Raw genomic sequence first — 115,343 nt, 5'->3', positions numbered from 1 at the left:
TTGTTATGAAAGTTTCGGTGAGCTACTTAAAGCATCATACGCGGCCAGCATTTTCGAGATTGATAAGCCTAGGTATCTATATATTTAGATCGCACCAAAGATACTAATTAACCATTTGTTACGCATAACATTATGACTTTATATTATGTGTAAACTTGTTTTAGGTTAACTTAACGATGGAATCAAAGTCGTTGCATTAAGGATTCAATGCGGTTGAGTCTGGATAGGTTTATCTGAAGATATAATTCGAGCAAGAAGCGTGCATTAGAGGGACTAAAAAATAGGCAAAAGCATAATTATGAGTCAGCGAAAACCTAATCTGAAGTATTTTTGCAACTGTTTTTTGGTTGTTGGAGGTTTCTTCAAAAAACATAGGGAAATGTAGATTGTATTATTCAATTTTCCCTTATTGTTAGCGACATATCTCGACAATGGCTTGATCGAATATCACCTAAGGAAATCGAAGCCTCCCCCTTCGATTGAACGCACATTCAAGGACATCCAAGATGGATAAATTCAAAACATATTTGCTATCAACATTTCTCGTGTTGGGTTTCGCAACAGCAGGTCATGCTGCTGACTTAGAAGCAGTTGCAACAGAAGCAGCACCAGAAGCAGAAGAAAAATCATTCTTACCTGGTTCGTTTTCTGCATCTGCAGGTTTCTACACTGATTATCGCTTCCGTGGTCTTTCGCAAACAGATGAGGAAGCCGCTGTTCAAGGTACTATTGAATGGTCAGTAGACACACCTGTAGAGGGTGTAAGCCTGACACTTGGTGCTTTTGGCTCGAACATTAACTTCACACCAAATACTGGTGCTCCAGATGATGGATCAATTGAAATTGACTATTATGGTTCTTTGTCTGGTGAGTATAATGGCATTGGTTGGAGTGTTGGCGGTATTTATTACCAATATCCAGATGCGTCTAATTCATTGAACCAAGATTTCTTCGAGTTCACATTAGGCACGAGCTACAGCATCACAGATGATTTTGGTGTTGCACTAGACTACGCCTTCTCACCTGAATTTTTTGGTGACACTGGCGAAGCTCATAACGTAAGAGGCAGTGCTTCTTATAACCTATCATTTATTCCTTCGCCTTTTCCACTCAGCTTAGCTGGCGGCTTAGGCTATCAAGAGTTTGAAGGCGATGGTGATTATTTCTATTGGGATATTGGGCTATCAGCTGAAATCCATAAGAACGTATCTCTAAGTGTTCAGTATATTGACACTGACACGGAGCTTGTTTTCGAAGACAGAGATATTGCTGATTCAACTGTTGTTGGTTCTATTTCTGTAAGCTTCTAAAGTTCACATTAAGTCCAAAAAATAAAATCGGCCTTGGCATATGCTAGGGCCGATTTTTTATGCCTATTGCTAGCATTATGTACAGTTTCGTCCAGTATGCGACCGTGCGAAAATTCAAAGAATTTTAATGCTGGTTTTGATCTAAATTAGCGAGCAGAGTTTTAATCTCATAGACCACGGCATCATTCATCAAATTGGGTACATGCCCCTCATCAGGAACTGTGATGCTGCGCATTGTCGGGTGAGCTCGGTCCATTGTTTCAAGTGCTTCTTGCGACAATAAATCGGAATTTCCACCTCTGATAACGAGCATAGGCTTAGAGCGTAGTGCCATGAATTGCGGCCATAAATTTGGTGGGGGGTCATCCGCCGATATGGTTGAAAGCGTTTTGGCAAGGGCAGGGTCAAAATCAATTTTAGGCAAACCGTCTTGATTTTTGAATGTTAAACGCGCCGCTCGGTTCCAGTCGTTGGCTGTATAATTTGGGAAACTGCTTTTATGGATAGAGCGCAAAATGTCAGCAGCATCATCCCAACTGCGAGGGAGTGGCATATGCGAGACATAATTTTTAATTTTTAAAAGACCGGTAACATCAATCTGCGGGCCTATGTCATGCAGAATAACGCCGGAAATTATACCTGGTCGCATCGTGCTGAGAAGCATGGCGATGATACCGCCACGCGAGGTGCCCAATATGGCGACATCTTTGAGGCCAGCGGCGACAATTGCATTCAACACATCTTGAGCTTCGGTGAGTATATTATAGTTTGTCCAGTTGCGGTCATAATCAGAGCGGCCACGTCCGCGGTAGTCCAGCGCTAAAACGCGACGGGGCGCTTTTTCGTCTAGGCTGAGTAATGCTGCGATTGCTTCAAAATCACGCGTTGAGCGGGTGAGGCCTGGTAAGCAGACAAGTGGAACATTCTCAGATAAACGATCACCATAATCGACCCCACAAATGGTTAGATCATCCATTGTACGGAATGAAAATTCACGCCAAATATCGCTGTTATTAGTCGAAAGCACGAGAAATCCTTATGAGAGGAATATTTAGGGGAAAGTCATATTGTAATGATAAAGCAAGAACAAGCCAAAAGACTATGCTGTTCCCTTAAGACGGTATGCCGCCATTTAAATCGCGTCGAATAGTCAAGGGAGCATTTTCAAGACGGTGACGATAAACTTGATAGTTTTCCATCACGCGCTGTACATAATTGCGGGTTTCGGAAAACGGAATAGCCTCTACCCAGTCAACGGCATCAATTGCATTCTTACGTGGGTCACCAAAACGGGTAATCCATTCGCTTGAACGACGCGGGCCAGCGTTATATCCAACAAAGGCTAGGGGATATGAACCGCCAAAGCGTTCAATCAGCGAGCTTAAAAATGCGGTGCCAAGCCGTGCATTATATCCAGCATCACGAGTCAGTAGTTCGGGCTTAAAAGGTATGCCGATAGAGCGGGCTGTCTGTTTAGCAGTTCCTGGCAAAAGTTGCATCAAACCACGCGCATCAGCATGGCTGACTATTGCTTTATTGAAGGCGCTTTCTTGGCGCGCAATAGCATAGGCCAGCGCTTTTTTGTTGTTGGATATGCGGGCGCTTTTGGGGATAGCGCCAAGTGGGAAAGCGAGCCTTTGTACCGCTATCCCACGGCCAGTGGCTATTTTCCCTATTTGCAGTGAGATGCGATACAGTTTGTTTTTGTCTGCCAGTGAGGCCAGCAATGTTAATTCTGCCGGACTTGTCAGGGTTTGTGCAAGATGGCGATAGAAGATGCTGGTGCGTCCCGTTTGTCCTGCTTCATTGAGCCGCTTTATAACCTTTACAAAGCCATTGGCGTTAAAGCTAAGCTTGGCGCTATCTGTCGCGGGCAGGCGTGGCAGTCTGATGGAATTGTGCCCCATTGCTTGAAGGGCTAGCTGGCCATAGTAGGTATGCGCATAACGACCTGCCGCTTTGTAATGATTGATCTCTTGAGTTCTGTTGCCAGATGCTTGATATGCTCGTGCCATCCAGTATAGCGCTCTTGATTGTGATAGTGGTCTGCTGGAGATTTGTTGAATGGCTTTAAAATGCTGTAAGGCAGCAGATGGATTATTCAAGAAGCGTAGTGCATACCAGCCGCTATGAAACTCAGCATCTACCCTTGAAACAGCACGTTTGGCAGCATGATTTGAGGCGATGTTATAGGCAAATTTTGGATGACCTGCTTCAAGCACTTTGCGCGAAACAATGCGGCGTTCAATCCACCATTCATCGGGATCAACCAATACGTTTTTTGCTGTGGGGGCAGCCATCATCACTTTTGCGGCTTCGAGCCATTTATCGGCCCGCCGAAGGTGTTGTACCTTTGCAAAGAAATAACCCGGCTCCCGTTTGGCGCTTGCGGGTAAATTGGCAAGAAGCTGACCTGCTTTGGATTGTTTTCTAATAACTGCAACACGCGCCTTCGTGAGTGCTTGGTCAGATTTTGAAAGACGTGGCAAAAGTCTAAGTGCGCCATTGGCACGTTCATCATAGAGCAGTCGTTCTGCTCGTGCTTTATGATGGCGCTGACTGAGGAGGGTGCCATATTGATTGAGGATTTGACGCTCGAGTACCGCTGTAAAGTTCTGACTTACCCAGTAATCACGGATAAGTACGGCTGCGCGATTGCGATCTCCAGCGTTGAGAAAGGATTGCACCTGAAGCAATTTTCCTTCCTCACTGGAAGGGCGTGCGGGTAGGGCGCGGGCCACAGAGCCGTTAGCACGCCCTGCTTTCACAAGTGTGTTTTCTTGTGCAAGCGCCATGGTTGCTTGGCCCGGCCAGTTTGCGATTTTTTTCTGGGTGTTGCGTAATGTCTCGTGAGAGTAACCGCGCGATGATGTTGTCGCAATCATCCATTGTGCAATCTTAATGTCCAGTGGATGAGAAAGTTGTGCTTTTAGTTTAAGAGCGAGATCTCCGTCTTTTCGATCGAATGCATCGAAGAATGATTTTAGCTGTTGAACCGAGGCGCCATTGGTCGGTCGGACAGCAAAAGTACTCGATGTTGATGCTTGGGTGGTTAGGCTATTTGTTCGCGTGAGATCGGTGAATACAGGCTTTTGCTTTGGAATAGGTGTAAGGGTGGTCGCCAAGCCAATTGATGCTGGCACCACGAACAGCATAGATATGCAGCTGGTTTTTAATAGTGTTAAACCAGCTTGAAAAAACATACGCGAACTAAGCATTATCATCACTCATCTTTATTTTAGCTAACCCCTTATGTTGAATTTCACCTAAACTGATTAAGATAATATGCAGCTTGTCATTTACGGCGCAGAAAAAAAGTATATGAAAGGATCATTGCTTGCGCAGGAGCTTGTCGCCGTTGTCGCTAGTAAATGTCACTGGCAAACTTTGTTATTTGCTGCGATGAAGGCAATAGTGTGTTTTCGAGTGAGGCACATGTTTGAATGAGAGAAGTGTGATTGAGCAGATGGATACTATGATACAAGGGTCAATGCCGGCGTTGGTGACGCCATTTATCAATGGTGAACTTGACGAGGCTGGGTTTGCAAAATTTGTCGAATGGCAAATATCTGAAGGCTCTCACGGGCTGGTGCCTGTTGGTACGACCGGTGAGTCTCCCACATTGTCTCATAAAGAACATAAACGCTTGGTTGAAATCTGCGTCGAAACCGCGAATAAACGCGTGCCAGTTGTTGCAGGTGCCGGTTCTAATAATACAGAAGAAGCGATTGATTTGACGCGTCACGCCCAAGAGGTTGGCGCTGATGCAGCCCTGATCGTGACACCCTACTATAACAAACCGGACCAACGCGGACTTTATGCGCATTTCAAAGCAATCTGCGATGCAGTGGAAATTCCTATTATCATTTACAATATTCCGCCGCGCAGTATCGTTGATATGTCGGTTGATACAATGGCGCAGCTTTTCAATGATTGCGAGAATGTGATTGGTGTGAAAGATGCCACCGGCGATCTGGGGAGGGTTTCACTTCAACGCGCAGCCATGGGTGAGACGTTCATTCAGTTGTCAGGCGAAGATATTACGGCATTGGGCTATAACGCCCATGGAGGGCGCGGATGCATTTCTGTAACCGCCAATATTGCACCACGTTTGTGTGCTGAATTTCAAACGGCAACGCTTGAGGGGCGCTTTGAGGATGCATTAGCAATTCAAGACCGCTTGACCCCGCTGCATGAAGCTTTGTTCATTCAACCAAACCCTAGTGGTCCTAAATATGCTTTGTCAAAACTTGGCATACTGTCTGATGAAGTGCGCTTGCCAATGGTTGGTGTATCGGATGAAGTCAAGAATATCATAGATGATGCTTTGGCGTATGCTGGGTTGCTCACTTAACTGATTGGGCTCATGGGCTAAAAAATGGGCAAGAAAAAAGCTAGTTCTAAAACGACGAACCGCATTGCTGCTGATAATCGCAAAGCGCGCTACAACTATGAAATTGTAGACACATTTGAAGCTGGCATTATGCTGACTGGAACAGAGGTGAAATCTCTGCGTAACGGGCAGGCGATGATTGCCGAATCCTATGCCAACCATGAAGGCGGTGAGCTTTGGTTGATCAATGCCCATATTCCGGAATATCTGGAAGGCAACCGTTTTAACCACCAACCTCGCCGCCGCCGAAAATTGCTCCTTCATCGTAAGCAAATCGAAAAACTAAGCGCATCCGTTCAGCGTGACGGGATGACACTGATAGCGCTTAAGCTCTATTTCAATGAAAAGGGCAGGGCGAAGGTGGAAATCGGTCTGGGCAAGGGTAAGAAATTACACGATAAACGTGAGACTGAGAAAAGACGAGATTGGGGCCGTGAAAAGTCACGGTTGCTTCGAGATCGCGGCTAACTAAGCTTTGTGCGTACCTTTTTGAAGACATCATCAAACATCGCACTTGTCAGTCGTCCAGTATTGGTATTGTAGCGCGAGCAGTGATAACTGTCGAAAATCAAAAAACCATTTATCAATTCATGAACCGCGCCATGGGCAAAAGGGTGAGCCTTTAGCGGAATAGAAAAATTTCGCAATAATGTATCATGAGCAATGCGTCCTAAAACGATAAAGCCTTTGAGATTGGGGTGGGCGTTGATTGTATTTTGTAAAAATGGCCGGCAGGTTTTGATTTCTTCCGGCGTTGGCTTGTTTTGTGGGGGTACACAGCGCACAGCATTCGTGATTGTAATGTCATGCAGGGTCAAGCCGTCGTCAGCGCGCTTGTCATAGGTACCGCTGGAAAAGCCAAATTTTTCCAGTGTTTCATAAAGAAGATCTCCAGCAAAATCACCAGTGAAAGGGCGTCCGGTCCTATTCGCGCCCTTCATGCCGGGAGCCAAACCTACAATCATGATACGAGCTTTTATATCACCGAAGGTTGGGACAGGGCCGTTAAACCAGTCGGATTCTTTGCTTCGTTGGTTCTCTATGAATGTTGCAAGCCTTGGGCAACGCTGGCAATTATAGTTTGGATCGGTTTGCTTGATAGCTATTGCATCTGGCTGTGTTTGAGATTGTTTAGCCATGAAAGCCGCTCTCGGTATTTAGTCCTCTGAGCCAGAATCCTGATCATATTCATCGAGTTCAGGCTCAATACGTTCAGGGCGCTCTGATGGGTCACGTCCAATAGAGTTTCTCAATGTTTTGAGGTCAATAAAATTATCAGCTTGGCGGCGTAGCTCATCTGAAATCATGGGAGGCTGAGTCAACAGTGTGGAAATGACGCTGACTTTGCGTCCTTTGCGCTGGACGGCTGCGACGAGGGAGCGAAAATCACCATCCCCGGAAAACAAGACAAGGTGGTCTACATGTTCGGCTGCTTCTAACATATCAACAGCAAGTTCTATGTCCATGTTGCCTTTGACTTTACGGCGGCCTTGCGCGTCTGTGAATTCTTTGGTCGGCTTGGTGACGACGCGATATCCATTGTAATCAAGCCAATCAATTAGGGGTCTAACGGATGAATATTCCTGATCATCAGCAATGGCTGTGTAATAATAGGCACGGAGTAAATAACTACTTTGTTTGAAGTCCTTTAGTAAGCTTCTGTAGTCAATTTCGAAGTCGAGAGAACGAGCTGTCGCGTATAAATTTGCCCCATCAATGAATAGGGCAACTTTTTCTCGTGGGTCAAACATATATTATAAGTCTCCAGTGTGGATGAGGTTTAATCCCTCATCTCGCTAATTATTTCAATTCGATATTCCAGACATGATCAAAACGCAACTAGGATGTGAGATTACTGTGTTATAATATCGTCTAATGGTCGGTATGTTTTAGTATCTAAAATATTATAACTGAACGGAAACTGAATAAATTCAAGCTAGAGAAGTTGTCGCCAGTGTATATCAGGTCTTGCATTTTTGATTGCTAGGGGTATAAGCCTTACAAGATTTGATATTTCATATAATTTGGAGTGATTTTTCATGGCTCGTGTGACAGTTGAAGATTGCGTTGATAAAGTTGAAAACCGGTTTGAGCTTGTTTTGCTCGCTGGTCATCGTGCTCGCATGATTTCTACAGGTGAAGAAATAACCATTGATCGCGATAATGACAAAAACCCAGTTGTTGCGTTGCGTGAGATTGCTGAAGAAACAGTTTCTCCTGAAGATTTAAAAGAAGACTTGATTCATTCACTACAAAACAATGTTGAAGTTGATGAGCCAGAAGCTGAGATTGTTCCTGTGGTCGAGTCTAGCCCAGTATTGATGGGTGGCATGCCAATGGCGGGTGATGATGATCAACCGGAAACCGGTTATGAGCGGATTACTGAAGATGATCTACTTCGTGGATTAGAAGGCCTTGTACCACCAGATCGTTCAGATGATTATTAAAATTTCAGATTTTTTCTGATATTTAAGGCGCTTATCGATAATGATAAGCGCCTTTTTTAGTTGTAGAATGCCTCAAGTTTTGGTTTGATTTGATTCTATAATAATAAGGTATTTTTACACGCCATGATGCGGCAATACGAACTTGTTGAGCGTGTTATGCGCTACAATGCTAATGCTGATGAGGGCTTGCTCAATAAAGCCTATGTTTATGGCATGACTAAGCATGGCCGTCAGCAGCGCGCCTCAGGTGATCCTTATTTTTCGCACCCTTTAGAAGTTGCGGCCATCTTGACAGATATGAGGCTGGACGATGCAACGATTGCTGTGGCGCTCTTGCACGACACCATTGAGGATACGGATGCAACGCGCGCAGAAATAGATACTCTTTTTGGTTCTGAGATTGGCCAATTAGTGGAGGGTTTAACCAAAATCCAGCGCCTTGATCTGGTGTCTAAAGAAGCTGCCCAAGCTGAAAACCTGAGAAAGTTGCTTCTTGCAATTTCCGATGATGTGCGTGTGCTGATTGTTAAGCTCGCGGATCGTTTGCACAACATGCGAACATTGCATTATGTGCCTGAAGAAAAACGTAAGCGCATCGCCGAGGAAACACGAGATATTTATGCTCCGCTAGCAGGGCGTATGGGTATGCGCGAAATGCGCGAAGAGTTGGAAGAGCTTGCTTTTGCAGTCATCAATAAAAATGCCTTTGATGCTGTGAACGAGCGCTTGGCTAATTTACGTGAGAGCAACCAGCACCATATTGATACTGTTGTTGATGAGGTGAATAACCTTTTTAAGAAAGCGAAGTTCAAAGCTGATGTTAATGGGCGAGAAAAACGTCCGTTTTCAATCTTCACAAAGATGCAACGTAAGAGTGTTGGGTTTGAACAGTTGTCGGATGTCTATGGGTTTCGCGTGCTGGTTGACGATATTGCCGACTGCTATCGTGCACTTGGCATTATCCATATGCGTTGGGCATCGGTGCCAGGACGTTTCAAGGACTTTATTTCAACACCAAAACAGAATGATTATCGTTCGTTGCACACCACCGTTATTGGCCCAGGCAGCAAGCGTGTGGAGCTTCAAATACGCACCCATGAAATGCATAGCATTGCTGAATATGGTGTTGCAGCTCACACCCTCTATAAGGATATCTCAAATGGAGAAGGTGGTGGAGATGGCAATCTAGCTGGCAAGGTTGATCACGATAGTTACGCTTATATTTGGCTGCAAAATACTGTTAATTTACTTGCTGGCGTCAGTGAGCACGATGATGAAACATCGCTTGATTTTATTGAGAATACAAAGCTCGAACTGTTTCAAGATCAGGTCTTTTGCTTTACCCCGAAAGGGCGCTTGATAACGCTGCCGCGCGGGGCTAATTCGATCGATTTTGCCTATGCTGTTCACACCGATATTGGTGACACATGTGTTGGGACAAAAATCAATGGCCGCATCATGCCGCTTGTGACAACACTCAGTAATGGGGATGAGGTTGATATTTTGCGCTCTCCTGCACAAAAACCACTTGCTGTATGGGAAAACTTTGCGGTGACAGGCAAGGCGCGGGCTGCCATTCGTCGTTCGACAAGAGATCAGAGCCGTCGCCAACATGCCAGTTTGGGGCGACAGATTATCGAGCGTCAATTTGAACACATTGAGCGCCCGCTTTCTGATGAACTGATTATAGATGCTTTGCCGCGGTTAGGCTTTTCTGAAGTTGATGAACTTATGGCAAAAATTGGTAGTGGTGAAATGCCGCCCTCCAGTGTGATTGAGGCAATTTACCCAGATTTGAAAGAGACAAGCCCGAAGACCAAAAACTTGCCAGCGCCGAAAGGTGAAGGCTGGTTTGCTATGGGGTCCGATGCCGTTAAGTTTAAAATTCCAGATTTTGATAAACCCATTGAACGCGGTGAAGCAGCACCGTTTCCTCTGAAAGGTGTGGGGGCTGATTTCAAAGTAAAATTCGCGCCAAATGGTGGAGCTTTACCGGGGGACAGGATCGTTGGCATTCTAGAGCCAGGCGTTGGTGTTACGATATATCCTATTCAATCCCTGACGTTGAGCCATTTTGATGATGCGCCTGAAGTGTGGCTTGATGTGCGATGGGACGTTGATCCTGATGCTGGTGAACTTTTCCCCGCAAGAATTGTCGTCAGTGTGCTTAATGAACCTGGAACACTTGCACAGATAGCTCAAATCATTGCAAGTCTTGACAGTAATATCGAACGTCTGGAACTCGTGCATGGAGCGACAGATTTTACGGATATTAAAATCGATTTGATGGTAAGCGATTTGACGAAGCTGAATAGGATCATAGCTGAAATCAAAACCACAAATGTTGTGAGTGCTGTTGAACGAATTAATGACTAAATTATGATCAATGGATTACAGTTAAAAAGTTGAGAAATATATGACACGTGACGAAGTGCTAGCCGTATTTAAGCGGGCGGGAGCAATACTTGAAGGACATTTTATTCTTTCATCTGGGTTGCGCAGTTCTGTTTTCCTGCAAAAGGCAAAGGTCTTTCAATCGCCTGCGGACACAGAGATATTATGTCGTGCATTAGCCGATAAAATGAACGAGCAAGGTCTTGGAAAACTCGACGCGGTTATCTCACCTGCAATTGGTGGCATCATTCCTGGGTATGAAACGGCACGACATCTCAAGCTGCCTGCGATGTATGTTGAGCGCGAAGAAGGTATTTTCACGCTGCGTCGTGGTTTTGAATTGGATAAAGGCGCGCGTGTTGTTATCGTTGAGGATATTGTCACAACAGGTTTGTCGGTGCGTGAGTGTATTGCAGCTCTTGGGGATAATGAGATAGAAGTGGTCGCTGTCGGGTGCCTTATAGACCGCTCAGGCGGAGAGGCGGACGTTGGTCGTCCCTTAATTGCACTCACAGAATATAAAGTACCAACTTACTCTCCAGACGATTTGCCACCAGAATTATCTTCTATCCCAGCAGTAAAACCGGGAAGCCGTGGGTTGAAATAAGAAAATTAATTTTTAAATTCTATTTAAGGCAGTGGTTTATAACGCTATTGGGTATTTTTAGTATTATATTGTTTATTCAGGTTTATTATCGCATTCATGTTATTTAAGCGGCGAAAACAAGAAGATTTAAGCAAGCGGGTGAGGGTGGCCTTATGGCCACGGCGTACTTGGTGGCGGAGCATTAAATATTTGATGTTGCGTGTGCTGCGTTTGACCGCGTCCCCCCATGTAATCGCTATGGGTGTTGCAGCGGGCGTTTTTGCTTCATTCACGCCGTTTCTAGGATTTCATTTTGTGGTTGCCTTCACCATTTGCTTTTTTGCGCGCGGGAGCTATTTTGCAGCGGCAACGGGCACATTTTTTGGTAACCCTTTAACATTCCCCTTCATCTGGGCGTCTGTCTTAAATGCTGGACGCTTTGTACTTGATATTACTGGAGGGGCAGAGACACAGAGAATGGATGTGTCTCTATTGAATTTTGAGATGATTGTTAATTCATTTCATACGGTTTGGCCTTTGATTAAAACCATGAGCGTTGGCTCGCTTCCTGTTGGTATTCCGGTTGCATTTGTGGTTTATTTTATCATCAAAAAAATGGCCAAGGTTTATCAAAAATCACGCCTTAAAATGCTCGCAGACCGCGCTCGTGCTGATTGGGCCGATCGTTTGGATCGACAATTGAAGACTGAATACGAGCAATCACTGAAGCAACAAGCCCGGTCTGGAAAAACAGCGGTTACGGATATGAAAGACAAACCTAAGAGCAAGGCCATCACATGATCATAGGTCTTGGGTCTGACCTCATTAATATTCACCGTGTTGAAGCGACATTATCCAAATTCGGTGAACGCTTTACCCAGCGTGTCTTTACCGAAGTTGAACGTCAAAAATCAGATCGCAGAAATCAACGCGCGGCTTCTTATGCAAAGCGATTTGCCGCGAAAGAGGCCTGTTCCAAAGCCTTGGGCACAGGTCTTAGCAAGGGTGTTTACTGGCGGGATATGGGCGTGGTCAACGCGCCATCGGGTAAGCCAACCATGAAGTTGACGGGTGGCGCGCAAAAACAGCTACAGGCGCTAATGCCAGAAGGGCATGAGGCTGTTATTCATGTCACTATTACCGATGATGACCCCTGGGCTCAGGCCTTCGTGATTATTGAAGCTATGCCAATTTCTAAATAAAGAAATAGGGAGTGATTTGTTTTGATCGTTGCCTGTTTATGCGAAGCCCTTTACAAGCGCTCCATGTAAAGTACAAAACGTTTTTGACACCAACATAATTTGGGCTTCTTACTGATGACAAAAAATGAAACAAAAAAAGATGAAGACGGCATTTGGGAAACCATCAAGGTCGTACTTCAGGCTCTTCTTTTGGCGCTCGTTTTACGCACATTAATAGTGCAACCCTTTGTCATTCCATCAGGCTCCATGATGGGGACATTGCTGATTGGTGACTATTTGTTCGTATCAAAATATTCTTATGGCTATTCACGCTATTCTCTTCCGTTGGACCTAATTCCTTTTGATGGTCGTATTTTGGAAGGAAAACCGAAGCGTGGTGATATTGCCGTATTCCGTCTTCCAAGCGATACATCTACTGATTACATCAAGCGTGTTATTGGCTTGCCAGGTGACACTGTACAGGTGAAGGACGGTGTTGTTTATCTCAATGAAGTAGAGATAAAGCGGGAAAAGGTGGATGATTTTACGGGGACATACAATCAAGGAACAGACATATCCATTCCTCGCTATAGAGAGACATTACCAAGTGGAAAAACCTATTTGACGCTTGATAGCAATCCCAACAATATATCTGATAATACAGTAGTATTTACCGTTCCAGAAGGTGAGTATTTTATGATGGGTGACAACCGCGATAATTCGCAAGATAGCCGCTATAGTAATGTTGGAACAGTGCCTTTGGAAAATTTCATTGGCCGTGCTGAGTTTTTGTTCTTTTCTATCGATAATGGCTCATCGGCATGGCAGTTTTGGAAATGGCCGCAAGATTTGCGCTTTAGTCGCCTTTTCAACGGCTTAAGAAAGAATAGATAATCCGTGGTGACTAAAATAAATCCAAGCGCTCAGAAATTAGCACAACTGGAGAGTAAGCTTGGGTATCGTTTTAACGATCGAGAAATCCTTATACGCGCACTGACGCACAAATCTGCGATGGCGGCAGATGAAACCGATCTGACTGCATCTTATCAGCGATTGGAATTTATGGGCGATCGCGTTTTGGCGGTGGTGATCGCTGAAATGTTGTTTCATGCCTTTCCGGATGCGGAGGAGGGCGAACTTGCCCGCCGTCTCACTGGCCTTGTGCGCAATGAAACATGCGCAAGTGTTGCTATTGATTGCGATATGCCTGCGTACATTTTGTTGAGCGAAAGCGAAAATAGAGCGGGCGGGCGTAATAAGGCGGCCATCATCGGTGATGTGTGCGAAGCTATCATGGCCGCGATCTATTTTGATGGCGGCTGGGAGGCAGCCCGTTCTTTCATCGAACGCAATTGGCGTGAACGCATGGAAGGCTGGTCAAAGCCGCTGCGCGATCCAAAAACAGCACTACAAGAGTGGGCGCATGGCAAAAAGCGTCCAGCCCCCACTTATAAAGAAATTTCACGCTCCGGCCCTGATCATGCGCTTTCCTTTGTTATGGAAGTGAAAGTCGAGGGTTTTCAGACGGCAAAGGGCGAAGGCAATTCAAAGCGCGACGCTGAACAAAAAGCAGCCTCAATCATGCTTGTGCGTGAAGGTGTGTGGGAAAAAGATGATTATGAGTGAAGCTGATACCAAATGTGGCTTTGTTGCTCTTATTGGTGCGCCCAATGCAGGCAAGTCAACGCTGTTGAACCGTGTTGTCGGTGGGAAAGTCTCGATTGTATCCCATAAAGTGCAGACCACTCGCGCGCTTGTACGCGGAATTATGGCCGAAGATCAAAGCCAGATCATTTTTGTTGATACGCCAGGTCTGTTTGAACCTAAACGTCGGCTTGATCGCGCGATGGTGGCCAAGGCTTGGGATGGGGCGGGGGACGCGGACATCGTGGCGCTTTTGATTGATGCGAATAAAGGCATTCGCGAGGATGAAGAACGCATATTAAACGCCATGGCGACCCGCAAACAAAAGTGCATTTTGCTTCTCAATAAAATCGACATGGTGAAACGTGAGCATTTGCTTGCCTTGACCGAGATGATTTCAAAGCGGGTGAGCTTTGATGAGACCTTCATGATTTCTGCTGAAAAAGGTCATGGCTGCAAGGATGTAGTGACCTATTTAGCAGAGCGTCTGCCTGTTGGTCCGTGGCTTTATCCTGAAGACCAAATGTCAGATCTACCGATGCGCCAATTGGCCGCAGAAATTACCCGCGAAAAACTCTTTGAACGCCTTCATCAAGAGCTTCCCTATTCGTCGACGGTGGAGACTGAAGCATGGAAAGAATTACGCGGCGGTGATGTGCGTATTGAGCAAACGGTTTATATTCAACGTGAAGGTCACAAGAAGATATTGATCGGCAAAGACGGCCAAACAATCAAATCGATTTCATCAGCAGCACGAAAAGAACTGCAAGAGATTTTGGAGCGTAAGGTGCATTTGTTCTTGTTCGTCAAAGTGCGGGAAAAATGGCTTGACGATCCTGAGCGCTATCGTGAAATGGGACTTGATTTTCCAAGCTAAGGCCGTGCGTTAGGTGTGTCTTATCTTCAGATGACACCTTGCCGATATTGTGGAGTGGAAAACTGCTTCCAGTGAAACTGAAGCCCGATCGGTCTGTCTGGGTCGTTTCTTCTAGTGCTCGTTAAAATATTTTACAAAGCCGTAGTTTTCATTCCCATCTACTCACTCTAAAATGATTGCAAATGTGCTATACTTTCGCCACTATTGTACACAGTTTTATAAAGTAGATATCGGATGTTTATGAGCGGAGAAATGATATGCCTTTGATCCAGTTTAACCGTCGTACTCTCATCAAAGCGGGCAGCGCTGTGGTGGTGAGTGGGCTTTCTGGTCGTCTTATCCCAGCCCAAGCCAAAGGCCTTGAACCAACGCCGACAATGCGTGGTGGCGCAAACAATTATCTGCGCGATGCGCCAATTGTGGAGCGCATTGGGGCAGGTGGATTTTGGATGAGTGGTAGCGTCCGCCGTGCCGGAGATGGTGCGCCGCTTGCGGGCCAGCGTATTCAAATTTGGGCGCATACGGTTGAAGGTCATGAGCGTGAACCGGAAAGTCATGGTTCGACACTGACAGATGCAAACGGTGAGTTCAAACTGGAGATGCCGCAAATTGTACCCGCTTTTGGTCAGGCTCATGCTCACCTTGCTTATGACGATGGTGCGTTTAAAACCGTGTTTCTGCGTCCTATCATGGCCAATGCTAAAGATACCTCTTTAAGGACACATTTTGTGCTAGAGCCTGCCTGATTAAGAGGGACTGAAAGAGATGGGCCGCACTCAAGCGTTTGTTATCTGGGCTGGGCTTATTATCGCTATGATTGTGCCGATGGTGGCCGCTGCTTCAAGCCCGTTACTTGCATGGCGTGATCCCATTTATATCATTGCTGGATTGTCGGGCGTACTCGCATTTGTGCTTTTGCTGTTGCAGCCTTTGTTGGCGGGAGGCGCTTTGCCCGCTCTTTCTGCGCGGCGTAGTAGGCAATTTCATCGTTGGGTCGGGATCATGCTGGTCGTGACGGTTGTGACCCACGTCGTGGGGCTTTGGATTACCAGTCCACCCGATGTGATTGATGCGCTTTTGTTTGTCTCGGCAACGCCATTTTCTGCATGGGGTGTTGTGGCGATGTGGGCGATTTTTATTGCCGCACTTTTAGCTGCTCTTCGCAAAGCTTTACGCCTTCGACCTCACATCTGGCGCCTAGCACACACCACCCTTGTAACAGTTACGGTTATCGGAACTGTGGTTCATGCTCTGTTGATTGACGGCACTATGGAGATGATTTCAAAGGTGTTGCTTTGTGTGCTGGTATTTGGGGCGACGGTGAAGGTGGTATTTAACACGTTATCAATATCGACTTCGCTTTCAAAATCGCATTCCAAAAAACGACCTTTGTGATTTATATGGCCATGATACGTGTAAGCAATTTACCGCTTCATCCACATATCAGACATTTCTTCCTCCTCTCTTCCCATCTTCCTCATTGAGCTTTATTACAGTTTCATGGAATGGACGGAAGATGCTCTTATTTTGGGATGTCGTAAGCATGGGGAGACGAGTGTCATCCTTGAGGTGATGACCCGTGAGCGAGGGCGGTGTCTTGGGCTTGTGCGCGGGGGACGCTCTCGGCGTCTTCAGCCGACCTTGCAGGCGGGCAATCAGGTAACCGTGACATGGCGAGCGCGGCTTGAAGATCATCTGGGAGTGTTCAGTGTTGACCCGCTTCATTTGCGCGCTGCAAGCTTGATGGAAACATCCATCGGGTTGAACGGACTTCAAACTCTTGCATCGCATTTACGGCTTTTGCCGGAGCGTGATCCTCATGTTGGTCTTGTGGATGGGGCTGAGATCATCATTGATAATTTGCCTGACCCTACCTTAACGGCCGCGCTTATTGTGCGATTTGAGCTGGCGCTTTTGGATGAGCTTGGATTTGGGCTTGATCTTAATGAGTGTGTTGCAACGGGGGCGCGGGATGATTTGATTTATGTCTCGCCAAAATCAGGGCGCGCAGTGAGTCGGGGCGCGGGTGCGCCTTATCATGACAAAATGCTCGCCTTGCCGACGTTTTTAAAAAGCGATAGCCCCAGCCTGCATCATGATGAAGTGGCTGCGGCCTTTGCACTGACCGGCTTTTTTCTTGCGCGCCACATCTATGAGCCGCGCCAAATGACCCCGCCTTTGTCTCGCGAGACATTAGCCCGCGATATCACGCGCCTTTTGATTGACTAAATAGGCTGGATAAACCGTGACATCATATCGTTTTTCTTGAGTATGACTGGCCAATGCTTTAAGCGGAACATATGGGAAACGAGATGATTCCACCCTCAGGTGGCGATGAAAATGGCATAGAGCCAATTAATCTGAAAATAGCTCTAGAGGAGCGATACCTCGCTTATGCGCTATCGACAATCATGCACCGTGCGCTGCCCGATGTGCGCGATGGCTTGAAGCCTGTGCATCGCCGTATCCTTCATGCGATGCGTGAGTTGAAGCTCGATCCGGGTTCTGGTTTTAAAAAATGCGCTCGTGTTGTCGGTGATGTCATTGGTAAATTTCATCCGCACGGCGATCAATCTGTTTATGACGCTTTGGTGCGTTTAGCGCAGGATTTTGCCGTGCGTTATCCGCTGGTCGACGGGCAGGGCAATTTTGGCAATGTGGACGGCGATAATGCGGCGGCCATGCGTTATACCGAAGCGCGGATGACTGAAGTGGCGCGCCTTTTGTTGGAAGGCATCACAGAAGACGCAGTTGATTTTCGTGAAACTTATGACGGTGAAGATGAAGAGCCGATTGTGCTTCCGGCTAATTTCCCTAACCTTTTGGCCAATGGCTCGAGCGGCATTGCGGTTGGTATGGCAACCAATATTCCGCCACATAACGCGGCAGAACTATGCGATGCGGCGCTGCATTTGATTAAGTTTCCAAATGCTGGCGTTGAGAAAATTGTTGAATATGTTCCTGGGCCTGATTTTCCAACCGGCGGTATTTGCGTTGAAAGTCCAAGCTCTATTATTGAGTCTTATAAAACGGGACGTGGTGGGTTTCGCGTTCGCGCACGCTGGGAAAAAGAAGATACAGGGCGTGGCGGTTATGTGATTGTTATCACTGAAATTCCCTATCAGGTACAAAAATCCAGACTGATTGAAAAAATTGCTGAACTGCTTATCGCTAAAAAATTACCTCTTCTGGGTGATGTGCGCGATGAATCAGCTGAAGACATTCGTCTTGTTTTGGAGCCGAAAAGTCGGACGGTTGACCCGGTTTTATTGATGGAATCCTTGTTCAAACTCAGCGACCTTGAAAACCGCATATCGCTGAACATGAATGTGCTGTCACGTGGGCTTGTGCCTAATGTGCTTGGTATTCGCGAAGTGCTGAAAGAATGGCTGGAGCATCGCAAAGAAGTTCTCATTCGCCGTTCCAACTTCCGGCTTGGTAAAATCAATCACCGGCTTGAGGTTTTAGCCGGTTATTTGATCGCGTTTTTGAATATTGATGAAGTGATCCGCATTGTTCGCAATGAAGACGAGCCTAAGCAGCATTTAATGGCGCGCTTTAGTTTGAGTGATATTCAGGCCGAAGCGATCCTCAATATGCGCTTGCGTTCACTCGCGAAACTTGAAGAAATCGAAATTCGTAGCGAGCATGATGCTTTGAGCGCTGAAAAGGCAGAATTGACTGAACTCTTGGCCTCAGATGATTTGCAGTGGAAGAAAATCGCTGGTCAATTGCGCGATGTGAAAAAGACATTCGGTCCAGACACTGAACTTGGACGCCGCCGCACAACATTTGAAGAGGCGGGTGAGGTTGATCTCGCGGACATTCAAAACGCCATGATTGAACGAGAATCTGTGACGGTTGTTATCTCGGAAAAAGGCTGGATCCGCACCATGAAAGGGCATCTTGCTACAACAGATGCTTTGCAGTTTAAAGATGGTGATAAATTAAAATCAGCCATTCATGCCGAGACGACTGACAAGATAGTTGTGTTCACCACATCGGGTAAATTTTACACGTTGGGCGCTGATAAATTGCCTGGTGGGCGCGGTCACGGCGAACCATTGCGCATTATGATTGATATGGAGAATGATCAGGATATTGTTTCAATTTTCGTTCATGATCCCTCTCGTAAACTGCTGATTACATCAAACGTCGGGCGCGGGTTTGTGGTCGCGGAAAAGGACATCATTGCCAATACCCGTAAGGGGAAACAGGTGCTGAACTTGAAATCACCAGATGAGGCTCTTTTATGTGTGCCAGCTGTTGGAGATCATGTGGCCGTTATTGGTCAAAACCGCAAATTACTGATCTTTCCGATGGATCAACTGCCTGAGATGACTCGAGGACAGGGTGTACGCATTCAAAAATATAAAGACGGTGGTATTGCCGATATTCGTACATTTAATGCGACAGAAGGCTTGTCGTGGATGGATAGTGCGGGTCGGCGTTATGAGCGCACGATGGTGGAATTGAGCGAATGGATTAGTGAACGCGCAAAGGCAGGACGTATGCCGCCGGTGGGCTTCCCGAAAACCAATAAATTTGCCACAGAAACGTTTAAAGGTGACATCTCGAAAGAGGATTAATCTGCGCGTTAGAGCCACGCCAATAAAGTCGCTCTGATCTTATTTATTAGACAAAGTCCGTTTGCTCCGTATGTACTTCCCAGCCGTTTGGAGTTAAAATCTGGTGTGGGTTGAACCGGATTTTATAATCCATCTTGCGTGACCCTTTGACCCAATATCCTAGATACAGATAAGGCAAGCCATGTCTGCGGGCGCGGGCAATATGGTCAAGGATCATATAAGTGCCAAGGCTGCGTTTATCGATGCTGGTGTCAAAAAAAGAATAGACCATGGATAGCCCATCATTCAAAACATCTGTCAAGGCGACGGCGATGAGATCCCCTTCGCCTTTACCTGTTATTGCGCTGTCTGGTCCTCGTTTTCTATATTCAATGACCATTGTGTTGACGTGGCTATCTTCCACCATCATGGAATAGTCGAGTACGCTCATATCTGCCATGCCACCTTCTTTGTGGCGGGTGTCTAAATATTGGCGAAACAATGCATATTGCTCGGACGAGGGGGCTGGGGTGCTTTCGGTGCCGATAAGGTCGTGATTCTTCTTTACAATGCGGCGCATGGATTTGGTCTCTTGGAAATTTGAAACCTCTACCCTGATCGACATGCATGCCCGACAAGACTCGCAGGCGGGACGATAGGCGATATTTTGTGAGCGTCGAAAACCACCCTTTGTGAGCATGTCGTTGATATCAGGCGCGGTTTCACCAATGAGATGCGTGAAAACTTTCCTCTCCATTTTTTCCTTTAAATAAGGACAGGGAGAGGGGGCGGTTAAATAAAACTGAGGTACATCTTTTGGATGATGGGACACAGCACCGACTGCCTTTCAAGAGCATAATAGCTCTACTAAAGCAGGGTAGCACTGTTTGCTATGATTTCAATCCAGATGATGAATTATTGATAGTTTATTGTTTTGGCAAAGCGTCGCGGTTCACCACGACAGCTCCTGAAATGAAATCATGGAGTAGGCGTTGACGGTTTGTGAAGAGGCCAATCAGGACAACAAACGGCGTCAGAACTGTTGAAAAGAAATAAAAGGCTAGCGCGTGAAAGACCGCCATAATCATATATAATTTACGGCCATCTCTCATGCGTATTTCTAGGCCTAAGGCGCGCATGCCTAGTGTGGCAGAATGTCTGCCGCCGGTGGTAAAGGCAACATAAGCTAGGACGATGGCAAAGGCTGCGGGTGCTATCGCCAGCCATAATAACCCAAATGTCGCAATACCTACGATGAAGAGGAAAACAGTTGCTATTGATATCAAAATGCTGATGAAGAAAAAGTCGATGACAAAGGCCATCGCTCGTCTGGAGAGAACTCCTTCAAACAAATTTGCATTGCCAGGAAAATCAAAAGCATCATGCGAAGGGGTGATGTTTGATGTGCTCATGGCGATATTCCTTATCCGATTGCTCATACAATAGGTGGTTATAGCTTAGGGAATATCAACTTCTATTGCGCTAAATTCACTTAATTATCGGTTTTCTTGCAGCATTTCCGCAACTTTCGGGGCGAAATAGGTCAAAACGCCATCTGCGCCCGCGCGCTTGAATGCCATCAGGCTTTCTAGAATAACGCGATCTTCGTCTAGCCATCCGTTTTGTATGGCGGCCATGAGCATCGCATATTCACCAGATACCTGATAGGCATAGGTTGGCATTTGAAAGGTCTCTTTCACTCGGCGCACAATGTCCAGATAAGGCATGCCGGGCTTTATCATCACCATATCAGCGCCTTCATCAATATCGTGTTGTACTTCGTGTATTGCTTCGTCAGTATTTGCCGGATCCATCTGATAAGTGCGTTTATCACCGACAAGCGTCGAATTGGTTCCAACAGCATCACGAAACGGACCGTAAAAGGCAGAGGCATATTTGGCGGCATAAGACATGATTTGAGTGTCGCTTAAACCATCACTATCGAGGGATTGACGGATTGCGCCCACTCGACCGTCCATCATGTCAGATGGCGCAATGATATCAGCGCCAGCTTCTGCCTGTAAGATGGCTTGGTTACATAATATATCAACTGTTTCATCATTTAGGATGGTTTCACCATTCATCACCCCGTCATGGCCATGGCTGGTATAAGGATCAAGTGCCACGTCGCACATCAGGCCGACGGGATATTGTTCAGCTTTAATGGCTCGACAAGCAGTGCAAATGAGATTGTTCTCGTTTAGCGCTTCACTGCCTTCAGCGTCTCGTTTGTCAGGATCCGTGTTTGGAAACAGCGCTACAACGGGAATGCCAAGTTTTGCAGCTTTTTCAATTTCGCGTATGGCTTGGTCCACCGTATGGCGATAAACGCCCGGCATGGAAGGAATGGGTGTGCTTTCGCTTTCACCATCTGTCAGAAAAATCGGCCATATCAGATCATCGGCGCTTAAGGTGTTCTCGCGAACAAGCCTGCGCGCCCAATCTGTTTTACGGTTTCTGCGCATGCGATGATGATCGACAATGCTATCCACAATCGTTCTTGGTTTTTTAGGCGGATTTAACATGCCCATACTCCGGCTCTTTTCTTGGTCTGTATTTACTTATGACAATAACCAACTTTTATGGCAATAATTCCTGATGTTGCTATAAAATTATCAGCCAGACGAGATTCTCGCTTGTGTTGTAGCCCAGAAATAACGTTGTTTAATAAAATAGGCCAAATATGGTTGAGATAGTGAATAATTACGAATTGAGCGAATTGGAAAAACAGCCAAAGCCGCATGTCATCGCTATTGCATCATCCGTTTTTTTGAGAATACTGGCATTGTTTATTCTGGGCGTGAGTATTTTGTTTTGGTCTCATGTGTTGGGATATAACGGCCCCGATATACAGCAGACATTTAATGCAAATAAATTTCAAGGTGTCGTCATGGCTGTGCTGGCGGTTGTCACGCCACTGCTTGGTGTTGGCTTGTGGCTTGGTATGAGCTGGGCACGTATTTTATGGGGGATTATGGGTACAGTGCTGCTGGTGCTCCATTTTACCGGCCAGCCAATTAATTTAAAATTGCTGACTTTCGGCGTTTTTCTTATGGTTTTACTCATATTCTATTATCTAGTGCAGCTTTACCATTTGCTCATTTTTCGCCGAAAAAGAAACAAATCGATTGAAAAAAGCGACTAATTAGCCTTAATAAAAGGTATCTTCATGTTTTGTTTAATATAGAATGCCTAATTCAAGATTATTACTATTTTAACTATTAGTTTTAAGCTGTTTTTATCGGCTGTCGTCTAAAATCGTTTTCAAGTTAGGTGTGGTAAAGAGCGCCAAACAGTGAAAGGCGAAGCAAATGAGTAATATGATTGGTGTAGCAGAATCCGAAGAGCACGTAGATGAGATCGATGTATTGCGTCCTCATTATCTTGAGTCTTTGCGGTTAGTAGAAAGACTGCACCGCCGGCTTTTGGATGTAATTAAAGATGAGTTTGACCGTAATGGCCGCTCTGATGTGAATAGTGTGCAAGCACTTCTTCTTTATAATATTGGTGATGCCGATCTAACGGCTGGTGAATTGCGAACCCGTGGGTATTATCTGGGCTCAAACGTTTCTTATAATCTTAAGAAACTTGTTGAATCTGGTTATATTTCTCATCAGCGTTCAGATTTGGACCGTCGTTCAGTTCGAGTAAGCTTGACGGATAAAGGACGCGAAGTTGCTGATATTGTGACTGATCTTTATGAGCGTCACACAATGTCTATTCAAAAAATTGGTGGTATCGGCGCGGGTGAATTTGAAATGCTGAATAAATCACTGATGCGTTTAGAACGTTTTTGGACAGATCAAATCCTTTATCGTCTATAGGCCGCTTTATCCTTTGTCGCGTTTAGTGCTGAGGATTGATGGAAATATAAGACTTTTCAATATAAAAGACCTTCGCGTGTATGCGGGGGTCTTTTTTGTTTGAGATGAGCTAGGTTCTTATTGGTTTATTCGGGCCGTCTGGGAAAGAATGCGCTGGTATTTTTGATATAGTCTCGATAGTTTTCTTTTTCTGGTGCAAGATGTTTTTCTAACATCGACACACCAGATACTTTTAAAATCAGAAATGTTAAAAGAGCAGGGCCAGCGAGCGAAAGCACGGAACCGCTTAGAGCCAACGCCATTAGCCCAAAACCCCACCAAAGCACGACTTCACCAAAGTAATTAGGGTGCCGCGAATAGGCCCAAAGACCTTTTGACATGGTTTGATTGTGATTCGTTCTATTAATTTTGAACTGGCTAAGCTGCCAATCGGCGATTGTTTCAAATAAAAACCCGAAAATAAAAACTAAAAACCCAATGAAAAATATAAAATTTTTAAAAGAGGCTATTGGGTTATCAAAATACAGTAATCCAAGATGTTGTGGTGTTGCAATTAGCCACATCAACACTGCCTGCAATAGAAAAATTTTAAAAAAACTGATCCACCAAAAAGAAGAGCCATTTTTCGTGCGCATTTTTGCATAGCGCCTGTCTTCATTCACGGACCTGTTGTGTCTGAGTGTAAGATGCCAACCAAGACGAAGGCCCCAAGTTATTGTTGATAATAATAAAATTATATGAAGCAGCGTGTGCTGGTCGCCCAGAACAAAGCATATAATAGCGATCACAGCAAAGCCCGGCCCCCAAAATAGATCAATAATTCCAGCATCATTTTTGGGAATATGAGCCGCCCATGCAACTGTAAAAATGGCAATGGTGACAATTAGGGTAGTTAGCAAAATGAAGCCCTCACAAAAGATGGGAATTAGATATCACGGACTGTTCCAGTCATAACAATTGTGTGAGGTTATGTGTTTTGCGGTAATTTAACAGTATTTGCATAGATAATCTGTAAAATATCGCTTGTATTTTCCACAGAATGCACACATTTACAGTTTAAGGTTGGCTCTAAAGTTATAATTAGGAGAAGATTGGTGACAAGCAAGTTTTCTAGGCGCGCATTTTTAGCAGGCGCGAGTGCAACATTTGCAGGTGCGGGTACAGCTTTTGCTGAGACCAATGATCCTATTTTAAGCCTTTTGCAAGACGGCAACCTTGCAGAATGGTCAGATGGCTTTGACTCATTGTCACCTTCGAAACAAGTGCGTGACTTTCAGCCGACTTTGTCAGCAACAGCTGTTCGTGATGTTGAGGCAGCTTTAAATCACTATAGTCAGATTGTTAATAACGGTGGTTGGAATCAAGTGCCAGCAACTAAGCGTTTAAGTCTCGGTGCTCGCGATAGTAATATTGTTGCTTTGAGAAAACGTCTCGCTGTTTCCGGTGATCTTGATCCTAGCCTTACTAAATCAGATGTTTTTGACTCATATGTTGGTGCTGGCGTTAAAAACTTCCAAGCCCGTCACGGTATGGCCGTGGACGGTGTTATTGGTACCTTGACCTTGTCGGCCTTGAACGTTCCTGCTGATGTGCGTTACCGCCAACTACAGACAAATCTAGTGAGATTGCGGTCGCTATCAGGATATTTGGGCAATCGTTATGTGATTGTGAATGTTCCTGCTGCTGAACTTGAAACCGTTGAAGGTGGGCGTGTTCATTCACGTCATACTGGTGTCGTCGGTAAAATTGACAGACAAACACCAATTCTCAACAGTAAAATTCATGAAGTAAACTTCAATCCTTTCTGGACTGTGCCTGTGAGTATCATCCGCAAAGACTTGATTCCTATTATGCAAAAAGAACCGAATTACCTCACAGATAATTCAATTCGCATTTATGCGCAGAATGGACAGGAACTTCAGCCTTCACAAGTTAACTGGTTCAGCGAGGAGGCTGTCAATTACCGTTTCCGTCAGGACCCGGGTGAGAAGAATTCACTTGGCCAAATGCGCATTAACTTCAAAAATGATCATCAGGTCTATCTTCATGATACACCTGATCAAACTCTTTTCGGAAAAGAAGTCCGCTTTCATTCATCAGGATGTGTGCGCGTTCAAAATGTGCGTGAATTTGTTCGGTGGCTGCTACAAGATACAAATGGATGGGGACGTAATACTATCGACCAGACAATTGCATCTGGTGAGCGTATCAACGCCGATATTTCGAAGTCTGTACCTCTTTACATGACATATGTGACAGCTTGGGGTGCACCAGGTGGTGTGGTTCATTTCCGTGATGATGTTTATGACCGCGATGGTCTTGGACCGCTTGCTCTCAGATAGGTTTTGCGACCAAAGCACGAATCTGCGATATTGCTACCCCTGTGATGAGGGATAGCTGTGAGCGAAAAAGAATTTTATCTGGAATACATACAACTTGGGCCGCAGGTAAAGGTCACTGCGATTGATCCAGATACTGGTATCGAAGTGTGTATTATTGCGCCTGCCACAGCATCAAAACCTGAAATGAACCGCGTTGCAGTTGATAAGCTCAATCATGTTTTGGCCAAGTCACGCGCGCAAACTGATAAGAAACACAAGTCAGCCGAACCTGAAGACAAGCGTGGCGGTGTATTGATTTGATATTGAGCATTTTAGTTTTGGACATTTGTAATATTGCTAATTCTCAATTGGACTCATGAATTACCGAATGCTAAAGCGTCATTTCTGGTTTATGAAACGTTTTGGATGATACAATCTCTCAAAATATATTGATTGCCATAGGTATTCTTTGCTTATGGATTAGATAATCACAATGCGTGGCTGAATACATATTGACGTTTAAATATCATACCTATTTTGGAGTTCTAAATGGCTGCTACCGATCAAACTAAACAATCTGTTGTTCATACTGATTTTTTTGGTAAAAATCTTGTGGAGGTGGACTCTGTCGTTGCTGACGCCATTGCTAAGGAACATGTTCGCCAATCGCAAGAAATTGAATTAATTGCTTCTGAAAATATTACATCACGTGCCGTAATTGAGGCGCAAGGATCTGTTTTAACTAATAAATATGCTGAAGGTTATTCTGGACGGCGGTATTATGGTGGTTGCCAATTTGTTGACCTGGTTGAAGACGCTGCCATTAACCGCGCGAAAGAATTGTTCAATTGCGGCTTTGCTAATGTTCAGCCAAATTCTGGTAGTCAGGCAAATCAGGCAGTATTTCTTGCGCTGCTAAAGCCGGGAGACACCATTTTAGGGATGAGCCTTGATGCTGGTGGTCACCTCACTCATGGGGCAAAACCCAATCTTTCAGGAAAATGGTTTAATGCGGTTCAATATGGCGTTCGTAAAGAAGATTCGCATATTGACTACGACCAAGTTCGTGCGCTCGCAGTTGAACACAAGCCTGCAATGATTATTGCGGGTGGTTCAGCCTATAGCCCGATTATAGACTTTGCCAAATTTCGTGCGATTGCTGATGAAGTAGGCGCTTATTTTCATGTGGATATGGCGCATTTTGCCGGTCTGGTGGCTGGTGGTGCGCATCCAAGTCCGTTTCCGCATGCTCATGTTGCAACAACAACAACGCATAAAACACTGCGTGGCCCACGCGGGGGTATGATTGTTACTAATGATGAAGCGATTGCAAAGAAAATCAATTCAGCCGTTTTCCCAGGTCTTCAAGGTGGGCCTTTGATGCATGTGATTGCCGGTAAAGCTGTGGCTTTTGGTGAAGCATTACAACCGTCATATAAGACTTATATTCGCCAAGTAGTTGATAATGCTAAAGCTCTTGCGGAAAACCTACAAAAAAATGGGTTTGATATTGTATCTGGCGGAACGGATACGCATTTGATGCTAGTTGATCTGCGGCCTAAAGGTTTGACAGGTGATAGTGCGGAAAAGGCACTTGGTCGTGCATTTATTACTTGTAATAAAAATGGCATTCCGTTTGATCCTGAAAAACCAACTATTACATCCGGCATTCGCCTTGGAACTCCTGCTGGTACTACGCGCGGCTTTGGCGTTGACGAATTCGAGCTTATCGGCAATTTCATAACCGAGGTTCTTGATGGTTTGAAAGATAATGGTGAAGAGGGTAATGCAGGTGTGGAAGCTTCTGTTAAAGAGAAAGTTCTTGAATTGACGTCTCGTTTTCCAATATATGGCGAGATCTAAGAAAGGTCTGTCTGACTAATGCGTTGCCCCTTTTGTTCAAGCGATAACACGCAAGTGAAAGATTCTCGCCCAAGCGAGGATAACACTGCCATAAGACGTCGGCGCATTTGTGCCGATTGCGGTGGCCGTTTTACTACCTTTGAGCGGGTTCAGCTTCGCGAACTTAATGTCGTCAAACGATCTGGCAGACGGGTTCCTTTTGATCGTGATAAATTGGCTCGCTCTGTTCAAGTTGCATTACGCAAAAGAAACGTTGATCCTGATCGAGTAGACCGTCTGGTGAGTGGCATTGTCCGTCAGCTTGAAAGCGCAGGAGAGGCCGATGTTGCGTCCGATCAGGTGGGGCTTCTCATCATGGAGCGCTTGAAAGAACTTGATGATGTTGCTTATGTGCGTTTTGCGTCGGTTTATCGTAATTTTCGTGAAGCCAAAGATTTTGTGGCGGTATTGGGCGAATTGGATCATCAAGATGATGCTAAAGAAGATGATTCTGAAAAATAGGAGTGCGCGTGGCAGTTGCTGTAAGCTCGTGCGCTTTGTCTAAACATGAGCGCCTTCAAAACGAATTATTGAATGATGTTGACCATGCATTTTTGCAGGCAAGTATACGCCTTGGCCTAAGCCGTATTGGGCTGACATCACCAAATCCTTCCGTCGGGGCTTTGATAGTGCAATTTGATGAGGCGGGTCCCGTTGTCGTCGGCCGTGGTGTGACAGCAGATGGTGGCAGACCGCACGGTGAGGTTGTAGCGCTTACTGAGGCTGGTGAGCGCGCACGCGGTGCCACATGTTATGTCAGCCTTGAACCATGTGCTCATCATGGTCGCACTCCGCCCTGTGTCGATGCACTGATGCGTGCTGGCGTCTCTCGCGTTGTGATCGCTATGGACGACCCAGACTCGCGTGTTTCAGGCAAGGGGGCGGCTTTCTTGCGTGATGCTGGTATTGAAGTTTATGAAAATGTTGCAACCCATGAGGCTAAGAGGGCTAATCTGGGTCATGTCTTGCGCATAGAAAAGGCGCGTCCTGCCATTGCCTTGAAACTTGCGGTGTCCGTGGATGGGATGATTGGTCGAGAAGGCGAGGGCATGGTGGCAATCACCGGCCCGCTTGCGCGTCGTGCAGTGCATGCTATGCGGGCACGTGCTGACGCTGTGTTGGTTGGTATTGGTACGGTGCTGGCGGATGATCCGGATTTAACATGTCGATTGCCCGGTATGAGCAAGATGTCATCTATGCGCGTCATTCTTGATAGCGATGCGAGAACGCCTTTGAGTGCCAAATTATTTGAGACAATTGATAACGTACCCGTCATGGTTTTTGTTGCCGAGAGTGCTGATACAAAACGACAAAAGGCGCTTGAAGATAAAGGGGCACAGATTGTGCGTGTCGCCTGTGATGATGATGGGCAATTATCGCTTAATGCTGTGATGGCTCATTTAGCTGAACTTAATTGTACAAATGTGATGGTTGAGGGCGGTGCGACTGTGGCGCAGTCCCTCTTGGCGCAGGACCTAGTGGATCGTGTGGCTTTATTCAAAGGTGCAGATGAAATCGGCTCTAACGGTATGCCAGCGCTATCATCAGGTGATGATATTGAAGGAACATTACGCAAGAATGGATTGAAGGCTGAAGAGCATTCCTCCTATGGAAAAGATCAGCTGACTATCTGGGAGCGCGCCTGATGTTTACTGGTATTATCACAGATCAGGGGCGCATTACATTGGTTCTTAAACGCGACCAAGGTAAAACATTTCGAATTCAAACGGCCTATGATCCCAAAAGCATCGATATTGGGGCGTCCATCGCCTGCAATGGTGTTTGCCTGACTGTGGTGGCTTTATCTGATGGTAGCGGTGACCGCTGGTTTGAAGTGGAAGCATGGGAAGAAGCTTTGCGCCTGACCAATGCAGTACACTGGGATGAGGGTACAATCATCAACCTTGAGCGTTCTTTGAAGCAAGGTGATGAGCTTGGTGGTCATATGGTCAGCGGTCATGTGGATGGAATTGCACGGGTGATGGATATTAAGAGCGAGGGAGACGCTACGCGCTTCATCTTGAGTGCGCCGGATGAACTCGTAAAGTTCATTGTGCCCAAGGGATCCGTTGCCTTGAATGGCACATCTCTCACCGTGAATAATATTGAAAAATCAATATTTGATGTGCTTCTTATCCGTCACACGCTAGAGGTTACTACATGGGGTAACCTGCAAACCGGTGATGACATCAATATCGAAGTTGATCAGATGGCGCGGTATGTGGTGCGCTTGATTGAACATCAGCAAGAGATTTCCAAATAATAAGACGAGTCAATTAGGCTGGACAAATTGCGTCGACTGTGTTGGATGCATCTTAAACTCACATCGATAAAGGGTCCATGTACTCATGGCTGACAAACCGCCGCATCTTTTAATTGTTGAAGCTCGTTTTTACGAAGAGATAGCAGATAGCCTACAAGAAGGTGCGATTGCCGCGATCAAAGAAGATGGCGCGACATATGACGTTGTTAGCGTTCCGGGCGTTTTAGAAATTCCCACGGCGGTCGCGATCGCCATTGATGCTATGGAAGATGGTGGTACTTTTTTTGATGGATTTGTGGTTTTGGGATGCGTCATTCGCGGTGAAACAACGCATTATGAAACTGTTGCCAATGAATCTGCGCGCGCCTTAATGGACTTGAGCGTTTCTTCTTCTATTGCTATTGGCAACGCAATTTTGACTGTTGAAAACGAAGCGCAGGCTTGGGCGCGGGCTAAGAAGTCGGATAAAAACAAAGGTGGCGAAGCGGCTAATGCAGCACTTTCTGTGATTGCTTTATCAGAACAATTATCAGTGCGACGCAAGTAATGGCCAAGCAGGAAAAGCAACAAAAAACAAAGATGCATGGCGAGCCTCGCTCTGCCAATAAACGCGGCGCTGCACGATTGGCTGCGGTTCAAGCGCTCTATCAAATGGAGATAGGGGGCGCTAATGTTACTGAGATTGTCGCTGAATATGAGAATACACGTTTAGGGCACGATATTGATGGCGAACAATATTTAAGCGCGGATGCGGCTTATTTTCGTGGGATCATGAGTGGCGTTGTCGCGGAGCAATCAACCATTGATCCTATTATCAACGATGCATTGACGCCCGATTGGCCCCTGGGCCGCGTCGATACGACGTTGCGGGCTACTTTACGTTGTGGAGCCTTTGAGCTGAAAAACCGCAAAGATGTTCCAGCCCGTGTTATCATTTCTGAATATGTCGATGTTGCAAAAGCATTTTTCGACGTTGATGAGCCACGGATGGTGAACGGTGTTTTGGACAAGATTGCCCGCCTTTTCCGTGAGGATGAAGTGGATAAAAAGTAGAGGCCTTCATAGTGCAGGACATTGGTGAATTTGATCTGATCGCACGATACTTAAAGCCGCTCGCGACCAATCCGGGGGCTTTTAATTTACTTGATGATTCCGCTGTGCTTTCGGTGCCTGATGGCGCGACACTGATTATGAGCAAAGATGTTCTGGTTGGTAATGTGCATTTTTTCCCTGATGACCTGCCTGATTTGATTGCTCGAAAAGCACTGCGCACTAATGTATCGGATATCATATCAAAAGGTGCTGACCCTGCTTATTATGCGCTTGGGTTGAGTTTCCCGAATAGGGCTGATGCTGCTTTTATGGAAGCTTTTGCTCAAGGACTTGAGGCCGATCAGGATTTTTACGGGATTTCGCTGCTTGGCGGTGACACGACTCGCTCACTGCATGATTTTATGATTTCTGTTACGATGTTTGGCTTCGCCTCTGAAGAGGGGCCTGTTACGCGTATGGGCGCGAGCGCTGGCGAGGCGCTTTATGTATCGGGAACGCTTGGCGACTCTGCGCTTGGTTTGTTGAGTTTAAAAGAGCCTGATCTGTTTGAAGGCGCGTCAGACAGTTTAATGAGTGATTTGGCTGCTGCCTATTTGTTGCCTCAGCCGCCCATTGGGCTTCAATCCATCATAGCGCAATATGCCTCTGCAAGCATGGACATTTCGGACGGGATTCTCACGGATAGCGCTCATATGTGCCACGCAAGTGGTGTAAGCGCGCGCATTCAGCAAGATTGCCTTCCTTTTAGCGAGACGGTGAAAGCGATTCTTGAGCTTAATCCTGTATTGCTAGATGCTGTCGTTAAAGGAGGGGATGATTATCAGTGCTTAATGAGCATCCCTATTGAGAATGAACAGCAATTCATTGATGCCTGTCTTGATAATGAATCAAAAGTCACGCGTGTGGGTGAAATGAGCCAATCTGCTAAAGGATTGGTGAGGCTTTATGATGATGATAAAAAATCTAAAATTAAAATAGAGGGTTACACGCATTTCTAGCTTTTTATGCCTTGTAAAAAATTTCTTCGGGGTGTGATTTAATTTCAGAGGATAGTTTCCTCTGAAGAACTACTATACCCAACAAAAGTAGACTTGATTAAGCTCCTTGATTCATTAATGTCTCATTAATCGTCGCCTCATCTATAGGGTAATTGAGGCGTTCAATTTTGATGGACTATCTATCTAATCCGGAGGGAATACGAATAATGGAACTTGCTTTATATCTCGTCATAGGAGCCGGATTGTTATCCGTGATTTATGGCGCATGGGCGACAAAATCAGTTATGGCTGCTGACGCGGGTAATGCGCGTATGCAAGAAATTGCGGCGGCCATTCAAGAAGGGGCGCAGGCTTATCTTTCGCGGCAATATCTAACAATCGCGATCGTTGGTGCTGTCGTCTTAGTCTTAGCTTGGTATTTGCTGGGTGTGGTTGCAGCCGTTGGCTTTGCCATTGGTGCGGTTTTATCAGGTGTTGCGGGCTTTATTGGCATGCTTGTATCTGTGCGCGCCAATGTGCGTACCGCACAAGCCGCATCAAACAGCCTTGCGGCAGGTTTGGACATTGCGTTTAAGTCTGGTGCTGTCACAGGAATGCTCGTTGCTGGTCTCGCGCTTTTGGGCGTGACTGTTTATTATTGGGTCTTGACCGATATTATGGGCGAAGTGAATACCAGTCGTACCGTCATTGATGGTCTAGTGTCACTTGGTTTTGGCGCTTCACTTATCTCAATCTTTGCACGGCTCGGCGGTGGTATCTTTACAAAAGGTGCTGATGTTGGTGGTGACCTTGTTGGTAAGGTTGAAGCAGGCATTCCTGAAGATGATCCACGTAATCCAGCAACAATTGCTGATAATGTGGGTGATAATGTTGGCGATTGTGCTGGCATGGCGGCTGATTTGTTTGAAACCTATGCGGTGACTGTTGTTGCCACCATGGTTCTGGCATCCATCTTCTTTGCTGGTGAAGTGGCAAACCTTTTGATGCTTTTACCACTCGTGGTTGGCGGTGTTTGTGTGATCACATCCATCATCGGTACGTTCTTTGTGAAACTTGGCTCTAATAACTCCATCATGGGTGCACTCTATAAAGGCTTTCTTGCTTGTGCTGTGCTCTCTGCTGTGGCTTTGGCGGGCGTTATGTTCGGCTTTGTTGGCGGTGACACGGAGTTCACCACATCGACGGGAACAAGCTTCTCTGGTGCTGATCTTTATTGGTGTATGCTGGTAGGTCTTATCATTACCGGTCTTATCATCTGGGTGACAGAATATTACACAGGCGTTGAATACCGTCCTGTGCGTTCTATCGCGCAATCATCAGTGACAGGCCACGGCACGAACGTCATTCAAGGTCTTGCCGTATCAATGGAAGCCTGTGCTTTGCCAGCGATCATAATCATTGCTGGTATTTTGATTACCTACAGCCTTGCAGGTCTCTTCGGCATTGCGATTACAGTGACAGCCATGTTGGCTTTGGCTGGTTTCGTTGTGGCGCTCGATGCATTTGGTCCTGTGACCGATAATGCGGGCGGTATTGCGGAGATGGCAAATCTTCCTGAGGAAGTGCGTTCAACAACGGATGCGCTTGATGCTGTCGGTAACACCACTAAAGCGGTTACCAAAGGCTATGCGATCGGTTCTGCTGGTCTTGGTGCTTTGGTGCTCTTTGCAGCCTATACGGAAGACTTGAAGTTCTTTGCACTCAATGCTGCAGAAGGTTCTGTGTTCCACGGTATTCAGGCAGACACCTTGTTCAATCTATCTAACCCTTATGTGGTTGCTGGATTGTTGTTTGGTGGTCTATTGCCATATCTCTTCGGGGGTATGTCTATGACAGCTGTGGGCCGCGCTGCTGGTTCTGTGGTTGAAGAAGTTCGCCGTCAGTTTAAAGCAGACCCGGGCATTATGAAGGGGACTTCTAAGCCAAATTATGCCCGTGCTGTTGATATGCTGACGAAAGCTGCGATCCGTGAGATGATTGTTCCGTCATTGTTGCCGGTTCTCTCGCCGCTGCTTGTGTTCTTCCTTGTTCGCGCTATTGCAACGCCATCTGATGCCTTTGCGGCTTTGGGTGCGATGCTTCTGGGTGTGATCATCACAGGTTTCTATGTTGCTGTTTCTATGACTGCCGGTGGCGGCGCATGGGATAATGCGAAGAAATCTTTCGAAGACGGTTTCGTCGACAAAGATGGCGTGAAGCACGAAAAGGGCGGTGATGCGCATAAAGCGTCAGTCACTGGTGACACTGTTGGTGACCCGTATAAAGATACGGCTGGGCCAGCGGTTAATCCGATGATTAAGATCACAAACATCGTAGCGCTTTTGCTTCTTGCGGTTTTGTCGCACTAAAGTAAAAATCATAACGGCTATAAAACCCGGCATTTTTGATGCCGGGTTTTTCTTTGTCTGGTTGGTAAAAAATATTGACCATTCTATGGGGTGGCGAGTAAGCTTGCGCTTATGAGTGAAGAGCAGATCTTTGGTAAAGTAACACCCGATAGGGCAGCCCAACAGGTTGTTCATCGCATCGAGGTGCTTGTACTTGAAGGGGTCTTGCGCAATGGCGACAAGTTACCCGGTGAACGCGATCTAGCTCTTGAGATGAATGTTTCGCGGCCGATTCTACGTGATGCACTCAAAATTTTGGAAGCAAAAGGCATTCTTGAAACCCGGCATGGGCAGGGTACGGTGGTCGCCGATGTCATTGGCTCCTTGTTTTCACCGCCGATCGAAGGCTTGATGCGGGACTATCCGCGCACGCGCGTGGATTATGTGGAATTTCGTCGCGAGCTAGAGGCATGGGCCGCGTCTCTTGCAGCGCTTCGTGCGAGTGAGGATGATATTCTCATTTTAAAGGATGTATTCTCGCGGATGGAAACAGCCCACGCGCAAAAAGATGTGGAAGCGGAAGCACGTTTAGATCTTGAATTTCATATCACCATCGCTGATTGCGCTCACAATATTATCCTCATTCACTCTTTACGCTCATGCTATCAGCTCTTGTCAGAAAATGTGCTTTTAAACCGTGAGCGGATTTATGATTTTGCAGGCGCGCGGGATGAATTGTTTGAACAGCACCGCGTTATTTTTGATGCTATTGTTGCCCATGATGCGGCAGCGGCCAGTGCAGCTGCAAAAGATCATATGATTTATATTGAAAGCACAATGCAGGATATAGATAGAAAAGAACTTTGGCAGAAAAACGCTGCTTTACGGCGCATGCGGCAGGTTTGATTATAAGCTTATAAAAGAATGCGTTGGAGAGAGACTATGGCAGTTATCACGGGTTGGTCACATACAAAGTTTGGAAAACTTGAAGACGAAACGCTGGAAAGCCTCATTATAACTGCTTCAGTTGATGCTATGAAACATGCGCAAGTTGATCCTTCAGAGATTGATGCCATTTACCTTGGTAACTTCAATGGTGGTTTTACTGATCAGGACTTTGCAGCGGCCCTTGTGTCGCTCGCAGATGATGCGCTTCGCTATACACCTGCAACACGGGTAGAAAATGCCTGTGCGACGGGTTCTGCAGCCATTCATCAGGGTATCAATGCAATTGATGCGGGTAAGGCACAAGTGGTGCTGGTTGTTGCTGTTGAAAAGATGACGGGCGTACCAACACGTGTGGCGGGAGACCTCTTGTTGCGTGCCTCCTATCACAAGCAAGAAGCTTCGATTGAAGGTGGTTTTGCAGGTGTGTTTGGTCATCTGACGCAGGCTTATTTTCAAAAATATGGCGATCAATCAGCAAGTCTTGCTAAGATTGCGGCCAAAAACCATGCGAATGGCGTGGACAACCCTTATGCCCAGATGCGCAAAGATTTGGGCTTTGAGTTTTGTAATACGGTATCTGATCAAAACCCGCTGGTCGCCGGTCCGTTGCGCCGTACGGATTGCTCGTTAATTTCTGATGGGGCTGCTGCCATGGTGCTTACTAATATGGACCGTGCGTGGTCAGCACCGCGAGCCATCGGCTTTCGTGCGGCAAGTCATGTGAATGATTTTTTGCCTCTGTCTAAACGTGATAAATCTGAACTTGCGGGTGCAGGTAATGCATGGCGCAAGGCATTTGATCAATCTAACTTAACCCTTGATGATCTTAGTTTTGTCGAAACACACGACTGTTTTACCATTGCAGAACTGATGGAATATGAAGCGATGGGTCTGGCAGAAAAAGGGCAGGGGCATCGCGTGATTGAGGAAGGTATTGTCTATAAGAGCGGCAAGTTGCCGGTCAATCCGTCTGGGGGATTGAAGTCTAAAGGCCATCCTGTCGGGGCTACCGGTGTGTCCATGCATGCGATTTCCTGCATGCAATTGATGGAGGACGCTGGCGATATGCAAATAGAAGGTGCTAAATTGGCTGGTGTTTTTAATATGGGCGGGTCGTCTGTTGCCAATTACGTAAGCATTTTAGAGCGCCTTCGTTGAGGCTTTCACGGACTTCAGGTTGTGGATTTTACAAAGCCTCTTAACTCAGCATTTTCGGGAGAATTTTGAGAATAAAAAACCCCGGATTTTTGATCCGGGGTTTTGTTTGTCTATGTGACAACGATTTTTGAGCCGTTTTTCACATTGTTGAACAAATGGATCACGTCCTGATTGACCAATCGCACACAGCCGCTTGAAACGGCTTTGCCAATAGTTTTCGGGTTGGGTGTTCCGTGTAACCGATAAAGCGTGTCAACATTGCCCTGGAAGATATAAAGTGCACGAGAGCCTAATGGGTTTTTTATGCCGGGGGGCATTCCACCATTTTTCGCGCTCCATTTTCTCAGCTCAGGTTCACGCTGGATCATTTCTTCAGGTGGTGTCCATGTCGGCCATGCTCGTTTCCAAGCAACGCGGGCGCGACCGGACCATTCAAATCCGGCACGGCCAAGACCAACGCCATAGCGTGTTGCCTTACCATTTGGTTCTACATGATAGAGGTAGAAGTTTTTGGTATCAACGACGAGTGTTCCGACACGTTCTTTGGTCTTGTAATTAACTCTTTTACGTCTGAACTTTGGCGGTAGAGAATTTGCAGAAACTGCCGGTATCGGAAATTTCTCATTGGGTAAAGCTGCATAGTTGAGCGCAAACGACTTTGACGTGCCTTTTAAAGTTTTCGATTTTGTAGGGTCTAATGATGCTGTCGGTCCGGTTGTTGTACAACCAGAAGCTATTAGTCCCGTCAAACTTATCGCGCCCAATGTAAGTTGCCTGCGGCTTACTAAGGATTTATTCATAATTATCTACCTTAAAAATTGATGAATCATCATAGTACGACAACGCGCGCGCCGATAGGGACTCTGTTATAAAGGTCAATCACATGTTCGTTAATCATGCGGATGCAACCATTTGAAACAGAGCGACCAATTGAAGAGGGCTGTGTTGTACCATGAATACGATAAAACGTATCGCGCCCACCACGGAAGAGATAGAGAGCACGTGCACCCAACGGATTACCAGGACCACCAGGAACGCCTTTAGCGAATCGTTTGTATTTTTGCGGTTCGCGACGGATCATATTTTGTGTTGGTGTCCAGCGTGGCCATTTTGCCTTGCGAGAAATAGTGGCGCTGCCTTGGAATGCAAGACCAGCTTTGCCTACGCCAACACCATAACGACGCGCACGCCCTGATCCTTCGATTAGGTATAAGAAGTGGTTTCTAGGATCGACAACGACAGTCCCGCGTTTGTACCTGCTTCTATAACGAACGCGTTGTGGTTTATAGATTGGGTTGAGCGAGAACTTGCGTCTCTTTCTGCCTGTATGGTGGGCGTCTGCTTCTATGGCTGGCGCTGCAAAAAGCGCTGCGAATCCGCCAAGTAGTAAGTTTCTTCTATTAAACATGATGAATTACTCCAATTTAACTGAGGTCATGCACAGTTTTCTTGCTGTGCGGTTGCTAATGTCAAATTAGGAAATTGGAGGTCTCAAATGATGTTGAGTTGGCATTTCAGTGATCAAGTATTTATCTGATTGTGCATGTACTGCATTGATTTTTGGGAAATCAAACGAGAACATAACCGAAAAAAACTTGCAATCACTCGTGCAGCTAGATGTGATCGGTTTTTTGTCGACCTTTTCATCACAACAGACTGTGTCTGTTTCAGCAGATAATCTGGTGCTATGCTCTGCGATTACATTGATTGATGTATAACCCTTGGGTACAGCACTAGTTGCAACCGAAACGATCTGCGTTCCGAAAGCTAGAATAACTAGAAGAGATAAAAATATAGACTTCATTTGATCATCATACTCGATCTTACTTTGCTACACCAGTATATTAGTTAAGCACACATATTATACTTAGCGGGGTAGTTAACGGACAAATCGTGCTGAATTAACAGCAGCTAAGTGTGTTTACTTAAGTGTAATTACTGTTGTCTTTGTACTTTAATTGCAACTATTAAGGTAGTTGTCAATGAAAACACAACCAAAAATACTATTTTGGATAAAGTTTATCGTTGTCACTTTGGGTCAACTGTGTTTGCTACGGGAGTTGATGAAAATTTGAGAGGTTTTTGTAGTGAGTATTAATGGCATAAAGGCCTGTGTTTTCGATGCTTATGGCACAATGTTCGATGTGCATTCACCAGTAAGCAAACTAGCAGAAAACCTCGGCGATAAAGCACAACCGGTTTCAACCATGTGGCGCGATAAACAGCTACAATATACTTGGCTTCGCAGTTTGATGAGGGATTTTGCTCCATTTTCCGAAGTGACTTCGGATGCATTGACCTATGCTCTTGAGGCTAATGGTGTCGAGGACCCTGAGTTACATAAAAAGCTTATGGATGCTTATTACACTTTAGATGCCTATGATGATGTTGCTCCTTGTCTTGATGCTTTGCGTTTAAAAGGTTTAAAGACGGCTATTTTGTCTAATGGCTCGCCGGATATGTTGAGTGCTGCTGTGAAATCTGCAGGGCTCAAGGGAAAATTAGACGCGGTTTTGTCGGTTGATCGTGTTGGCGTTAACAAACCAGATCCTCGTGTTTATCAAATGACGCTTGACCATTTTGGCATCAAAGCGGATGAGGTTTGTTTTATCTCCAATAATGCATGGGATAGTCATGGCGGCGCGCATTTCGGCTATCAGGTCGCACGTCTTAATCGTTATGGAGCACCGGCAGAGAAACTATCTGGTGCACCTCGTATCATTATGACAGGGCTGAATGAGCTAGCAGGCGCTCTTAGTGGATGAATTTTCGCGATGTTGTAGATTCATGTTTGGTTGACGGGGGGCTGTGCCTTGTTCAACCTACTGCTTTTGCCCGATCTAGACCATCGCGCAAATCTTTCATTAGGTCATCAGGATGTTCAAGCCCGATTGATAGCCTAATAGTTGGGCCTTCATTCCATTTGGTTGCTGTGCGAATTTTTGTGAGCTGACTTAAAACGGCGAGGCTTTCAAATCCTCCCCATGAGTAACCAAGCCCAAAGAGTTCAAATCCATCTAGCATGGCACTCGCGGCTTCTGCGCTGAGGTCTTTCAAAACAAATCCAAATAAGCCAGATGAGCGACCAATAAGACTTTTCCAGATTTTATGACCTGGATCCTCGGGAAGGGCGGGGTGCAGGACACGTGCGACTTCGGGTTGTTGCTGTAACCAACGTGCAATTTTGAGCGCATTTTCTTCTTGTCGATCCATACGCAATGCCATCGTGCGCATGCCGCGTAATGTCAGATACATCTCTTCTGTGCCACCTTGCACACCAATGTTTTGATGTGTGATGCGCATGTCGTTCCAATGTTTTTCGTTTGTGGATATGGAACCAATTAGAGCGTCTGAATGGCCTGCTAAATATTTAGTCGCTGCTTGTATGGAATAGTCGATGCCAAAGGGAACAGGTTTAAAGAACAGCGGCGATGCCCATGTGTTGTCAATGAGGGTTGTGGCACCGACAGCTTTAGCGGCTGCGACAAAGGCTTCGACGTCCGGCATTTCAAAAGTGTGCGAACCGGGAGGCTCCATGAAAATTGCTTTGATGTTATCTTTAAACAGGCTTGAAATATCTTTTCCGATGAGGGGGTCATAATAGGTGACATCAACGCCAAACTTGATGAGTGTGCTATCGCAAAACCGCCGTGTTGGGCCATATACGTTATCCGGCATTAAAATTTGATCGCCCGCGCTAACCGCGGCCATGATTGCAATTGTACAAGCTGCAAGGCCAGATGGCACGATGACGGTGCCATGAGAATCTTCTAAATCGTTTATCGCATTCACTAGTGCTTCAATGGTTGGTGTGCTGGTGAGGCCATAAGTATATTTGGCCTCTTCTTTACCGCATAATTGCGCCGTATTTTCAAACAGCACGGTTGAAGCGCGCACAACGGGAGGCGATACAAACTGGCCGGTAAGCTCTGCTGAGCGTCCGGCAAGCACCAATTGCGTTTCGCTACGGTATGTATTTGGGGTTTTTGTATTTTTTGTCATTAGTGATGGATTCTATATGATTTTGATTAATTCCAATGCAATCTAACAAAACAATCTGCCTAATCAATGAGTAGTATTACATTTAATGCGAATTAACTTGACCAATGGTCACTAATGTTTTTCGATAGGGACGTTAGATCGTTTTCGGCCTACTTTAGGAAGGGTGTCGGAAGCTGGGATACAGGCCAGCATATAATAACACGTTTCAAGTGTTGTCATGGTTATTGGCCTGTGGTTTGTTAGAGAAAAGGCCGCTAAACAATGAAAATTAAACTTCTATCTGCTGTATTTGGTGTTGCGATGGCAGCTACGAGCTACAGTGCTTCTGCACAAGATGCTAAAACACTTGATCGTGTCGTGGCTAAAGGCTTCGTCCAGTGCGGCGTGAGCCAAGGTCTGCCAGGGTTTTCAAATCCTAGTTCAGACGGGTCATGGTCAGGCATGGACGTTGATGTATGTCGTGGCGTCGCCGCAGCAATCTTCGGTGATGACACCAAAGTAAAATACACACCGTTGTCAGCCAAAGAGCGCTTCACGGCTCTCTCATCTGGTGAAATTGACGTTCTATCACGGAACACCACATGGACTGCAACACGCGACACACAGCTTGGTTTGAATTTTGCTGGCGTGAACTACTACGATGGTCAAGGCTTCTTGGTTCGTAAAGACTTGGGCATTAATTCTGCTCTTGAGCTTAACGGCGCATCAGTCTGTACCAACACAGGTACAACGACAGAGCTGAATGTAACCGATTACTTTACATCCAATAAAATGGAATATGAGTTGGTAGCATTTGAAAAAGCTGATGAAGTTGTTGCAGCTTATGATTCAAAACGTTGTGATGTTTACACAACAGATGCTTCTGCTCTTTATGCTCAGCGTCTTAAATTGAATGATCCAAGTGCACACGTTGTTCTTCCAGAAATCATTTCAAAAGAGCCACTCGGTCCTGTTGTCCGTCAGGGTGATGATCAGTGGTTCAACATTGTTCGTTGGACAGTGTTTGCGATGATTAATGCTGAAGAGCTTGGTGTTTCTTCCAAAAATGTTGCTGATATGAAGTCTTCTGACAATCCTGCCATTAAGCGTCTACTCGGCGTTGAAGGTACTTTTGGTGAAGGCTTGGGTATTGGTAACGATTGGGCTGCAAATATCATCAGCAAAGTAGGCAACTACGGTGAATCATTTGAAACCCATGTTGGTCCAAAAACTTCACTTGGCATTGCCCGTGGCGTAAATGCGCTATGGTCAAAGGGTGGCATCCAATATGCACCACCTATTCGCTAGGTAGTTAAAAACTTCGGTCGGCTTTAAGCTTTATGCTTAGAGCCGACTGAATTATAATTATGAGACGATTATTTACCCCTTGAGGGGCGTTGTTCTCAGCTAAAGAATTATTACATCGAAGGGTTTTTACGAGTATGGCTGTGGATAAAGGCGGTGGGGGCGTGAGTGGTGAAGTTGCAAATACTGGCACACAAAAAACCGCATTTTTTAATGACCCAAAAGTTCGAAGCTCGGTTATACAAGCAATCCTCATTGCGATATTGGTTTATGCTGTCTGGTCGTTGATCTCTAATACGGCCACAAATCTGTCGGCGCAGGGTAAAACCTTCGGTTTTGGTTTTATGCAAAATGCGTCGGGTTTTGATGTCAATCAGTCACTGGTTGAATATAGCCGTGAATCTTCTTTCTGGCGGGTCTATCTCGTTGGTCTATTAAATACGCTGCTGGTTGCAATACTCGGTATTTTCTTCGCGACACTGATAGGGTTTTCTATTGGGGTGGCGCGTCTTTCCAAAAACTGGATCATCTCGAAAGCTGCCTATTGTTACGTGGAAGCCATGCGTAATATTCCGCTATTGCTGTGGATTTTCATCTTTTATTTTGGCGTTCTGCGGTTGTTGCCGGGCAAGAGAGAGCCATATGGTGTCAGCCTTGATGGGGCGCTTGGGTATCTCAGTGTTGGCGGATGGATTGCTCCCAAGCCAATAGCGGGTGACCTCTTGTGGTTGACTGGAATTGCAATCATTATTGGCATTATCGCCTCTTACTTTATCAACAGCTGGGCCACGAAACGCCAGATGGCGACGGGCCAGCAGTTTCCAAAAGGGTTGACAACATTAGGCCTTGTTGTTGGTCTGCCAATTGTTGTTTTTCTTCTTTCTGGTTTGCCGCTAAGTTTTGACTATCCAAAACTTGCACGCTTCGGTGCGCGGGGTGGAATGTCGGTTCTGCCTGAGTTCATTGCACTCTTGACGGCGCTTACAATTTACACGTCAGCCTTCATTGCAGAAATTGTACGTGCGGGCATTCTTGCGATCAACAAAGGTCAAACAGAGGCATCTTATGCGCTTGGATTGCGTGCCAAGCCGACGCTTAATCTTGTTATTATTCCTCAGGCATTGCGCGTTATTATTCCACCTTTGACGAACCAATTTTTGAACTTGACCAAAAACTCGTCTTTGGCTGTGGCGATTGCCTATCCTGAACTTGTCTCGATTTTTGCCGGTACTGCGCTGAACCAGTCAGGCCGCGAGACTGAGATAATTATGATTACTATGCTGACATACCTAGTCTTGTCGCTCCTCACATCGAGCTTCATGAACTGGTATAATAATCGCATGGCGCTGGTAGAGAGGTAGGACTATGTCAAACGGATATGTTCGCAAAGAAATGCTTCATGAATTACCGGCACCAGATGGTACCAAGGGTATTTTTTATTGGTTGAAAACAAACTTGTTTTCCACCCCCTTGAACGCACTTGCTACATTTATTGCTTTATACGTCATTTATAAGGTCGTGCCGCCAGTCATAGATTTTGCTTTGATCAGCCCGGCTTGGTTTGGTGAAAATCGTGAAGTTTGTGCAACTCTCAAACAAGGTGGCGTGAAGCCCGATGACTGGTTTGGTGCATGTTGGCCCTATGTTGGTGCTAATATGAAGCTTTTCATCTATGGGCGGTATCCACCTGATGAAATTTGGCGCGTCAATATCGTCTATTTAATGTTTGCGATCAGTGGTGCTTGTTTGCTGATCCCTAAAGTGCCTTATAAATTGCCAAATCTGCTCTTTATGTTTGGTGTGTTTCCTGTTGCAGCTTTTGTGCTTTTGACAGGTGGTCATGTGATGCTTGACGGCTTTCTTGTTGCTGGCTCATTCATGGGGCCTTCTTTTGCAGCATTTTGGGTCGATTTCCTTATTTTGACATGCATATTTATCGCACTCGCTACTTTCATTGCGCGGGGGACTGATAGTGATCCTATGCCAAGTATCCGAATGGTTATTTTAGGCATGGTGGTTCTTGCTGTTGTGATGGCAATCATTTCGGCTCCCTTAGGGCTGGAGCATGTTGAAACTGAAATTTGGGGCGGATTGCTTGTTACACTTGTGATCGCTGTTAGTGGTATTGTTGCGTCACTGCCGATCGGTATATTGCTTGCTCTTGGTCGTCGCTCGAAAATGCCAGCCGTTAAAATGTTGAGCGTCATGTTCATTGAGTTTTGGCGTGGCGTTCCGCTCATAACAGTGTTGTTCATGTCATCTGTGATGTTGCCATTGTTCCTACCTGAAGGTGTTACCTTCGATAAGCTTCTGCGGGCGTTGATCGGTGTTACACTGTTTCAGTCAGCATATATGGCTGAGGTGATCCGTGGTGGTATTCAGGCGTTGCCAAAAGGGCAATATGAGGGGGCGATGGCTCTGGGGCTGAATTATTGGCAAATGATACAAAAAATCATCCTGCCACAGGCGCTAACGCTTGTAATACCAGGCATCGTCAATACATTCATCGGTCTTTTCAAGGATACGACACTGGTTTTGATTATCGGACTGTTCGACTTTCTTGGCCAAATTCAATCAAGTTTTTCTGATCCAACATGGGCTACACCCGTTCAGGCAATGTCGGGCTATTTATTCGCCGCCGTTATTTATTGGATCTTCTGTTTCTCGATGTCGCGTTATTCTATTTTCATGGAACAGCGTCTCGACACCGGTCATCGAAATTAAAGGATAAAGACTATGACGGCAGATAACGTAGTAAAACCCGACGATATGGTCGTTGACCGCGCTAAGATGCAAATATCGGATACCGATGTTGCCATCGATATTGTTGGTATGAATAAATGGTATGGTGATTTTCATGTTTTGAAAGACATTGATCTGCGCGTTATGCGTGGGGAACGTATCGTTGTTGCTGGGCCGTCTGGTTCAGGAAAATCGACGATGATCCGTTGTATCAATCGTCTTGAAGAGCACCAGAAGGGTCAGATTATTGTCGATGGCAATGAGCTTACTAATGATCTCAAAAAGATTGACGAAGTACGCCGTGAAGTTGGCATGGTGTTTCAACACTTCAATTTGTTCCCGCATCTGACCATTCTTGAAAATTGTACTTTGGCTCCGATTTGGGTTCGCAAAATGCCGAAACGCGAAGCGGAAGAAGTTGCAATGCACTATCTGGAGCGTGTGAAAATTCCAGAACAGGCACACAAATTTCCCGGTCAGCTTTCCGGTGGTCAGCAACAACGTGTGGCTATCGCGCGCTCACTATGCATGAACCCGCGCATTATGCTCTTTGATGAGCCGACCTCAGCGCTTGATCCAGAGATGATTAAAGAAGTGCTTGATACAATGGTTGGCCTTGCCGAAGAAGGCATGACGATGATTTGTGTGACCCACGAGATGGGTTTTGCGCGTCAGGTTGCCAATCGTGTGATCTTTATGGATGCGGGCCAAATTGTTGAAGAAAATGCACCAGAGCCATTCTTCGATAATCCCCAGCATGAACGCACCAAGATGTTCTTAAGCCAGATTTTGCACTAGCGCTTTCGATCCGTTAATTTGATATTTCTTGTCGCGATGGGCTATTCTTTTGTCGCGACAGGTAAGCCTACTGTTGCTCCCCATTCGGACCATGAGCCATCGTAAAGCGGCACATCTGTGTTGCCAAGGCGGGCGAGGGCCGCAAGAATGACACAGGCCGTTACCCCTGAACCGCATGTGGCGATGGTTGGTTTGTCGGGGTCGTAACCCACTTCATCAAATTTTTTCTGTAAAGTCGCTACATCCAGCAGCTTGCGCTCATCATCTAATAAGCTGTCATAGGGCAAATTCATGGCGCCTGGCATGTGCCCACTGCACACCTCAGGGCGTGGTTCTGGGGCTGTGCCATCAAAGCGCGCCGCCTCGCGCGCATCAAGCAAGAGGGGGCCTTCAGGGTTTTCTACGGCCTCTTTCATTGTATCAAGGCCAACGATGACATCGTCAGAGATTTCTGCGCGAAATGTTTTTGGTTCAGGTTTCAAGGGGCCTGTTTCAAGGGCGTGTCCGGCTTTTTTCCATGCGGGTAGGCCGCCATCCAAGATATATACTTTTTGTGCGCTAAACTGACGGAACATCCACCAAACGCGCGCGGCAGAAAAGAGACCTGTTGTATCGTAAATGATGATTGTATCGCTCTCGCTAATGCCAAGCTCGCCCATTTCGCGTCCAAATTGCATCGCAATTGGCATCATTAAACCCATATGGGAGGTGCGGTCTGATTGCTTTTCAAGATCAAAAAAGACAGCCCCTGGAATGTGGCCTTCTAAATATTCAGCTTCGGGATCACGGTCAACATTTGGCAAATGCCATGTGCCATCAACCACGGCTACGTCGTCATCGTTGATATGCTCTGCCAGCCAGTCAACACTAACAGTCACTTGATGATCGCTCATGGCGGTTTCCTCGATTAAATAATTAAGATGGTGTTGGATATTTTATCCGTCTACATCTTCGAACGGAATATCGAAGTCTGGTGTTTCTTCCATCCATGCTGGCACAGCGATATCTTTTGAACGCAGGAACTCAGGATCAAAGATTTTGGATTGATAGCGTGTTCCATAATCACACAGGATTGTCACAATGGTATGTCCGGGGCCAAGCTCGCGGGCCATGCGTACCGCGCCTGCAATATTGATCGCTGATGAACCACCAAGCACAATGCCTTCTTGATCCATCAAGTCAAAGACGTAAGGCATCGCTTCTGCGTCTTCTATTTGATAAGTGAAATCGGGTGTAAATCCTTCAAGATTGGCGGTAATGCGGCCTTGGCCAATGCCTTCCGAAATGGATGAGCCTTCAGCTTTTAATTCGCCGTTGGCGTAGAAGTTGTAAAGGGCGGCGCCCATTGGGTCGGCTATGCCTATTTTGATGTCAGACTTTTTAGCGCGCAGGGCGGTGGCAACACCTGCAAGCGTGCCGCCTGAACCACATGCGCATACAAAGCCGTCAATTTTACCGTTTGTTTGCTCAAAAATCTCAGGGCCGGTTGTTTCGATATGAGCTTGCCGATTTGCCACATTATCAAACTGATTGGCCCAGATTGCGCCGTTAGGGGTAGTTTTGTTTAGATGTTCAGCCAAGCGACCAGAAAGGCGGACAAAATTGTTTGGGTTGCGATAAGGCTTTGGTGGCACCTCAATAAGTTGGCCGCCATAGGCGCGAATGGCATCCTTCTTTTCTTGGCTTTGACTGTCAGGGATGACAATCACAGATTTATAACCAAGCGCTTTGCCCACCATAGCAAGGCCAATACCGGTGTTTCCAGCAGTTCCTTCTACGATGGTCCCACCAGGCTTCAAGGCGCCACTTTTTTCTGCTGCGCGGACGATCGACAAGGCTGCTCTGTCTTTAACAGACTGGCCGGGGTTCAAGAATTCTGCCTTACCCAATATTTCGCATCCGGTTTCGTCTGAGAGCTTTTTCAAACGCACCAGAGGTGTGTTTCCGATTAATTCAATGATCGATGGGAATATAGCATTCGTTGACATGAACTCGCACTCGTAGATGGTGTTGTTATTTTAAGAGAGGCTACTGCCTCGGCCACTTGACCGCAAGTGAGAACAGTTTGAATTTTCTGATATTTTTCAAATGTATAACTTTTGGTCTCTTTTTTGCTGTCTCTTGTTAAGAATATCACAGGATAATAACTGGGAACAATAAGTGATCCATATTGGGTTATAAGCCGTATCTTGTTTATTATTGTCAAATTGAATTAATTTTTGGATCAATTTATGAATTCAAATCCTATCGATGCTCTTTTTGCTGAATATGTAGCTGGGTCGTTAAGACGACCAGAAAAAGTTTTGCTCGATAGCCATATCGATATAAACCCTGTAAGCCGCGACTGGGTGCAAAACCTCGAAGCGATTGGTGGATCCTCACTTGAGTTAGGCCTTGAAGAGCCGATCAAAGACCCTGAGTCTATGATTGACGCAATTATCAATTCTCCGGAACAAGCTAGACCGTCAAAAGATGGTCTGAAGCCATATCGTTATAATAAAAACGATGAGTGGATGCCTGCTTCCTTGAGGCAATTTCTTGGTTTGTCGACAAAAGAAATTCCATGGCGCAAGAAAATTCCAGGAATCTCTGTATATAAAATGGATAATGTGGATGGGTGTGAAGTAAATCTTCTGCGTATTAAGCCGGGGTCGACCATGCCCAGTCATACACACGAGGGGCGAGAATTGACGTTGGTGCTCAAAGGATCTTTTGATGACGGAGAGGGGCAATATGCACGGGGCGATGTTTCTATCGCTGATGAGAGTGTTGGTCATAAACCTATCGCAGGCATGTCTGAAGAGTGCATATGTCTGACAGTCACAGATGCGCCACTGCGCTTTACTGGCCCTCTTGCCCGTCTTGTTTCTTCAATTATGCCTCGTTGATTTCACATCTATTTTCAGTGCACAATGAAGTCTGAAAAGACGTTCATCAAACTTACCCACTAGAGGAAATTGACGATAATGGCGAAACCGACCAGTCCGTTTGATGGTGTTGCATGGGTTACTGGTGCGAGTACAGGTATTGGTCGACAAACGGCGCTGAAGCTTGCGCAGCGTGGCTGGCGTGTTGTCGCAACTGCCAGAAGTGCTGATAAACTTGAAGAATTGGTGCGCGACGCAGGCGGTGGCTATGGCTATGTTATCCCTATCGCTGGCGACGTTACCGATAGCGAGCGCATGGCAGCAATTGTGGATGAAATAGAGCGTGACTATGGCGGTGTTGGTCTTGCGGTTTTAAATGCGGGCATTTATGAGCCGATGGAAGGTGATGAACTGAGTGTTGCGACCTTTCAATCAACCTTCGATGTCAATCTTAAAGGGACTGTGAATTGTCTGGTGCCGTTAAGCCATGTGATGGGGGCGCGGGAGAGGGGACAGATCGCGCTTGTTTCTTCTGTCGCCGGTTATGGTGGATTGCCAACATCAACAGCTTATGGCGCAAGCAAAGCGGCTCTTATTAATCTGGCTGAAAGCCTGAAATTTGATTTTGATAAGATGGGCATTTTGATACAGGTCATTAATCCGGGTTTTGTTGATACGCCTGCTACGAAGTCTAATCCATTTTCCATGCCGCTTTTGATGCAAGTTGATGCGGCGGCTGATGCGCTTATCAAAGGATTGGATAAAGGAAGCTTTGAGGTGACATTTCCGAAGGGTTTCACTTACGCGATAAAGTTGATTAATCTGCTGCCTTACTGGGCCTATTTCCCGTTGATGAATCGCATGACCAAATGGAATGAGCGTCCAATGAAGGTCGCGGGGAAGGTCGCGGGTGAAGATGATAAAGATCAGCTGCCTATTAAACGCTGGTAGTTGATTACGCCTTTGCGAAGGCCACTTGCCGCACGTCTATATTTTCTGAACGAAAACCAGCCTCACAATAGTACATATAAAATTCCCACATGCGCTTGAAGCGGTGATCGAATCCAAGTTTTTCAACTTCTGGCCATGCTTCATGAAATGATTTGCGCCATTCCACCAAGGTATCGGCGTAGTCGTGGCCGAATACATGTTCACCGGTTAACTGAAGACCACGGTCGCTTCCCAGTTTCGATAGGATTTGAGGTGTTGGCAACATGCCGCCAGGGAAGATGTAGCGCTGGATGAAATCTGTTGAAGCGCGATATTTTTCAAACAGGTTATCTTTGATCGTGATGACCTGCAATCCGGCGGTCCCCCTAGTGTTCAATCGATCTCGTAGGGTATCGAAATAAACAGGCCAGTATTTCTCGCCAACGGCTTCAAACATCTCAATCGATGCAATGCGGTCATAGTGTCCTTTTTCTTCGCGATAATCACGAAAGACGATATCCACTTTCTCGTTCAGTCCGGCCTCAAAGATGCGTTTTTTCGCAAAGTCATGTTGTTCCTGACTGATGGTCAGTGCTGTAACTTTGCAGCCAATTTCTTTAGCCGCATATTCCGCAAAGCCGCCCCAGCCGCAACCTATTTCCAGAACATTGTCTTTTTCTCTAATGCCGATTAGCTCTGCTAAGTTCGCATATTTCTCCCGCTGAGCTGAGGCTATATCCATATCTTTTTCGCGGTAGAGCGCAGAAGAATAGGTCATGGAAGGGTCAAGCCAGAGTTTGTAAAAACTATTGCCCAAGTCATAGTGAGCGGAAATATTGCGCTTTGATCCGGTTTTTGTGTTTGAGTTACGCCAATGAATAAATCGTAACAAAAGGCCTGTAATAAATTTACGCTGGCGAGCGATCATCAAATGATTGTTCTCGCAAAAAAGTTTCAAAACTGCGGTCACATCGGGACTTTTCCATTGTTCGTCCATATAGCTCTCGCCAACGCCCACATCGCCGTTTTTAAACACGCGGGTGGCAAGGTCAAAGCTGAGAAGTTCGATCGTGGCATCTGAACCTGGTAATTGACCTTCAATGCGGGTAACAGCGCCATTCGGCCATTTGATGGTCACGGCACCATATTTTAAATCAATCAGCATTTTGATGGCCGCGCGCGCTATAATGGGCAGTTTCCGACAAACAGATTTGGCATTGTCTCGCGTCACCAATATGGTGTCTTGTGTTATATTTAGCTCCATATGTCTTCTCTATTATTTATAATTTCACTGGGTGTTTTGGCGTTGATATTGATCGTCTCAAAATTTCATCAAACTAATGGGGTGATTTGTGTGGGTTTTGATAAAATTTAGCGCCTTTAAACCAAAGTTTCATGGCTTCAAAATGAATGGCGAAAACGACTTTAAACGTTAAAAATGGCTTTTTTATCAATTGTATAGAAAGACTTGTTGATGTAAAATTGTGTCGCTTAGCTTTGAGAGCTGCGCTAAGCAACGGGCCTTGTTGATCGTTTTCCAAAATGCGAAATGAAATCTGTTCTTCCGGCATTTGGGTTCGAAAAAAATAGCGCATTTTCATCTCAATAAATGGTGAAACGTGGAGAAGTTTATCACATTCTTGCTTTAAACCAGCGCTACTGAGTTGTCCGTTTTGGACGGGTTCGACATAAATATGTTTACCCCTAAATGTATTGCGTACCTCATAAATCATCGCGATAAGCTTGCCGTTTTTACTGCAGAAATAAATCGAGATGGGATTAAAGACATATCCAAAAATTCGTGGGTAACATAGGAGCTGAATACGGTCGGGTGTTTGCTCGAGGCCAGCATTGGAAAGACAATGGCGGATATAATTGCTTAAGCCCGTTGCATGCTCATCGCCGTGGTCTTTTTCATAAAAGGAGACAGGCGCAAATTTATTGACAGCGAAGAGACGACTTTTTTGGCTCGCTTGCGCCAGCTGGTCGATATCAATGAGAATATTAAACACTGAATAGGTGAAGCGATGGACGAAGGGCTTGAGGCGAGCGTGCATTACCGAGCCAACATAAAGCTGAACGGGTGAGACGCTCTCACCATTACGTTTTGCGAGTATGCATTTAGTCTCTTGGTTGCGAGGGGCTTGCAAAAAAGACTTCCTCATTCTGCTGCTTCGCGGTGTGCTGCCGTATCTTGTTCATAAGATCGCCAAGGGATGCGAGCGCCAAGTTTTTCAGCAACACTCAAGCCCGCTTTCAAGCCATCTTCATGGAAGCCATAACCGCACCATGCTCCACAATACCAGAAATTATCTTTTCCTTGAATAGAGGCGAGTGTTTCTTGTGCCTCAAGTGCTTGTTGATCGAACTGCGGATGGTCAAAATGCGCTACATGAAAGGTGAGAGCATCTTTGGGTGGCGTTTCTGGATTGAGGCTAATGAAAACAGGACGATCAGCATCAATATTTTGCAGCGCGTTCATATGATAGCTTACACAAACACCTGTCTTCTGCTGGGTCAGATCAGATGTTTCTATATAATTCCACGCAGACCAGACAGATGGATCTTTTGGCATCAAAGATTTGTCACGATGAAGATATATTGTGTTTGGCCGGTATTTAATCGCACCAAGGATTTCCCGTTCCTTTGTGGTGGCATCTCCCATCATGGCAAGAGTTTGATCGGTGTGCGAAGCGAAGACGACGTGGTCATATGCTTCTTGATTACCATGTTCATCGGTGACATAGGCCATGCCGTTTTTGCGGATCACATTTGTCACTTTGCTCTCATAGCGTATGTTTTGTTGAAACGGCGCAATGATTTTTGTGACATAGGAGCGGCTTCCTCCCACAACGGTGCGCCATTTTGGGCGCTCGCTGCGCTTATGCATCAGCTTGTGATTATTGAAGAAGCGGATGAAACTTTCGGCAGGAAAATCCATAATATCCGCATGTGGGGTTGACCAGATTGCCGCACCCATGGGGGCGAGGTAATCGGAAATGAAAATTTTGCTGAATTTATTATCTTTGAGATAATAGCCAAGAGTACGCGTACCCAAGCGGCTTGCGTTAAAATCTGCCTGGGCCATTTTGTTGAATTTTAAAATATCAAAAATCATTATCCAAAAACGGCGAGAGAAGAAATTCTTCTTTTGTGCGAAAATGCTCTTAATGGATTTGCCGGACCATTCAAGCGCCCCGCCGCGCATAGAGACACCAAAGCTCATGTCGCTTTCACGTGTTTGAACATCTAGATGTTGGAAAAGGGCGACCAGATTGGGGTAATTCAGCGAGTTATAGACGATAAAGCCCATGTCGACGGGAATGGTTTTTCCCTCATAATCGATATCAACGGTATAGCTATGTCCGCCGGGTCTGGAGCGGGTTTCATAAACACAAACATGATGTTCATTAGTCTCGGCGGTTGGTTGTGTGAGTGCCCATGCGGCAGCGTTGCCTGAGATACCTGAACCAATAATTGCAATGCGCATTCGTTTCATTTCCCAGTGGGTTTTGGATCAAGTCTCGCGTTGTTTTAGCGCGTATTTAAACTGAAGCCATATCTAATGCGGTGAAGTTACTTTTCAATGCACTGTTGATAAAATTCAGTTTATCGCTTTTTTCAGATCAAGGATTCGTTCAACGTTGTCACGGGCCAGCGAACCGTCATCGTTCCAAAAAGAGTTTTCAAACCCTATCCGCATTTTGCCGCCAGCCTGATGTGAGGCTTTGAGGCAACGGGTTTCAGCTTTGCCAAATGCACAAATCGACCAATCGGCCTCTAGGTTTCTATTTGAGAGCCAAATGATGAAAGGGAGAAGGTCTTCCGGTGTGCTTTGTTGATTTTTAGTATAACGGCCAAGAACGAAAAGAAGCTGAACAGGATCAGTTGTCGGGGTGAGGGAACTCAGTAGTCCTTCTAGGCGAATAATGTCCTCAGGGCTGTATAAAATATGTTGAACTTTGATTTTGGAGTGGTTGCACCAATTATAAAAATCAATAACAGCGGCGTGGTCGTCATGAGCCAACATCTCCGCAACTGCAATAGAAACGGCATTTGGTTTAACGTCACGAACCACTTGCTGCTGTTCTTGCGGTGAATAAATTCCAACCGCTTCTGTGGTTATTTGAACCATCATATTTGGTACAGTTATTTTGAGCTCGGCTAGGGCTTCGCGATAAAGACCAGCATCAAGACTATGTTCGCCGTGACTCCCGCGCACATGTAGATGAAGCCCGTCCGCGCCTGCCTGAAAAGAATCACGTGCAGTTGCAACAGTCTCGGGAATTGTGATCGGCAATGCCGGATGATCCTGCTTGCTGCGGCGTGCACCATTAGGGGCAACCATGATCTGAGGGAGAGTGTTCAAAGAGAGGCCTTTAGTGCTATTGAAAGTTTATCTGTAATCTCATCAATCTGGCACTCTTTCATAATGAAGGGAGGTGCTAGAAGAATGTGATCGCCATTGACACCATCAACGGTGCCGCCCATCGGATAGCATATCAGACCAGCTTTGAATGCTGCTGTTTTGATTTTTTTATTGATGGCTTTTTTAGAGGCAAAAGGTTTCTTCGTGTCTCGGTCTTCCACAATCTCCAGCCCTTGAAAAAGCCCGCGCCCACGGATGTCACCAATATTGGGGTGTTGTCCAAAAGTTTGATGAAGGGCGGCATTTAGTTTGCTGCCCATATCAACCACATGCGGAATGAGACGGTCATTCAGCAAGGTTTGCACAACGCATAGTGAAGCTGCACAGGCAATTGGATGGCCCATATAGGTGTGGCCATGTTGAAAAAAACCGGTTCCGTCTTCAATCGCGGCGTAGATTTGGGCGGAGCATAGCATTGCTCCTATTGGCTGGTAGCCTGCGCCGAGACCTTTGGCGATGCATAGGATATCGGGGACCACATTTTCTTGTTCACAGGCAAAAAGAGTGCCGGTGCGCCCCATACCGCACATGACTTCATCAAGGATCAGAAGAACGCCGTATCGTGTGCAAATTTCGCGAATGCGCTTAAAATAACCTTCCACTGGGGGCACAGCGCCAAGAGTTGCACCGACCATGGGTTCCGCAATAAAGGCCATCACATTTTCTGGCCCAAGGTTTAATATCGCTTCTTCCAATTCATTGGCGACGCGCTGACCATAGTCATGCTCGCTTTCGCCTGCCTCTTGGCCTCGATAAGCATAACAAGGAGCTATACGGGTTGTCTCAACCAGCAAGGGAGAAAAAGGTTTGCGCCGCCATTCATTCCCGCCAGCGGCCAAAGCACCTAGCGTATTCCCGTGGTAGCTTTGTTGGCGGGCAATAACATGTCGGCGGTTATCATCACCTTTTTCAATGTAATATTGCCTCGCAAGTTTCAGTGCAGCTTCCACTGCTTCTGATCCACCGGAGACGAAGTAAGCGCGATCAATGCCGACAGGCGCATGTTCAATTAAAAGATCAGCGAGCTCTTCCATTGGTTGTGAGGTGAAAAAACCGGTGTGCGCAAAGGCAATTTTGTCGACCTGTGCTTTTATTGCGGCACTGACTGCAGGATGGCCGTGGCCTAGACATGAAACAGCAGCGCCGCCCGACCCATCAAAATATCGCTTTCCATCAGCGTCGATAAGGTAACAGCCTTCACCACTTACTGCTGTTGGTTGCTTGCTCTTGGTGGATCGTCCAAAAACGTGTCCCATGATTTTTCGCTTACGGTGTGGTCCTAACAACAAGAACAGATTGATCTGCGTGTCGTACAACGCGGGCTGCGTTTGGTCCCAGTAGATAATCTTTCAGCTTGGGGCGGTGCGAGCCAATGACAATCACATCAGCATCTACCTTGTTGGCAGTTTCTATGATTTCTTCATAGATATTGCCATGTGCGATAATGTGTTGAACCTTAACGCCATTCGGCACATGCATTTTTGTGAAATTGTGCATAGTGTCGCGTGCGGCGCTCAAGGCTTCTTTTTCGTGTCCCTCAGGAAAAAATGAACCCACAACAGACATGCCATAATCAGGCACGACACAAATAACATGTAGGGTATCATCGTCAGAGATAAGTTCGAGGCCGGCATTTAAAACCTTCCCTGATGATGCTTCATCGCCGAGATCAATTGAAACCAGAACTTTTTTGAACATATTCATGATGCGGCTCCTTGTGGTTCCGCAGGCGTCATTGTTTTGCGGCGTCGGCGTTGCAGTACATAAATAAAGCCAAGCAGTCCTAGCGCTGGGAGATAAAGTAGCTGTTTTGGTGTTTGATTTACGGGTACCAGAACTTTGACAATTTCCTGATCAAAATCGAAACCGGCTAGTTGAGCAGGTGAATCGAAGGTTGCATTGTCAACGATGACTTTGCCGTCTTGTTCCAGAATTTCCAGACCGTAAGCCTCTAGTCGTTCTGCACCGGTTGGTTCATCGCCAACTTTGATAATCATGGTGAGCGATACAGGGTCACCCACGTCATCAAGCCCGTTCACCAGTGCGCGCATTTCGCTCCCCGGCTCAAGAGATCCGATAGATTCAACAATCTGCGCTGGCGGCGTCTCATTGAAAGGCGGAGAAATCATATCCATCCAGAAACCCGGGCGGAATAAGGTGAAGGCAATCAAGATGAGAGCAAGGGATTCCCAAATCCGAGATTTGGTGATGAAGAAGCCTTGCGATCCTGCCGTGAATATTAGCATCGCGAGGGTTGCGACAATGAAGACGAACAATCCTTGCAGTGGCGTCACATCAATCAACAAAATATCAGTGTTGAAGATGAACAAGAACGGTAATAGCGCCGTTCTTAATGAGTAAAAGAAGGCCACAAAACCTGTGCGTATAGGGTCGCCACCAGACACGGCGGCCGCGGCAAAGGACGCCAGCCCGACCGGCGGTGTGACATCTGCCATAATGCCAAAATAAAACACGAAGAGATGGACCGCAATCAATGGCACAATCAGTCCGTTTTGCTGGCCAAGGGCAACAATCACAGGAGCCAGAAGAGAGGACACAACAATATAGTTGGCCGTGGTTGGCAAGCCCATTCCAAGGATCAAGCTGAGGATCGCTGTGAAGATCAATATCAGCATGATTTGACCCTGAGACAGGAACTCGACCAAGGCGGCTAGCACAGCACCAACGCCGGTCTGTGATACGGCGCCAACGATGATGCCGGCAGCGGCTGTGGCAATACCAATGCCGATCATATTACGTGCACCGGTAATGAGCCCGTCAATTAGCTCATTAAAACCACGTGCCCATGCACCATTGCCATTTTCTCCTCTGAATATCGCGAAGAGAGGGCGCTGGGTCAGCAGAATGAAAATCATGAGTGCTGTGGCCCAAAAAGCCGATAAGGATGGCGACAGGCGCACAACCATCAAGCACCAAATCAAAACGCCAACGGGAAGAAGGAAATGGAGACCAGATTTTATGGTCGGTCCAGGTTCGGGTAGCTTGATCACTGGCTCATTTGGATCGTCTAGTTCAAGCTCAGGAAAGGACGAACAAAAACTGGCAAGATAAATGTAAACCGCTATCAATAATGCTCCAATGATCCACGGTGTTGTGCCACCAGCCAGTGCCCCAATCACATTCACCAGATAGAAAACACCAAAGGCGGCAATTACGGTGAGACCGAGAACCATGGCTCCGGTGGAGACAAATTTCATGGCGAAGTCTTCACTACGATTTTTCATGATATTCAATGCGACCACAACAACAACCAAGGCAATGGCAACAGCAAGTAGGCGAGGTCCGGCAGCACCAAGAGCCTGAAACGCTTCAAACAGATAATAGATACCGCTGGCTAAACCCATGATGACGGCCATGGTGATGCCAAATGAAATAAGCCCCCATTTGAGAGGTTTGGGTTCGCTTGAGCGCGGTAGACCTGCCATGCCAAGCTTAGCTGCTTCTAAGTGCACAATGTACACAAGCGCAATGTAAGAGATAATGGCAGGCACAAAGGCATGTTTGACAACTTCAAAGTAAGATATGCCGATATATTCCACCATCAAAAAGGCGGCAGCGCCCATGACAGGCGGCATGATTTGGCCATTCACGGAGGAGGCAACTTCAACCGCGCCGGCTTTTTCTGCGTTAAATCCAACACGGCGCATCATCGGAATGGTAAAAGTGCCTGTGGTGACAACATTGGCAATTGAGGAGCCGGAGATAAGGCCGGTCATGCCTGATGCTACGACAGCAGCCTTAGCGGGACCACCACTGAAGTGGCCCATAAGTGAGAAGGCAACTTTGATGAAATAATTGCCAGCACCTGCTTTATCGAGAAGGGCACCAAAGAGCACGAATAAGAACACAAGGTCGGTCGACACGCCAAGCGCAATTCCGAAAACGCCTTCGGTTGATAGCCATTGATGGTAGGCCACAGCGTTAAAGCTCGCGCCTTTCCAAGCTAAAAATCCGGGTGCATAAGGCCCAAGGAAGGTATAGCCGAGGAAGATGATGGCGACTACCATCAAAGGAGGGCCAAGTGCGCGTCGGGTTGCTTCAAGCAGGAATAGAATGCCAGCTACAGCGACGACAACATCGAGTGAATTAGGATTATTAGGTCTGTCAGAAAGCTGGCTTCCAGTAATTGATTTAACCAGATCGGTGTCGAAAACAAACAGATAAATCGCGCAAAATGCTCCAGCGATGGCGAGCCCCCAATCGACCATTGGGATGTGGCGGCGAGGTGAAGACTTGAAGGCAGGGAATACGAGATAAGCTAAGAAGATGGCAAAGGCTAAATGGATAGGCCGCGCTTCGCGGCTGGAGAAAACGCCAACACCAAATGTAAAGGGCAAGGGTGATGCGATCCATAATTGAAAGATCGACCAAACCAACGCAGTACCGGCTATCAAAAGTGCAATTTGCTTATTGACCGGTGATCTACCTCCAGTGTCAGCGGAGGCGACCAGATCGTCGAGTTCTTTTTCGCTTAATTTGACGTTGCTTGTATCGTCTTTAGCCATTTATCAAGCTCCTTATTGCCCAGGAAATTTGGATTAACTGATTAAAAAGCTCATTGCCTTCGCGTTAATCAGAAGGGGTCTTAATAGTGTTTAATTATTAAATTGGTTGGCGCGACCTATGCGCGCCAACCACATTTCAACAGTATAAATTTATTTCCAGCCGCGCTCTTTATAATAGCGCAAAGCACCTTCGTGCAGTGGAGCTGAAAGGTTGTTCGTGATCATATTAGCTTCTTCAAGGTTATTAAATGCAGGGTGCATTTTCTTGAAGCGATTAAAATTATCGAAGACAGCTTTTGTCATTTGATACACGACATCTGGTGATGTTTTGCTGGAAGCAACAAAAGTGGCACCAACACCAAATGTTTCAATTGCATCCGGCGTGCCTGTGTAAAGACCAGCTGGAATGGTCGCCATGGCATAAAAGTCTGCGCCTCCGGCCAGTGCTTTGATTTTATCGTTGTTGACATTGATCAACTTGGATTCACAAGAGGTGGTTGCCTCTTTAATCGTGCCTGCGGGATGGCCAACGGTGAACACAATCGCGTCCACTTTATTGTCGCAAAGGGCAGCGGCTTGTTCTGACGATTTAAGTTCAGCTGCAAGTGTGAAGCTTTCGTTTGTCCAACCCATTTCCTTCATGACAACTTCAAATGTTGCCCGTGCGCCAGAACCGGGATTGCCGATATTGACACGTTTTCCAACAAGGTCTTCGAATTTTTCAATACCAGAGTCTGCTCTTGCTACAACCGTAAATGGTTCTGGGTGTACAGAGAATACGGCGCGGAGCTCTTCGAATTTTCCATCTGGAAATTTGTCAGGTGCCGTGCCATTGTAAGCATGGAACTGCCAGTCAGACTGAGCAACACCCAAGTCTAGATCACCGGCGCGGATACCATTGATATTAGCAACAGAACCACCTGTTGTGTGAGTGCACTTGATGTCATGATCTTTGGTGCCACGGTTCACAAGGCGACAAATTGCACCACCAACTTGATAATAAACGCCGGTTTGTCCGCCAGTGCCGATTGTAACGAATGTTTCTGCTAGTGTTTGAGAATTCAAGCCTATCATTGATAAAGCCATGACGCTGCCAAATAGTATTTTTCTCATTTGTATCTCCTTAGGATAAATCGTTAGCAGGTAATAATTTTATCAGTCACGCATAGTTTACTGACGTCCGTCAACAGTAAATAGAAAAAACAATGTGTAGAGCTTGCGCTATTGGAAAATTATTTCTGGATCTGGCAATGGGTTAAGATAGGCTGGGTGCATGAACTCATAAATTGTATCAATAACAGGGGTTTACTGAGTATACATGCGCTAGCATCATGTTTCATGTAGCGTATTAACATTTATGATGAAGCCCATTAGAATTCAGAAAAAATGTAATGAGCTGTATCTTTTGTTGTAATATGCTCAATAATAGACTGTGATACTAATATGATTTTATCATCGTCTCATTTTCGGTGAAGATGTATATAAAACGTAAGGTTAACTAATGTTTGGGAGGACAAAATGAAATTTAAGAAACTTGGACTATTGGGTGCGTTAGCCCTTGGATTAACGGCAACATCATCATTTGCTGGTGACTATCCAGAACGGCCTATCGCAATGGTTATTCCTTATGGCGCAGGTGGAGCGACAGATATTTCTGCCCGCACGATTGCGGAACCACTTGGTAAGGCTGTCGGTAAACCACTCATCATGGCGAATGTGACTGGTGCTGGAGGGGCAACAGGTTCTGTAACCGTACAAAACGCAAAGAACGACGGCTATAAAATGCTTTTCGCACGCGTTGGTTCGCACTCTGTTAATCCGGCGATGAAGGCAACCTTGCCTTATACGCTTGAAGATTTTCGTTTTGTGACGGTTTATGAAATCAATCCAGTCGCCTGTGCCGTTAAAGCTGACTCAGACATCAACTCAATGGATGACTTGGTCGCTAAAGTGAAAGCGGGTGGTGTGAGCTACTCTTCATCAGGTGTTGGGTCACTTCTCCACCTTGCTGGTGCAATGGTCTTGAAAGAATTTGGTATTGAGCAGCCCTTGAAATCTGCAACACACATTCCGCTTAAGGGTGGTGGTGCAGCAGCAACAGCTGTTTTAAATGGCACGGCCACGTTCCTTTGCACAAATTCATCGGCTGTCGCGGGTTTTATCGCTAACAATCAACTCAAGCCATTGATGGTAACAACAGCTGAGCGCGTTAAAGGCTTTGATGCGCCTACATCTGTTGAGCTTGGCAAACCTAACTTGCAGAAGCTCGTTGGCTGGACTGGCATTGCAGGCCCTGACGACATTTCTGATGATGTTGCCGATAAGTGGGGCAAGTGGATGGCTGAAGCAACAGCTGATGCTGGTTTCCGTGAAAAAATGGAAGCACGTGGTTCTGTTATTCGGTTGATGGATCCAAAAGAAGCTAATGCATTTATCCAAGACCAGTTTACTGTTTTCCGTAAGTTGGTTGATGATCTCGGTATGCGTATCGAAGGCTAATATACAGCTAATATACCACGCCAGTCATAAGCGGCTGGCGTGGTCTTTTTGGGGAACGATATGCGGGATAACCGAGCACAAGCGATCATGGGTATTGCGACGATTGCTGCATCCTTGTTTTTAATCTTTATCGCAATTCCTCGATGGGTGGCATCGCCTAGTAATGTTTCTAATATTATTCTCTCGCCCTTGTTCTGGCCCTATGCGTTGGCGTTAGTAACAATGCTTATAGGATTAGGGATGGTCGCCATGTCACGGCGTGCAATGCCGAGTGCTACTGGTGATAATGAAGATGATGAAGTGATTGCTACAGGTGGTTATAAGCGTCTTTCAATCATGGGCGTTATCATGATTTTATACGTGCTTGCGTTGCCATGGCTTGGCATGGTGTGGGCGTCAATGCTCGCTTTTGTTTCTGTTTCTTTTCTTGTGCGTACAACACATCCCAAGGCTACAGTTATTAGCGCTATCATTATTCCTTTGGTGCTTTATGCCTTTTTTGCGCATGTTGCAGGTGTTGGTATTCCGCAAGGTGAACTGGTCAGACTTCCATGAGTTTTATAGACAATATACAAGCGGGCCTCTCGCTTATTTCAAATGTTGAGAGCTTTGCGGCACTTGCAGGCGGTATTGTGATTGGTGTTATTGGTGGAGCGATACCTGGTATGTCGGCAACCATGGCTGTTGCGCTGACTTTGCCGTTTACTTTTGCGATGTCGCCTATCACCGGTATCCTGCTCTTGTTGGGGGTTTATAAGGGCGGCATTTTTGGTGGTTCTATTCCTGCAATTTTAATTAAAACGCCTGGGACTCCAGCTTCCAGTGCTACCGTGCTGGACGGTTATCCTATGGCGGAGAAGGGGCAGGCAGGTAAGGCGCTTGGCATGGCTTTGTGGGCCTCTTGTACGGCTGATTTGATATCAAACCTTGCATTGATCTTTTTTGCGGGTTGGCTTGCGTCTTTTGCGCTTAGCTTTGGTCCGCCTGAGTTTTTTACACTCATCCTGTTTTCTTTAACAATTATTGCGGGCGTGTCAGGCAACAGTTTGTTGCGTGGGGCATTGTCGGCGCTTTTGGGCCTACTGCTTGCCACTATCGGTCTTGATTTAGTTTATGGCACCAATCGGTTTACCTTTGAAAACCCTAACATGATGGGCGGCTTGAATTTCATCGCCGTGCTTATTGGCCTCTTTGCTATTCCTGAGATTTTGTCGATGGTCTGGAACCCGAAAGAAAATGAGGGAAAAGCGAGGCAATTGGGTGGCAATTGGGTGACTTTTTCTGAATATATGAGATGCTTTAAGTCGATTGTTCGTGGCAGTTTTATCGGGGTTTTCTTGGGTAGCATTCCCGGCATAGGTGCCGCTCCCTCGGCTTTTTTGTCATACAGCGAAGCGCGACGACGTTCGCCCAATAAAGACAACTTTGGTAAAGGCGAGATTGAAGGTGTTGCAGCATCTGAGGCCGGCAACAATGGCGTTGCGGGCGCAACTCTTATTCCGCTTCTCGCGCTTGGCGTGCCGGGAGATGTTATCACAGCTATTATCATTGGCGCTTTTATGATCCACGGCCTTCAACCCGGTCCGATGATGTTTGTTTTGAATGTTGATATTATCTACGGGCTTTTCATGGGTTTGATTGTTAGCTCCGTGTTTTTATTCTTATTTGGCTCGGTTGCCATTCGTGGGTTTAAATTTGTTGCAGATGTACCGCGCGGGGTGCTTTTTCCTGCTGTGCTGGTGCTGTGTGTTTATGGGGTTTTTGCGGTCAACAACAACATCTTTGATGTGGGCGTTATGTTCGCCATGGGCATTGTTGGGTTCATCATGATGCGTAACGACATTCCCGCTGCACCATTTTTAATTGCTTTTATCATCGGCCCCTTGTTGGAAGATAATTTCAGGCAGGCGATGCTGATGTCTGGTAGTTCACCAACAATCTTGTTTAGGGGGCCTATCACTTGGTTTTTCTGGGCTTTGACGATTATTACTGTTGTGGCAATTATTCGCGCCGGTATGAGAGCGGCAAAAAAACCAGTGGCTTCGGTGAATGATTGAAACTAGAATTTTGATGATCTGATGTATCAACCACAAGTATGCTTATGAAGAACTTTCAAAAATCCATTGTAATATTCATAAGTGGCTTATCACTCATTATCATTGGTTTGTTTTTGTCGTTTGGATTTGTTGAACGGCATTTTCTACGCGAATTAGCTGTACAAAACGATAGCACCATAAGATTGGTTGCTTCTGGTTTGAGTGGTGCATTAAAGCGATTTGAGCCATTGCCTGTTTTGCTTGCTGATAAAACAGATATGAAATGGTTGTTGGCATCCAATGGAGATCAGACACATGTCAATCATGTTAATCTAGAACTCAAGAAAATCGCTAAAAACCTAGGTGCTTCCGATATTTATGTGCTGGATAAAAATGCAGTTACAATTTCTTCCAGTAATTTTGACTCAGATGCATCCTTCATTGGTAAAGATTTTAATTACCGTCCTTATTTTTATGAAGCCTTTAGTGGCAAACCAGCACAGTTTTATGCGCTCGGTACAACGTCCTTGAAACGTGGATATTATTTTGCAGCTCCGATAGTTGTAAATGATGAAATCTTGGGCGTTATAGCTGTCAAAATCGGCGTAGATTCATTTGAAGAGAACTGGGGAGGGACGGATCGAAAGATTTTCGTTTCTGATAAAAACGGTGTGATTTTTATGGCGAGCGAACCAAAATGGCGGTTTAAATCTCTGCACCCACTGAGTGAACAAAGTTTGCTTGAAATCGAGAGGACCAAGCAGTTTCCAATAAACCAGCTTGCGCAAATGGACATAAATACTGTTTCATCAGCATCAGATGAATTCAGGCTCACGACCATAGGTGAGGGAGAAGAGGCGGATTCTTATCTGGAAAGCAGGCAGGCGATTGCATCTGCGGGTTGGACACTTCATGTATTGGCGCCAAGGAGTAGTGCAACAACTCAGACATATATAACGTTAGCCATCGCCTTTTTGTTCTTGTCATTATGTCTCATGATTGCGGCTGCGATCATTCAACGCCGGGCTCATTTGATTAAGAACATTGAGTTGCAAAAACGGACACAAGAAGAGCTAGAGAGTAGGGTGGCTGAGCGTACATATGAGCTTAATCTGACGAATAGAAAACTAACGCGAGAAGTGAAAGAGCGGACGCAAACCGAGAATAGGCTGCGCACTACTCAAAATGAATTAATCCAAGCGGGCAAACTTGCTGCATTGGGTCAAATGTCTGCGTCCTTATCTCATGAACTAAACCAGCCATTGTCTGCGGTTAAGTCATATGCAGACAATGCGCGCAAATATTTACAGCGTGATAATATAAATAAAGCGGCGACGAATATTGAGCACATCTCGCAGATGGTTGATCGGATGGCTGAGTTGGGTCAGCATTTGAGGAATTTCGCTCGCAAGCCGCAGCAAAAAATTGATGTTGTTGAATTGTCCGAAGTATTCCGGTCAGTTGATCAAATTATGAGTGCACGCATTAAAGAAGCCAATGCACAATTGCAATTAGAGCCTTTTAATGGTGCTTTGATGGTGCAGGGCGGGCAGGTCAGATTGCAGCAGGTCATGGTCAATCTGGTGAATAATGCACTGGATGCAATGCACGAAACCTTGCAGCCTGTTGTTATTGTCTCGGTCCATGAAGATGTTGGCAGAGTTGAAATTCGAGTGCGTGATCACGGGCATGGAATAGATGATAAAATCATTGATAAAATTTTTGACCCATTTTTTACAACTAAAAAGATAAATGAGGGCGTGGGGCTAGGGCTGTCAATTTCCTATAATATCATTCAAGATTTTGGTGGGACACTCAGTGCTTATAATCATAGTGATGGTGGCGCAGTTTTTGCCATATCACTTGAGGGTGTAACGTCTATACAAAAAGCTGCAGAATGAAACATGCGATGGACAAATTGAATGTAATCTTTGTCGATGATGAAGAGCACTTGCGCTATGCGGCGGAGCAAACCTTTGAACTTGCGGATATTACTGTTGCTTGCTTTGATTCTGCAAAGACAGCATTAGAGCAAATAAACCGACAGTTTAATGGCATTATCGTGTCTGATATTCGTATGCCGGATATGGATGGTTTTGAGTTTTTACAACATGTCCTCGATATAGATTTCGAGTTGCCGGTTGTTTTGGTGACGGGGCATGGCGATGTGCAAATGGCAGTTGAGGCTATGCGCAAGGGGGCTTATGATTTTATTGAAAAGCCTTATGCGCCAGACCATCTGACTGAGGTTGTCAGACGTGCCATTGATAAGCGGCGGCTTACGCTGGAAAATAGAGAGTTACGGTCTAATCTAACGAAGCGCGATGAGCTTGAGGTTCGTTTGGCGGGGCGTACAGATGTTATGGTCGCGATGCGGAAAGCTATTCGCGCTGTTGCTCCAACGGAAACAGATGTTTTAATCGTTGGAGAGACAGGATCAGGCAAAGATGTTGCCGCTCGCGCGATCCATGCGCTGAGCCCACGGGCAAATCGCCCATTTGTTGCGCTGAATTGTGGTGCGATGTCGGTTGACCAAATTGAAAGCGAGCTCTTTGGTCATGAGGTGGGTGCATTTCCTGGTGCGATGCGTGAGCGCTATGGAAAATTTGAACATGCACGTGGTGGGACAGTCTTTCTGGATGAAATTGAAAGTATGCCCAAAGAACTACAGGTAAAACTTTTACGGGTGTTTGAAGAGCGTAAAATCACACGTCTTGGTTCTAATATTCCAATAGAACTCGATGTGAGATTCATTGCTTCCAGCAAATTGAATTTGGAGAATGAGGTTAAAGAAAATCGCTTTCGGGAAGATTTATATTATCGCTTAAATGGTATGACATTGAAGATTCCTAACCTTGAAGAGAGGCGTGATGATATTCCACGTTTGTTTATTCAACTAGCCAATGAATCTGCCCGTCGCTATCGAAGACAATTTCCTGAAATTCCTGCAGATATTCTGATTGATATGGCCAATAGGCAATGGCCCGGCAATGTACGGCAACTGAGAAATGTCGCCGATCAGTTTGCTTTGGGTCTAGCGTCACAGAACGAAGGCATTACTAGTAATAATAAAGATGGAGGGCGCCTCTCAGAGCGTGTGGCAGCCTATGAAAAATCAGTAATCAGCGCTGAGCTATATGCTCATAATGGTGTTTTAAAAAACACCTATGAATCGCTGGGATTATCAAGAAAATCGCTCTATGAGAAAATGCAAAAATACGATCTTGATCGCTCAGCTTACACTAAGCCAGACAGTAAATAGTAACCGCATATATTGAGTGTTTCTTATTTCACCCATCTTTTTGCGTGCAATGTTACCATATCCACCCATCGAGGCCATTTATATGAAATACTAAGTCACGATTATAATGTGGCCCTTGCATGTAAAATGCGATTATTATTACTGCTAAGGAGCTGCCACCTTAAAAAAGGCACAAATTAAATACGTCCTGGGAGGATATAATGCGTAAATTTAAAATAGCGGCTTTGGCCGTTGGACTAATGTCAATGACAGCCACTGGCGCACTTGCAGCCTGTGATCCTGGTGAGACAGTTATCAAATTCAGTCATGTTACCAACACTGATAAACACCCTAAAGGTATTGCTGCAAGCTTGCTCCAGCAGCGTGTGAATGACGAGATGAATGGTAAAGCCTGTATGGAGGTTTTTCCAAACTCAACGCTTTATAATGATAATAAAGTGCTTGAAGCTTTGCTGAACGGTGACGTTCACTTGGCTGCGCCTTCGTTGTCTAAATTCGAAAAATTCACAAAGAAATTCCGTATTTTCGATCTGCCATTCATGTTTAAAAACATCAATGCAGTGGATGCCTTTCAAGCTTCTGATAAAGGCCAAGCTTTGCTTGACTCAATGCAAAAACGTGGTCTTCAAGGTCTAGGATATTGGCACAATGGCATGAAACAGATTTCTGCTAATAAGCCGCTTGTTTCGCCGTCAGATGCTAAAGGTTTGAAATTCCGCGTTCAGTCATCAGACGTGCTGGCCGCAACAATGGCAGCGATCGGTGGATCACCGCAGAAAATGGCGTTTTCTGAAGTTTATGGTGCTCTCCAGCAGGGTGTTGTGGATGGTCAAGAAAACACTTGGTCAAACATTTTTGGTAAGAAGTTCTTTGAAGTACAAGATGGTGTGACAGAGTCTGGTCATGGCATCATTGACTATCTCGTTGTGACGTCAGTCGACTTTTTGGATGGCTTGAAGCCAGAAGTTCGTGATCAATTCGTCACAATCCTAAATGAAGTTACAAACACACGGAATAAAGAATCAACTCTTGTAAATGAAGAAGCAAAACAAGCTGTTATTGCCGCTGGTGGCATTGTTCGCCCACTAACAGCAGCACAACGTGAAGAGTGGGTTACAGCAATGAAACCTGTGTGGAAGCAATTTGAAGGTGACGTCGGCACTGATACGATTGAAGCCATTCAAGCGATTAATGCGTCTACTAAGTAGACATTTATAACGCTTCTGGCGGCTCCGAATTTTTCGGGGCCGCTGTTACTTCATAGGAGCCATCACTTCATAGGATAAGTCAGATGAGTTATAATCCATCGCCGTCGTCTTTTTTCAATAAGATTGAGGAGACGTCGATCGCCATCATTCTTGGCATCATGACAATCATGACGTTTTCCAATGTGGTTGCTCGGTATGTTTTCAATTCTAATATTTTTTATGCGTTAGAACTTACAGTCTTTCTGTTTGCTTGGCTCGTGCTCTTTGGTGCAAGCTATGCTGTGAAAAAAACAGCCCATCTTGGGGTTGATGCACTTATCAATCGATTTGCTTCTCCAACCAGACGCATTTTAGGTCTGATTGTTGCTGCTGTTTGTATTATGTATGCTTTTATCCTTCTCAAAGGATCGTGGGATTATTGGGCGCCTTTCGCCAATCTAGCGCCGACTGATGGTCGCTGGTTCCCCACAGGATTCTCAGAAAATTATCGCCCCCAAGGTTGGTATGAAACACAAGACATTCCGGTGCCTTTCTTTATGGAATGGCTGGAAGATGTTTTCAACGATGGCGATGAATATGAAAAAATGCCAAAGGTCGTCCCTTATATAGTGATGCCACTTTCCATGGCTTTGTTGCTCTTCAGGTTTGTTCAGGCCTTCATTCGTGTTTACAAAGGTCAGCAAGAAATGTTGATTGTTAGCCACGAAGCCGAAGAAGAAGTGGCTGAAGCTGCTGAAACCCTCAAGAAATCGGAGGGTTAGATCAATGGAACTCTTTATCCTTTTTTCTCTTATTATCGCTTTGATGATGATCGGCGTTCCAATAGCTGTTTCTCTCGGTTTTTCATCTATTGTCTTTCTTCTATGGTATTCGGATAGTTCTACAGCCTCTATTGCTGCGACGCTTTTTGAGGCTTTCGAAGGCCATGCAACACTGCTTGCAATCCCGTTCTTTATTCTTGCCTCGTCTTTTATGTCCACTGGCGGTGTAGCACAGAGGATCATACGGTTTTCTATCGCTCTGGTTGGACACTTTCGCGGCGGTCTTGCAATTGCCGGCGTTCTGGCCTGCATGATTTTTGCCGCTTTGTCTGGTTCTTCACCTGCGACTGTGGTCGCAATTGGTACAATCGTGATCGCTGCTATGCGCCAGGTTGGCTATACCAAAGACTTTGCAGCGGGCGTTATCGCCAATGCTGGCACTTTGGGTATTTTGATCCCGCCCTCCATTGTCATGGTGGTTTATGCCGCAGCCGTTGATGTTTCTGTTGGTCGGATGTTCTTGGCGGGCGTGATCCCGGGTCTTCTTGCTGGTTTCATGTTGATGCTGGGTATCTATGTGATTGCGCGCATTCGCGGCATGCCTATTGGTGAGTGGAAAGGCTGGAAAGAGGTCGTCGTTGCCGGTGCGGATGCGTCTTGGGGGCTGCTGTTGATCGTGATTATTATGATTGGCATTTACGGTATTCCTGGTGTCACAGGTGCGATTTTCACACCAACAGAAGCTGCCGCTGTTGCCTCTGTCTATGCTTTCCTTGTTGCTGTTTTTATCTATCGAGATATGGGGCCATTGGCGAATAAGGAAACAGGGGAGAAATACTCTTTGTTACAACGCCCGCAAGCTTTATTGACTGCGTTTTGGCACAAAGATACCGTGGATACCCTGTTTACTGCAGGTAAGCTTGTCATCACTTTGATGTTCGTAATTGCAAATGCTCTTATTTTGAAACATGTTATTACGGAAGAGCAAATTCCACAGCACATCACTGCGGCCATGTTAGCCATTGGCTTTGGACCAATCATGTTTTTGGTCATTGTTAATGTGATCTTGTTGATCGGCGGTCAATTTATGGAGCCGTCAGGTTTACTTATCATTGTCGCGCCTTTGGTGTTTCCGATAGCAATAGAGCTTGGTATCGATCCAATTCATCTTGGCATCATCATGGTTGTTAATATGGAGATTGGCATGATTACGCCGCCTGTTGGGTTGAACCTCTTTGTTACATCTGGGGTGGCTGGCATGTCGATGATGGCCGTGGTTAGGGCATCGTTGCCTTTCCTCGCGATCATGTTCGTTTTCTTGATAATGGTCACTTATATACCAATCATATCAACCTGGTTGCCAAACATAGTTATGGGGCCAGAGCTCATATTGAACTGATGGCTTATTGAGCATCCATAGCATTGGCAAGGGCTACAAAGTTTTCGATTGAAAGCGTTTCTGCGCGCGCAGTCGGTTCTATGCCTGCTGCTTCTAAAACAGCTACGGGATCTGAAAAGTGGTTTTTTAAACTTGCTCGCATCATTTTACGACGCTGCTGGAAGGCTGCGGCTGTGATCCGCTCTAATAAATCAGCACTGGTTGCTAAAGGTTTGGCGACTGGTGAGAAATGCACAACGCTTGATGTTACTTTTGGGGGTGGTGTGAAGGCCTGCGGGGGAATATCGAACATAATGTTTGCATAGGTGCGCCATCCTGCCAAAACACCAAGCCGTCCGTATTGTTTATCAGTAGGCTTTGCAATAATGCGTTCTGCTACTTCACGCTGAAACATAAGCGTCATGGATTCAAACCACGGTGGCCATGGGTCGCTTTTCAACCAGCCAATCAGCAATGGGGTTGCGACATTATAAGGCAAATTGGCGAGTAGCTTTACTTGTTCGCCTTTTTCTATCAGCGAATGATAATCGACATTAAGGGCATCTTCTTCTTTGATGGTCAGCCGGTCTGGATAGTGGCTTTGAATATCTTTTAACGCCTCAATGCAACGGTGATCTCTTTCGATCACAGTGAGATGGCGCGCGCCTGCCGCTAAGATCGCGCGTGAAAGCCCTCCAGGACCGGGTCCGACTTCAATCACATGGCAATCTTTGAGATTGCCCGCCGAATGGGCAATGCGGCTTGTAAGATTGAGATCAAGAATGAAATTCTGGCCCAATGACTTTTTAGGAACAAGGTCATGGCGCTCTAATACCTCGCGTAGCGGGGGGAGGTTATCTATGGCGCTCATTGGTTGCTCATTGGTTCATGGTTGCGTTGATGGCAGCGTTGCGCGCCATTTCATTTGCCATTTTGAGGGCAGCTAGCATGCTGTTAGGCCGGGCAACCCCTTGGCCGGCAATATCAAGGGCTGTGCCGTGATCTGGCGACGTGCGGATGAAGGGAAGCCCTAGTGTGATATTGACCGTTTCATCGAAGGCAATCGTTTTGACGGGCAGGAGGGCTTGATCGTGATACATGGCAATGGCTGCATCATAAGTTGTGCGCCTTTCACGATAAAACAGGGTATCGGCTGGGTGAGGGCCGCTGACAACAATACCTTGCGATTGTGCGGCCTCAATAGCAGGGCGAATGATGGCGTCATCTTCATGCCCCATTGAGCCTTCTTCACCAGCATGCGGATTAAGACCCGTTACTACGATGCGTGGTTTTTCAATGCCAAAGCGATGTTTCAATTCGTGGCTTGTAATTTGAATTAGATCAATAAGCGCATCACCATCTAATGCCTCAGGAACATCTTTAAGGGGAATGTGCAATGTTGCTGGAACTGTGCGCAATTCTGGGCCGGCCAGCATCATAACGGCTCGATGAGGGCCGCCGCCCCATTGGTTGGCGAGCTTGCCTAAAAATTCGGTATGTCCTGGATGCGCGAACCCTGCATTGTAAAGTGATTTTTTGTTAATCGGGGCTGTTATCAATCCATCAGCATGTCCTTGATGGATCAAGCGAACAGCCGTTTCAATTGCTTCAATCACTGCAGGGCCGTTTTTGGGGTCTGCAGTGCCAATTTCATCATGAATTGTATGGTTCAGATTGATAACGGGTAGGGTATCGTTGAAGATTTGATTGAGTTGTTGTGTTCCACTTACATTATGCCAATCACAGGTCGGCACAGTAAGTCCAAGCGCTGTTGCACGCTTTTCGATAAAGTCCTGATTAGCCACATAAACAAAGGGCGGAACACCGTTTGTTTGTCTTTCTTGCCATACCTTGAGTATCAACTCCGGTCCGATGCTGCCAGGCTCGCCAAGTGTCACCAAAAGAATTGGAGAGGGATCTTGCAGGCTTGTCATCGTTGCGTGTTCATAGATGTGCTGAGAAAGGAAGTAGTCATATTAGCGGTTGCGAATATTAGCGGTGTCTCGTAATTCAGCCATCCACTCCTTGGACTTTTCTTCAAGTTCTTTGGAGTCCAACTTGCCCACATTGTCAACACTCAAATCACCGGTAGCAGAGCTGTCAACGATTTCACGGGTTTTACAAATTGCCATGACTTCGATGCCAATCTTGCGCCTTTTTGGTGTAGTAAAAAGTGCGTCTCCGGCACTTTTGACATCCTCCTTCATCTTTGGTGGGAGGGTATCTGATGTAAATCTTCCAAGTGATTTTGATACAACGCCGCTAGTAGCTAGATTGAGCGCATTTTCACTTGCGGTTTCACAGTTAGAATGTGAACGACGAAATGCTTCTACTTCTCTCAAGCGTTGCTGAGTTTCTTTTTTGCTTGCATCGGCACTAATGAGAAACATGTATTGTTCTAGTGTATATTCTTTAATCTTGCGGTTCTGCCCGTCGCCATTTCGATTAAACAAAATAGAGGTTATATCGGTGGCTTTTTTAGGCTCATCTTCAGGTGTGTTTGCACGCGCGATTACATATTGTTGCCATGTGATGCGTGCTTTGATGAGTTGTTTTAATGTATCTGGATTAACACCTCTTTGGCGCAAAGCTTGGCTGAATTGATTTTTTGATGCGCCATTGCCTTTTGCGAGGCGCTCAAAAGCAGCTTCTACGGCAGCGGGGCTTATATTTATGTCTACTCGCTTGGCTTCTTGAAATTGTAGTTCTTCGGTTATTAGCTGTTTTTTCGCTGCTGCAACACTATCACCTTTGAACCCTGTTAGACGCAAAAAACGGGAGCGTTGCGTGATTTGATAAGATGTAACGACGCCATTATTGACAGAAACTTCTATCTTGGTTTGGGCTATTGTTTCAGTAGATAAAAAGGCAAATATGCTGAATACAAGAGCTGCTAGAAAGCTCAATTTTGGATTGATTTGGGTCATAATTCTTGATGCCATAGTGGTAGAAAACATTTCTCAACCTTAGTTTTGTTCTCAGTTTTATTTTTTATTTCTTTGTTTGTAAAACTACAATTTTGTGATGATTTTATCAAATTTGAGATCCGCATAATCGTCGATTTTGTCATAAATATCATGCTTGCATAGTCTTGAGATGTGGCCATCTTAGGGCAAATCTACTTTAGCTTATAACCCACCGAGTGTACGTAAATTCACGCGAAATTCAATACCCTCACCATCCCTGACGCCTTCGTCGTCAAAGTCTTGGAAGAAGGCCAGTGAAACACGAAGTTGATCGTCATCAAAGGTTAAGCCAATACGGTTATCCACAAATCGGCTATCATCCAGATCGTAGCGGGCATCTCCGAAAAGAGTCCAATAATTATGAAACTTGAAAGTGGCCGCGCCATTTATTTGAGAACTACGTTCTAGATCATCAACAATTTCGTCACTAATGAAGGTATATCCGGCAGATGCGGTAAAAATATTGCCATTGTAAAAAGCGTTGAAATCACCGCGAGCGACGCTTTTTAAGTCTTCATCAAATTGGCCTCTAGCAACCAATCCATATTGGTCGATCGCAGTAATACCAATACGCGTTATGATATCGGAACGATCTGTTTCTAAACCATTTATCGAGTATATACTCGCGACACCTTGTTCGGTGAAAGAGTTGTCTCCAGCTAGGTGGAAAGACTGACCGACGAGGAAATCGGTTGTAAGTGAATTAGACCATTGTCCTTGATGCGTGAAGCCGACATTGGCTCTGGTTCCACCTTCAACTCGATCAAAACCACTAAAACGATCACGTTGAAAGATGTTTGTGTCATCAAGTATAATATTTTGAGAATCTTCGTTGAGAAATTGGTCTGCCTTGGATTCGCTTGGGCTTACAAAAATCTGAGCAATAGGCTCGATTATATGAGACGTTTTGCCGCTGGTGATTAGCACAGGATAACGCCACTCTAAACCACCAGTAACTTGACCTCGAACCTGTTGGTCTGATTGTTCGAGACCTGCAAAATTGTTTTCCAGTTGATCATGTGCTTGCGCGTCACCGCGTATGGCGAAAGAAGGGGTTATAACATGCCCGCCAGGTGCAATGAACTGACGCTTCCATTCAAGCTCTGTTGATATGCGCCCTTGTGTGCCGGATGCACCATCCAAAAAGCCTGTGCCATTAACGAAGTTGAGGTCTTCGTTTTCACGCGTGAGACTTGTAAAATTGGCTCTATAAGAAAGTTGACCACCAGCGATCGATTGTTCGATGATGCCGTCATAGTCGATGGAGGGGAGGACGACTGCCTGTTGGCGCTGCAAATTACCGCTGGTATCGGTATCATCGTCAAGAATATTAAAGAACAAGCCGCGCGCATCGAAAAACTTGTTCCGGCTTAATCCGGTTAGAAAGCCGTTTGATGTAAAGCGGTCAACGCGATTGGTCAGTCGGTTGTAATCATCGGTAAAGGTACGATCGGTCAGGGCAAGAATATCCCAACCTGTGTCCCAATTTTTATTGATCGAAAATTTGCCTGTTGTTCTGAGTCCACCTCTGAAACGTGCATCACCGGACTCGCCAATAAATTCTTCTGGGGAGTTTTGGCGAATACCCGCAAGTTGCAAGCTGTAAGCACCATTGGCAAGGCGTTGGCGCCATTCAATATCGCCCAATAAGCCCTGTCTGCTCAAGTAAGTAGGTGTTATCGTTAAATCACGGCTCTCGCTGAGCGCATGGTAATAAGGAATGCCAGCACCAACACCTAACTGGCTGTCGATAACAAACTGTGGCCCAAGTAATCCTGATTTCTGCTTAATGCGTGGATCGGCATGAGAAAATTTTGGTAAATAAGCGATCGGGACGCCCAAAAATTCAAATGTTGCGTCTTCATATGAAATTTTATGAGTTTCCTCATCAATAATCACTTCTTCGGCCTTGAGGCGCCATGTAGGGATGCGGCCTGGCTTGATCCGACAAACGGCACATACGTTATACACGCCTTTCTTCAAGACTGTGCGATTGCCATCTGTTCGCTCGGCACTTCGTGCTGCAAAAAAGGTGTTATCGATAGAATCGATTTGAAGTGATTGAACAAAGGCGGTTTTAAAGTCATCGCTCAACTTTATTTTTTCTGAGCGAATGGTGTTGCCGGTTGCTTCTTTGATGCGAACATTGCCCATCGCATTGATAGTATTCTTATTGCGATCATAAACAACACGGTCGGCTTCAAGGGTATTGTCTTTGAAGAATATCTGAACATCACCTTTGACAGTTATGATGTTTTGATCGCTGTCAAAGACCAATGTGTCGGCATCAAGAATCAGCTTATCTTCTTGATCTACCTTTAAATTTATTGGTTCTGGTGAAGCGTTCTGTGAAAGGGCGGTTGTTGCAGAAAGTCCAACTAGAATGCCCACAGTAGACACGGCCACACGCAATCCCCGCATAGCCAATAATGGTGTGCGCTGTTTATGCTTTTGCAGCAATTGAGAGAGGGACGGGCAGTTCAAATTAGCCATCCTCTTGATGTAACAACACAGTAAACCCCAATACCAACGCCAATAGCGTAGGCAACCAAGCCGCTAAGACAGGCTGCACCACGCCGCTACTTCCTAAATCTTCTGCCAGTGAGCGTAACACAAAAAGAGTGAACCCCGCAGCAATGCCAGAAGCAATCAAACCGTTGACGTTTCCGCTACGTATAAAGCGTAGCGATACAGTCGCGGCTATTACCACCATGGCAATAAAGAAAAAAGGCTGTGCAAGCAAGGTGTTAAACTGCAAACTATAGCGATAAGTGGGTAGATCAGCGGTCTTTGCTTTTTCAATAAGATCAGGCAGCGACCAGAATGAGCGTTGATCCGATTTTGAAAAACCGTCGCGGACTTCTTCAATCGTGAGATCAAGTTTGAGGGCGTAGTTGTTCAGTGACCGGCGTTGAGTGTCTAGGCCGGTTACGGTCGCATTGGTTAGAAGCCATTGTGTGTCATCTAATTTGGCGGTATCTGCATCAACACGCTGAATGAGTTTGCCTTGCCTGCTTTGGCGAATGATTGTGACACCAATCAAGTAAGTTCCGTTATCAAGTGCACGTGCGGCACCTAAGATAATATCTTCGCTGCGACCAGATTTACGCAGCCAAGCGGCACTGGTTTCGCCTGTTAGCAATTTGGCGTCTCGGTTAAATATATCGGCCTCAATCAGGCGGGCCTGATCGTTCATGTAATTGACGGTAGGATTGAAAATTGTTGTTGTAAAAATACCAATGGTGAATGCGACAAAAATGCCAGGTAATAGGAATTGCCAAACAGAAATTCCGGCGCCACGCGCGACAACAAGCTCGAGCCTTTTTGATAGCATAAAGAATGTTATCATTGACGAAAATAAAATGGTGAAGGGGAAAATCTGTTCGATGATTGCTGGAGTCCTGTAGGCAGAAAAACCGATTATTGTCAGCGCTGAAGCGTCGACCCGTCCCGAAACGCGGCGGAGCTGTTCGGTAAAATCGATCAAAAGAATAAGCACTGCGCAAAATAAGACGATATAAATCGTCGTTTTGAATAGCATCCAGGCAAAATATCGGTTCAGCGTTGATGAACGCAGTAAAGAAAACCGCACATCAGTCATCACACACCCCCCTGATTGCTGGCCTGTTTACGGACAGAGCGTTCCTTAATGTTTTTCATGATGTCTTCTAAGCGCCTTGTGGCTCGACGCAAGATGCGCGGTTCAATATTAAGCAGTATTAAGACCGTACATAATATGATCACTCCAATGGGTAAAACATATTGAATAAAGTTAATGCCGGGATAGTCTGATGCGATGCTTTGGGCTGCAAAACCACAAGCTCGCAAAGCAAATACACACAAAAACGTACTCAAAATAGATAAGCCAAGGCCTTGTCTTGTGGTTTCTGCACGCCCTAAAAAGAAAAATGCAATCAAGACATATGAAATTGAATACAGGGGTTCTGCGAACCGACCATGTAATTCAGCGAAAAATTTTGCAGGAGCTCTTACAAACGCTACGTTTTTGGGATCGACTTTAAACAGATAAGGAGTGAAGTTCTCAGAGGGTTTTTTGAATTTTAACTCATCTGGTATTGCACGCTGGAAAGTTGAAAGGTCAAAAGCATATGATGAGTAATCAATGATTGAGATTGAATCTCGATCTTTTGGGCGTCGGTGAATTGTACCATTTTGGAGAACGAAAAAGGTGCCTTCTGATGTCCTGGTTATTGCCCCAAGGTTGGCTAAATATGTGAGTGATTGTGTTTCGTCGCGGTTGTCTGAAACAAACACATCTTTAAAAATCCCATTTCCATCGCGTGAACCGACATAGAAGGTAATGCCATCGTTTATATTCGCGAATTCTCCTGGTTTGATAATGCTGGAGATAAGGTCAGAATTGACCTCAGTAAAAAAAGCTCGCAATTGCTGTCGCGAATTTGGTGAGAAATAGTGAGCAACAGCTGAATCTGCAATCATGACAAGGGATGCTAAAACCAACAGGGGCTTGAGAATTGAAAAAGGTTTTGCTCCTGAATTAGTCATAATAACGAGTTCTGAGTCGTTATTTAGTGAATTCAGCGTGTAAATGGTTGCTACTAAAACCGCGATAGGGGCGATGAAGGATAGGAACTTAGGTAGAACAAGCCATGTAATTTGTAGAAACAAAGTGAAGCTTTGACCTTTATTGGTCATTAAGTCCAGCTGCTCCAAAGCCTGCGTCAGCCATATGACCCCAACTAAGACTGCGAGGGTTAGAACGAAAGCCTTTAATGCACGTCCAAAAATATATATCTGGATGCGGTTCATTGTTTCAGCTTTTACCTTTTACACATTGCTCAGCTACTAATTCACGCACAATATTTCATGTCGCATGGATTGACTATGCATCCTTAAGGATAATTTGCCCTGAATAAAGAGCGTAAACAAGGCATTAAAATGATGAGACGTACCGCATAGATGTTTTAACCCTAAACTTGGTATAAAAGTGTGGTTAACGTCATATCAGAGTGAAATACTTTGCGAGATGTTTGAAAAATCGACCGCTAATTGACTGCTGCAATGCATTTACGCGGTATCTGTTGATTCTAAAGCGGGAAGGATACTTGCCAAGCCTTAATCCTAACGCCTATGTATGGATGATTATAAATCAGATGTCGTTATGACGTGACAAAGGTGTGATATGGCTCGTGGTGTTCAAATTGAATTTAAACAAGAAACAACGAAAACAATGGAGTTGTTGCTCTGTTTAACAGGTGTAGAAAAAGCGCTGGGTGAAAAAACCGCGCCACTTGTTCCTGCAGGCTTGTTTAATAAGGCTGCCGATTCCACTAAGTTTACCGGAAAGTCTCAATCGGTTCTTGATCTGATTATGCCTGAAGGCGTGAATGCGGATCGTTTGATGCTTGTTGGTCATGGTGATGCCAATGAAATGGAAGAGCATGATTGGTTGGCTCTGGGGGGCAAAATTGGCGGTTTGGTTTTGAAAGCTGGGCTTGCCAAGGCGACCTTGTTTCTTGAGCGTGCAGATAACGTAGCAATGACGCCTGAACAGCTTGTAGCGATTGCCAGCGGTATCAAGCTCAATGCCTATCGTTTTGATCAATATATGACAACAAAAGACAAAGATGAGGATGAGGTCAAAGATATCAGCGTCGCAATCGTTTCAAAAAATTCAAAAGCAGCGGCTCAATTGTGGACTTTTGAAGCGGGTGTTGTTGACGGGGTTATACTCGCGCGTGATCTTGTGAATGAACCAGCGAATGTGCTTGGGCCAGTAGAATTTGCAGCCCATGCAAGCGCACTGTCAAAGCTTGGGGTTGAGGTTGAAATTTTGACCGAGAAAGAAATGGGCGCCATGAAAATGGGTGCACTGCTTGGTGTAGCTCAGGGCTCCGTTAAGCCGCCGCGCATGGCTGTGATGAAATGGATGGGCGGTAAGAAAGGCGACCAACCTATTGCTTTTGTTGGGAAAGGTGTTGTTTTTGATACGGGCGGCATTTCATTGAAACCCGGCGGTGGCATGGAAGACATGAAGGGTGACATGGGGGGTGCTGCGGCTGTGATTGGTCTTATGCATGCGTTAGCGGCGCGCAAAGCGAAGACCAATGTCATTGGTGTTCTTGGCTTGGTTGAAAACATGCCAGACGGCAATGCACAACGCCCTGGTGATATTGTTACGTCGATGTCGGGCCAAACCATCGAAGTGATAAATACCGATGCGGAAGGGCGTTTGGTGCTTTGTGATGCACTGACCTATGTCAATCAAGAATTTGAACCAAAGTTTATGATCAATCTTGCGACATTGACCGGCGCTGTCATTATTGCTCTGGGCAATCATCATGCGGGGCTTTTCTCTAATGATGATGATTTGGCGCTTGAGATCGCATCGGCTGGACAAATTTCAGGCGAAAATGTCTGGCGTCTTCCATTAAGCAAAGATTACGACAAGCTGATTGATTCAAAATTCGCAGATATGAAAAATATCGGCGGGCGTGCTGCAGGCTCAATTACTGCTGCTCAGTTTTTGAAGCGCTTTGTAGGGGATACACCATGGGCGCATCTGGATATTGCGGGCACGGCTATGGGTTCAATACAAACTGAGATTAATAAATCATGGGGTTCAGGTTTCGGGGTGCGCCTACTCGACCGTCTGGTTCGCGACCATTACGAATAAACTGAGTTTTATTTAACGTCAGCTAAGGTTCTACTTGCCATATGTGATGCGACCACCACGGTCCATCGCTATGGCGTTTTGATAGCTCTCAAAGAACTGATCATATTTTCCAAGTTCTACTCTGTAGAGTATATTTGCCTTTTTCCATTCAGGTGCTTTGAACTGCTTTTCCTCAATGCTGAGGCGATATAACTCAAGATGTCGACGCCAATCTTCAAGACGGGTGAGGAATGCACCACGGTTGAGTTCAGTTTCGAAACGACCTTCAGGTCCTGCTAAGGACAGGCGTCGAGCGAATGCGGGTAAAACAAAATCGTCTTTACATGGAAAAACACATTTTGGCGGCTCAATTACACCACGGTCGATATTGGTTGGAACATCAACTTTGGTTTGAGCAAAAGATGAAGATCCTGATAAAATGAGATTAGTCACACCCAGAGCGAGCACGATTGCAATTGTTATGTTTTTTGTTTTTGGCATCGGTGATATGGTTCCATATAATTGGCAAAATATTTATGATCGCTGAAACCATTTTAGAACGATGAGAAGATGTGCACAATACAAACTGCTAATTTTATGGTCTTCGTCAATAAACTGAAAGTGTCATATAAAACAAATGTTTAGTATAAGGTCAGCTCTACTATGACTGAGGTTTTATTTTATCACCTATTGGCCAAACGGGTTGAGGATGTAATTCCAGATCTGTTGGAGAAGAGTTTAGCGCGCGGATGGAATGCTGTCGTGCATAGTGCCAGTGAAACACAGATTGAAGCTTTGGATTTGGCTTTATGGTCATATCGTGATGAGAGCTTTTTGCCTCATGCCTCTAAAGCCAGTGGTGAAGGAGCCGAGCAGCCTGTATGGTTGACTGATACAGATGACAATCCCAATGGCGCGTCTATTCGTTTTCTCTTAGATGGTGCAAGCATTGATAACGCGAGTTCCTATGAGCGTCTTGTTTATATGTTTGATGGCAATAATCCAGATGCCTTAGAGCATGCACGCGAGCGGTGGAAGGTAGAGAAAGCTGCGGGCCATGATGTCACGTATTGGGCGCAAAATGAGACTGGGCGTTGGGAGAAAAAGGCATGACTGAGCCGATGGATGATGCATTTTTAGCAAGACGTGCCTCGGCCCGAGCAGAGCTTGATGCATTACCGGGTAATTATGCTCATGATAGCGCAGGGCGCACGGTATTTTTTGATGCGGTTTACGAAGAAGCAAAGGGCGATGAGGCTGCGGTCCCTTGGGCTGATCTTGAGCCAAAAGATTATCTCATTGAGTGGCTTGCAAAGAGTGCTGATCAAGTAATTGGGCAGGGTAAGAGTGCGATCGATGTCGGTTGTGGTCTAGGTGACAATGCAGAAGCGATGGCGGCTCATGGTTATGCGACAACCGCATTTGATGTTGTTGTAAAGGCGATCGATTGGGCGAAAAAGCGTTTTCCTGCAACAGGTGTCAATTATCAGGTCGCGGACTTGTTCGCTCTTCCTGATGAATGGATGCAGAGCTTTGATCTTGTCCATGAGTGTTACACCTTACAGGCATTACCGCCAGAAATGCTGCATGAGACATCAAAGGCTATCTGTGGACTTGTGGCGCCAGGCGGCAAGCTTTTGATTTATACCCGTGCACGGGCAGATGGGGCAGAGGCAAATGGCCCACCATGGCCGATTGAAGAACAATTTTTAGATCTACCAAAGCAGTTTGGATTGACCAAGCTGAGTGAACAAAAACTTATCGTGCCAAGGGATGTGAGAAACATTCCGCATCATTTCTCTATTTGGCAAAGATTGTGACACCCACGAACTGACCAATAACAGGTCAGGGGTATTTTGTAGGATTTCTTAGCAAGAAATTCTCGTCTCTAAGTGCGGCCTTATTCTCTTCGAAACAAAGAGGATAATGGTGATGACAAAAACTGAAATACTTAAAATACAAAAAGCGCTGCTTGCCAAAGGCTTCAACCCCGGCAAGGCTGATGGCCTATGGGGTCGTAAAACGGCAGGCGCTGTGATTTCTTTCAAGAAAAGTGTTGGCCTGAGAGCACGTAGTCAAATTGGACCGCTGACACGTGCTGCTTTGTTTGATGGGCGTCACGAGATTAAATCTACCTATGAGGGGGAAGCGCCGAAAGATCCGTCTTGGTTGCGTCTTGCGCGGACCTATCTTGGCCTTAAAGAATATCGTGGTAATCGCCATAACCCCAAGATTCTGGAATGGTGGGTAAAACTTGGCCTTCCGTTTCGCACCGATGAAACTCCTTGGTGTGCTGGTTATGTGTGTGGCGTTTTGGAGGAGGCGGGCATTCGTTCCACTCGTTCGGCCGCTGCACGCTCTTTCAATTGGTCGCGTTGGGGCAGGGTGCTGGACGGTCCAGCGGTTGGCTGTGTCGTGAGCATGTGGCGCGGCAAGCGCAAAGGTGCCTCAGGTCATGTGGGCTTTGTCGTTGGTCGTGATCGTTTCAATAATTTGATGGTCCTTGGCGGTAATCAGGCAAACCGCGTCAGCATCCGTCCTTTTAAACGCGCTCGGGTGCTTTCTTATCACTGGCCGAAAGATCATAAATTGCCTGCTTGCATAGGATTAAGTCAATTACCCGTTGTTGCAAGCGATGGTCGTGTTTCTACAAATGAAGCATGATTTGATATAAACTAGGCCGTCTTTTTACCAATTGAGCAATTTCTCACGAGTTATGAGATAAATGTCTGGAAATTATCTCCTAGCTCGTGTATTCCACGGCAGCGTAAAGGGGTATAGCTCAGTTGGTAGAGCGACGGTCTCCAAAACCGTAGGTCCACAGTTCGAGTCTGTGTGCCCCTGCCAGTGCTTTGTGCGGCAATGATAATTCCTTTTTGGATAATATGAGCCAAGTATTTTATCATAATTCAGAATTCATTGTATGCAGCAAATGATGATGTGGCTGTCATCGTCTCAGTTTTTTGAAAAATGAAAACTCTTGATGTGAGATCTATTGCTGAGTTCTTTAATGAGCGTCAAAAGCGGTGTCGTCATGATGGGATATTCAGTCTCAATGGGGCCGGCTGCTTTTAAGGCTTGGTATTGAGTGTCATCATAAAATGCGGCGAGCAATAGATCGTCGTCGCTTGCGAAGGGGCCGCGCTCCTTACGAAGACGCTTCAAGGCTGGTGGGACAAGTTCACCGGGGCGCTGTGTGATGGGTTGTGCTCCACGTGTGATTTTGTCGTAGAGCGTCCCGTCAATTTTTCCTGCGATCTCGCCATATCCACCAAGCACATAGCGTCGTACTTCATCAGGGACAGTTTCGTAACGCGGTTTGCCTTGATCCTTGCCCATAACATTGAGGATTGCCATGGTGATTATATATTGCGCGAAGGGGCTGATCACGATTGGATAGCCTAAATCCATGCGCACCCGACCTGCTTCTTCCAAAATTTCTTCTAGTCTGTCTTCAATACCGATAGTCTCCAGTTGATACTGAAGATTTGACACCATACCGCCAGCGCATTGATGGTGGAAATGGAATTCGTCATATTGATTTGGTGTACCCACCGGCTTGTCTTCCATCTCAGCAATATAAGCCAATCGTTCCGCAACCTCATCAATGGGAGCCAGATCAATATCAACGTCATACCCTCGACGGCGGCAGTTCTTGGTGAAAAGTCCCGTAGGCGTATGAGAAACACCATTTGCGAGTGTTGATGTGGCAGTGTGGACTACTTCGGCACCATGTTCCACAGCTTGTAAGGTGACATAAGGAGCAAGGCCAGAATTGCAGTGGGTGTGGATTTGAAGCGGCAAGTTTTTGATTGCTTTTTTGAGCGCAGGAAAAAGCGTTGCAACGCGCTCAGGTCGCAAAAGTCCACTTGCGTCCTTCACAAACACAGCATCAACACCATGGGCAACAAGCTCTTTGGCCTTGCGAACGTAATATTCGTCGGTGTGAACAGGGCTATAGGTATAGGCAAGCCCTCCCACAACATAAAGACCATGTTTCTTTGCAACCTTGATCGGAATTCCCAGATTGCGTATGTCGTTTAAGGCGTCATAGGGGGTGTGGTATGTCATACCGTTTGCGGCAAAACGTTCGGCAGCGAGCTCAACTACGTCGTCAGCAAAAAATTCGAAGGTAAACAAACTCTGCCCGCGCGTATGAATAATCAAAGGCGTTTTTGTGATCCATTTATTTAAGATGCGCATCCGCTCCCACGGGTCTTCGCGCAGGTAGCGCACCATGACATCAAAGACGGCACCACCTACAAGATCAATGGCCTCAAAACCGGCATTGTCTAGACGAGGGGCAATATCTTTCATCATCGCGGTTGTCATGCGGGTTGCCCACAAGCATTGATGAGCATCGCGCAGGGTTACATCAATGAGCCGGACTTTTCTTTTTTCGATGGTGCTTGAGGTGCTGTTTTTTGGCATGTCAAATCCTCTGCGCATCTAAGCGATCAATGAAAGTATTTTCTACCCAGCGGGTATGGATTTTCGCTCCAATAAAATCTGGATCATCAAGCAAATTGCGATGAAAACTTCGTGTTGTGTGGATACCGTCAATGATAAGTTCATCGAGTGCTCTGCGCGTATTTTTCAAAGCGTCCTGTCTGTCAGTTCCTGTAACAATTAACTTTGCGATCATCGAATCGTAAAACGGCTGGATGGTGGCGCCTTCATAGATGAAACTATCGCAACGCACATCTGGCGTTGTTGGAAACCGTAGCCGTGTGATGCGACCGGGGGAAGGGACAAAGCCTTGATCAGGGTTCTCCGCATTGATACGAAACTCCATCACATGATTGCTGGACCAGTCTTTCTCTTCAGGTATAGAAAGAGGCCCACCGAGTGCCACACGGAGTTGTTCTTCAATCAAGTCGTGGCCGATGCGCATTTCTGTCACCGGATGTTCGACCTGAATGCGGGTATTCATCTCTATGAAATAGAATTCACGTGATACTTCATCGAATATAAATTCCACGGTGCCTGCGCCAAGATAGCCAACGCCTTTTGCTAAACGTACAGCAGCGTCTAACAGGCTGTTTCGCTCCTTGTCGGTTAGAACAGGAGAAGGGCTTTCTTCAACCAGTTTCTGGTGGCGTCTTTGTGTCGTGCAATCCCGTTCGCCTAAATGGCGCACTAATCCATGGTTGTCACCGAATATCTGTACCTCAAGATGGCGCACAGCGGAGAAATACCGTTCAAGGTAGACTGAAGGGTCACCAAAAGCTTCGCGTGCTTCTTGTGAGGCTTCATCGAATTTTGTTTTGAATGTTGTCAAGTCTTCTGCGACCCGCATCCCGCGACCGCCGCCACCTGAACTTGCTTTCAACAACAAGGGAAAGCCGATTTTTTTTGCCTCTTTCAATGCTATTTTGCTATCGGTAAAAGCGCCTTTTGATCCAGGTACGATCGGCACGTTAAATTTCTTTGCCATGTCTCTCGCGCGCGCTTTATCGCCCATAGTTGTGATTGTTTCTGGTGACGGCCCGATGAAGACCAACTCTTCTTCGGCGCACTGTTCGGCAAAGGCCGCGTTTTCAGCAAGAAATCCATAACCGGGATAGAGCATCGTACATCCCGTTTGCTTGGCCACATGGAGCAAGGCATCCACATTGAGATAGCTCTTAGTGCTCGCAGGCGGGCCAATACAAACAGCTTTATCAGCAAGCCACACATGAGGTGAAGAACGATCAGCAGTGGAGTATACTGCAACGCTCTCCAATCCAATTGCACGACAAGCTTTCGCAGCGCGAACCGCGATTTCTCCTCTGTTTGCAATCAAAACGCGATGCGATTGGTTCATCGTCTAATCCGCAGATATGACAAATAACAGTTGGTCAAATTCGACGAGATCGCCATCATCAGCGGCTATCTCATTGATAGTACCAGCGTGTGTCGCTGTGATTGTCGTATAAAGTTTCATAACGTCAATCAAACACAGCGTATCACCTTGTTTTACTTTTGAGCCGATTTCAACGAAGGGAGGCTTGTCTGGGGCAGGGCGACGATAAAAGGATCCAACCATAGGCGAGCGCACGGGAACCCCCGAAGCTGTGCTTGCTTCAGCCGTGGGTGCTTTCTTGCCAGTTTGAGGTGCTGAGGGTGCGGCAGTCTGCGTTAGCTCAGTCACTGGCGTTTCTAGGCTGCGCGATTCCCCTTGGCTATGAGACGTATCGCGACGCACAGCCAGTTTTATGCCTTCCAGTTCAAGAACGACTTCATCGCAGTTTGATGCGTCAATAATCTTGAGTATTTCGGCAACTTCCTTAAACGATAACGATATGATCCTCTCCCACGGCTAGGTTGCTTTTTATTGAGGCGTGTTTCCCATGAATTTTTCAGACAAGTAACTCTTTAATACCCATAGAGTCATCGCACCAAATAATGAGAGCGAGGCGTAGAGGTAAAAATCATATGCCAAGGTCATATACAAAAATCCGAAGACAGCTGTGGCTAAGAATACAATACGTTCCCATCCGCTCAAAGCCCTGAAAAAGTACCCATAAGATGCAATCGACATTGTGATCTGGATTCCGAGAACTTCCAGCAAAGGAGGGATGATCGCTGTTGTCATATTCGGAAATGTCATCAGTTCAGGTGAAAAAACAAATGCAAATGGAATGATGAAAGTTGTTGAGGCGATTTTCAATGAATCCGCAGCAGTTCTCAGGAATGAGGCGTCCGCGAGTTTGGCCGCCGCCAACACGCTGACGGCCACAGGAGGCGTCAATGTTGAGAATACGGCAAAATAGAAGACGAAGAAATGGGCTTGTAGCGGCGGAACGCCGATCTGTTGCATGAAGGGTACGAGAGCAAGCGCTACAATGATATAGGCCACCGGTGTTGGTAGTCCCATACCCAGAACCAGCGATACGCACATGGCACCAATCAACAAGAGTAGTTGGCTATCTGGCAAATATTGGATCAGCGCTGCACCTAACCGTCCGGAGAGGTTAGTCGTCAACATTACCTGACCGAGCGGGCCAATGGCAATCAATAGCAGTGAGAGCACCGCCACAAGGTAGAAGCCTTCTTGAAGAGCCGCATAGAGCGTTGACAATTTGGGTTGCCATTTTCCTTGAAAAAATGACAAGGCGAGAGCAAGGATAATACCCCACATTCCTGCAATTGCCGGTGAGCGATAGCCAAGCAAAAGCCACAGAACAATACCGAAGGAAATAATGAATGTCGGCAAAAGACGCAAGATCATTTGCATATCGGCTTTTTCCGTCAGCTTTGGTAGTTTGTGACGTTTTGCATAGATATAGATCGCGATGCCGCAACCCACTAAATATAAAAGGCCCGGCACCATGGCAGAAAGTGCAACGTCGATGTAGGGGCGGTTCAAGAATGAGGCGATAATGAATGCAGCCAAACCCATGATTGGGGGCATGATCTGTCCTGCAGTAGAAGCTGTTGCTTCAATCGCACCTGCCATAGAGTTTGAATAGCCATAACGTTTCATCATCGGGATGGTCAATCGACCTGTCAGCACAACGTTTGAGACAGCTTGCCCCATAATTGAAGATACAATGCCTGAGCCAATGAGTGCTGGTCCAGCAGCACCACCAGCCATGCGGCGTCCTGTTACTTTGCCGACTTCAAGGATCATATCAAGCATGCCAACGCCTAAAAGAATGGCGGCATAAATGATCAAGAAATAGATCGAATCTGCTGCAACTTGAGCGAGATAGTAAAAGCCTTGGTTGGTCCCAAGACCAATGTAATTCATGATGAATCCGGTGTCATATTTTGGGGTTACGAAAAGCGGATTTTCAATCAGATAACCGAAGAAGAAATAGCTGATCGCGACTGCGATCACAGATGTCAGGAGTAAACCCCAGTGGATGTAGCACAGCGCTAGAATTGACACGGTCATCATCCAGCCGACAACAATATCTATATCAGCAAAATAGGGTTGGGCTTTTTCAAGGTAGACGGCGTGATAGCGAATGTATCCCATCGCAATGGCACTTATTATGAGCGCGAAAACCGCCAGGCTAAACCGTGGCCAAAAGAAAGGGCGCACGCGCATAGTGTCGCCCGTATCGCTCATAATGTCTTTCATGCCCAGTTTTTCGTCGCACAAATTGCGAAGGGCGAGAAAACCGGTCATCAGGCACGTGCCAAGGATGAAATTTGAATAATGTTCTGATGAGTTTTTTACATATCCAAAAGCTGAAAACCCAATGTATACGGTGAGCACAAGGCCAACTAATATGAATGGTATATCAACCAGTTGCCTGAGGGTTTTCCAGCCAGTCATCTTAAGTCCTTATTTTAGGTATGTATCGTTCTTGTGTTTAATTCATGTGACGAATTGTCGCACATTAATAGCCGACCCAATCGTTTAATTTTCAACTGGATCGGCCATTTCGTTTATGTGTTCAGTAAGTTAGCTCTTAGGGTAAGTCATTGGTTCGCACTCTTTGCGTTTGTCCCACCAACCCAGCTCTTTGTAGGCTCTGATTGCACCAGCATGCGTGTTCTCTTCTGACAAACCACATGTCATCAGTTCTGGTGACCAGATTTTCCATAGGGCATGAAGTTCTTTCATTTTAGGCCCAATTTTACCGACCGATTTTACAAAGTTGTAAGCGCGCTCTTCATCGAAACTTTCATGAGCGGCCTTAAAGGCGCGGTTAAATCCAATACCAAGAGGCTCATCTTGGTGAGGAAGTGTTCCAGCTGGTAGATTCACATGGAACCAACTTGTGCCGAATTTTTCATTCACCTTTGCTACGTCTTCTTCCGTCACGCCGAGGTAACACATCTTATTACCGGTTGCTTCAAGCTGACGAACAGGACCAGGTATGATGAATGTTTCAAGACTTGGCTCCGCACCGATTGGTGTGACAGCTGCATCAGTTGCACCATCAATGAGCTGCTGTGTTAGCTGCCCTGGAGTCATGTGGCGAATATCTGCATTATCTGGTGTTACACCAAATGCATGCTCTAAGAACAAGCGTGAGAATACGCCCCAATCAGACTGACCGCGCAGACCGAGCGAGATACGCTTGCCTTTCAAATCAGCCATTGACTTCAAGTTACAATCGAAGGTCACAAGGAATTTGCCTTGGCCCCACCATGCTTCACCATAAAGAAGCTTCCACGGGACCTGTACTGGCTCAGGGAGAAATTCTTTAACTTCGTCAGAACCACCTGAATAGGCGATTTGGATGAGAGTGTCTTCAGTGGCAAAAACGGATGTTTTCCATTTGCGCTCTTCACGGCCCATCTCTCTGATGTTGTACATGTAACCTGGTGTTTCCTGCGGAAGCAGCAACACATCTGAACCTTCTTTGATCATCTGGTTCATTAAGATGGTGTCACCAGCAATTGGACCACAGCCAAATGGACATAGAAGAACGGCGATAGCGTCAGCCGCCTTTGAATATTGAACGCTGCCTGCTCCGGCTGCGGCTAAAGCAACGGCTGCAACAGCTAACGTCGCTGTTTTCTTGTATTTTCTTAATAGTTTCATTCTGTGTACTCCCTGCGCTTTTTTTTGTGAAGAAGCTAATTCAACAACATTCAAAATGTATCGCTAAATCATGCCTCCATACTATTAGGACATACCATTGTTTTTAAATCCAATTTACAAGCCCTAAATTTTTAATTTCCTTTTGTAACAAGCTTAAATTTTTTAAATTTCTTTTGTTTTTTAAAACCGTAATTAAGCGCTTACTTAAATGGGAGTACGGTGTGGTTTTTTATATAAGAGCATGTTGACAGTGACATCGTCAAATGAAAGCTTACTTATTTGAAATGGGCTCATTTGCTTGCAATGTAATAGGTTGCATTTGCTCATAATGGTTGCATTTGCTCATAATAATTGCGGTTTTAATTAGAAAGCTAGCAAATTTAATATAGGTAGAAATTATTATTTGTTTGGTTCAGTCTATAATACTTTTAATGAATTAACAGCAACACACGCACGAAGTTTGCTGATTTCTGGCGAATTGACGCCTGACGTACTCGTGTCTTCTTGTCGTGAACGCATTGAGAATAGAGAAGACGATGTTGAAGCATGGCAGCACCTTGATTGGCTTAATGTTGAGCGCCAGCTATCAACTCTCTCGCAACAGCCAATTGAGAAGAGGGGATTGCTTTGGGGCTTGCCCGTTTCTATCAAAGATATTTTTGATACATTTGATATGCCAACAAGTTATGGCTCCAAAATCTATGCTGGATTCCGACCAGTAGCTGATGCAGCCTGCGTTAGTCGTCTTCGTGCAGCAGGGGCGATTATAATGGGTAAATCGGTTTCGACCGAATTTGCTTATTGGCAAGCGGGTAAAACGAAGCACCCAAATGATGCAGCGCGTTCGCCCGGAGGCTCGTCCAGCGGCTCCGCCGCAGCCGTTAGTGATTATATGGTGCCACTTGCCATTGGGTCGCAGACAGCGGCTTCCACCATTCGTCCTGCCGCTTATTGCGGTATTGTCGGTTACAAACCAACCCGTGGTATGATCAGTCTGGCGGGTGTTAAAGCGCTGGCGAATGGATTGGATACTGTTGGTATGTTTGGTCGATGCGTATCGGATATAGCTTTAATCGCCAGTGTTATGGCAAATCGTCCTGACCTTGCTTGTATCGCACCAATCAAAGAAGAACCCAATGTCAGATTATGGATGGGTCCAGAATGGGATAAGGCCTCAAAAGGCGCCAATCTTGCAATTGAAAAAACACTTCAATTGATTGTCGAAAAAGGCGCGCATGTTGGGCGAGACACTGTGCCTGATCCTTTCACTCAGCTGTGTGAAGCGCAAACGATTATCATGGCTGTCGAGGCTGCGCGTGAACTTTCACATGAACGCTATACGGCCTATGACAAACTAAGCATGTCACTCCATGAATTGTTTGCATTGGCCGATGGAACCGTAAGCAGTGATTATGATGATGCTTATCAGCTGCGCGATTACTGCCTGCATAATCTTGAACAGATTTTTGGTGATGCGGATGTGCTTGTTTTGCCAAGTGCTCCAGATGTGGCGCCATTGTCGCAAGCAGGCACGGGCGATCCTGTGATGAGCAGAGCGTGGACCTTGTTGGGCTTGCCGAGTATCACAGTGCCCTGTGGCACGAATGCGAGTGGGCTTTCATATGGCATACAATTGGCTGCTCGCCCAAGGCGAGATGTACAACTATTGCAAGTAGCCAAATGGTTTGAAGATGCTTTAGTTGGTCAGAAGAATGAGGTGATCGCCTCTTAAGTTATCTTTATCGCCTCGTCATGCAGCGCGTAGCCCAAGGATATTACGTGCTTCACTTATTGTTGCGACGGGGCGCTCGTATTTGTCGCATAGCTCTGCTGCTCTTTTGATTAAAGCCGCATTGGAGGGAGCGAGGGTTGTTTTGTTGAGACGTATATTATCCTCAAGACCGGCTCTAGTGTGGCCGCCAGCCGCAATTGCCCATTCATTGACAATAACCTGTCCAGGACCAATGCCTGCAGCGCACCACGGGGCATCGGGCGCGAGGCGTTTCATCGTCTCAACATAGAAATCAAACACATGTTTGTCGACGGGCATGGCGTTCTTGATTCCCATGACAAATTGTACATAAAGTTTACCGCTAATGGCGCCATTGGCGTGCATTTTGACGGCATTGATAATATGCGACAGGTCAAAGGCCTCGATCTCTGGCATAACCTCATATTGACGCATTTCTGCCGAGAGCCATTCAACCAGATTAGGAGGGTTTTCGTAAACTCGATTTGGGAAGTTGTTGGAGCCTACCGTTAAAGAAGCCATATCAGGGCGAAGTGATAACATAGCACCACGCTCATGGCCTGCACCATTTCGCCCACCGGTTGAAAATTGAATGATCGCTCCGGGCACATATTTCTCAAGGCCTTCTTTGAGGGCCGCAAAACGCTCGGGGTCAGATGTCGGATTGCCTTCATCATCGCGTACATGACAATGCAATATTGACGCACCTGCCTCCACAGCTTCATGTGAACTTTCTATCTGTTCGGCAATTGTTACGGGGAGGGCTGGATTATCCTTCTGTGTGGGTACCGCACCCGTTATAGCACAACAAAGAATGCAAGGATTTGGGGGCAATGAAGAAGACAATTCTTTATTCCTCGAAAAGTGAGTATGAGATCTTAGCCACTATACCTTGTCTTTAAAGAACTTTCTAATGTTGGCCGCAGCCTTATCCGGTATTTCGGCATGGACAAAGTGGCCAGCATCGACAAACTCGATGGTGTAATCATTAAAATACTCGCTCAATCGATCGCTCCACTCAGGTCGGATCAGCGGGTCTTTTTTGCCCCACATAAAGTGCGATGGGGTATTGATAACGGGGGGGTGGGGAAGTTTCTCTTCAATCCACAACCGCCTGTTTTTAGCAGAACTTAAATACCAATCAAACCCGCCTTGAAGATTGTCATTCTTCATGAAATTGTCTGTGTAGATTTCGATCAAATGCTCAAAGACTGCTGGATTATCGCTGGACCAGTGGTTGAGAAAATGTGAGATATACATTTTGCAAGCGTCTCTTGAGCTGCCCGCCAATTCAACAGCCAATGGTATTTGCTGAAAGTATTGGTACCAGACTTCCGTCAAGTGGTCGGCTTGTGCGTATCGTTTTCCTAGACCGGGGTAGGGTGTCGAGAAGAAGAAGAGCCCTGACAAGCTTTCTGGATAGGATCGGGCGAAAGCTTGCGCAATATTGGCTCCAACGTCACCACTAACCAGTCCAAATTTTTTAATGCCGAGATTGTCTATGAGGCCTTTGATATCTTCAGTATGCACGTCAGCATTGGCTTGATCATCAGGGCCGGATGTGGCCTTTCCGGTATCGCCAAATCCGCGTAGATCAGGAACAATAATATCAAATTCGTCTGCCAGAGCATTGATTATGGGGCGATAGACCATCCAGAATTCTGGCCATCCATGGAGAAGGACGAGCGGGTAACCTGTGCCCTTGCGCGCATAAAACATAGTGATGCCATTTGTCTGGGCGCGATCAAAGACAATGCCTTCTTGCGCGCAGTCTCTCATGGCTTGGTCTAATACGCTCACGCCATTATCCTCCAGATTTTGGGTGCCTTATGCTTAAGATGCAGCGACCGAGCCTTGCAATATGCCATAGCTTTGGAGCTGAATAGGAGAAATAAGGTAGGTGGCGGAGACGAAGGGATTCGAACCCTCGATACGGTCTCCCGTATACGCCCTTAGCAGGGGCGCGCCTTCAGCCACTCGGCCACGTCTCCACGTACCGGACTACAGAAAAGAATAAGCTAGATCAAGCTGAAATTGGGTTCTTATGCAAAGAGAATGGAAAAAGATGATGAGATGCAGGGAGGGGGGCTTAGAAAGCTGCGATTTCGCGCAACTATCGACCAGTTACGAATAAGCTCTTGATTTAAAAGTGGAATGATTTTAATATTTTTACAGTGTAGGTCGCCGGGAGCGGTGGCTTGATGCGGCGCGCTTTTTACTCCTTTGTATAGTACGGAGATAACGAGCTATGATGAAACGATCGAATACAGCCGCAGGCCTTCTTTTGGCCTTTGCTGCCTTTACTTTCCCACAGCAAGCAGCGCTTGCAGGCCATAAAGTTTTTAAGTCCAAAACAACAACAGTCACGACGACTGAAACTGTGACTGAAACTGTCACCAAAACGCGCACGGTGAGTGGGCATAAGTCTTCTAAAAGGAAATACGTCAAAAAGCCGCATGTACATTCACATGACAAAGCAAGATCAGCTTCTTCTCATAAGGTGAAAACAAAGCGCGCTAAACTTATAAAACCTAAAACCAAGCGGCACGATCATTTTGTGAAGGGCTATCATGGCGGGCACCAGAAAATAGGGGCGGTGAATCATAAACATGGCCGTTATTTGACGCATACCCATCGTTCAGATGATTTCATCAACATCAGTCCCAGTGCTAAGAAATGGCCAAACCCTAAGCCACATTCGTCGCTTATAGATGTGCTGCCGATACCAGCATATGTTGCTGGGCAGTTGGCGATGCGCGCCCCTTCATCGCAAAAGGCAATACAGGTCGCTGTTGTGGTGAAAGAGGAGAGCAATGGCGTGACGATTATCCGCAATGTGAAGGAAATTCGCGATAGTGGTGTCGATGTTCCTTCAGATAAGCTGATTGGTATCACGGATTTTCCTCGGCCTTTTTATGTTTTGAGCGAGGAAGAGCTTGAGCATTGCAAACGATCTTTGCGCACCGTTGGCGAGAGCAAAGACGCAGCAGTGAAGATCGAAAACCTAACGTATTGCCAATAGAGCTCTATTTTTATTGCGCTCAATTTCCAAGTTAATTGCAAAAAAGAACCCGCTTCAATGAAGCGGGTTCTTGTTATAGTTCAATATATCAATTTTGATATTTAATCCTACTCAAAAATACGCCGCTTGCTATGCGCCGCTTGCTACCGGTGCTACACCTTCTAGATTTGGGCCACCTGAAACTACTTTTGTGAGGTTGATTTTTTTATTCAAAGTTGGCTTTGTATATTTCTTTTTATTCATAACTTCTCCCCTTAAAATGATGTTTTCTACGAGTAAGATATAATTACTATTCAGTCAAATATTGATATCCTAACGTATTGCCAATATAGCTCTATTCTTATTTCGCTCAATTTCCAAGTTAATTGCAAAAAAGAACCCGCTTCAATGAAGCGGGTTCTTGTTATAGTTCAATATATCAATTTTGATATTTAATCTAGTGTGCCAAAAAATTTGCCGCTTACTACCGGTGAAGCTTGTACCGCAACTACTTTTGTTAAGTTGATTTTCTTATTCAAAGTTGGCTTTGTATATTTCTTTTTATTCATAACTTCCCCCTTAAAATGGTATTTTCCTAATAGAATATCAGTGCCATGTAGTCAAATATCAAAACTATATTTTCATTATGTCTTCTTGTTTAAATATTGCGACGCCATAAATGTGGAAAGTGTTGCGGCATTTGAGACGTTCAGGCTTTTGATTGGGCCTGGCATATCAAGCCGCGCGAGCACGTCACAGCGCTCACGGGTGAGGCGGCGCAGGCCTTTGCCTTCTGCACCCAAGACGAGGGCTATTTTATCGCCGTAGAGCGTCTCATTTAAGCCTTGCGGCCCTTCGCTATCAAGTCCGATGGTCACAAAGCCGAAATCATTCAGTTTGGTGAGTGCTTGGGCAAGGTTTGTCACATTCACAAGATTGATGTGCTCAAGACCGCCGGATGCTGTTTTGGCCAATAATCCGGTTTCTCTGGGTGCGTTGCGGTGGGTTGTGATGATGGCATCAACCCCAAGCGCTGTGGCTGAGCGCATAATCGCACCGACATTATGAGGGTCTGTTATCTGGTCCAGCACGATCACAAGCTTTGCATCTTGCACATCGTGGATGTCTTGTGTCTCTATGGGCCTGACGAGGGCTGCCATGCCTTGATGTACGGCTTCAGGCCCGGTGAGGGCGTTGATTGCCTCTGGTTCTACAATATCGGCGCTTAAACCGCGTGCGTTGAGGCTCTCAGTCAAGCGATCGGCAGCATTGCGCGTGGCGAGGACTTTGATAAAGCGACGCTTCTTGTTCAAAAGCGCTGCTTTGACGGCATGGATGCCATAAAGCACAATCTCATCGGGGTTGAGCGTTGGCGCACCACTCGATTGTTTTTTAGGCCTATTATTCCATTGCTTGCGCGGGGCTTTTTTCTTTTTATCTGCCATCAATCACGGTCTTTCAGTTCTGCCTTTTGTGTTAAAATCAGGAACAATAACAACAGCATTAGTCGCTTCTTGAGAGAAAGAATAGAGGGGCTAAGCGATTGCATATGATTTCCCCATTGACAGGGCGCCATGCTATCGGCATAAACGCCCTCGGTGATCGCTGTGCGATATCGATCCCATTGTTTTTGCAATGTGTTGAAACGATTGGGAGGAGTGCCCGAGTGGCTAAAGGGGGCGGACTGTAAATCCGCTGCGTATGCTACGTTGGTTCGAATCCAACCTCCTCCACCATCGTTTTTTGTATCGTGAGTTTATTTGCGCACCTATGGTGCGGGTATAGCACAATGGTAGTGCAGCAGCCTTCCAAGCTGAATATGCGGGTTCGATTCCCGCTACCCGCTCCAGACTTTCCCCAGACTTTCCCCAGACTTTACCCAGACTTTACCCAGACAGCTTTTAACATTGTTCACATTTCAAGCAGCATCCTTGACAAATCAACAAGTGAGGCGCACGCTTTGCCCTATGTCGCCTAATATCGCAACCAAAACAATTGGTTAGCATCCTTATGCGCTGTGTTGAACTGTGTATCCCCACACGGCAACAGGGCATGATTGGAGGAAGGCTAAACAGGAGAGGCGGCCAGACTGGAGGAACCATGAGTCCACCAACGTGTGCGTATTGATCAAGTCCGAAGGGACGGTCACGGACCACGACGCTTTGAGAGTAAAGCCTTAAAGACGCCATGGCCCGCAGTTTAAAATCAAAATCTATTATATATAACGGCTTGATCTGATCGGGCCGTATCAAACAACTCGAAAAATCGACTGAACTCATACCCCGTTGGCGCAAGTATACAAAGCGCAACGGGGTCTTTGGTTTTTGGTGGGGGATGAGAAAATATCTGCATGGGTGTTCTGGAGGTCAGCTTTGAGCCCTAAGCAGACATGCGATTGGTGTCGCAAGTTGAATTACCATCAATGCTATTTGTCTTCAGTTATGGCCCAGATCCGATACTGATTAACTTTGCGAAATGTGGCTGCTCGAACCAGAGTTGCCGCTCCATCAGAATCTGTTTTTCGTTAATATTGAATGGTTTATCGGGTTGTGTTACATATATCGTATACGTAGGCTCGTATTGTGGTACTGAACAATCTGTATGGGTTTGGTTGGGATTCATTGAAATCATGAAAAAGCTATTAACAGCAGCATTATTTTCTTCATCATGCTTTTTGACAGGTGCCGCTTTTGCGGAAGATGATGTTTCAGCAGATGTCTTCAGAACTGGCGGGTTTTACGGGGCAGTTGAAGCAGGGGCTAGTTTCAGAAGCGGGTCTACAAACACAACCAACGGTGGCAGTGCTTTTGCGGGGGGCGGCGTATCTCGTGACGTCAAATTTGGATCAGCATATAGCATCGGTGGTCGCCTTGGCTACGAAGTGAGCCCTGAATTTAGTTACTTCATTAGCTATGATCGCATTGACGGGGATCTAGATTTTCGAGCCGATTTTCCGGCTATTGCTAATTTTGACCAGAGATACGGAGGCAAGGCCACAACTGATTTGGTTTTGGCTAATGTCGCCTATTCAATGCCCATTCTTGAATCCAGCCGTTTAAAGCTAGGACTTGGAGTCGGGGTAGCGTTTAATGAATTTAGAGATATCTTGGAAAATGCCCCGCCTCCGAATCCATTTTTTGCTATTGTTGATGATGGACAAACAACCAATTTCGCAGCGAGGGTCACTGCGGGGATAGAACACGACTTCAATGATTCTCTTTCGTTCACTTTGAATGCTGGATTGGATTATTATGGAGATTTTGAGACCGGTTCATCAAGATTGCCTTTCGGTGCCCCTCCCGCAGATCCGATTGGTGAATTCGAGATAGATAATGTTTGGGGCGCGACTGTTTCCGGTGCCTTTACATACCGATTCTGATTACCTCGGCCTCTGAAACTCCGTCAGCGCGGCATTGTAAAATGAATATTGACTTGAGATTGAGTCGACAATCGATCCGGTGGCGCAATCAAGGCGCCCGGTGAGCTTTTCAGTGTCACTTTGTCCGCATTGCTGTCATTGAGTAATAAAATTTAATGAGATAATCCTCAAAAGCTAATGCCATTCCCAATCCCATTAAACCCAACAATCCCCATAAAGAAACGGCGCCCTCGGGCGCCGCATCTTCATTTCATCCCTAAGCCGTTCTAGCTACACCCACTCGTGTTGCCGCAGGTGTCGCACTTCAGGCAGGTGCCGTTGCGCACCATGGTGAAGTTGGCGCATTCGGAGCAGGCTTCGCCTTCATAGCCTTTCATACGGGCTTGAGCGCGCTGTTCAGCCGTATCGAGCGGCTTTGGCATTGGCTCGGTGTCCTCATAGGCATCTTGTGCCGGTGAGGCGAAGCCGGAGTTGACTTCGATCTCTGCTTCCACTTCGCGCATCAAAGCTGTGGCGCCTGATGTGGCAAGACCGGCAGAGGCGCCGCTTGTGCTCGCGCCACCAATTGCGGTGATATTTGATCCGCCATCAGAAGCGCTCGCTGAGGAGCCTTTGTCGCTGCTGCTTATGTCGTTATTTGAGTGAAGCTTCAGCGTTTGACCGCGCACTAAGCCGCGTGAAACCACATGGCCCGCGCCATTATCTTCTGGCTGGGTTTTGCCAAGCGACGTATTGCCGAAGTCTGATGTGTCCACATGGGCCAAATCATGACGACCAAGATAAGAGACCGCCAATTCACGGAAGATATAATCAAGGATAGATGTTGCGTTTTTGATCGCTTCATTACCCTGCACCATACCGGCTGGTTCAAAGCGGGTGAAGGTAAAGGCCTCGACATATTCTTCTAGTGGCACGCCATATTGAAGACCGAGCGAGATAGCGATCGCAAAGTTATTCATCATCGCACGGAAGGCAGCGCCTTCTTTGTGCATATCGATGAAGATTTCGCCAAGACGACCATCACCATATTCGCCAGTGGTGACATAGACCTTATGGCCGCCAACACGGGCTTTTTGAGTGTAGCCTTTACGGCGATCTGGCATTTTTTCGCGTTCGCGTACCGCGCGCTCGATGATCCGCTCAACGATTTTCTCAGAGACCTTTTCAACTTGCGCTGTTTGCGGCATTGCAGCCAATTCTTCTGCTGTCTCATCGTCCTCCATATCCTCATCTTCAAGAAGAGAGGCATTGAGAGGTTGTGAGAGTTTGGAGCCATCACGGTAAAGCGCGTTTGCTTTCAAGGCTTTTTGCCATGAGCGCATATAGGCGTCTTTACAATCTTCAACCGTCGCCGCATTTGGCATGTTGATGGTTTTTGAAATTGCACCACAGATGAACGGCTGTGAGGCGGCCATCATGTCGATATGGCTGTTGACGGACAAGAAACGCTTGCCGATGCGACCACATGGATTGGCACAATCAAAGACTGGATAATGCTCTTCTGTGAGGAAAGGCGCGCCTTCTAGCGTCATCGTGCCACAGACGTGATTGTTGGCCGCTTCAATGTCGTCTTTCGAAAAGCCAATGGCTGAAAGAAGATCGAAGTTCATGTCGTTTAGCTGTTCATCGCTAAGGTTCAATGTTTCTTTGCAGAAATCTTCGCCCAGCGTCCATTTGTTGAACATGAATTTGATGTCAAAGGCGGAGGCAAGGCCTGCTTCAACGGCTGCAATTTTCTCATCGGTGAAACCTTTGGTTTTCAACGTTGAGTGATTGATGGCCGGTGCTTGTGCTAATGAGCCATGGCCCACGGCATAAGCTTCAATTTCTGCCAATTCGCTTTCGCTATAGCCGAGAGTGCGCAGAGCCTCAGGCACCGCACGGTTGATGATTTTGAAATAACCACCGCCGGCGAGCTTCTTGAATTTGACCAAGGCAAAATCAGGCTCAATGCCTGTCGTGTCACAATCCATCACAAGGCCAATTGTGCCTGTTGGTGCAACCACCGTGGCTTGCGCATTGCGATAGCCGTGTTTTTCGCCAAGCTCAACCGCATTATCCCAAGCCAGTTTCGCTCGTTCAATCAAGCTTGCTTGTGGGCAGTCGCTTGCCACGAGTGGCACAGGATCAACGCTCAATGCTTCATAGCCGCTGCTTTCGCCATAGGCAGCGCGACGGTGATTGCGCATCACACGCAGCATCGCATCGCGGTTTGGTTTATAGCCCGGGAAGGGGCCTTGTTCTTTCGCCATCTCCGCCGATGTCGCATAACAAACACCCGTCATAATAGCTGAGATCGCACCACAAATCGCGCGGCCTTCGTCACTGTCATAAGGAATGCCAGACGTCATAAGAAATCCGCCGATATTGGCAAAGCCAAGGCCAGTTGTGCGGTATTTATAAGAAAGCTGAGCAATCTCTTTTGATGGGAATTGCGCCATCAAAACCGAAATTTCCAGAACGATCATCCAAAGGCGCACGCCATGCTCAAATTCATTGACCTGAAAAGTGCCGTCTTTATCGCGGAACTGAAGCAGATTGAGAGAGGCAAGGTTACAGGCCGTGTCATCCAAGAACATATATTCAGAACAAGGATTGGAGGCTCTGATTTCACCAGCGGCAGGGCAGGTGTGCCAGTCGTTGATTGTGGTGTGATATTGAATGCCCGGATCAGCTGATGCCCATGCGGCATGGCCAACTTGTTCCCATAGATCACGCGCTTGAACTGTTTTCACAACTTGACGAGAAATGCGGCCCGTGAGGTCCCATGTGCTGTCTTCTTCTACGGCACGAAGGAAGTCATCAGTGACGCGTACGGAATTGTTAGAGTTTTGGCCTGCAACAGTCAGATAAGCTTCGCTATCCCAATCTGTGTCATAAACGGGGAATTCAATATTCTTATAGCCTTGCTTGGCAAATTGAATAACGCGCTGCACGTAGTTTTCAGGCACGAGTGCTTTCTTGGCAGCACGAACTTCGCGCTTCAGCACAGGGTTTTTCAAAACATCAAAACAATCATCGCCAGAACCCGAACAGTTCACACAGGCTTTCATGATGGCTTTAAGGTGTTTTGAGGCGATTTTTGAGCCGGTGACAAGGGCTGCAACTTTTTGCTCTTCTTTCACCTTCCAGTTGATGTACTCCTCGATATCTGGGTGATCGATATCAACAACAACCATTTTAGCGGCGCGGCGTGTTGTGCCGCCTGATTTAATGGCGCCTGCTGCGCGGTCACCGATTTTGAGGAAGCTCATAAGGCCAGATGATTTGCCGCCGCCTGCGAGTGATTCACCTGATCCGCGTAGATGCGAGAAGTTTGAGCCGGTGCCTGAACCATATTTGAATAGGCGCGCTTCACGGACCCAAAGATCCATAATGCCGCCTTCATTGACGAGATCATCAGCAACAGACTGAATGAAACACGCATGAGGCTGCGGGTGCTCATAGGAGGACTTAGATTTTGTCAGCTTGCCGGTTTTATAATCAACATAGTGGTGACCTTGGCCCGGTCCATCAATGCCATAAGCCCAATGTAGCCCAGTATTAAACCACTGCGGGCTGTTTGGTGCACAGCGCTGGGTTGCAAGCATGTAGCGTAACTCGTCATAAAAAGCCTGCGCGTCATCATCACTATCGAAATAGCCGCCTTTCCAACCCCAATAGGTCCATGTGCCAGCAAGACGATCAAAAACTTGGCGGGCATCTATTTCAGAGCCATAACGCTCGTCCTCTGGTAGTTTTTCTAAAGCTTTTTCGTCGGCCACCGAGCGCCACAAGAAAGAGGGCACATCGTTTTCTTCGACCTTTTTCAAACGTGCAGGGACGCCAGCCTTGCGGAAATATTTTTGTGCAAGGATATCGCTTGCAACTTGGCTGAATTGACTTGGAACTTGAATATTATCAAGTTTAAAAACAATTGTTCCGTCCGGATTTTTAATTTCACTTGTTGCTTCACGAAATTCGATGTTGCCGTAGGCTGACTTGCTCTTCTTAGTATAATGTCTTTCAATCCGCACGTTTTTTCCCTCTGGCCATTCAGCCTTATTTGTGTGTTCATAAAGCGGGTGTTTAAATAATCGTTTGATCAACTCATTCGTTCATCAACGTTTGCCACCAAACTACCTGCTTGTTCCCATAATCGAGCCTTTCGGCTCTTACTTAAATTCGTTTCACCTACCATTGTGATGAATGGTCGTTATTTTCTTATTCAGTTTTACTTCACGCAATTCGAGCGTCTTTTGTAGTGATTTCTTTAATAAGAATCACTGTAATCAATATGTATAAGATTTGCCCCCAAATACTAAATATAGTGTTACTAAGCGATATTGTCGCTATATTTTGTGTCTATTTTTAGTTCCCCACAGCCTTTTTAGTGTGCTTCGTCAATTGTTCTATCCCCTGCGACGTTTATTCAATTTAGAAAATTGACCAAACAGATCCGTCTCTTTCTATGGCGGTTAGCCAAGGAAAAGAGGTCGAAAGTCAGTTTTTACTGATTACTGAGAAACTTCAGTGAAGAAGTTATCCTCACATGAAAATGAAACTAATGTGAATCGGTTTTGCTCGTCAAGCACTAGTATATGGAAAATTGCAAATGTCTAAATATAGTGCTGTTTATGAGGATAGCGGGGATATTCATAAAAAAATCAGCTTACCCCATTGCGTGATTGAAACCTGCTTAAAACCAACATGTTTCAGCTATGTTGATGAGCTATAACTATGCTGGACATCCGCGTATGAATTGGCGATAAGGGGATATAGTGTGGATTCTTCCAAAACGGTGGATAATGAAAAATTTCTTATTGCAAATATTCACATGGTGGCGCGGTCAAACCCTCGGCACACGGTTTTATACATGGAGACATGGGGAACGTGTTGGCGAGGATGATTCTGGCAATGTCTACTATCGTAATTTCGATGATACGCGCCGTTGGGTGATTTACGACGATCTTGTTGAGGCGTCTTCGATTCCATCTGGATGGCACGGGTGGATACATCATAAAGTCAAAACACCGCCGAGCGATCAATCCTATCTGAAAAAGGATTGGGAACTTGAGCATAAAAGAAATGCAACAGGAACGGTAAATGCCTATCGTCCGGCCAGTTCGCTTTTGAATGCGGAACCTAAAACAACCACAAATGGTGAATATGAAGCTTGGACACCATAGTTTTGAACTCACAATAAGAATTTCAAGATGACACCGCAGTCCGGATATATGATTAAACATCGAAATAATTTCAGTTTGAATATATTGAATCGGTTCGCTGTTGTTTTGGCAGCAGGCGTCCTTTATCCGAGTTTTGTCTTGGCAAATGAGATTAAAGTTAGATCGTTAGCTCCAGTGGATCAGAGTGGAAATCAAGCGCCTTCTGTAGAGACTAAGATTGAAAACGAAGTGGCCGTTTTTGCAGGCCTCGATAAAATTACAGGTCGGATCATTCGATTTGACGTTAAAGTTGACGAAACGGTGCAATTTGGCGCTTTGCAGGTCACACCAAAAATTTGCTATACGCGACCAGCTACGCAAACGCCGCAAACAACGAGTTTTGTTGAGGTGGCTGAAGTGACGCTTGATCGTAAGGTGCAGCCGCTTTTCAATGGGTGGATGTTTGCAGCAAGTCCTGGTCTACACGCCGTTGAACATGCGGTTTATGATGTTTGGCTTGCTGATTGCAAATCTGGTGAACAGTTTTCAGAAAAACCGATAACCACGTCAAATGATGATTTGGGAGGGCGTGGATTTGGTAATGATACGCCGCCAGCTGGAGATGCACCTGTGGAAGAAGGTGCTGTACCAGCACCAAAAATTAAACCCACTCTCAACTAGTTTTGAAAACTATCAATAATTTCTAATGTTTGAGTGCCTGTCATGCTATCGCCGATCATATGGTAGTCGGTGTGATTACGGATGGCGGTGTCCAACAGTAAATGATAGCGGGCGCGTGGAATTTCTCTCGCCCCGAATTTTTCTAAATGCTCGGTTGTGAATTGTGTATCAAGAAGGCTGAAGCCGCCTGCGATCAGGCGCGCGACCAAATGCACCAGCGCTATTTTTGAAGTATCGGTTGCATGTGAAAACATGCTTTCACCAAAAAATGCACTGCCAAGCTGAACGCCATAAAGGCCGCCGATAAGTTTTTCCTCATCATAGACTTCAACCGTATGGCATTGCCCCATATCATAAAGGCCAGTGTATAATTTTTTGATTTCTGCATTGATCCAGGTGACTTCACGTCCTGTTTTTGATGCGGCACAGCCTTCGATTACGCCTGCAAAATTTTGATTAACGACAACGCGATAGGCTGTATTGCGCACAGTCTTGCGAAGACTGCGCGGTATGTGGAACTCGTTTAAAGGTAAAATGCCACGTTCTTCAGGTTCGACCCAAAACAGGCCTTTATCTTCTGCGCCTTCTGACATAGGAAAAATGCCGCAAGCATAGGCTTTTAACAACACATTGGGCGTTATCTTTAAGGTCGCGTTGCTGTCCACCTATTTCATCAATCTGTTATTCAAGATGTCGAAGCATCGTCTTTCGCGAGGTAATTTTCAAGCCAGTGAATATCATAATTACCGTCTTGAATATCCCGTTCCGCCAGAAGATTGTGGAAGAGGGGGATCGTTGTTTCTACACCATCAATGATAAATTCATCTAAGGCACGGCGTAGGCGCATCAAACAGTCAGTACGATTGCGGCCATGGACAATCAATTTGCCGATCAAACTGTCGTAGTAGGGAGGAATTGTATATCCCTGATAGACACCTGAATCAACGCGCACACCGAAACCGCCCGGCGGATGATACTGAGTAATCGTTCCCGGTGATGGCGCGAAAGTTTTAGCATGTTCGGCGTTAATGCGGCATTCAATTGCGTGGCCGGTGAACACGATGTCTTCCTGTTTCACAGATAAAGAGCCACCTGACGCGATGCGTAATTGTTCGTGAACGAGATCAACGCCTGTGACCGCCTCGGTGATTGGGTGTTCAACTTGTAGGCGCGTGTTCATCTCAATGAAATAAAACTCGCCATTTTCATAGAGAAATTCAACCGTACCTGCGCCTGAATAACCAATTTCAGCAACGGCTTTAGCGCAAATATCACCTATTTTTGCTCGTTCATTTTCATTCAATGTCGGGGATAACGCTTCTTCCCATACTTTTTGATGACGTCTTTGCAAGGAGCAATCGCGTTCTCCTAAATGGATCGCATTGCCTTTGCCGTCACCAAATACCTGAATTTCAATATGGCGTGGGGTAATGAGGTATTTTTCGAGATAAAGGGCATCATCACCGAATGCTGCTTTTGATTCAGTTTTTGCAGTTGAGACTGCTTCGGGTAAATCAGCCTCGGTCATTGCCACTTTCATGCCGCGACCGCCACCACCAGATGCTGCCTTTACAATAACGGGATAACCGATCTGTGCGGCAACTTTTTTAGCCGTCTTAATATCTTTAATGGCACCGTCTGAGCCAGGAACAACCGGAATACCTAATCGCTGGGCTGTTTGTTTCGCGGTTATTTTATCTCCCATAATGGAGATGTGTTCTGCTGAGGGACCAACGAAGGTGATGTTGTGAGCTGCTAAAATTTCAGAAAAACGGGCGTTTTCTGATAAAAAGCCATAACCAGGGTGTACGGCATCGGCGCCAGTGATTTCACAGGCTGCCAGAATTTCCGGAATTTTCAAATAAGAATCACGGGCCGCAGGCGGACCAATACACACGCTCTCATCGGCAAGGCGTACATGCATTGCGTTTGCATCAGCTGCGGAATGAGCGGCAACGGTTTTAATGCCAAGTTCTTTACAGGCACGCAGGACTCTAAGGGCGATTTCGCCGCGATTGGCAATCAGAAGCTTGTTAAACACGCCGCTTTCCTTATTCGATCACGATGAGTGGTTCGCCGAATTCGACTGGCTGGGCATCATCAATGAGGATAGCTGTAACTTTGCCGTCTTTTTGGGCTGGTATCTGATTCATCGTCTTCATGGCTTCAATAATGAGAACCGTTTGGCCTGCTTTTACGCTATCGCCTACTTTTACAAAGGGCGGGTTTCCAGGTTCTGCTGACAAATAAGCTGTGCCAACCATTGGCGAGCTGAGGGCACCTTCCATTGATCCTGCTGTAGGTGTAGGCGCTGCAATCTCTGCTGGGGCGCTTGTGGCGACTGCTTGAGGCGCTGCTACAGGGGGTGCTGCTTGTACCACAGTTTGTACAGGCGCCGGATTACGGGATAGGCGCAAGCGCAATGTTTCGTGCTCTATCTCGATTTCATTTAAGTCCGTATCAGACAGTAGTTGAGCAAGTTTGCGGATGAGATCGTGGTCAATTGGATCAGATGATGACATTTTTTCTTTTTCTCAAAATTTAAGCGGACACATATTTGGCAAATTATTGTTTTGACAAATCCTTATAGGTCTTTCGTTTGTTCAGCGATAGCCTGAAGAGCGAGTATATACCCATATGTGCCAAGACCTACAATAGTGCCTTGTGCAACAGGGGATATGAATGAGTGATGTCTGAATGTTTCGCGGGCGTGGACATTTGATATATGAACCTCAATGACCTTGCAGCTACTGCCGACAATTGCATCATGAAGAGCGACGGAAGTGTGTGTGTAAGCGCCAGAGTTAAACACAACCCATGTACCTGCTGCTCCTGCGTCTTGCAGTGTAGATACAAGTTCACCTTCGTGGTTAGACTGTTTGTGGGTTATATTTAAACCCAAGCGGCTTCCTTCAAGCGAACATTGTTTTTCAACATCACTCAAAGTAGTTTCCCCATAAATCTCCGGTTCCCGCGTGCCAAGCAGGTTGAGATTAGGTCCATTAAGAATCAGAACATCAGTCATATTGATTTTATATCAGAGTTTTGTTGCGCTGTTATATCATAGTGATGATTTAACTTAAAAGAATAAGTCTCGCATTCTTATCAATCAATTGATTTTATGAACATACAGTCTCACCGCATTCGCGCATTGAATCGATTTTTTGTTTCAAAATGTTATGGCCGACAGCACCAGGCAAGACTTCACTACCAATGATAAATGTAGGTGTACCAGTTAATCCAATTACATTCGCAAGGCCATATACTTCCGTAATAGCTTCTTCGATAACGGGCTTTTCCATCATTGTGCGTAGGACACTCATGTCATAGCCAAGGCCTTCAGCCAGCAAGAGAGCGACGCGTTCATCGGCTTGCCCGCGCGTTTTCAAAAGTTTGACATGGAGTTCCAAATATTTTTCTGAATCAATTTTTGCGGCGGCAATAGCAACGCGTGCGGCAGCTTGCGACCCAGGCCCAAGAACCGGAAATTCTTTTAAAACAACTCTTAGGTTATTGTCTTCTTCAACAAGTTTCTCGATATGTTGGAGTGATTCACGGCAAAAGGCACAATTGTAATCAAAGAATTCAATTAAAGTGACGTCGCCCTCTGGATTGCCAAGAATGGTTTGATGAACCGATGATTCTAAATCATCTTTATTTCTTGTAATCGACAGTTTTTGCTGTTGACTTTGCTCAGCTTCCCGGCGGTCTTCGAGAATTTGTAGCGCTTCTATTATGACCTCAGGATTTTTCAAAATATAATCGCGCACCACTTGTTCTGTCTCGGTGAGAGGGCGGGTGCTTTGTTTCACACTTTGCGCAAGCGTGGATGTTGAGCTCAGGGTTTGGCTGAAGAAAATGGCACTAAAAACAAGAGTTGCAGTGCTACATGCTCGAAGAATTGAAAACATCCAAAAGACCCTGTCGTAATTATTGTTATTATTTATGATAACAAAATCATATCATAATTTTGGTTTGCGGAAAGCTAAAATATCATCAGCTTCTAGCCAGCCTCTTGATCCGCGGGGGAGTAATTTTTGGGCTCGCTTTGCTTGAACCTTTGCTCCTCGTACATCACCGAGATAAAAAAGTCCGTTTGCATGTGCTAGAGTTGCATCACCGATTTTGCCTTGTCTGTTATAGGCGATGGCAAGCTGTCTGTGTGCAAGTCCGAGACTTTGATCACGCGATACGGCTGCTGTTAAAACCTTAATGGCTTCATTGGTGTGCTTTGCATCTTCAGTGGCGACAAGTGCATGTCCCAGTTGAGACAACATAAGTGGTTGCCCGGGAGAAAGCTTCAATGCTTTGCGTAGAGGTGCTATGGCTTCTCGAGGTTTCCCGCTTTCAAGATAGGCTTGGCCTTTCAATTCCCAAAAATACGGGTAATTGGGAGCGCGTTTAATAAGAGCGTCAATGCTTTTTTGTGCTTTTTTTACATTGCCAAAGCGGTAACCAATAATGGCGCGAGCATAATCAGCTGCTAGTGATTTATCCTTTTTGGGATAGAGCTTGCCCACTTGTTGAGGGTGCTCTGTGAAAGCCGCTAACTTGGCATGCATGAGGGTATGTCTAGCCAGCATTCTTGGTGGGTCTTTGCGATCTCTATATTTGCTTTGCTCCACTAATCTTGTGATCAACGATATACGTTCACGTGGTAGTGGGTGTGATTGGGTGAAGGGGTCAATAAATCTTGATGAAATCGGGATTTGGCGCTGTAATGTTTCAAATGTACGCAGCATCCCTTCGCCTGATTGTTGCGTTTTTTCAAGATATTTCATCGCTGAACGATCGGCGGCCACTTCCTGAGCGCGCACATGGGCGAGTAAGTTGCGTTGTCCAAGAGCACCGCCTCCTTGAATGCCGGCTAAGCCACCTTGTATTACTTGGGCATTGCCAGCTGCTGCACCAGCGGCGGCTGCTACACCAGCTAAAATTTGTGCAAAAATCGAAATTGTTCGCGCATTCGCGGCAGCTGATCTAATGCTGGAGAGGTGGCCCCCTGTGATATGACCAACCTCATGCGCAATCACGCCAATCACTTCATTGGGCGTCTTTGCCTGTTTTAGCGTGCCGGTATTCATAAACATACGTTTGCCATCAGCAACAAAGGCGTTGAAATCGTTGGATCTGACAAGGTGGATATTCACGTAGTTTGTTCCCAAGCCCGCCGCCTTGAAAATCGGATTTGAATAATCACGCATTAAAGCTTCAATTTCCGCATCACGCACGAGAGATATGCCTCGCTGGGCGTTTGCTGAGGAAACGAATGCGGAGGATGCAATCACACCTGAAAGGAGTGTGGCGCCAATAGTTTTAAGGGGGGAGCGAAAATTTAATATCATTCAAATTACCTTTTGTTATGGCGTTGTAATACCATCGTATCTGCGCGTTCTCAAATATGGTTTGATAATTGCTGCAAACTCATGGCTGAAATATGACTATAGATACAATGAGCAGGCTGTTGGGAACGGGTCATTGGCTCACACACTTCAATATATGCACAATAGTCCATCTCATAACTCTTTTGTCGAGTATTTAATCACATTTTTGTCTCCAAAGCGTGATGATGATGATTGTTCTTCCCTTTTAGGGTGATCGAGTGTCACTCGTTCATCATTGTGATTGGTTATTTCAAAACTTTATAAGAGTTGTAATCTGCAAGAAAATTGCAGGAAAAGGTGCTGTTTTCTGACAGAAGTTTATTCACTTGTCTGACCTTTATGAAAAGTTGTCTGTGACGAGTCGTGCGCTGGCAGTTGCCTTTTTCTTTTTATCGCGACTTGCTATAAATGGGGGTGGTCAGACCTAAGTTGCCGATTGTCTTGTAAGCAGAAAAACCGGCCAAAATAATACGCTTGACAGACATAATGTTTTTGCTTTCTGTGTTTCACCCAGTTCAGGAACATAATGCTAAGGATAATAAAAGATGAGCTTTCATCCCATCGAGCAAGCGACTGTACGACTAAACCGTAGCGAACTCGCGGTACCAGGAAGCAAGCCTCAAATGTTTGAAAAGGCTGCAAAATCTGATGTTGATGTAATCTTCCTTGATCTTGAAGATGCCGTTGCACCAGACGAGAAAGAACAGGCGAGAAAAAACGTCATCAAGGGCTTGAACGAAATTGACTGGGGAACCAAATCGATGTCGGTCCGCATCAACGGTTTGGATACACACTACATGTATCGCGATGTGGTTGACGTTATTGAGCAGGCTGGTGAGAGGCTCGATATGATCATGATACCGAAAATTGGGACGGCCGCAGATGTCTATGCAGTGGATATGTTGGTGACTCAAATCGAAGATGCAAAAGGGTACAAAAAACGCATCGGTTTTGAGCATATAATTGAGACCGCTTTGGGGATGCAAAACGTTTCGGAAATTGCCAGTGCTTCCAAGCGAAATGAAAGTCTTCATTTTGGGAGCGCAGACTATGCTGCAAGTGTACGCGCACGAACCACACTCATCGGAGGTGTGAATGAAGATTATGCCGTCTTGACTGATCCGGATTCAGATGAAAATCGCGATGTCCATTGGGGAGATATGTGGCACTATGCACTCGCACGGATAGTCGTGGCTGCGCGTGCCAATGGATTGCGTCCTGTTGATGGTCCGTTTGGTAATATTAAAGATCCTGATGGTTTCAAAGCTGCTGCAAAACGGGCTGCAGTTCTGGGCTGTGAAGGAAAATGGGCCATTCACCCGAGTCAAATCGCATTAGCTAACGAGGTTATGAGCCCTTCGAGCAGCGAGGTTGATCTCGCAAAACGTATCTTGAAAGCTATGGCTAAAGCCGAAACAGCAGGCCAAGGTGCAGTATCACTGGACGGACAATTGATCGATTATGCATCCATCCGCCAAGCAGAAATCATGGTTGAAAAAGTCAAACAAATCGCTGAGGGCTGAATAAAGCTAAGCGGCAATGCTACTAAATTGGTCGTGAATATAAGGGTGCTTTAGTATCGAAAATAACGTGCAAGTCATGTAACTGGCGCCGAGTGTACACGAACTGCGTTCATATCATATAATTATTGATTTTATTGAGATCTATGGTGAGCCGGCAGGGATTCGAACCCTGGACCTACTGATTAAAAGTCAGTTGCTCTACCAACTGAGCTACCGGCTCCAACGCATAGACGGGCTTCTTAGGCTGTGTGACTTAGTCAGTCAATAGCTTTTATGCCAATATATTTACACCGTTTGAACATCAGGTTAACGCCGTGGTTTGGCTGCTCAAGAAGATGTTAATAGATGTGCGTTGTTCAATATTTAAAAACAAGATATGCCAGCATATATTATCTGGGTAACTTAAGCTGCTGACATCATGTTAATGCAAGTTAGTATTTATCTTGGCTTAAATGAATGAAAACTTGTTCGTTGACCAAGAATGATAATGTGAAAGACGAATAATATATGGAAATTTCATTGATAGGTGCTTTATTGGGTGGTGTTATATCATTCGTATCACCTTGTGTTTTGCCGCTTGTTCCACCTTATCTTTGCTATATGGCTGGGGTTTCAATCGATCAATTGGTTGGCGAAGAGGAATCAGAGCGGCCACAAAGTTATATTTTATTTGTGTCCCTTTGTTTTGTGCTCGGTTTTACAACCGTCTTCGTTGCTTTGGGAACAAGTGCCTCATTGATAGGGCAGGTGCTATTGAAGCATCAAACAATTCTGGCTCAGATTGCAGGTGTGGTTATCATCGTTATGGGCCTGCATTTTCTTGGTCTGTTTAAACTAGGCTTTTTATATAAAGAAGCGAGACCTGATGCGAGCAAAGTAACATCTGGTCCTGTTGGTTCTTATGTGATGGGCTTGGCTTTTGCTTTTGGTTGGACCCCTTGTATAGGTCCGATTTTGGCAACTATTCTAGCCTTAGCAGGCACAGAAGACAGTGCTTCAAAAGGTGCGTTGTTGCTTGGTGTTTATTCAATGGGTATAGGCATCCCGTTCATGTTAGCGGCCTTTTTCGCAAAGCCTTTTATGGCCTTTATGATGAAGTTTCGCCGGCATCTTGGTTCTGTGGAAAAGGCAATGGGTGGAATGCTTGTTGCCACCGGAATTCTCTTTGTCACCGGCTCCATTACATGGATTGCTAACTATCTGATTGAGTTTTTTCCGGCACTTGCAACTATTGGATAAGCTGGCTAATTGGGAAATAATGAGGTTTTACAAAATCCCTCAGTGGAACGCACAGCTACACATGCTTTGATTGCGTCACTGGCATCTAAAAACGGGCCAGCAACAACACGTGTTTCACCATCTGCTTTGCCTGTAGAAATATAGCGTGGAGTAAGATTAGCCAAAATACCTGGTCTTTTAGTGCTGAGCTCTTTCCATAGCCCCTTGGCGCGGGCTTTTGTCGAATTCACGCCAAGATCAATGGCAAATTTTGAGCTGTTAACAATGTTGATGCTTCCCACGACAGTTTTATCAACGCTTGGTTTTGTCGATTTATTGGTCTTGGCTACAATCGTAGTGCCAGAAGTTGCTTTTGATTTCTTTACTTCTTTTACGAGCTTGTCAGGCAAGGCCTGATTTGTTTTTGCTTTAAAAGAGTTCCGCGCTTTCGCTATAGCTTTTCCACTCCGCTCTGGATTTAGATTAGGTCCCCGCTGCGGAGTTATAATACGTGGGGTTTGAGAGGCGATTTTGTTTTTATTTTGTGTATATTGTATCTCTTTTTCTAAAGTTTTTGTGTGAGTACGCGTTTTATCGAGCTGTTTTTCCAATTCAATAACTCTGTTATTTAAGGAAACCTGTTCACCTCGAAGGCGTTGAATAACAATAGATATATCATCAATTTTCTTTTTTTGAGCTTTCGAATCGAAAACATGTTTGTTTCGTCTAGCTACTTTGATACTGCGTGTTCCAGAGGAAGTACTTGCGGTTGTAATTCTATCGATCTGAGGATTGAAGTTTTGGGCAAGTCTATCGTCAAAGTCGGTTACTAAAAAGGAGATGCCGACTGTAAGAAGCGCAAGCAGAGCCAAAGCACCCCAAAAAACGCTAATAGCTGAAGTTGTAAATGTGGATTTTTTTGAATCGTCCAACAAACGTTTATCTGTTTTTATATCTTTTTGTGTAGAAGATAGCATGGTCTCTTCAACGTCCCGTTCGTTGTTAAAAGTTTCGACTATATTAATGATACTAGATTCGTTGATATTTAACGAATAAGACAAAGAAAAGGTGAAGGATGGCTGAGATGTTGCTCGCTGTAGTTCTAGCGGCTGGTGAGGGAACGCGGATGCGTTCCAATTTACCTAAGGTTTTGCATGAAGTTGGTGGCTTGCCGATGGTGGGACACGTTATCCGTGCCATTGAACTAGCGGGATGTGATAATGTATCGCTTGTTGTTGGTAATGGTGCAAAACAGGTGGAAGAGGCGGCGAGCCTGATGAAGCCAGGCTTGGAAACATATGTCCAAAGTGAGCGGTTTGGCACGGCTCATGCTGTTCTTGCGGCCAAAGAGGCTTTTGCTGATGGCACTCACGACATTATAATCGGTTACGGCGATACGCCGCTTGTGACGCCTGAGCTTTTTGCTTCTGTGGTCAATGCGCTGGAGCAGGGGGCTGATGTTGCGGTTCTAGGCTTTGAAGCGGAAGATCCCACGGGCTATGGTCGTTTGCTCATGGATGGTGAAACGTTAAGCGCCATTAGGGAAGAAAAAGATGCAAGCGCCGAAGAACGCCGCGTTACCTTTTGTAATAGTGGTATTATGGGCTTGAAAGCCAAACACGCTCTGTCGCTTTTGGAGGCGATTGGTAATGACAACGTAAAAGGCGAATATTATCTCACGGATGCCGTTGAGATCGCTCGCGAGCGCGGGCTTAATGTGCGTGCTGTGAGTGGGCGGGAGGAAGACACGCTCGGCGTTAATAATCGTGTGGAATTGAGTCAAGCAGAAGCCATCTATCAGGATCGTCGACGTACAGAGTTCATGCTTGAAGGCGTTACATTGACCGCGCCAGACACAGTTCATTTCTCGTTTGATACAAAAATCGGGCGCGATACCATTATCGAACCCAATTGCTACTTTGCGCCAGGTGTTCAAATTGCCGATGGTGCTATTATCAAAGCGAATTCATATCTTGAGGGCGATTTGAAGAAGGGGCTTTTGGTTGAAGTAGCCGCTGGTGCGCAAATCGGTCCTTATGCGCGGCTGCGCCCGGGTGCAAACATTCATGCCGATGCGAAAGTCGGGAATTTTTGTGAAGTTAAAAATGCCATAGTGGCGCGCGGCGCGAAGATTAATCATCTGACTTATATTGGTGACGCTGAACTAGGCGAGGGCGCGAATATCGGGGCGGGTACAATTACCTGTAATTATGATGGTTATTCTAAGTTCAAAACCATTGTTGGTGCAGGCGCTTTTATCGGGTCAAACTCTTCATTGGTTGCGCCTGTAACGGTGGCCGATGGTGCTTATGTTGGTTCCGGTAGTGTCATAACAAAAGATGTATCCGCTGATGCTTTAGCAATCGCACGGGGCAAACAGATTGAAAAAAGCGGTTGGGCGCGTACGTTTCGTGCAAAGGCAGCGAAAAAATAGCGTTATACGCTTATCAATGGCGCTTCTTTACCTTGACCATGTAAAAATATGTAATGAGGCGTGATTTTCCTATAATGAGAACGCAAGTTAAGAGTATGAAAATTATGACGCAAGGTTGGGTATAACATCATGTGCGGTATTGTAGGTATCTTAGGCAAGCAACCTGTTGCGCCATTATTGGTCGACGCATTGAAGCGGCTCGAATATCGCGGATATGATTCTGCGGGTGTTGCTACGCTTGAAAATAATGTTCTCGATCGTTGCCGCGCTCAAGGCAAACTCATCAATCTTGAGAAAAAGCTGGAAGAGACCTCGCTTACAGGTCATAGCGGCATTGGTCATACCCGATGGGCAACGCATGGCGTGCCAAGCATTAGCAATGCGCACCCGCATCGCAGCAAACGGGTTGCCGTTGTTCATAATGGAATTATCGAGAATTTTCGCGAGCTACGTGATGAGCTGGAGGCAGCGGGATATTCTTTTGAGTCAGATACCGACACTGAGGTGATTGCTCATTTGATTGATGTTTATCTCACAAATGGAGAAACACCAGCCAATGCTGTGCGTCTTTCTCTTAAGAAGTTAACCGGCGCTTTTGCATTAGCGATTTTGTTTCACGGTGAAAATGACTTGATGATTGGTGCGCGTCAGGGCAGTCCGCTTGCTATTGGGCACGGCGAGGGTGAAAATTTCCTTGGGTCTGATGCTATCGCTTTATCGCCCTTCACCAACGATATCACCTATTTGCAAGATGGTGATTGGGTGATTGTCACGCGTACGTCAATTGAGATTTTTGATGAAAATGATGCGCCAGTAACGCGCGCTATACAAACGTCAATAGCTGTTTCCACAATGACAGAAAAAGGCAATCATCGCCATTTCATGCAAAAGGAAATTTATGAACAAGGCGAAGTGGTTGCGCGTACGTTTAATCACTACCTTGACCTTGAAGCGGGTAAAGTGCGCTTGCCACAGGAACTGCCTGTTGATTTTAAAAAGATAAACCGTATTTATCTTTCTGCCTGTGGCACGGCTTATTATGCTGGTCTTGTGGCTAAATATTGGTTTGAAAAAATTGCCCGTTTGCCCGTTGATATGGATGTGGCTTCAGAATTTCGGTATCGCGAAATGCCGCTTGATAAAGACGGGATGGCTCTTTTTATCTCTCAATCTGGTGAAACGGCTGATACGCTTGCGTCTCTGCGTTATTGTAAGAGTGAAGGCTTGCCCATTGCATCGATTGTAAATGTGCAAGAATCCACCATTGCGCGTGAGAGCACGATTGTGTTTCCCACACTTGCAGGACCCGAAATTGGGGTTGCTTCAACAAAAGCTTTCACTTGTCAGTTGGCCGCACTTGCGTCTCTTGTGGTTGCGGCCGCTGTTCAGCGCGGACATTTGGATGCAGTTGCCGAAAAAGAACTCATTACAGCCTTTAATGAGGTGCCAAGCTATATTGAACAGGCGTTGCAGCTTGAAAAATCGATTGATCATCTTTCTAAAGACCTCTCGAAAGCAACGGATGTTTTATATCTTGGCCGTGGCACATCATTCGCTCTCGCCCTTGAGGGTGCGCTAAAGCTGAAAGAAATTTCATATATTCATGCAGAGGGTTATGCGGCAGGTGAGTTGAAGCATGGGCCTATTGCCTTGATTGATGAAAATATGCCGGTGGTGGTGATAGCGCCTTTTGATGATATTTTTGAAAAAACAGTCTCTAATATGCAGGAAGTTGCTGCACGTGGTGGCAAAATTGTTTTGATTACTGACAGACGAGGGGCGAAAGAAGCGTCGATCGAGGCGCTTGAAACGATTGTGCTGCCCGATATGCCTTCAGCCATCACACCTTTGGTCTATTCTATACCTATTCAGTTGTTGGCCTATCATACGGCTGTTTTCATGGGAACAGATGTCGATCAACCACGAAATCTGGCAAAATCAGTCACGGTAGAATAAATCTTTAGCATTCGCACAGTGTTTAAGCTTGGTTCTTTGTCACAAATAGCTATGTAATGGACTATGTGCATTGGTGAAGTGCTTATATATTATAATTGGTAAGATTAATGGCCGCGATTAGGACGAATAAGAAAAGACGCAATGGAAGTGATGTTCCGCCTAAGAAGGCTGGCCTATTCACGCGGCTTCGCAACTATTTTTTGACCGGCCTTGTTATTGCGGCCCCCATTAGCATCACACTTTACTTGACGTGGACCTTTGTTTCTTTCGTCGATAAAAAAGTAAAGCCGCTCATACCGGCGATCTATAACCCTGATAATTATCTGCCGTTCTCTGTTCCTGGTGTTGGTCTGTTTGTTGCAATTTTTGGCTTGACCATTCTTGGCTTTATTACAGCTAATTATTTAGGCCGCAGCATCATTGCGACAGGCGAGCGCCTGCTCAGCCGTATGCCCTTAATCCGCAATCTTTATAGTGGCTTAAAACAGATATTTGAAACAGCACTATCGCAACAGCAAAAAAGTTTTCAGCAAGCAGGCCTAATAGAATATCCGAGAAAAGGTATTTATGCGGTCGTCTTTATTTCAACTGAAGCCAAAGGCGAAGTAAAAGAGAAATTGCAAAAGGGCAACGATGAAGTGATTGGCGTCTTTTTGCCAACCACGCCAAATCCGACGTCTGGCTTTTTGCTGTTTGTAAAAGAATCCGATGTTCGTATTCTCGATATGAGCGTTGAAGAGGCTGCTAAACTGGTTATTTCTGCGGGTCTTGTTTCGCCAGACCATAATGAGAAATTGAAAGAGCTTGCTGAAACATGCATAAATAACACGGCAGAATAATTATCCTGCTCGCAACAGCCTTATC

103 protein-coding genes and 5 tRNA genes (1 of these 108 only partly in view) are annotated in these 115,343 nt (G+C 45.9%); 61 read left to right on the top strand and 47 right to left on the bottom strand.

Features of this window, described 5'->3' with window-relative positions; translation table 11 throughout:
* Window positions 1-506 precede the first annotated feature (506 nt).
* Entirely contained in the window at window positions 507-1,310 is an 804-nt protein-coding gene (locus ABJ081_11130) for a TorF family putative porin (protein MEP6357223.1), read from the top strand.
* A gap of 124 nt (window positions 1,311-1,434) precedes the next feature.
* Here the strand turns inward: ABJ081_11130 and ABJ081_11125 are convergent, their stop codons facing one another.
* Entirely contained in the window at window positions 1,435-2,337 is a 903-nt protein-coding gene (locus tag ABJ081_11125) for an alpha/beta hydrolase (protein ID MEP6357222.1), read from the bottom strand.
* Between the two features lie 85 nt (window positions 2,338-2,422).
* On the bottom strand, window positions 2,423-4,528 hold the full coding sequence (locus ABJ081_11120) for a transglycosylase SLT domain-containing protein (GenBank protein MEP6357221.1): 2,106 nt from the start codon (window positions 4,526-4,528) through the stop codon (window positions 2,423-2,425).
* 257 nt (window positions 4,529-4,785) lie between these two features.
* Here ABJ081_11120 and dapA point away from each other — a divergent pair, with 257 nt between their 5' ends.
* Both dapA and smpB read left to right on the top strand, forming a co-directional pair.
* Window positions 4,786-5,664, top strand: a complete 879-nt coding sequence (gene dapA / locus ABJ081_11115; GenBank protein MEP6357220.1) for a 4-hydroxy-tetrahydrodipicolinate synthase — start codon at window positions 4,786-4,788, stop codon at window positions 5,662-5,664.
* 24 nt (window positions 5,665-5,688) lie between these two features.
* Window positions 5,689-6,171 carry an SsrA-binding protein SmpB gene (smpB, locus tag ABJ081_11110; protein MEP6357219.1) on the top strand — a complete coding sequence of 161 codons (483 nt, stop codon included), beginning with the start codon at window positions 5,689-5,691 and terminating at the stop codon, window positions 6,169-6,171.
* Here the strand turns inward: smpB and ABJ081_11105 are convergent.
* Entirely contained in the window at window positions 6,168-6,842 is a 675-nt protein-coding gene (locus ABJ081_11105; protein MEP6357218.1) for a uracil-DNA glycosylase, read from the bottom strand. The two genes, smpB and ABJ081_11105, sit on opposite strands and share 4 nt — an antisense overlap.
* An 18-nt stretch (window positions 6,843-6,860) precedes the next feature.
* Window positions 6,861-7,454 carry an NYN domain-containing protein gene (locus ABJ081_11100; GenBank protein ID MEP6357217.1) on the bottom strand — a complete coding sequence of 198 codons (594 nt, stop codon included), beginning with the start codon at window positions 7,452-7,454 and terminating at the stop codon, window positions 6,861-6,863.
* Between the two features lie 288 nt (window positions 7,455-7,742).
* Here ABJ081_11100 and rpoZ point away from each other — a divergent pair, with 288 nt between their 5' ends.
* From rpoZ to parC, 12 genes are all read left to right on the top strand, one after another.
* Complete coding sequence (gene rpoZ, locus ABJ081_11095) at window positions 7,743-8,150, top strand: DNA-directed RNA polymerase subunit omega (GenBank protein MEP6357216.1); 408 nt, start codon at window positions 7,743-7,745, stop codon at window positions 8,148-8,150.
* 123 nt (window positions 8,151-8,273) lie between these two features.
* Window positions 8,274-10,526: a bifunctional (p)ppGpp synthetase/guanosine-3',5'-bis(diphosphate) 3'-pyrophosphohydrolase gene (locus ABJ081_11090; protein MEP6357215.1), complete on the top strand. Its 2,253-nt coding sequence runs from the start codon at window positions 8,274-8,276 to the stop codon at window positions 10,524-10,526.
* A 40-nt stretch (window positions 10,527-10,566) separates the two neighbouring features.
* Window positions 10,567-11,151 carry an orotate phosphoribosyltransferase gene (gene pyrE, locus ABJ081_11085; protein MEP6357214.1) on the top strand — a complete coding sequence of 195 codons (585 nt, stop codon included), beginning with the start codon at window positions 10,567-10,569 and terminating at the stop codon, window positions 11,149-11,151.
* Window positions 11,152-11,295: 144 nt separating this feature from the next.
* On the top strand, window positions 11,296-11,931 hold the full coding sequence (locus ABJ081_11080; GenBank protein MEP6357213.1) for a DUF2062 domain-containing protein: 636 nt from the start codon (window positions 11,296-11,298) through the stop codon (window positions 11,929-11,931).
* The gene (acpS, locus tag ABJ081_11075; protein MEP6357212.1) at window positions 11,928-12,332 is read left to right on the top strand and encodes a holo-ACP synthase; all 405 of its coding nucleotides are present in this window, start codon (window positions 11,928-11,930) and stop codon (window positions 12,330-12,332) included. The genes ABJ081_11080 and acpS overlap by 4 nt, the downstream gene beginning before the upstream one ends.
* 111 nt (window positions 12,333-12,443) lie before the next feature.
* The gene (lepB, locus tag ABJ081_11070) at window positions 12,444-13,205 is read left to right on the top strand and encodes a signal peptidase I (GenBank protein ID MEP6357211.1); all 762 of its coding nucleotides are present in this window, start codon (window positions 12,444-12,446) and stop codon (window positions 13,203-13,205) included.
* A gap of 3 nt (window positions 13,206-13,208) precedes the next feature.
* The gene (gene rnc / locus ABJ081_11065; GenBank protein MEP6357210.1) at window positions 13,209-13,937 is read left to right on the top strand and encodes a ribonuclease III; all 729 of its coding nucleotides are present in this window, start codon (window positions 13,209-13,211) and stop codon (window positions 13,935-13,937) included.
* Window positions 13,930-14,832 carry a GTPase Era gene (gene era, locus ABJ081_11060; GenBank protein ID MEP6357209.1) on the top strand — a complete coding sequence of 301 codons (903 nt, stop codon included), beginning with the start codon at window positions 13,930-13,932 and terminating at the stop codon, window positions 14,830-14,832. Before rnc ends, era begins: the two co-directional genes overlap by 8 nt.
* A 257-nt stretch (window positions 14,833-15,089) precedes the next feature.
* Window positions 15,090-15,578: a twin-arginine translocation pathway signal gene (locus ABJ081_11055; GenBank protein ID MEP6357208.1), complete on the top strand. Its 489-nt coding sequence runs from the start codon at window positions 15,090-15,092 to the stop codon at window positions 15,576-15,578.
* 19 nt (window positions 15,579-15,597) lie between these two features.
* Complete coding sequence (locus ABJ081_11050) at window positions 15,598-16,227, top strand: ferric reductase-like transmembrane domain-containing protein (GenBank protein MEP6357207.1); 630 nt, start codon at window positions 15,598-15,600, stop codon at window positions 16,225-16,227.
* Between the two features lie 105 nt (window positions 16,228-16,332).
* Window positions 16,333-17,061, top strand: coding sequence for a DNA repair protein RecO (recO, locus tag ABJ081_11045; GenBank protein MEP6357206.1), 729 nt, complete (start codon window positions 16,333-16,335; stop codon window positions 17,059-17,061).
* 71 nt (window positions 17,062-17,132) lie between these two features.
* The gene (gene parC, locus ABJ081_11040; GenBank protein ID MEP6357205.1) at window positions 17,133-19,421 is read left to right on the top strand and encodes a DNA topoisomerase IV subunit A; all 2,289 of its coding nucleotides are present in this window, start codon (window positions 17,133-17,135) and stop codon (window positions 19,419-19,421) included.
* 46 nt (window positions 19,422-19,467) lie between these two features.
* Here parC and ABJ081_11035 read toward each other — a convergent pair whose 3' ends face one another.
* From ABJ081_11035 to hemB, 3 genes are all read right to left on the bottom strand, one after another.
* Complete coding sequence (locus ABJ081_11035) at window positions 19,468-20,232, bottom strand: arginyltransferase (protein ID MEP6357204.1); 765 nt, start codon at window positions 20,230-20,232, stop codon at window positions 19,468-19,470.
* A 94-nt stretch (window positions 20,233-20,326) separates the two neighbouring features.
* Entirely contained in the window at window positions 20,327-20,812 is a 486-nt protein-coding gene (locus ABJ081_11030; protein MEP6357203.1) for an RDD family protein, read from the bottom strand.
* 84 nt (window positions 20,813-20,896) lie between these two features.
* Entirely contained in the window at window positions 20,897-21,925 is a 1,029-nt protein-coding gene (hemB, locus tag ABJ081_11025; protein ID MEP6357202.1) for a porphobilinogen synthase, read from the bottom strand.
* A 170-nt stretch (window positions 21,926-22,095) separates the two neighbouring features.
* Between hemB and ABJ081_11020 the strand changes: the two genes are divergently transcribed.
* A complete protein-coding gene (locus ABJ081_11020) occupies window positions 22,096-22,545 on the top strand; it encodes a DUF6163 family protein (protein ID MEP6357201.1) in 450 nt (149 codons plus the stop codon).
* Between the two features lie 166 nt (window positions 22,546-22,711).
* Entirely contained in the window at window positions 22,712-23,224 is a 513-nt protein-coding gene (locus ABJ081_11015; protein ID MEP6357200.1) for a MarR family winged helix-turn-helix transcriptional regulator, read from the top strand.
* Between the two features lie 125 nt (window positions 23,225-23,349).
* On the opposite strand, the gene ABJ081_11010 is transcribed toward ABJ081_11015, so the two are convergent.
* Entirely contained in the window at window positions 23,350-24,123 is a 774-nt protein-coding gene (locus ABJ081_11010) for a DUF1295 domain-containing protein (GenBank protein MEP6357199.1), read from the bottom strand.
* A gap of 195 nt (window positions 24,124-24,318) precedes the next feature.
* On the opposite strand from ABJ081_11010, the gene ABJ081_11005 reads away from it, so the two are divergent.
* The 12 genes from ABJ081_11005 (at window position 24,319) to ABJ081_10950 (ending at window position 36,194) form a co-directional block, all read left to right on the top strand.
* The gene (locus ABJ081_11005; protein ID MEP6357198.1) at window positions 24,319-25,566 is read left to right on the top strand and encodes a L,D-transpeptidase family protein; all 1,248 of its coding nucleotides are present in this window, start codon (window positions 24,319-24,321) and stop codon (window positions 25,564-25,566) included.
* Between the two features lie 57 nt (window positions 25,567-25,623).
* Window positions 25,624-25,866 (top strand): hypothetical protein, encoded by a 243-nt coding sequence (locus tag ABJ081_11000; protein ID MEP6357197.1) that lies wholly within the window; start codon window positions 25,624-25,626, stop codon window positions 25,864-25,866.
* A gap of 228 nt (window positions 25,867-26,094) precedes the next feature.
* On the top strand, window positions 26,095-27,408 hold the full coding sequence (gene glyA / locus ABJ081_10995; GenBank protein MEP6357196.1) for a serine hydroxymethyltransferase: 1,314 nt from the start codon (window positions 26,095-26,097) through the stop codon (window positions 27,406-27,408).
* 18 nt (window positions 27,409-27,426) lie between these two features.
* A complete protein-coding gene (gene nrdR / locus ABJ081_10990; GenBank protein ID MEP6357195.1) occupies window positions 27,427-27,909 on the top strand; it encodes a transcriptional regulator NrdR in 483 nt (160 codons plus the stop codon).
* An 8-nt stretch (window positions 27,910-27,917) separates the two neighbouring features.
* The gene (ribD, locus tag ABJ081_10985; protein ID MEP6357194.1) at window positions 27,918-29,093 is read left to right on the top strand and encodes a bifunctional diaminohydroxyphosphoribosylaminopyrimidine deaminase/5-amino-6-(5-phosphoribosylamino)uracil reductase RibD; all 1,176 of its coding nucleotides are present in this window, start codon (window positions 27,918-27,920) and stop codon (window positions 29,091-29,093) included.
* Window positions 29,093-29,710, top strand: coding sequence for a riboflavin synthase (locus tag ABJ081_10980; protein ID MEP6357193.1), 618 nt, complete (start codon window positions 29,093-29,095; stop codon window positions 29,708-29,710). Before ribD ends, ABJ081_10980 begins: the two co-directional genes overlap by 1 nt.
* Window positions 29,711-29,795: 85 nt before the next feature.
* Complete coding sequence (gene ribH / locus ABJ081_10975) at window positions 29,796-30,257, top strand: 6,7-dimethyl-8-ribityllumazine synthase (GenBank protein ID MEP6357192.1); 462 nt, start codon at window positions 29,796-29,798, stop codon at window positions 30,255-30,257.
* Window positions 30,257-30,763 (top strand): transcription antitermination factor NusB, encoded by a 507-nt coding sequence (gene nusB, locus ABJ081_10970; GenBank protein MEP6357191.1) that lies wholly within the window; start codon window positions 30,257-30,259, stop codon window positions 30,761-30,763. The genes ribH and nusB overlap by 1 nt, the downstream gene beginning before the upstream one ends.
* A gap of 11 nt (window positions 30,764-30,774) precedes the next feature.
* Complete coding sequence (thiL, locus tag ABJ081_10965) at window positions 30,775-31,761, top strand: thiamine-phosphate kinase (protein MEP6357190.1); 987 nt, start codon at window positions 30,775-30,777, stop codon at window positions 31,759-31,761.
* 206 nt (window positions 31,762-31,967) lie between these two features.
* A complete protein-coding gene (locus tag ABJ081_10960; protein MEP6357189.1) occupies window positions 31,968-34,109 on the top strand; it encodes a sodium-translocating pyrophosphatase in 2,142 nt (713 codons plus the stop codon).
* A 111-nt stretch (window positions 34,110-34,220) separates the two neighbouring features.
* Window positions 34,221-34,994 carry an FCD domain-containing protein gene (locus ABJ081_10955; protein MEP6357188.1) on the top strand — a complete coding sequence of 258 codons (774 nt, stop codon included), beginning with the start codon at window positions 34,221-34,223 and terminating at the stop codon, window positions 34,992-34,994.
* A 36-nt stretch (window positions 34,995-35,030) separates the two neighbouring features.
* Entirely contained in the window at window positions 35,031-36,194 is a 1,164-nt protein-coding gene (locus ABJ081_10950; protein ID MEP6357187.1) for an acetyl-CoA acetyltransferase, read from the top strand.
* A gap of 110 nt (window positions 36,195-36,304) precedes the next feature.
* Here ABJ081_10950 and ABJ081_10945 read toward each other — a convergent pair whose 3' ends face one another.
* Window positions 36,305-36,994 carry a L,D-transpeptidase gene (locus ABJ081_10945; protein ID MEP6357186.1) on the bottom strand — a complete coding sequence of 230 codons (690 nt, stop codon included), beginning with the start codon at window positions 36,992-36,994 and terminating at the stop codon, window positions 36,305-36,307.
* A gap of 29 nt (window positions 36,995-37,023) precedes the next feature.
* Window positions 37,024-37,602 carry a L,D-transpeptidase gene (locus ABJ081_10940; protein ID MEP6357185.1) on the bottom strand — a complete coding sequence of 193 codons (579 nt, stop codon included), beginning with the start codon at window positions 37,600-37,602 and terminating at the stop codon, window positions 37,024-37,026.
* 679 nt (window positions 37,603-38,281) lie between these two features.
* Between ABJ081_10940 and ABJ081_10935 the strand changes: the two genes are divergently transcribed.
* The gene (locus ABJ081_10935) at window positions 38,282-38,959 is read left to right on the top strand and encodes a haloacid dehalogenase type II (GenBank protein ID MEP6357184.1); all 678 of its coding nucleotides are present in this window, start codon (window positions 38,282-38,284) and stop codon (window positions 38,957-38,959) included.
* Window positions 38,960-39,011: 52 nt separating this feature from the next.
* Here ABJ081_10935 and metC read toward each other — a convergent pair whose 3' ends face one another.
* The gene (gene metC, locus ABJ081_10930; GenBank protein MEP6357183.1) at window positions 39,012-40,196 is read right to left on the bottom strand and encodes a cystathionine beta-lyase; all 1,185 of its coding nucleotides are present in this window, start codon (window positions 40,194-40,196) and stop codon (window positions 39,012-39,014) included.
* Between the two features lie 261 nt (window positions 40,197-40,457).
* Here metC and ABJ081_10925 point away from each other — a divergent pair, with 261 nt between their 5' ends.
* From ABJ081_10925 to ABJ081_10910, 4 genes are all read left to right on the top strand, one after another.
* Window positions 40,458-41,483, top strand: coding sequence for an amino acid ABC transporter substrate-binding protein (locus ABJ081_10925; protein MEP6357182.1), 1,026 nt, complete (start codon window positions 40,458-40,460; stop codon window positions 41,481-41,483).
* Between the two features lie 134 nt (window positions 41,484-41,617).
* Complete coding sequence (locus tag ABJ081_10920) at window positions 41,618-42,841, top strand: amino acid ABC transporter permease (protein MEP6357181.1); 1,224 nt, start codon at window positions 41,618-41,620, stop codon at window positions 42,839-42,841.
* Window positions 42,842-42,845: 4 nt separating this feature from the next.
* Complete coding sequence (locus ABJ081_10915) at window positions 42,846-44,204, top strand: amino acid ABC transporter permease (GenBank protein ID MEP6357180.1); 1,359 nt, start codon at window positions 42,846-42,848, stop codon at window positions 44,202-44,204.
* 12 nt (window positions 44,205-44,216) lie between these two features.
* On the top strand, window positions 44,217-45,020 hold the full coding sequence (locus tag ABJ081_10910; protein ID MEP6357179.1) for an amino acid ABC transporter ATP-binding protein: 804 nt from the start codon (window positions 44,217-44,219) through the stop codon (window positions 45,018-45,020).
* Between the two features lie 41 nt (window positions 45,021-45,061).
* On the opposite strand, the gene sseA is transcribed toward ABJ081_10910, so the two are convergent.
* Both sseA and ABJ081_10900 read right to left on the bottom strand, forming a co-directional pair.
* Entirely contained in the window at window positions 45,062-45,913 is an 852-nt protein-coding gene (gene sseA, locus ABJ081_10905; GenBank protein MEP6357178.1) for a 3-mercaptopyruvate sulfurtransferase, read from the bottom strand.
* Between the two features lie 42 nt (window positions 45,914-45,955).
* Window positions 45,956-47,008 (bottom strand): cysteine synthase A, encoded by a 1,053-nt coding sequence (locus ABJ081_10900; protein MEP6357177.1) that lies wholly within the window; start codon window positions 47,006-47,008, stop codon window positions 45,956-45,958.
* Window positions 47,009-47,251: 243 nt separating this feature from the next.
* Between ABJ081_10900 and ABJ081_10895 the strand changes: the two genes are divergently transcribed.
* Both ABJ081_10895 and ABJ081_10890 read left to right on the top strand, forming a co-directional pair.
* The gene (locus ABJ081_10895) at window positions 47,252-47,908 is read left to right on the top strand and encodes a ChrR family anti-sigma-E factor (protein MEP6357176.1); all 657 of its coding nucleotides are present in this window, start codon (window positions 47,252-47,254) and stop codon (window positions 47,906-47,908) included.
* A 78-nt stretch (window positions 47,909-47,986) separates the two neighbouring features.
* Window positions 47,987-48,838 carry an SDR family NAD(P)-dependent oxidoreductase gene (locus ABJ081_10890; protein ID MEP6357175.1) on the top strand — a complete coding sequence of 284 codons (852 nt, stop codon included), beginning with the start codon at window positions 47,987-47,989 and terminating at the stop codon, window positions 48,836-48,838.
* 4 nt (window positions 48,839-48,842) lie between these two features.
* Here ABJ081_10890 and ABJ081_10885 read toward each other — a convergent pair whose 3' ends face one another.
* From ABJ081_10885 to ABJ081_10850, 8 genes are all read right to left on the bottom strand, one after another.
* On the bottom strand, window positions 48,843-50,081 hold the full coding sequence (locus tag ABJ081_10885; protein MEP6357174.1) for a cyclopropane-fatty-acyl-phospholipid synthase family protein: 1,239 nt from the start codon (window positions 50,079-50,081) through the stop codon (window positions 48,843-48,845).
* A 73-nt stretch (window positions 50,082-50,154) separates the two neighbouring features.
* A complete protein-coding gene (locus tag ABJ081_10880; protein ID MEP6357173.1) occupies window positions 50,155-50,967 on the bottom strand; it encodes a DUF1365 domain-containing protein in 813 nt (270 codons plus the stop codon).
* 11 nt (window positions 50,968-50,978) lie between these two features.
* Entirely contained in the window at window positions 50,979-52,307 is a 1,329-nt protein-coding gene (locus tag ABJ081_10875) for an NAD(P)-binding protein (protein ID MEP6357172.1), read from the bottom strand.
* 114 nt (window positions 52,308-52,421) lie between these two features.
* Entirely contained in the window at window positions 52,422-53,186 is a 765-nt protein-coding gene (locus ABJ081_10870; GenBank protein ID MEP6357171.1) for a 3-keto-5-aminohexanoate cleavage protein, read from the bottom strand.
* A complete protein-coding gene (locus ABJ081_10865) occupies window positions 53,183-54,502 on the bottom strand; it encodes an aspartate aminotransferase family protein (protein ID MEP6357170.1) in 1,320 nt (439 codons plus the stop codon). The genes ABJ081_10870 and ABJ081_10865 overlap by 4 nt, the downstream gene beginning before the upstream one ends.
* A gap of 10 nt (window positions 54,503-54,512) precedes the next feature.
* A complete protein-coding gene (locus tag ABJ081_10860) occupies window positions 54,513-54,950 on the bottom strand; it encodes a universal stress protein (protein ID MEP6357169.1) in 438 nt (145 codons plus the stop codon).
* Window positions 54,947-57,772, bottom strand: coding sequence for a TRAP transporter permease (locus ABJ081_10855; GenBank protein ID MEP6357168.1), 2,826 nt, complete (start codon window positions 57,770-57,772; stop codon window positions 54,947-54,949). Before ABJ081_10855 ends, ABJ081_10860 begins: the two co-directional genes overlap by 4 nt.
* A gap of 150 nt (window positions 57,773-57,922) precedes the next feature.
* Window positions 57,923-58,885: a TAXI family TRAP transporter solute-binding subunit gene (locus tag ABJ081_10850; GenBank protein ID MEP6357167.1), complete on the bottom strand. Its 963-nt coding sequence runs from the start codon at window positions 58,883-58,885 to the stop codon at window positions 57,923-57,925.
* A 405-nt stretch (window positions 58,886-59,290) separates the two neighbouring features.
* Between ABJ081_10850 and ABJ081_10845 the strand changes: the two genes are divergently transcribed.
* The 8 genes from ABJ081_10845 (at window position 59,291) to ABJ081_10810 (ending at window position 68,937) form a co-directional block, all read left to right on the top strand.
* Window positions 59,291-60,271 carry a tripartite tricarboxylate transporter substrate binding protein gene (locus tag ABJ081_10845; GenBank protein MEP6357166.1) on the top strand — a complete coding sequence of 327 codons (981 nt, stop codon included), beginning with the start codon at window positions 59,291-59,293 and terminating at the stop codon, window positions 60,269-60,271.
* A gap of 60 nt (window positions 60,272-60,331) precedes the next feature.
* Window positions 60,332-60,826 carry a tripartite tricarboxylate transporter TctB family protein gene (locus tag ABJ081_10840; protein ID MEP6357165.1) on the top strand — a complete coding sequence of 165 codons (495 nt, stop codon included), beginning with the start codon at window positions 60,332-60,334 and terminating at the stop codon, window positions 60,824-60,826.
* A complete protein-coding gene (locus ABJ081_10835) occupies window positions 60,823-62,328 on the top strand; it encodes a tripartite tricarboxylate transporter permease (protein MEP6357164.1) in 1,506 nt (501 codons plus the stop codon). Before ABJ081_10840 ends, ABJ081_10835 begins: the two co-directional genes overlap by 4 nt.
* 44 nt (window positions 62,329-62,372) lie before the next feature.
* Window positions 62,373-64,208 (top strand): ATP-binding protein, encoded by a 1,836-nt coding sequence (locus ABJ081_10830; protein MEP6357163.1) that lies wholly within the window; start codon window positions 62,373-62,375, stop codon window positions 64,206-64,208.
* Between the two features lie 8 nt (window positions 64,209-64,216).
* Window positions 64,217-65,569, top strand: a complete 1,353-nt coding sequence (locus ABJ081_10825) for a sigma-54 dependent transcriptional regulator (GenBank protein ID MEP6357162.1) — start codon at window positions 64,217-64,219, stop codon at window positions 65,567-65,569.
* Between the two features lie 200 nt (window positions 65,570-65,769).
* Window positions 65,770-66,777 (top strand): DctP family TRAP transporter solute-binding subunit, encoded by a 1,008-nt coding sequence (locus tag ABJ081_10820; protein ID MEP6357161.1) that lies wholly within the window; start codon window positions 65,770-65,772, stop codon window positions 66,775-66,777.
* 83 nt (window positions 66,778-66,860) lie between these two features.
* Window positions 66,861-67,538: a TRAP transporter small permease gene (locus ABJ081_10815; GenBank protein ID MEP6357160.1), complete on the top strand. Its 678-nt coding sequence runs from the start codon at window positions 66,861-66,863 to the stop codon at window positions 67,536-67,538.
* Window positions 67,539-67,542: 4 nt separating this feature from the next.
* On the top strand, window positions 67,543-68,937 hold the full coding sequence (locus tag ABJ081_10810; GenBank protein MEP6357159.1) for a TRAP transporter large permease: 1,395 nt from the start codon (window positions 67,543-67,545) through the stop codon (window positions 68,935-68,937).
* Between the two features lie 4 nt (window positions 68,938-68,941).
* On the opposite strand, the gene rsmA is transcribed toward ABJ081_10810, so the two are convergent.
* The 6 genes from rsmA to lptF form a co-directional block, all read right to left on the bottom strand.
* The gene (gene rsmA / locus ABJ081_10805) at window positions 68,942-69,787 is read right to left on the bottom strand and encodes a 16S rRNA (adenine(1518)-N(6)/adenine(1519)-N(6))-dimethyltransferase RsmA (protein ID MEP6357158.1); all 846 of its coding nucleotides are present in this window, start codon (window positions 69,785-69,787) and stop codon (window positions 68,942-68,944) included.
* 7 nt (window positions 69,788-69,794) lie between these two features.
* Complete coding sequence (gene pdxA, locus ABJ081_10800) at window positions 69,795-70,850, bottom strand: 4-hydroxythreonine-4-phosphate dehydrogenase PdxA (GenBank protein ID MEP6357157.1); 1,056 nt, start codon at window positions 70,848-70,850, stop codon at window positions 69,795-69,797.
* Window positions 70,851-70,892: 42 nt separating this feature from the next.
* Complete coding sequence (locus ABJ081_10795; GenBank protein ID MEP6357156.1) at window positions 70,893-71,873, bottom strand: SurA N-terminal domain-containing protein; 981 nt, start codon at window positions 71,871-71,873, stop codon at window positions 70,893-70,895.
* 171 nt (window positions 71,874-72,044) lie between these two features.
* Window positions 72,045-74,366, bottom strand: coding sequence for an LPS-assembly protein LptD (locus ABJ081_10790; GenBank protein ID MEP6357155.1), 2,322 nt, complete (start codon window positions 74,364-74,366; stop codon window positions 72,045-72,047).
* A 1-nt stretch (window position 74,367) separates the two neighbouring features.
* Window positions 74,368-75,483 (bottom strand): LPS export ABC transporter permease LptG, encoded by a 1,116-nt coding sequence (lptG, locus tag ABJ081_10785; protein ID MEP6357154.1) that lies wholly within the window; start codon window positions 75,481-75,483, stop codon window positions 74,368-74,370.
* On the bottom strand, window positions 75,483-76,673 hold the full coding sequence (gene lptF / locus ABJ081_10780; GenBank protein MEP6357153.1) for an LPS export ABC transporter permease LptF: 1,191 nt from the start codon (window positions 76,671-76,673) through the stop codon (window positions 75,483-75,485). The genes lptG and lptF overlap by 1 nt, the downstream gene beginning before the upstream one ends.
* 373 nt (window positions 76,674-77,046) lie before the next feature.
* On the opposite strand from lptF, the gene ABJ081_10775 reads away from it, so the two are divergent.
* The gene (locus ABJ081_10775) at window positions 77,047-78,540 is read left to right on the top strand and encodes a leucyl aminopeptidase (GenBank protein MEP6357152.1); all 1,494 of its coding nucleotides are present in this window, start codon (window positions 77,047-77,049) and stop codon (window positions 78,538-78,540) included.
* Between the two features lie 30 nt (window positions 78,541-78,570).
* Here ABJ081_10775 and ABJ081_10770 read toward each other — a convergent pair whose 3' ends face one another.
* Window positions 78,571-79,020 (bottom strand): hypothetical protein, encoded by a 450-nt coding sequence (locus ABJ081_10770; GenBank protein MEP6357151.1) that lies wholly within the window; start codon window positions 79,018-79,020, stop codon window positions 78,571-78,573.
* Between the two features lie 162 nt (window positions 79,021-79,182).
* Here ABJ081_10770 and ABJ081_10765 point away from each other — a divergent pair, with 162 nt between their 5' ends.
* The 4 genes from ABJ081_10765 to ABJ081_10750 all read left to right on the top strand — a co-directional run bounded on the left by ABJ081_10765 (window position 79,183) and on the right by ABJ081_10750 (window position 81,366).
* Window positions 79,183-79,632, top strand: coding sequence for a DNA polymerase III subunit chi (locus tag ABJ081_10765; protein MEP6357150.1), 450 nt, complete (start codon window positions 79,183-79,185; stop codon window positions 79,630-79,632).
* Window positions 79,629-80,339 (top strand): class I SAM-dependent methyltransferase, encoded by a 711-nt coding sequence (locus ABJ081_10760; protein MEP6357149.1) that lies wholly within the window; start codon window positions 79,629-79,631, stop codon window positions 80,337-80,339. Before ABJ081_10765 ends, ABJ081_10760 begins: the two co-directional genes overlap by 4 nt.
* A 112-nt stretch (window positions 80,340-80,451) precedes the next feature.
* Window positions 80,452-81,183, top strand: a complete 732-nt coding sequence (locus tag ABJ081_10755; protein ID MEP6357148.1) for a TIGR02594 family protein — start codon at window positions 80,452-80,454, stop codon at window positions 81,181-81,183.
* 107 nt (window positions 81,184-81,290) lie between these two features.
* A tRNA-Trp gene (locus tag ABJ081_10750) sits at window positions 81,291-81,366 on the top strand.
* Window positions 81,367-81,474: 108 nt separating this feature from the next.
* Here the strand turns inward: ABJ081_10750 and ABJ081_10745 are convergent.
* The 5 genes from ABJ081_10745 to ABJ081_10725 form a co-directional block, all read right to left on the bottom strand.
* On the bottom strand, window positions 81,475-82,950 hold the full coding sequence (locus ABJ081_10745) for a pyruvate carboxylase subunit B (GenBank protein ID MEP6357147.1): 1,476 nt from the start codon (window positions 82,948-82,950) through the stop codon (window positions 81,475-81,477).
* 1 nt (window position 82,951) lies between these two features.
* Complete coding sequence (locus ABJ081_10740; GenBank protein ID MEP6357146.1) at window positions 82,952-84,325, bottom strand: acetyl-CoA carboxylase biotin carboxylase subunit; 1,374 nt, start codon at window positions 84,323-84,325, stop codon at window positions 82,952-82,954.
* Between the two features lie 3 nt (window positions 84,326-84,328).
* A complete protein-coding gene (gene accB, locus ABJ081_10735) occupies window positions 84,329-84,805 on the bottom strand; it encodes an acetyl-CoA carboxylase biotin carboxyl carrier protein (protein MEP6357145.1) in 477 nt (158 codons plus the stop codon).
* A 27-nt stretch (window positions 84,806-84,832) separates the two neighbouring features.
* Window positions 84,833-86,788, bottom strand: a complete 1,956-nt coding sequence (locus tag ABJ081_10730) for a TRAP transporter fused permease subunit (GenBank protein ID MEP6357144.1) — start codon at window positions 86,786-86,788, stop codon at window positions 84,833-84,835.
* 129 nt (window positions 86,789-86,917) lie between these two features.
* Window positions 86,918-88,006 (bottom strand): TAXI family TRAP transporter solute-binding subunit, encoded by a 1,089-nt coding sequence (locus ABJ081_10725; protein ID MEP6357143.1) that lies wholly within the window; start codon window positions 88,004-88,006, stop codon window positions 86,918-86,920.
* Between the two features lie 403 nt (window positions 88,007-88,409).
* On the opposite strand from ABJ081_10725, the gene ABJ081_10720 reads away from it, so the two are divergent.
* A complete protein-coding gene (locus ABJ081_10720; protein MEP6357142.1) occupies window positions 88,410-89,738 on the top strand; it encodes an amidase in 1,329 nt (442 codons plus the stop codon).
* An 18-nt stretch (window positions 89,739-89,756) separates the two neighbouring features.
* On the opposite strand, the gene ABJ081_10715 is transcribed toward ABJ081_10720, so the two are convergent.
* From ABJ081_10715 to ABJ081_10705, 3 genes are all read right to left on the bottom strand, one after another.
* Window positions 89,757-90,602 carry a 3-keto-5-aminohexanoate cleavage protein gene (locus tag ABJ081_10715; GenBank protein ID MEP6357141.1) on the bottom strand — a complete coding sequence of 282 codons (846 nt, stop codon included), beginning with the start codon at window positions 90,600-90,602 and terminating at the stop codon, window positions 89,757-89,759.
* A 39-nt stretch (window positions 90,603-90,641) separates the two neighbouring features.
* The gene (locus ABJ081_10710; protein MEP6357140.1) at window positions 90,642-91,556 is read right to left on the bottom strand and encodes an alpha/beta hydrolase; all 915 of its coding nucleotides are present in this window, start codon (window positions 91,554-91,556) and stop codon (window positions 90,642-90,644) included.
* A 101-nt stretch (window positions 91,557-91,657) separates the two neighbouring features.
* A tRNA-Ser gene (locus tag ABJ081_10705) sits at window positions 91,658-91,747 on the bottom strand.
* Between the two features lie 257 nt (window positions 91,748-92,004).
* Here ABJ081_10705 and ABJ081_10700 point away from each other — a divergent pair.
* The gene (locus ABJ081_10700; protein ID MEP6357139.1) at window positions 92,005-92,778 is read left to right on the top strand and encodes a hypothetical protein; all 774 of its coding nucleotides are present in this window, start codon (window positions 92,005-92,007) and stop codon (window positions 92,776-92,778) included.
* 623 nt (window positions 92,779-93,401) lie between these two features.
* Here the strand turns inward: ABJ081_10700 and rlmB are convergent.
* On the bottom strand, window positions 93,402-94,202 hold the full coding sequence (gene rlmB / locus ABJ081_10695; GenBank protein ID MEP6357138.1) for a 23S rRNA (guanosine(2251)-2'-O)-methyltransferase RlmB: 801 nt from the start codon (window positions 94,200-94,202) through the stop codon (window positions 93,402-93,404).
* Between the two features lie 207 nt (window positions 94,203-94,409).
* Here rlmB and ABJ081_10690 point away from each other — a divergent pair.
* The 3 genes from ABJ081_10690 (at window position 94,410) to ABJ081_10680 (ending at window position 96,136) form a co-directional block, all read left to right on the top strand.
* Window positions 94,410-94,493 (top strand) — tRNA-Tyr (locus tag ABJ081_10690).
* A 39-nt stretch (window positions 94,494-94,532) separates the two neighbouring features.
* Window positions 94,533-94,606 (top strand) — tRNA-Gly (locus ABJ081_10685).
* 780 nt (window positions 94,607-95,386) lie between these two features.
* Window positions 95,387-96,136: a hypothetical protein gene (locus ABJ081_10680; protein MEP6357137.1), complete on the top strand. Its 750-nt coding sequence runs from the start codon at window positions 95,387-95,389 to the stop codon at window positions 96,134-96,136.
* Between the two features lie 266 nt (window positions 96,137-96,402).
* On the opposite strand, the gene ABJ081_10675 is transcribed toward ABJ081_10680, so the two are convergent.
* Window positions 96,403-100,152 (bottom strand): vitamin B12-dependent ribonucleotide reductase, encoded by a 3,750-nt coding sequence (locus ABJ081_10675; protein ID MEP6357136.1) that lies wholly within the window; start codon window positions 100,150-100,152, stop codon window positions 96,403-96,405.
* Between the two features lie 771 nt (window positions 100,153-100,923).
* On the opposite strand from ABJ081_10675, the gene ABJ081_10670 reads away from it, so the two are divergent.
* Window positions 100,924-101,304: an NADH:ubiquinone oxidoreductase subunit NDUFA12 gene (locus tag ABJ081_10670; GenBank protein ID MEP6357135.1), complete on the top strand. Its 381-nt coding sequence runs from the start codon at window positions 100,924-100,926 to the stop codon at window positions 101,302-101,304.
* 27 nt (window positions 101,305-101,331) lie between these two features.
* Window positions 101,332-101,964: a DUF2155 domain-containing protein gene (locus tag ABJ081_10665; protein MEP6357134.1), complete on the top strand. Its 633-nt coding sequence runs from the start codon at window positions 101,332-101,334 to the stop codon at window positions 101,962-101,964.
* On the opposite strand, the gene aat is transcribed toward ABJ081_10665, so the two are convergent.
* The 6 genes from aat to ABJ081_10635 all read right to left on the bottom strand — a co-directional run bounded on the left by aat (window position 101,961) and on the right by ABJ081_10635 (window position 107,309).
* Window positions 101,961-102,629, bottom strand: coding sequence for a leucyl/phenylalanyl-tRNA--protein transferase (gene aat / locus ABJ081_10660; GenBank protein MEP6357133.1), 669 nt, complete (start codon window positions 102,627-102,629; stop codon window positions 101,961-101,963). The two genes, ABJ081_10665 and aat, sit on opposite strands and share 4 nt — an antisense overlap.
* A 20-nt stretch (window positions 102,630-102,649) precedes the next feature.
* On the bottom strand, window positions 102,650-104,005 hold the full coding sequence (accC, locus tag ABJ081_10655; protein MEP6357132.1) for an acetyl-CoA carboxylase biotin carboxylase subunit: 1,356 nt from the start codon (window positions 104,003-104,005) through the stop codon (window positions 102,650-102,652).
* A 10-nt stretch (window positions 104,006-104,015) separates the two neighbouring features.
* Window positions 104,016-104,486 (bottom strand): acetyl-CoA carboxylase biotin carboxyl carrier protein, encoded by a 471-nt coding sequence (gene accB / locus ABJ081_10650; GenBank protein ID MEP6357131.1) that lies wholly within the window; start codon window positions 104,484-104,486, stop codon window positions 104,016-104,018.
* A gap of 62 nt (window positions 104,487-104,548) precedes the next feature.
* Entirely contained in the window at window positions 104,549-104,989 is a 441-nt protein-coding gene (aroQ, locus tag ABJ081_10645) for a type II 3-dehydroquinate dehydratase (GenBank protein ID MEP6357130.1), read from the bottom strand.
* Between the two features lie 94 nt (window positions 104,990-105,083).
* A complete protein-coding gene (locus ABJ081_10640; protein MEP6357129.1) occupies window positions 105,084-105,875 on the bottom strand; it encodes a DsbA family protein in 792 nt (263 codons plus the stop codon).
* A 51-nt stretch (window positions 105,876-105,926) separates the two neighbouring features.
* Window positions 105,927-107,309: a M48 family metalloprotease gene (locus ABJ081_10635; GenBank protein MEP6357128.1), complete on the bottom strand. Its 1,383-nt coding sequence runs from the start codon at window positions 107,307-107,309 to the stop codon at window positions 105,927-105,929.
* A 584-nt stretch (window positions 107,310-107,893) separates the two neighbouring features.
* Here ABJ081_10635 and ABJ081_10630 point away from each other — a divergent pair.
* On the top strand, window positions 107,894-108,871 hold the full coding sequence (locus ABJ081_10630; GenBank protein MEP6357127.1) for a CoA ester lyase: 978 nt from the start codon (window positions 107,894-107,896) through the stop codon (window positions 108,869-108,871).
* A 144-nt stretch (window positions 108,872-109,015) separates the two neighbouring features.
* On the opposite strand, the gene ABJ081_10625 is transcribed toward ABJ081_10630, so the two are convergent.
* Window positions 109,016-109,091, bottom strand: a tRNA-Lys gene (locus ABJ081_10625).
* Between the two features lie 287 nt (window positions 109,092-109,378).
* Between ABJ081_10625 and ABJ081_10620 the strand changes: the two genes are divergently transcribed.
* Complete coding sequence (locus ABJ081_10620; protein ID MEP6357126.1) at window positions 109,379-110,110, top strand: cytochrome c biogenesis protein CcdA; 732 nt, start codon at window positions 109,379-109,381, stop codon at window positions 110,108-110,110.
* Window positions 110,111-110,115: 5 nt separating this feature from the next.
* Here ABJ081_10620 and ABJ081_10615 read toward each other — a convergent pair whose 3' ends face one another.
* Entirely contained in the window at window positions 110,116-111,066 is a 951-nt protein-coding gene (locus ABJ081_10615) for an SPOR domain-containing protein (protein MEP6357125.1), read from the bottom strand.
* Between the two features lie 98 nt (window positions 111,067-111,164).
* Here ABJ081_10615 and glmU point away from each other — a divergent pair, with 98 nt between their 5' ends.
* The 3 genes from glmU to ABJ081_10600 all read left to right on the top strand — a co-directional run bounded on the left by glmU (window position 111,165) and on the right by ABJ081_10600 (window position 115,318).
* Window positions 111,165-112,523 carry a bifunctional UDP-N-acetylglucosamine diphosphorylase/glucosamine-1-phosphate N-acetyltransferase GlmU gene (gene glmU, locus ABJ081_10610; GenBank protein ID MEP6357124.1) on the top strand — a complete coding sequence of 453 codons (1,359 nt, stop codon included), beginning with the start codon at window positions 111,165-111,167 and terminating at the stop codon, window positions 112,521-112,523.
* A gap of 129 nt (window positions 112,524-112,652) precedes the next feature.
* Window positions 112,653-114,479, top strand: coding sequence for a glutamine--fructose-6-phosphate transaminase (isomerizing) (gene glmS, locus ABJ081_10605; protein ID MEP6357123.1), 1,827 nt, complete (start codon window positions 112,653-112,655; stop codon window positions 114,477-114,479).
* Window positions 114,480-114,586: 107 nt separating this feature from the next.
* Window positions 114,587-115,318, top strand: coding sequence for a DUF502 domain-containing protein (locus ABJ081_10600; GenBank protein ID MEP6357122.1), 732 nt, complete (start codon window positions 114,587-114,589; stop codon window positions 115,316-115,318).
* On the opposite strand, the gene recG is transcribed toward ABJ081_10600, so the two are convergent.
* Window positions 115,319-115,343 carry the 3' portion of an ATP-dependent DNA helicase RecG gene (gene recG, locus ABJ081_10595; protein ID MEP6357121.1) on the bottom strand. 2,090 nt of this gene lie beyond the right edge of the window, so the window shows 25 of its 2,115 coding nt (coding positions 2,091-2,115); the start codon falls outside the window, past its right edge; the stop codon is at window positions 115,319-115,321.

Source organism: Hyphomicrobiales bacterium (assembly GCA_039989895.1).
Taxonomy (GTDB): domain Bacteria; phylum Pseudomonadota; class Alphaproteobacteria; order Rhizobiales; family JACESI01; genus JACESI01.
The sequence above is the reverse complement of the archived record's forward strand: the minus strand, read 5'-3'. Positions and strand labels throughout refer to the sequence as shown.

What these genes read in the sequence shown, in the direction of transcription:
- ABJ081_10680 (MEP6357137.1), top strand. Translation starts at nt 95,387, where the DNA reads ATGAAAAAGCTATTAACAGCAGCATTATTTTCTTCATCATGCTTTTTG.
- sseA (MEP6357178.1), bottom strand. Translation starts at nt 45,913, where the DNA reads ATGAGCGATCATCAAGTGACTGTTAGTGTTGACTGGCTGGCAGAGCAT.
- ribH (MEP6357192.1), top strand. Translation starts at nt 29,796, where the DNA reads ATGGCTGACAAACCGCCGCATCTTTTAATTGTTGAAGCTCGTTTTTAC.
- ABJ081_10855 (MEP6357168.1), bottom strand. Translation starts at nt 57,772, where the DNA reads ATGGCTAAAGACGATACAAGCAACGTCAAATTAAGCGAAAAAGAACTC.
- ABJ081_10960 (MEP6357189.1), top strand. Translation starts at nt 31,968, where the DNA reads ATGGAACTTGCTTTATATCTCGTCATAGGAGCCGGATTGTTATCCGTG.
- ABJ081_10600 (MEP6357122.1), top strand. Translation starts at nt 114,587, where the DNA reads ATGGCCGCGATTAGGACGAATAAGAAAAGACGCAATGGAAGTGATGTT.
- nusB (MEP6357191.1), top strand. Translation starts at nt 30,257, where the DNA reads ATGGCCAAGCAGGAAAAGCAACAAAAAACAAAGATGCATGGCGAGCCT.
- ABJ081_10640 (MEP6357129.1), bottom strand. Translation starts at nt 105,875, where the DNA reads ATGTTTTCAATTCTTCGAGCATGTAGCACTGCAACTCTTGTTTTTAGT.
- ABJ081_10760 (MEP6357149.1), top strand. Translation starts at nt 79,629, where the DNA reads ATGACTGAGCCGATGGATGATGCATTTTTAGCAAGACGTGCCTCGGCC.
- ABJ081_10850 (MEP6357167.1), bottom strand. Translation starts at nt 58,885, where the DNA reads ATGAGAAAAATACTATTTGGCAGCGTCATGGCTTTATCAATGATAGGC.
- glyA (MEP6357196.1), top strand. Translation starts at nt 26,095, where the DNA reads ATGGCTGCTACCGATCAAACTAAACAATCTGTTGTTCATACTGATTTT.
- hemB (MEP6357202.1), bottom strand. Translation starts at nt 21,925, where the DNA reads ATGTTAAATCCGCCTAAAAAACCAAGAACGATTGTGGATAGCATTGTC.
- rsmA (MEP6357158.1), bottom strand. Translation starts at nt 69,787, where the DNA reads ATGAGCGCCATAGATAACCTCCCCCCGCTACGCGAGGTATTAGAGCGC.
- era (MEP6357209.1), top strand. Translation starts at nt 13,930, where the DNA reads ATGAGTGAAGCTGATACCAAATGTGGCTTTGTTGCTCTTATTGGTGCG.
- rpoZ (MEP6357216.1), top strand. Translation starts at nt 7,743, where the DNA reads ATGGCTCGTGTGACAGTTGAAGATTGCGTTGATAAAGTTGAAAACCGG.
- nrdR (MEP6357195.1), top strand. Translation starts at nt 27,427, where the DNA reads ATGCGTTGCCCCTTTTGTTCAAGCGATAACACGCAAGTGAAAGATTCT.
- ABJ081_11050 (MEP6357207.1), top strand. Translation starts at nt 15,598, where the DNA reads ATGGGCCGCACTCAAGCGTTTGTTATCTGGGCTGGGCTTATTATCGCT.
- ABJ081_10765 (MEP6357150.1), top strand. Translation starts at nt 79,183, where the DNA reads ATGACTGAGGTTTTATTTTATCACCTATTGGCCAAACGGGTTGAGGAT.
- accB (MEP6357131.1), bottom strand. Translation starts at nt 104,486, where the DNA reads ATGTCATCATCTGATCCAATTGACCACGATCTCATCCGCAAACTTGCT.
- ABJ081_10945 (MEP6357186.1), bottom strand. Translation starts at nt 36,994, where the DNA reads ATGAATAAATCCTTAGTAAGCCGCAGGCAACTTACATTGGGCGCGATA.
- ABJ081_10840 (MEP6357165.1), top strand. Translation starts at nt 60,332, where the DNA reads ATGCGGGATAACCGAGCACAAGCGATCATGGGTATTGCGACGATTGCT.
- ABJ081_10730 (MEP6357144.1), bottom strand. Translation starts at nt 86,788, where the DNA reads ATGACTGGCTGGAAAACCCTCAGGCAACTGGTTGATATACCATTCATA.
- lptF (MEP6357153.1), bottom strand. Translation starts at nt 76,673, where the DNA reads ATGAACCGCATCCAGATATATATTTTTGGACGTGCATTAAAGGCTTTC.
- ABJ081_10830 (MEP6357163.1), top strand. Translation starts at nt 62,373, where the DNA reads ATGAAGAACTTTCAAAAATCCATTGTAATATTCATAAGTGGCTTATCA.
- ABJ081_10895 (MEP6357176.1), top strand. Translation starts at nt 47,252, where the DNA reads ATGAATTCAAATCCTATCGATGCTCTTTTTGCTGAATATGTAGCTGGG.
- ABJ081_10620 (MEP6357126.1), top strand. Translation starts at nt 109,379, where the DNA reads ATGGAAATTTCATTGATAGGTGCTTTATTGGGTGGTGTTATATCATTC.
- glmS (MEP6357123.1), top strand. Translation starts at nt 112,653, where the DNA reads ATGTGCGGTATTGTAGGTATCTTAGGCAAGCAACCTGTTGCGCCATTA.
- ABJ081_10910 (MEP6357179.1), top strand. Translation starts at nt 44,217, where the DNA reads ATGACGGCAGATAACGTAGTAAAACCCGACGATATGGTCGTTGACCGC.
- ABJ081_10775 (MEP6357152.1), top strand. Translation starts at nt 77,047, where the DNA reads ATGGCTCGTGGTGTTCAAATTGAATTTAAACAAGAAACAACGAAAACA.
- ABJ081_10865 (MEP6357170.1), bottom strand. Translation starts at nt 54,502, where the DNA reads ATGGGACACGTTTTTGGACGATCCACCAAGAGCAAGCAACCAACAGCA.
- ABJ081_10835 (MEP6357164.1), top strand. Translation starts at nt 60,823, where the DNA reads ATGAGTTTTATAGACAATATACAAGCGGGCCTCTCGCTTATTTCAAAT.
- ABJ081_10825 (MEP6357162.1), top strand. Translation starts at nt 64,217, where the DNA reads ATGGACAAATTGAATGTAATCTTTGTCGATGATGAAGAGCACTTGCGC.
- ABJ081_10745 (MEP6357147.1), bottom strand. Translation starts at nt 82,950, where the DNA reads ATGCCAAAAAACAGCACCTCAAGCACCATCGAAAAAAGAAAAGTCCGG.
- ABJ081_10925 (MEP6357182.1), top strand. Translation starts at nt 40,458, where the DNA reads ATGAAAATTAAACTTCTATCTGCTGTATTTGGTGTTGCGATGGCAGCT.
- parC (MEP6357205.1), top strand. Translation starts at nt 17,133, where the DNA reads ATGGGAAACGAGATGATTCCACCCTCAGGTGGCGATGAAAATGGCATA.
- ABJ081_11055 (MEP6357208.1), top strand. Translation starts at nt 15,090, where the DNA reads ATGCCTTTGATCCAGTTTAACCGTCGTACTCTCATCAAAGCGGGCAGC.
- dapA (MEP6357220.1), top strand. Translation starts at nt 4,786, where the DNA reads ATGATACAAGGGTCAATGCCGGCGTTGGTGACGCCATTTATCAATGGT.
- ABJ081_10770 (MEP6357151.1), bottom strand. Translation starts at nt 79,020, where the DNA reads ATGCCAAAAACAAAAAACATAACAATTGCAATCGTGCTCGCTCTGGGT.
- smpB (MEP6357219.1), top strand. Translation starts at nt 5,689, where the DNA reads ATGGGCAAGAAAAAAGCTAGTTCTAAAACGACGAACCGCATTGCTGCT.
- ABJ081_10885 (MEP6357174.1), bottom strand. Translation starts at nt 50,081, where the DNA reads ATGGAGCTAAATATAACACAAGACACCATATTGGTGACGCGAGACAAT.
- ABJ081_10955 (MEP6357188.1), top strand. Translation starts at nt 34,221, where the DNA reads ATGAGTGAAGAGCAGATCTTTGGTAAAGTAACACCCGATAGGGCAGCC.
- ABJ081_10615 (MEP6357125.1), bottom strand. Translation starts at nt 111,066, where the DNA reads ATGCTATCTTCTACACAAAAAGATATAAAAACAGATAAACGTTTGTTG.
- pyrE (MEP6357214.1), top strand. Translation starts at nt 10,567, where the DNA reads ATGACACGTGACGAAGTGCTAGCCGTATTTAAGCGGGCGGGAGCAATA.
- ABJ081_10915 (MEP6357180.1), top strand. Translation starts at nt 42,846, where the DNA reads ATGTCAAACGGATATGTTCGCAAAGAAATGCTTCATGAATTACCGGCA.
- ABJ081_11015 (MEP6357200.1), top strand. Translation starts at nt 22,712, where the DNA reads ATGAGTAATATGATTGGTGTAGCAGAATCCGAAGAGCACGTAGATGAG.
- ABJ081_10980 (MEP6357193.1), top strand. Translation starts at nt 29,093, where the DNA reads ATGTTTACTGGTATTATCACAGATCAGGGGCGCATTACATTGGTTCTT.
- lptG (MEP6357154.1), bottom strand. Translation starts at nt 75,483, where the DNA reads ATGACTGATGTGCGGTTTTCTTTACTGCGTTCATCAACGCTGAACCGA.
- ABJ081_10755 (MEP6357148.1), top strand. Translation starts at nt 80,452, where the DNA reads ATGACAAAAACTGAAATACTTAAAATACAAAAAGCGCTGCTTGCCAAA.
- recO (MEP6357206.1), top strand. Translation starts at nt 16,333, where the DNA reads ATGGAATGGACGGAAGATGCTCTTATTTTGGGATGTCGTAAGCATGGG.
- ABJ081_10920 (MEP6357181.1), top strand. Translation starts at nt 41,618, where the DNA reads ATGGCTGTGGATAAAGGCGGTGGGGGCGTGAGTGGTGAAGTTGCAAAT.
- acpS (MEP6357212.1), top strand. Translation starts at nt 11,928, where the DNA reads ATGATCATAGGTCTTGGGTCTGACCTCATTAATATTCACCGTGTTGAA.
- ABJ081_10950 (MEP6357187.1), top strand. Translation starts at nt 35,031, where the DNA reads ATGGCAGTTATCACGGGTTGGTCACATACAAAGTTTGGAAAACTTGAA.
- ABJ081_10670 (MEP6357135.1), top strand. Translation starts at nt 100,924, where the DNA reads ATGAAAAATTTCTTATTGCAAATATTCACATGGTGGCGCGGTCAAACC.
- ABJ081_10700 (MEP6357139.1), top strand. Translation starts at nt 92,005, where the DNA reads ATGATGAAACGATCGAATACAGCCGCAGGCCTTCTTTTGGCCTTTGCT.
- ABJ081_10845 (MEP6357166.1), top strand. Translation starts at nt 59,291, where the DNA reads ATGAAATTTAAGAAACTTGGACTATTGGGTGCGTTAGCCCTTGGATTA.
- ABJ081_10875 (MEP6357172.1), bottom strand. Translation starts at nt 52,307, where the DNA reads ATGCGCATTGCAATTATTGGTTCAGGTATCTCAGGCAACGCTGCCGCA.
- ABJ081_10940 (MEP6357185.1), bottom strand. Translation starts at nt 37,602, where the DNA reads ATGTTTAATAGAAGAAACTTACTACTTGGCGGATTCGCAGCGCTTTTT.
- ABJ081_11090 (MEP6357215.1), top strand. Translation starts at nt 8,274, where the DNA reads ATGATGCGGCAATACGAACTTGTTGAGCGTGTTATGCGCTACAATGCT.
- ABJ081_11100 (MEP6357217.1), bottom strand. Translation starts at nt 7,454, where the DNA reads ATGTTTGACCCACGAGAAAAAGTTGCCCTATTCATTGATGGGGCAAAT.
- ABJ081_10795 (MEP6357156.1), bottom strand. Translation starts at nt 71,873, where the DNA reads ATGTTTTCTACCACTATGGCATCAAGAATTATGACCCAAATCAATCCA.
- ABJ081_11130 (MEP6357223.1), top strand. Translation starts at nt 507, where the DNA reads ATGGATAAATTCAAAACATATTTGCTATCAACATTTCTCGTGTTGGGT.
- ABJ081_10900 (MEP6357177.1), bottom strand. Translation starts at nt 47,008, where the DNA reads ATGTCAACGAATGCTATATTCCCATCGATCATTGAATTAATCGGAAAC.
- ABJ081_10630 (MEP6357127.1), top strand. Translation starts at nt 107,894, where the DNA reads ATGAGCTTTCATCCCATCGAGCAAGCGACTGTACGACTAAACCGTAGC.
- ABJ081_10740 (MEP6357146.1), bottom strand. Translation starts at nt 84,325, where the DNA reads ATGAACCAATCGCATCGCGTTTTGATTGCAAACAGAGGAGAAATCGCG.
- ABJ081_10665 (MEP6357134.1), top strand. Translation starts at nt 101,332, where the DNA reads ATGACACCGCAGTCCGGATATATGATTAAACATCGAAATAATTTCAGT.
- ABJ081_10810 (MEP6357159.1), top strand. Translation starts at nt 67,543, where the DNA reads ATGGAACTCTTTATCCTTTTTTCTCTTATTATCGCTTTGATGATGATC.
- ABJ081_11030 (MEP6357203.1), bottom strand. Translation starts at nt 20,812, where the DNA reads ATGAGCACATCAAACATCACCCCTTCGCATGATGCTTTTGATTTTCCT.
- glmU (MEP6357124.1), top strand. Translation starts at nt 111,165, where the DNA reads ATGGCTGAGATGTTGCTCGCTGTAGTTCTAGCGGCTGGTGAGGGAACG.
- ABJ081_10820 (MEP6357161.1), top strand. Translation starts at nt 65,770, where the DNA reads ATGCGTAAATTTAAAATAGCGGCTTTGGCCGTTGGACTAATGTCAATG.
- rlmB (MEP6357138.1), bottom strand. Translation starts at nt 94,202, where the DNA reads ATGGCAGATAAAAAGAAAAAAGCCCCGCGCAAGCAATGGAATAATAGG.
- ABJ081_10860 (MEP6357169.1), bottom strand. Translation starts at nt 54,950, where the DNA reads ATGAATATGTTCAAAAAAGTTCTGGTTTCAATTGATCTCGGCGATGAA.
- ABJ081_10635 (MEP6357128.1), bottom strand. Translation starts at nt 107,309, where the DNA reads ATGATATTAAATTTTCGCTCCCCCCTTAAAACTATTGGCGCCACACTC.
- metC (MEP6357183.1), bottom strand. Translation starts at nt 40,196, where the DNA reads ATGACAAAAAATACAAAAACCCCAAATACATACCGTAGCGAAACGCAA.
- ABJ081_11105 (MEP6357218.1), bottom strand. Translation starts at nt 6,842, where the DNA reads ATGGCTAAACAATCTCAAACACAGCCAGATGCAATAGCTATCAAGCAA.
- ABJ081_10890 (MEP6357175.1), top strand. Translation starts at nt 47,987, where the DNA reads ATGGCGAAACCGACCAGTCCGTTTGATGGTGTTGCATGGGTTACTGGT.
- aroQ (MEP6357130.1), bottom strand. Translation starts at nt 104,989, where the DNA reads ATGACTGATGTTCTGATTCTTAATGGACCTAATCTCAACCTGCTTGGC.
- pdxA (MEP6357157.1), bottom strand. Translation starts at nt 70,850, where the DNA reads ATGACAAGCCTGCAAGATCCCTCTCCAATTCTTTTGGTGACACTTGGC.
- ABJ081_10815 (MEP6357160.1), top strand. Translation starts at nt 66,861, where the DNA reads ATGAGTTATAATCCATCGCCGTCGTCTTTTTTCAATAAGATTGAGGAG.
- ABJ081_10725 (MEP6357143.1), bottom strand. Translation starts at nt 88,006, where the DNA reads ATGAAACTATTAAGAAAATACAAGAAAACAGCGACGTTAGCTGTTGCA.
- ABJ081_11120 (MEP6357221.1), bottom strand. Translation starts at nt 4,528, where the DNA reads ATGCTTAGTTCGCGTATGTTTTTTCAAGCTGGTTTAACACTATTAAAA.